Source organism: Umezawaea endophytica (assembly GCF_025061645.1).
Classification (GTDB): domain Bacteria; phylum Actinomycetota; class Actinomycetes; order Mycobacteriales; family Pseudonocardiaceae; genus Umezawaea; species Umezawaea endophytica.
This window is the reverse complement of the sequence record NZ_JANYMP010000032.1, coordinates 1-107,293: the sequence shown is the minus strand read 5'-3', so window position 1 is coordinate 107,293 and position 107,293 is coordinate 1. Positions and strand designations below refer to the sequence as shown.

Sequence of the window (107,293 nt, the reverse complement as noted above, 5' to 3'; positions counted from 1 at the left end):
CTCGGGCGACTCCGGCAACACGGGTGCGACCGGCGACACGGGTGACGCGACCAACCACAGCAGCGCGGTTGGCGGGAACTCCGGCCCGGCCGGTGACGGTGGCGACGCCGTGGCCGCGGGCAACGAGGGCCACGGCAAGAAGTGGAACCACGACGACTCCGACGTGACCGCTGTCGCGGGCAACGGTGGGGACTCGGGTAACGGTGGCGACGCCACCAGCTCGAACTCCGCCACGACCGGCGACTCCGGCAACTCGGGCGACTCGGGCACGACCGGTGGCAACACCGCGATCGTGAACACCCTCGGCGGTGGCGGCGAGCACTGGAGCCACGACGAGTCCACCACCACCGTGACCTCGGGTGACTCCGGCAACACCGGGGCGACCGGCGACACGGGCGACGCGATGAACCACAGCAGCACCGTCGGCGGCACCTCCGGCCCGGCCGGTGACGGCGGTAACGCCATCGCCCTCGCGCCGAAGAACGACGACAAGTGGGGCCACGGCAAGAACTGGAACCACGGCAACAAGTGGAACCACGACGAGTCCGGCTCGGCGTCCGCTGTCGCGGGCAACGGCGGCAACTCGGGCAACGGTGGCGACGCCACCAGCTCGAACACCGCCACGACCGGCAACTCGGGTGACTCCGGCAACTCCGGCGCCACCGGTGGCAACACCGCCATCACCTACACCGATGGCCAGAACTGGAACAACGGCCACGGCTGGAAGCACGACAGCGACTGGAAGCACTCCGGCTGGAGCAAGCACGACGGCTGGAAGCACTCCGGTTGGACCAAGCACAACGGCTGGAAGCACCACGAGGGCACGAAGTCGTGGACCTCGGTGACGTCGGGCGACTCGGGTCACACCGGGCCGACCGGTGACACCGGCGACGCCTCCAACCACAGCTCCACGGTCGGTGGCCACTCCGGTCCGGCGGGCGACGGCGGCAACGCCTGGGCCGTCCGGGTCTGACTAGCCACGAGGTGATCAAAAGCGGGGCCGACTCCACGTCGGCCCCGCTTTCCCGTTCCCTAGGTCTTCAGCAGCAGCTTGCCGAACACGTCGCCGCCGCTCTCCAACGCCCGGTGCGCCGCGCCCGCCTCCCGCATCGGCACGACGTCGTGGACGATCGGCTGCACCTTCCCCGCGGCGATCAGCGGCCACAGGCCCTCGCGCACGGCCGCGACGATCTCGCCCTTGCTGCCGGGCCCGTCGACTGGCCTGCTGCGCAGCCGGGTGCCGGAGACGCTGCCGAGCTTCGCCATCAGCTTGCCGAGGTTCAGCTCGCCGGACACCCCGCCCTGGAGGCCGATCACGACGAGCCTGCCGCCGAGCGCGAGCACGTCGACGTTGCGGTCCAGGTACTTCGCGCCCATGTTGTCCAGCACGACGTCCGCGGCCCCCACCTCCGCGACGAAGTCCTGCTCGCGGTAGTTGACGGTGATGTCCGCGCCGAGTTCCGCGCACCGCGCGAGCCGCTCGTCCGACCCCGCCGTCACGGCGACCCGCGCGCCGAGCGCCTTGCCGACCTGGATGGCGTGCGTGCCGATGCCGCCCGCGCCGCCGTGCACCAGCAGCAGCTCACCCGCGCGCAGCCCGGCGTGCAGGACGACGTTCGACCACACCGTGCACGCCACCTCCGGCAGCGCCGCGGCGGTCACCAGGTCGACGCCGTCGGGCAGCGGCAGGAGTTGCGCGGCGGGCACCGCGACCTTCTCGGCGTAACCGCCGCCCGCCAGCAGCGCGCACACCTCGTCGCCGACCCGCCAGCCCGTGACGCCCTCGCCGAGCGCGGCGACCGTGCCGGAGCACTCCATGCCGAGGATCTCCGACGCGCCCGGCGGCGGCGGGTAGAAGCCCTGGCGCTGCAACAGGTCGGCGCGGTTCAGCGCGCTCGCCGCCACGTCCAGCAGCACCTCGCCCGGACCGGGGACGGGATCGGGGACCTCGGTCCACTCCAGCACGTCCGGGCCGCCTGGTTCACGAATCGTGATCGCGTACATGGCTCCGAAGGTAATCCGGTCGCGCACCCGGCGCCGCGCCCGGCAGCATCAGCGGGCATGGACCCGTGGCCCTTCCGACACCTGGTGCTCCGCACACCCCGGCTGGAGCTGCGCCCGGACGACGACGAGGGCCTCCTCGAACTCGCCGAGCAAGCCCGCCGCGGCGTGCACCCGCCCGACGAGATGCCGTTCGCCTACGAGTGGACCGACGCCGCGCCGGAGGACGTCGGGCGCAACATGCTCCAGTTCTACTGGGGGGTGCGCGCCCGGCTCGCCCCGGCGAACTGGGAGCTCAACTTCCTCGTCCGGCTCGACGGCCGGGTCGTCGGCACCCAGTCGTTGCAGGCGGTCGACTTCGGCGTCCTCCGCGAGGTGAGCAGCGGCTCGTGGATCGGCATGGAGCACCAGGGCAGGGGCATCGGCACGGAGATGCGCGCGGCGGTGCTGATGTTCGCGTTCGACCACCTCGACGCCGTCCAGGCCCGGTCGGCGGCGGCCACCGGGAACCCGAAGTCGAGGAGCGTCAGCGAGAAGCTCGGGTACGTCGAGGACGGCACGTCGCTGACCGTCCGCCGCGGCAGGTCGACCGAGGACGTGCGGTTCCTGGTCACCCGCGATCGGCTCGCGCGACCGGGCTGGAAGGTCGACGTGACGGGGCTCACAGCGTGTCTCGACCTGCTCACCGGGTGAGAACCCTCCGAGTGACGGATTGATTTCGGACAGTCGATCTATGCATGGTTCTGCATCCGAACGATTGGGGAGCTCGATCATGTCCGGAAGAACACGACGCGCTGGCTACAGCGCGGTCGCGGCCGCCGCCGCGCTGGCGCTCTTCGTCGCGCCGACCGCATCCGCGGGTCCCACCGCCGAGCCCGCCGGGCCGGCACTGGCGAAGAAGCTCGTCAAAGCCGTCTCGTCCGACGGCGTCAACCGCCACCTCATCGCGTTCCAGCGCCTGTCGGACCGCAACGGGGGGACGCGCGCGGTCGGCACGCCCGGCTACGAGGCGAGCGTGGAGTACGTCGCGGGCAAGCTGCGCGGCGCGGGCTTCGACGTCACGACGCCGGAGTTCACCTACCCGGTCCAGGTGACCGACGCGGCCACCGCCAAGGTCGGCGCGGCGACGTACGAGGCCATCCCGATGGAACTCTCGCCGCAGACGCCGGTCGGTGGCATCACCGGTCCGCTGCGGGCGGTGCCGGAGGACGCGACGCCCGGCTGTGAGGCGACCGACTTCGCGGGCCAGGACTTCACCGGCTCGATCGCCCTGATCCGCCGCGGCGCGTGCACGTTCGACATCAAGCACCGCAACGCGGCCGCCGCGGGCGCCATCGGCGTCATCGTCGCCAACAACACCGCGGGCCCGCTGTCGGGCGTGACGCTAGGCCAGCCCGGCGTCGTGCCCACCGGTGGCGTCACGCAGGCCGACGGCACGGCCCTGTTCGGCAGCGCGGGCCAGTCCGTCACGCTGGACATGCGGTACCACGAGGACCTGAAGGTGGCGCGCAACGTCATCGCGCAGACCAAGACCGGCCGCAAGGACAACGTCGTGATGGCCGGGTCGCACCTCGACAGCGTCGAGGCGGGCGCGGGCATCAACGACAACGGCTCGGGCTCCGCGTCGCTGCTGGAGACCGCCCTCCAGTTGGGCGCCAAGCCGAAGGTCTCCAACGCGGTCCGCTTCGCCTGGTGGGGCGCCGAGGAGCTGGGGCTCATCGGCTCCACGGAGTACGTGCGGGCGCTGACGTTCGAGCAGCAGCTCGACATCGCGCTGTACCTGAACTTCGACATGGTCGCCTCGCCGAACGCCGCGTACTTCGTCTACGACGGTGACGACTCCGACGCGGTCGGCGCGGGCGCGGGCCCCTACGGCTCGGCCCAGATCGAGAAGGCCTTCGTCGACTACCTGAAGGCCGGCAAGAACGTGGAGACCGAGGGCACGGACTTCTCCGGTCGTTCGGACTACGGCGAGTTCATCGCCGTCGGCATCCCCGCCGGTGGCCTGTTCACCGGAGCCGAGGGCGTCAAGACGGCCTCCCAGGCCGCCAAGTGGGGCGGCACGGCCGGTGTGGCGTACGACAAGTGCTACCACCAGGCCTGCGACAACCTGGGCAACCTCGACCGGGTGGCCCTGGACCGCAACGCCGACGCCATCGCCTGGGTGACCGCGTCGTACGGCGTCAGCACCGAGGACGTGAACGGCGTGCCGCCGCGTCCGAAGCGCGCCGAGGCCCGCGCGGCGAAGGCCCGCGTGGCCGTCGCCGCGCACCACTCGCACGCGGCCGCTTCGTAAGGGCTCAGCCAGGAAGAGGCGCCCCCGGAGAGTCTCCGGGGGCGCCTCTTCGCGTTGTGGGGCTCAGCCCAGGTTGTTCGTGCCGAACGTGTCGCAGCGGGCGGGGTCGCCGCTGTCGTAGCCCGCGCGGTACCACTTCTGCCGCTGCGCCGAGGAACCGTGGCTGAACTGGGTCGTGTCGACCTTGCCGCCGCCCAGCTCCTTCTGGATGTAGTCGTCGCCGATGCGGCCCGCGGCGTCCAGCGCGGCGTTGATGTCGTCGTCGGTCACGCCGGTGATGAGGGGCTTGCCGGAGGCCGTCGGGACGGTCGTGGCGTGGTTCGCCCACGCGCCCGCGTAGCAGTCGGCCTGGAGTTCCAGCCGGACCGAGTCCGACTGCGGGCCGGTGCCCTGCTTGACCCTGCCGGACGTGCCGAGGAGGTTCTGGATGTGGTGGCCGTACTCGTGGGCCAGCACGTACGCCTCGACGAACGGGCCGCCGGTGGCGCCGAACGTGGTCTTCAGCTCCTGGAAGAACGCCAGGTCGATGTAGACCTCGGAGTCCGCCGGGCAGTAGAAGGGCCCGGACGCGGACGTCGCGCTGCCGCAGCCGCCGGTGTTCACGCCGCCCTGGAAGAAGTTGGTCTGCGCGGGCTTGTAGGTGTTGCCGGAGCGCGCGTACTGGTCGGACCAGTACGCCTGGATGGAGTTGATGAACGCCACCGCGCGGCAGTCGTCCTCGCGGTTCGCGTCCGCGCCCGTCCGGCACTTCTCGCGGATCGCGGCCGAGTCGACCTGCTGGTTCTGGCCCACGTCGCCGAACCCGGAGCCGGACGGCAACTGGAACCCGCCCCCGCCGCCACCGGCGAACTGGGACAGCAGGAAGTAGATGACCAGGCCGACGATCCCCAGACCGCCGCCGCCGAGGGCGACCCGTCCGCCGACCCCACCGCCGCCACCGCCGCGCTGGTCGTCGACCTGGGACGTGTCGAGTTCGGCATCCTCGTTGAACTGCACCGCGTGTCCTCCCGCCAAGGCCCTTAGGCGGCACACGATAGCCCCGCGCGCGCCCGGTCGCGGATTACGCGCGCCAGGGTGCGGCACCCCGACGTCGAGGCACCGCACCCTGGCACTACTTGGTGGGAAATGACGATCGCCGTCGTCGCGAGGTTGGCGTGGAACTCGGCCAGTGCCGCTCCTGAGAGGGAACCGATGTCGAGCTCAACAGCGTCGACGTGCGCGGATGACACCGGTGGCGCCTGCGCACCCGATACCTGGCATTTCGCTGCTCGCATTCGCGACCGGATCGTGAGATCAGGTCCGATCGCGGGGATGCAGCGGACGACGAGCATCACTGCGAAGAGTTACCTGCATGGCACCACCTGACCCCTTCCGGGAGTGCCACCGCCTATAACTTTTCGGATTCTTCGGTGGTCTGTCCCTGCAACGACTATGCGCTTGATCAGCTCGAACCACAACAGTTCGCGGGTCCCGGAAGTGGTGAAGCTTTTCCACGCCACAAGGGTGAGTGGCGGGCGAACAATGATCGCGGAGAGTTGTCCGCGACGTGGAAGATCATATCCGGGCTATTGGTCGACGATCCTTTTCGGATCTTCTTCCCGCAGCCGAGAAGCGAATCGGAATTGCGTTCCGCGTCCCTGAACGTGCCCGTGGGCGGTCCGGCAGGTGGGACCCTGCTCGAACCGCCCACGGGGAACGCGGACTACGGGGTGGTGGTGATGCGGCCGAGCGCCGGGGGCGCCTGGTTCGGGTGCGAGCCGAGGTACGCCGCGAAGGCGTCCAGGTCGATCCCGCCGCCGGTGATCTCGGTGCCGACGGTGAAGCCGGGGAACCCGTCGCCGCCGCCCTGGAGGAAGCTGTTGATCGTCACGCGGTAGTTCGCCGCCGGGTCGACCGGCGTACCGCTGATCGCCAGGTTGGAGATCTTCGAGCCGATGGCCGCGCTGGTCGACCAGGAGTAGGTCAGGTTCGCCGACGGTTGCAGGACGATCTGCCGCGTCGCCGACCACTGCTGCTCCAGCACGGTCTTGAGCTGCGCGCCGGTGAGCGTGACCGTTTGCAGGATGTTGCCGAACGGCTGGACGGTGAACGCCTCGCCGTAGGTGACCACGCCGTTGCCCTCGCCCGCGGGGGAGCTGGGGAACGTCAGGTCGGCGCGCACGCCGCCGGGGTTCATCAGCGCGACGACCGCGCCGTTGCCGGTGGTGGCGGCGAGCTGGGAGTCCGCGATCAGGTTGCCGAGCGGCGACTCGCCGGTCGGGGCCTGCGCGCGGAGGATGTCGGCGGAGACGGTGCCGATCTGCCGGTTCGCGATCGGGCCCGACTTGGTCTTCGCCTTGTCGATCACGGCCTGGATGGCCGGGTCCGGCGTGACGTCCTGGGTGACGATCTTGTTCTCGGCCTTGGTCTCCGAGCGGACGACGTCGCGGGTCTTGCGGTCGATCTTCAGGTCGACGACGGACAGCTCACGGCCGAAGGCGAGGCCCTCGATGAACGGGCGGTTGTTGCCCGCCGGGTCCTTCACCGTGCAGTTGTAGTGCTGGTGGCTGTGGCCGCTGAACACGACGTCGATCTTCGGGCTGACCTTCTCCGCGATCAACTGGCCGGGGCCGGGCGTGTTCGTGCAGCCGTTGGGGCCGCCGTTCGCCGCGGTCTGGTCGCCCTGGTGCACGAGCAGCACGATCGACTTGATGCCGATCAGGTTCAGCAGGTCCGCGTACTTGTTCGCGGCCTTGACCTCGTCGCCGAACGCCAGCTCCTTGATCCCGTTCGGGTCGACCAGGATCGGCACGTCCTTCAGCGGCATGCCGATGAAGCCGATCGGCACGCCGTCGCGGATCTCCACCCAGAACGGCGGCAGCGCGGGCAGGCCGCTGTTCACCTTGGTCACGTTCGCGCCCAGGATCGGGAACTTCGCGCCGGTGTACCGGTCGTTGAACTGGCAGCCGTCGACGGGGTGGCAGCCGCCGTGCTGGATGCGCAGCAGCTCCCGGTAGCCCTCGTCGAACTCGTGGTTGCCCGCCGCGGTCGTGTTCATCCCGACCTTGTTCAGGATGTCGATCGTCGGCTCGTCGTGGAACAGCGCCGACACGATCGGCGAAGCGCCGATCAGGTCGCCCTGCCCGACGACCACCGAGTTCTTCACCTGCGCCCGCAGGTTCTTGATGTGCGTCGAGTTGTACGCGGCGCCACCGGCGTTCACCTGCGTGCCGTCGGCCAGCGTCACACGGCCCGACGAGCCGGTCGGCGGCTCGATGTTCCCGTGCAGGTCGTTGATGCCGATCAGGCGGACGTCCACGGTGCGCTGGGCGCGCTGCGCGTCGACATCGGCCTGGGCGGGGCTGCCGGCGAACGTGATCGCCAGTCCGACCCCGGCGGTCGCCGCGAGCGCGACGGTCCGTCTGAACGAGCTCATGTTTCCTCCTGCTTGGCGCCTGAGTAGGCAGGCGCGCTACGGCGGAGGAGTTTGCCCCGCCTGGCAGCCGGAAACCAGATGCGGAAGGTGGTTGTCGGCGAATGGAGATGTGGTGGCCTCGCGGGATTAACCTGGCGGGTGTGACGGATGCCGGGCAGGAGCCGCGTTGGCTCGATCAGGACGAGATGCGCGCGTGGCGCAACTACGTGACCGCGGCCGCGATGCTGGAGGACCGCCTGCACCGCGAGTTGCAGACCGGCCACGGACTGTCGCTGGCCGACTACGAGCTGATGGTTCGGCTTTCCGAACAGCCCGGCTGCTCCATGCGGATGTCCCAACTCGCCGACGACGTCGCCTCCTCCAAGAGCCGCGTCTCCCACCAGGTCGCCCGCATGGAACGCGAAGGCCTCCTCCACCGCCGCGAATGCGACCAGGACGGCCGCGGCGTACTGGCCGAACTCACCGACCGCGGCCTGCAAGCCCTGAAAACCGCCGCGCCCACCCACGTCAACGGCGTGCGCGACCACATGATCGACCTGCTGACAGCCGAGGAGCAGGAGGTGCTGGCCAAGGTGTTCGACCGGGTCAAGGCACACCTGCGGTCACTCGACGGGTAACCTCACCCGCGTAGGGAAGCGTGGCAGAGCGGCCGAATGCATCCGCCTTGAAAGCGGAAGATGGGAAACCATCCGGGGGTTCAAATCCCTCCGCTTCCGCAAAGTGACGAAGACGGCTCACCGGTGGGTGGGTCGTCTTTTTCCGTTGTGGGTACCGGTCAGGTCAGTGGCCAGTTCCGCAGGGACGCGGCGGCGACTCGTTGGAGGTCGTCGCGGCTCGAGCCGCCCGCGGCTTGGACGGCGATGCCGTTGGCGACGGTCATGACGTACCGGGCGAGCAGGTCCGGGTCGGCGTCGGGGGGTAGGTCGCCGTCGTCCACGGCTTGGCGGAAGCGGTCGTGGAGGTGGGTGCGGCCCTCGTCGCGCCAGACGGCCAGGGTGTCGCGGATGGCCAGCCCGTTCTCGCCCGCGGCCAGTGCGCCCTGGACGCCGAGGCAGCCGATGGGGAAGCCGGGTTGGGTGCTCGCGCAGACGGAGCCGTCGAGGAACGCCGTGGCGACCTCCAGCGCGGTCGGCAGGGCGATGGCCTTGGCGACGTACGCGGCAGGCCCGTCGGCGTAGCGCGCGAGGGCCTTGCGGAACAGCTCCTCCTTGTTGCCGAAGGCCGCGTACATGCTGGTCTTCGTGATGCCCATGGCACTGGTCAGGTCGGCCAGGCTGGCGCCCTCGTAGCCCTGCCGCCAGAAGACGACCATCGCCCGCCCGAGCGCCTCGTCGGCGTCGAAGCCGCGCGGCCTGCCGATCGGCGATCTCCTGGCTACGTCCATGAACCCGATCCTACCTCTTCGGTACCAGGCGGTCTGGAAGTGCTACGGTCACCTTCAGTACCGATCGGTGCTGAACTATGTGGAGGTAGGAATGGGCAAGCTCGAAGGCAAGACCGCCGTCGTCACCGGTGGCGGCACGCGGGGCATCGGTCGGGCCACCGCCGCGCGGCTGGTCGCCGAGGGGGCGCACGTGTTCATCACCGGCAGGCGCAAGACCGAGTTGGACGAGGCCGTCGAGTTCATCGGCGCGGGGGTCACCGCCGTGCCGGGCGACATCACCGACCCGGCCGACCTGGACCGGCTGTACGACGCGGTCCGCGCCCGCGGTCGAGGTCTCGACGTGCTGTTCGCGAACGCGGCCACCGCGGCGTTCGCGACGCTGGAGCAGATCACCGCCGACCACTTCGACCAGACCTTCGACGTCAACGTCCGCGGCACCCTGTTCACCGTGCAGAAGGCGTTGCCACTGCTCAACGACGGCGCCTCGGTGATCCTCAACGCCTCCACCGCCGCCGACCACGGCGCGGAGGCGTTCGGCGTGTACGCCGCGTCCAAGGCGGCCGTCCGGTCGTTCGCGCGCACCTGGGCCAACGAGCTGAAGGGCCGCGGCATCCGGGTCAACGCGATCTCGCCGGGCCCGATCGACACCTCCGGCATCACCGAACTCGTCGGCGAGGAGAACTCGGCGGCCTTCAAGGAGAACCTGGGCGCAAACGTTGCCATGGGCCGGACGGGACGTCCGGAGGAGGTCGCCGCCGCCGTGGCCTTCCTCGCCTCCTCGGACAGCAGCTTCGTGATGGGCGCCAACCTGTACGTCGACGGCGGCGAGAACCAGATCTGACACCGCGGCGGGCAGGCGTCCGGGAGACTGCGGCGATGTCCGAGAGGCTCGCCGTGATCGACGTCCACCTGCTCCTGGTCCGCGGTGACGAGGTGCTGCTGTCCAAGCGGCGCGGCAGTTACGGGGACGGGATGTGGCACCTGCCCGCCGGGAAGCTGGAGGCGGGGGAGTCGGTGGTGGCCGCGGCGGTGCGGGAGGCCGACGAGGAGGTCGGGGTGCGGATCGCCGAGGCGGACCTGCGGCTCGTGCACGTGGTGCACGCGCGGGGCGCGGGGGTGGAGCCGCGGCTGGGGTTGTTCTTCGAGGCGCGGCGGTGGGCGGGTGAGCCGGTCAACCGGGAGCCGGACAAGTGCTACGAGGTGGCGTGGTTCCGGCGGGACCGGTTGCCGGACAACGTGATCCCGTACGCGCTGGCGGGCGTCCGCGGTTACCTGGACGGGACGACGTCCGGTGTTTTCGGCTGGTAGCCCGAAAAACCCGTCCTGAGCGGTACCGTGGTCGTCCACCGCGTCGTGCTCACCGCCGACTGGTCCGAACGCACCAACGCGCACCGCTCGCGCGTCATTCCCGTGGGGGGAAGCAATCGTGTCCGCTAGATCGATGGCGTCGGCGGCCTTGGCGCTGCTGCTGGCCGGAACGTTCGCAGGCGCCGCGTCGGCCGAACCCGCCAAGGGCCAGGCCGACCTGAGGCTGACGATCTCCTACGGCCAGGGCGAGTACCCGCCCGGCGCGGACCTCGCGGCGACGGTGACGGTCGAGAACGTCGGCACCGCCGCCGCCGAGGGGCTCAAGTTCGACCTCAGGGCGAACTACGAGGTGTCGCCCGAGGAGTACGAGAAGGCCAAGGACGTCAAGCGGCTAGAACCCGGTCAGCGGCACACCGCCGTCGTGGTCGGCAGGCAGCGCAACACCAACGAGGTCACCGCCACGTTCTTCGGCAGGGTCGACGTCGACGGTGCCGTCGACCCGACCCCGGCGGACAACGAGTTCACCGCGAAGGCCGCCATCGGGAACTCGCTGGGCGCGGTCAACGGGACCGTCTACGTCGACGCCGACCGTGACGGCAAGGTCGACGCGGGCGAGGGCAAGGCCGGGATCGAGTTCACCAGCACCGGCGGTTCACCCGTCGTGTCGTTGAAGGCCGTGACGGACGGGGACGGCCGGTTCTCGTTCCGCAACGTGCCCGCGGGCACGCACCGGCTGCGCTTCGGCGGCGCGGGCGGTTTCGTGGTGAAGCCCGGCAGCAGCGTGTTCACCGTCGAGTCCGGCAAGGAGACGCTGCTCGAACTCGGCGCCGTCCGCCCGGTCTCCGAGGCGCTGACCGCGAAGCTCGACTTCGAGAAGGACGGCTACGGCAAGTCCGACCAGGTCGGGCTCGCCGTCACGCTCACCAACAGGGGCACCGAGGCGTTGACCGGCGTCGTCGCCGTCTGCCGGTCCGAGGCTGACCACCTGCTCCCCGGCACCGGCCCCGGCTGGGCCCCGCTCGCCCCCGGCGGGCCGGGCGTCCGGGTCGGCGCGGGCGAGACCGAGGTCGTCCGGGTCACCGACGTCGTGCCGGACGGCGCGTACGACTCCGGCGCGGTGGCCGCGCGGTGCGCGTTCGGCGACAACGGCGAGTTCACCGACGGCTACGCCGAAGCGTCCGACCGGGCCGACGTCGTCGGCGCGACCGGTGACGTCAAGGGCGACATCCGGCACGGCGACCAGCCGCTGGTGGGCGTGGGGCTCGTCGCGCTGCACCCGAGGACCCGCGCCCTGCTCGGCCGCACGACCAGCGGCGCCGACGGCGCCTGGTCCATCAAGGGCCTGCCCGCGGGCGACGTCAACGTGGTCGCGCTCGGCCCGTGGAAGGACGCCGGGTCGGGCGGCATCGACCACGTCGTCCCGATCCGGCGCGGCGCCGACAACGTCCTGGCCCTGTCCGTCGTCCCCGGCCCCGTCGTCGCCGACCCGGAAGCCGACCCCGAGCTGGGCGCGACGATCGCGTTCACCGCGGACACCTTCGCGCCGGACGCCGACGCGACCCTCAAGATCACCCTGACCAACAGGTCGGACGCCCCGATGACCGTCGTCGCCCGCTGCGTCGACGGCGGCGACCTGCGCAACGACACCGACGCGTGGGGCGCGCTGAAGCTCGACGGCCCCGGCGTCGACCTCGCGGCCGACGGGACGAAGACCGTCGACGTCACCACGGCCATCCCGCAGGCCGCGCGCGACCGCGGTGAAGTCGTGGTCCGCTGCTCCTTCGGCGCGAAGGTCGGCACGGCGTTCGTCACCGCCGAGGCCACGGCGAAGGTCGCCGTCGCACCGACCACGACCACCACGACCCCGCCGACCACGACCACCACCTCCACCCAGAACGACGGCGACGAGAACGAGAACCTCGCCTACACGGGCGCCAGCGTCATCGGCATCTCGCTGCTCGGCGTCCTCGTGCTGGCCCTGGGCCTCGGCGCGGTGCTCCTCGGCCGCCGCCGGAGGAAGTCCGACTAGTTCTCCGGCTTCGTCCTCGGGGTGGTGTCGCACGGCGGCACCACCCCGAGGTCCGTTCTGCCCCCTCGGCGGCCACCTGGTGGACTGTCGCACGTGCCACACAGAGGACGTCTCGAAGACCGGGCGGTGCATAGTGCTGGTTTGACCGGACGACCTGGGGAGACGGCGTGACGTCGCTGGAACCGCTCGAAATGCTCGCCCTGGTGATCGCGGGCGTGTTCGCGGGCGGGATCAACACCGTGGTCGGTTCCGGCACGCTCATCACGTTCCCGGTGCTCCTCGCGGTCGGCTACCCGCCGGTGGTGGCGAACGTGTCCAACAGCCTCGGCCTGGTGCCGGGGTCGCTGAGCGGCGCGTTCGGCTACCGCGAGGAGCTGAAGGGCCAGGGCGCGCGGATCAAGCGGCTGCTGCCCGCGTCGGTGCTGGGGGCGGTCGTCGGCGCGATCCTGCTCGTCACGCTCCCGGAGAAGGCCTTCTCGGCGATCGTGCCGGTGCTGATCGTCATCGCGCTGGTGCTGGTCGTCGCGCAGCCGTGGCTGAACCGGAAACTGGCCGAGCGCACGGCGCAGCGACCCGCGGACGGCGGGCTGCTGCTGTGGTTCGGGGTGTTCGCCGGTGGCGTCTACGGCGGCTACTTCGGCGCGGCGCAGGGGGTGCTGGTGATGGGCATGATGGGTGTCCTGATCACCGAGCACCTCCAGCGGTTGAACGCGCTGAAGAACGTGCTGACCGCGTTCGTGAACCTGGTCGCGGGCATCCTGTTCATCTTCATCGCCGACGTCGCCTGGACGGCCGTGCTGCTGCTCGCGCTCGGCTCGGTCGTCGGCGGCCAGATCGGCGCGAAGGTCGGCCGCAAACTGCCGCCGACCGCCCTCCGCGCCATCATCGTGGTCGTGGGCCTCGTCGCGATCGGGAAGCTCCTACTGGGCTGACCAGGCCTCCGCGGCGGCGAGGAACGCGTCGTTCTCGTCCGGCTCGCCGATCGTGACCCGCGCGCCGTCACCGGCGAACGCGCGCACGACGACCTTGTGCGCCAGGCAGTGGTCGTTGAACTCCAGCGTCCGCTCGCCCAGCGGCAGCCAGACGAAGTTCGCCTGCGACTCCGGCACGTCGAACCCGAGGCCGAGGAGCGCGCCGCGCACCCGGCCCCGCTCGGCGACGATCGCGCGGCACCGCTCCATCAGCTCGTCCTCGGCGTCGAGCGACGCGATGGCGGCGACCTGGGCGAGCGAGTTCACCGCGAACGGCACGTACACCTTGCGCAGCGTCTCCACGACCGGCTCGGACGCCACGGCGTAGCCGACCCGCAGCCCGGCGAGGCCGTACGCCTTGGAGAACGTCCGCAGCACGGCCACGTTCTCGCGGCCCCGCGCCCACTGGGTCTTGGCGAACTCGACGCCGTCCGGCACGTGCGGGTCGTCGACGAACTCCTTGTAGGCCTCGTCGACCACGACCAGCACGTCGTCCGGGACCTTCGCGACGAACTCCTCCAGCTCACCGGAGCGCACGGCGGTGCCGGTCGGGTTGTTCGGGTTGCACACGAACACCAGCCGGGTCCTGGGCGTGATCGCCGCGGCCATCGCGTCCAGGTCCAGCGCGTGCCCGGCGGTCACCGGGACGCGCACCTGCGCGGCGCCGACGACGTGTGTGAGCAGCGGGTACGCCTCGAACGAGCGCCACGGGAACAGCACCTCGTCGCCGTCGGCGCAGGTGGCCTGGATGAGCTGCTGGCACAGGGTCACGGAGCCGCTGCCGGTCGCGACCTGGCCCGCGGGCACACCCAACCGGTCGGCGAGCCGGTCGACCAGCTCGGCGCACCCGGTGTCCGGGTAGCGGTTCATCGCGGTCGCCGCCTCCGCGACGGCCCGCACGACGCTGGGCAGCGGACCGGCCGACACCTCGTTGCTGGCCAGCTTGATCGCACCCGGCACGGTCTTGCCGGGCACGTAGGACGGCAACGCGTCCAGATCGGCGCGGGTTCGCACGGTCATGGGGGAGAACTCCTTCCGGCCAGCACCGGAGCGGGCCTGAGCTGGACGTTATCCCCTCAAACCGGTGGTCGGGGACAGTGGTCCGTCTGGTTGGTCACGTTGACGGCTGTTCACCTCGGCGTGGAAGGGTAGACCGATGACTCAGACCCGGACCGAGACGATTCCGCTCACCGACGGCCGAGAGCTCCGGTTGACCGTCGCCGAGCCGGAGAACGCCGTTCGCGGCGGCTTGGTCGTCCTGCACGAAGCCCGCGGCGTCACGGACACCGTGCGCGGCCTCGTCGGCACGCTCGCCGACGAGGGCTGGCTGGTGGTCGCGCCCCACCTCTACCACGACGCGGACGAGGTGTCCGACGGCGACGTGCCGGACCAGGTCCGCAGGCTGTCCGGGGAAGCCGTGCTGGCGGACACCGACGTCGCCTTCGTGTGGCTCGGCGACCAGGGCGTCCCCGCGGACCGGATGGGCGTGCTGGGCTTCGACCTCGGCGGCTCGGTCGCGATGGTCGTCGCGGGGAGCCGGACCATCGGCGCGGCCGTCACGATCGGCGGCGGCGGGATCCTCACCCCGCTGGCGGAGGGCCTGCCGTCACTGGTGGAGGTCGCGGCGGAACTGACCTGCCCGTGGCTCGGGCTCTACGGCGACGAGGACGGGGCGATCGGGCTCGTCGAGGTGGAGAAGCTGCGCGACGCGGCGGCCTCGGCGGAGGTCGCGACGGACGTCGTGCGGTTCGCGGATTCCAGCCACCGCTTCGACACCTCGCCCGCGGCGAGCGCGGAGGCGTGGCACCGCGTGCTGAACTGGTTCGACTCGCACCTGCGGTAAACCTCTTTCCGGCGGATTGGAACCGAACGACGTCACGGGTACATCTAAGAAGAGGTATCCGCGGTAGAGGTGCGGGCACTTCGCCTGCAAGGGGGTTAGCAGATGGCTGAGGACAACGCCGTGCCGCCGGGGCAACCCGTCCCGGTGGCGGAAACGGTCGCGCTGCGGCCGAACTTCACCACCATCGCGCAGGCGGACCTCGACTCGGCGCACAGCGCCGTCGCCGCCGTCGACCGGGCGGTGGATACCGGCAAGATCGCACTGGACAAGGGTTCCGCCGACGAGCTGATCAAGGCCATCGCCGACGCGCGCGACCGCGTCCAGGACCTGTACGACGCCGTCCGCGACCAGCTCGACATCCCGCTCCAGTTCGGCGACAACTGGGTCGGCCGCTCGATCAGCCGACGGCTGCGCGAAGTCGCCGTGGGGGACCAGGAATCCGCCGTGTTCGTGATCCGCGAGTTCATGGACGTGCTGGAGGACGTGGAGGCGACCGTCCGGCAGGCGGCGAAGAACACCGAGGACCACGACGAGGACCTCGCACACACGATGGGTGGTAAGGGCTGATGCCGGGCGACCGCAGGGAAAACCCGCCGAACCCGTACCCGCAGCCGCCGCAGAAGGAGCCGTCGGAGCTGGGGGAGAAGGTCGACTGGATGACCTACTCGCACCAGGAGCTCTACGACATGGTGCACACGGGCGTCGACCTCACCAGCGCCGCGACGGTCAAGGACAACTGGACCACGCTCGGCACCACGCTGGCCGAGGTGAAGGACCAGTTGATCAGCGCGATCTTCGCCTCGTCGAGCGGGTGGGAGGGCGTGTCCGCGGAGAAGGCGCGCGACGGCCTGCTCACCGTGGTGAAGTGGGCGGAGAACACCAGCGACCACGCCACCAACGTCGCCGAGTGCATCAGCCTGGAGATCGAGCACGTGGTGACGGCGCGCGAGCAGATGCCGAAGCCCGCCCCGGTCCCCACGCCCGTGCCGCCGGTCGACCAGGTGGTCGCGCCGACGCCGACCGCCACGCCGGTGTCCGCGATCGACCGGCTCCGCACCGACGGGCTGACCCCCGTCGACACGTCGCTGCTCGGGCAGCCGACCACGAGGTCGCCGTTCACCGGCATCGACCTGGTGGGGGCGCCGGTCGTGAACGAGATCGCCGCCGCCGACGCGGGTCACCGCGCGGCCGCCGACGTGATGGCCGCGTTCCAGCAGGGCTCGTTCGCGGTCGACCAGACCGTGCCCGCGTTCAGCCCGCCGGTGAACCCGGTCGCCCCGACCCCGGTCCCCCCGGTCACCACCCTCGACCCCGGCGGCACCCCGGTGGCCCGCACCGACGGCACGCCGGTCGTGGTTGGCTCCGGCCAGCCCGCGGGCGCACCCGTGGCGGGTCGCACGTCGACCTCCGGCGGTGGCGGCCACGCGGGTGGCGGCGGGTTCGCCCCCGCGGCCCGCGGTGGCGGCTTCTCGACGGGCGGCTACTCCGGCACCGGGTCGTCGTCCGGCGGTGGCGCGGGTGGTGCGGGCGCCCCGCCCTCCCCGTTCGGCCACGGCGGCTCCAGCGGCGTCATCGGCGGCGCGGACTCCCGTGCCGCGGCGGCGCCGTCCTCGAACCCCCAGGCCCCCAAGGTCTCCGGCGGTGCGGGCGTCCCCGGCGGCGGCATGATGGGCGCGCCGATGGCCGGAGCGCCCATGGCGGGCCGCGACGAGGAGTCCGGCCACCACCGGGCCCGGTACCTCGAAGAGGACGACAACCTGTTCGGGATCGACAAGAAGGCCGCGCCGCCGGTGATCGGCACGTGACCGAGGAACCCAGGGTCTTCCGGCTGGCGCCGCAGGAGTTCTTCACCCTGTGGAGATCGGTGCACGGCGACCGCCACCCCGCCCCGGTCGGCGCCAGGCACTACGGCCGCACCGAGGCCGACCGCGCCGAACTGGTGGAGACGTGCTCGCGCACGCTGTCCGCCCGCGGCCTCGGCACGGTCGCGAGGCCCGACGGCGAGCTGCACGCGCTGCTGCGCGGGCTGGTCGAGTTCGACGTCGGCTTGGACCTGGTGTTCTCCCGTCGCGGCGAGACGGCGCGCGGCCTGGCCACGGCGGGCTGGCACGGCGCGTTCGTCGCGCGCGTCGGCGAGCAGATCCAGCTCGCCGCGTTCCGGCCGACCGCGCTGGCGTCGATCACCGCGTCCACCCTCCCGGCCGTCCCAGCGGGCTCGGGCCGGTCGGTGAACCTCCGGTGGGACGACTACCTGGCCGCGGGCCAGGCGGGCGAACGCGACGGCGTGGAGGGCTTCCTGGAGTCACTCCGGTACGCCGGGGTGCGCGAACCCGAGGCGAACACGCTGGTGCGCGCCGTGACGACCCGCAGCGGCGGCGGCCAGGTCGGCCTGGTCGCCCGCGGCCGCTCCGGGCAGGCCCAGCCCACCGGCCGGACCCTCTCGTGGATGGACAGCCGCGAAGGCCGCTACCTCGTGCGCCAGGACGGCGGCTGGTTCATCCTCGCCCCCGCCGACCACGGCAGGCTGACGTCCGAGCTGGAGGACCTGGTGGCGGACGCCGGCCGCGGCTGACGAGTTGTGTGGGCTCCACCTGTGGTTCTCGGCCGCCGGATCGGCTAGGAACGGGGTATGAGCGACACGAACGCCGAGGCCGAACTCCTGTGGCAGCCCGACCCGGACCGGGTCGCGGACACCCGCGTGGCCGCGTTCCGCGACTGGCTGCGGGCCGAACGCGGACTCGACTTCGCGGACTACGCCGAGCTGTGGACGTGGTCGACGACCGACCTCGAAGCGTTCTGGACCGCGATAGCCGACTTCTTCGACGTCGCCTTCCACACCCCGCCCACCCGCGCGCTGGCGTCCGAGTCGATGCCCGGCGCGGAGTGGTTCCCCGGCGCGACCCTGAACTACGCCGAGCACGCCCTCCGCCCCGGCCCCGGTCGGGCCGACGACGACCTCGCGGTGATCTTCCACCGCGAGGACGGCCACGCCTCCCAACTCGACTTCGCCACGCTCCGCCGCCGCGTCGCCGCCGCTCGCGCGGGCCTGCTGGCACTGGGTGTGACCAGGGGCGACCGCGTGGTGGCGCTCGTGCCGAACTCGCCGGAGGCGCTGATCGCGTTCCTCGCCACCGCGAGCATCGGCGCCACCTGGTCGTCGTGCTCCCCGGACTTCGGCGCGCGCGCCATCTCGGACCGCTTCACCCAGATCGAGCCGACGGTGCTGATCGCCGTCGACGGCTACCACTACAACGGCCGCACCTTCGACGTCCGGCCCACCGTGGAGAAGCTCCGCGCGGAGATCGGCTCGCTGAAGGCCACCGTGCTCGTCGACTACGTCGGCGGCACCCTGCCGGACGCGGTCGACTGGACCGCGCTGCTCGCCAAGCACGACGGAGCGCCCCTGGAGCACGAGCCGGTCCCGTTCGACCACCCGCTGTGGGTCCTGTACTCCTCGGGCACCACAGGGCTCCCCAAGGGCATCGTGCAGGGCCACGGCGGCATCGTCGTCGAGCACCTCAAGATGCTCGGCCTGCACGGCGACCTCGGCCCCGGCGACCGCTTCTTCTGGTTCACCACCACCGGCTGGATGATGTGGAACTACGTCATCGCAGGCCTCCTCGTCGGCTCCACCGTCGTCCTCTACGACGGCAGCCCGGCGCACCCCGACCTGAACGTCCTGTGGCACCTCGCGGAACAGCACCGCGTCACCTACTTCGGCACCTCGGCCCCGTACATCCAGTCGTGCCTCAAGGAGGACCTGCGGCCCGCCGACCGCTACGACCTCACCGCGCTGCGCGTCGTCGGCTCCACCGGCGCCCCGCTCACCCCGGAGGGCTTCCGCTGGATCGCCTCGGCGCTGGGCGACCACGTCCAGATCGCCAGCGTGTCCGGCGGGACGGACCTCTGCACCGCGTTCGTCTGCGCCTCCCCCGACCTGCCCGTCTGGTTGGGCGAACTGTCCTGCCGCGCGCTGGGCGCCGCCGTCACCGCCTACGACGACCAGGGCCGCGAGGTCGTCGACGAGGTGGGCGAACTCGTCGTCACCAGGCCCATGCCGTCCATGCCCGTGCACTTCTGGAACGACCCCGACGGCACCCGCCTGCGCGAGGCCTACTTCGACGACTACCCCGGCGTCTGGCGGCACGGGGACTGGATCCGCGTCACGCCCAGGGGCTCGGCCGTCATCTACGGCCGCAGCGACTCCACGTTGAACCGCGGCGGCGTCCGCATGGGCACCAGCGAGTTCTACCGCGTCGTCGAAGCCCTGCCCGGCGTGGCCGACTCGCTGGTCATCGACACCTCCGGCGCGGCCCAACCGGACGGCGAACTCCTGTGCTTCCTCGTCCTGGACGACGGCACCCTGTCGGAAGACCTGGAGAAGGCCCTCCGCACCGGCCTCCGCACCAACCTGTCCCCGCGGCACGTGCCGGACAGGTTCATTGTCGTGAACGAGATCCCCCGCACCCTGAACGGCAAGAAGTGCGAGGTCCCGGTCAAGAAGATCCTGGCCGGAACCCCACCGGACCGAGCCGTCAGCCGCGACGCCCTGCGCAATCCGGACTCCCTCCAGCCATTCCTCGACCTCGTCCGGAAGTAGTCGGGGAGACGAAGATCACCAATGCGCCCGTCACGTGCCGTTCACCTAGGGCGGCACGTGTTCAGGCAGTGCTCTGACCAGGCGTTACGTCTCCGGCGAGCGCTTCGGAGGGGGCGTTTTGCTACCCAGGCCGGGGTGTGTGTAATCTATGCGTCGTAGCCGAGGGCTCCGGGAGGCTTCGCCTAGTCTGGTCTATGGCGCCGCACTGCTAATGCGGTTTGGGTTTATCGCCCATCCCGGGTTCAAATCCCGGAGCCTCCGCAACACCCGGTTTCGGCCAGGTGACAACTGAATATACGCGCCCGTAGCTCAACGGATAGAGCATCTGACTACGGATCAGAAGGTTAGGGGTTCGAATCCCTTCGGGCGCATACCGGTCAGGGCCCCTGTGGAGAATTTTCCACAGGGGCCCTGACCGTTTTCACCCACCTCGGACGCACGTGTCGGTCGTCACGTCGAAGGTGGGCAAGTGCCCTGGTCAGGGCCGGGTGGGGAATTTTCCGCAATGGTCGGAATCATTGTTTCTGACTCACCGGGATTAGTGCGTTCGAGTGGCTTGGCGAAATTGTCCTCAACAGTGTTGTCGAACCGCGTCACGCGTACGGCCCGGCCGCGTCCCTCGATCACGCCGGGGTGGCGGTGTGGAGGAGGCCGGGTGATGGGGACGGACGTCGACCAGGGTGGCGGTGACTGTGCGGGGCAGTCGGTGGTGGCTGGGCGGGGTGTGGATGTCGAGGCGCTCTGGCCGTTCGTGGTCCGGTACTGCCGGGCTCGGATCGGGCGGCGAGGGGGTTCGTTCGCGGTGGCGGACGGGGTGGCGCGGGACGTGTGTTCCGCTGTGCTGGCCGGGCGGGGGCGGCGGGGGTCGTTGTTGGCGTTCGTCTACGGCGTCGCGCTGAAGAAGGTCGGCGAGGTGCGCGGTGGTGGGGTTCCGGCCGTGCGGATGGCCGAACTGGTCCAGGTGCTCCCCGAGGCGCAGCGGGAGATCCTGCTGCTGCGGGTCGTCGTCGGGCTGTCCGCCGAGGACACGGCCGAAGCGGTGGGGATGACGGCCGGTGCGGTTCGGGTGGTTCAGCACCGGGCGCTGAACGAGCTCCGGCAGCAGGTGAAAACCGGGACGGGCAAGGAGAAGGTGTAGGACACCCGACACCGTCGAGCACCGCGGCGCGGACGTGAGAACGTTGTGCTGTTCGGTGACCATGGCGGGGGTGTGCAGTGGCTCGGTCCGTGACGATCACCGGGGCTCGGGCTGTGGAGCACCTGTCGACCGAGGACCTGGTCGAGGTGTTCGTGGACTACGTGCTGCCGTTCGCGGTGGCCGAAGCGCGGTTCTTCGTGGGCGGAGCCGTGGGGGTCGACACGGCGGCGCTGGAGTGGCTGGCCGAGGAGACCAAGGCGGAGGTGACGGTGGTGGTCCCGCGGACCGTGCGGGACCAGCCCGACCAGGCCTCGGCGGCGATCCTGAAGTGGCACGGGGCCGGGCGGCTGGCCGAACTGGTCGAGCTGGACATCGACGAGGTCGGGATCGACGCCTACCTGGCGCGCAACAGGTGGATGGTCGACAAGAGCGACCTGGTGATCGGCTTCCCGCGGTCCGGCGACCAGGGGAGCGGGACCGGCTACACGCTCGGGTACGCGGCCTCGCAGGGCAAGGCGCTGCTCGTCGTCCCCATCTAGGGCGGCACGGGGCTGAGCGGGTGTTATTCCACCGCGTTCGGGCAGGCTGGTGGGATCGTTGGTCATGCGCAACGAGGAGATCATGCAGCGGGCCATCGGTGTGCTCACGCTGATGCACGGCGGGGACGGCGAGGCGGACGACCTGCGCCTCGCGCTGAAGCTGCTCCAGGAGGACGTGTTCAGCTACTCCGTGGCCGTCCCCGACGCCGCGACGGAGGACGTGGCGGAGTTCGTCCGGCTGGCGCTGGAACAGGTCATGGCACGGGTGGCGGCGTTCACCGCCGGGCTGACGCTGGGGTTCCAGGCGGTCGCGCACGCCTACGAGGAGCAGTGCGAGGACGCGGACGTGGCGGCGGTGCTCCAGCAACTGGCGCTGCGGCTGGAGTCGCAGCGGGATGACGAGCGGCCCGCCTGAGCGCGGGCCGCCCGTCCCGAACGGCTAGATCTCGCACGCCACCAGGGTCGCGAAGGCGGCTTGGCCCGCCTTGCTCGGGTGGAGGACGGCGACGGAGCCCTCCTGGCCGGGGGCCAGCGCGTCGAAGCCACGGTAGTACGGGGTGCCGCCCTGGCAGGCCGAGTGGCCCTCGAACTCGGCGCGCAGGGTGCCGTTCCCGTGGTAGGCGCTGGCGTAGGCCGCGTTCACACCGCGCTGGCGGGCCGCTCGCACGCCGTCGCGGATGGCCTGGTCGACGCCCTGGGAGACGGTGGCGCCCTCGGCGCGCTCCGGGAGCGTGAGGATGCCGTCGCCGCAGATCGGGTCCAGCGGCACGTCGGGCGCGTTGGCGCCGGGCGTGAAGGCGCGGCCGTACCCGCCGAGGACGACGCGGGCGCGGGGGCTGCGCTGCTTGATGTCACCCAGCAGCGCGGTGAGCTTGGTGGTCATGGCGGGCAACTGGCCGAGGACGAGCTGGGCGCCCGCGCCGGTGCAGTCGGACAGGATGCACATCCCGGCGTAGTCGGCGAAGCCGACGTCGTTGCCGCCGATCGTGAGCAGCACTAGATCAGTGGACTTCGAAAGCGAGTCCAACTGGGGCGGCTGCTCCTTGAAAGTGGTGCTCAGATCGGGAATGGCGGCACCGCTGCACATCACGTTGGTGAAGTCCACCTGCTTTCCCCGTGAGCGAAGGTCGGCCACCACGACGGCCGCCGCCGAATTGGCGCTGCGGTAGCAGACGCCTTCCGTTCCCGGTTCGTAGTCGCCCGCGCCGGTACCTGCGGCGTAGGAATCCCCCAGTGCCACGACCTGCAACGACTTCGCTGTTCCCGCGTTGGCCGCAGGCGCGACCGCGAACGCGAGAGCGCAGGCGAACAGCGCTGTGCCGAGCTTTTTCATCGATCTCCCCATTCACATCGAGCGGAACGGGGCGGACATTAGCACCGGGCCTATTCATTCCCGGTCAGGAAATGCCATTCAAGACAGTTCCGCCAACACCGAGTCGGTGAACGCGGGCCACGTCTCGATCGCCCATTTACCGAAGGCGCGATCGGCCAGCGCGACGCACGCCGCGCCCGCCACCGGGTCCACCCACAGGAACGTGCCGCTCTGGCCGAAGTGGCCGAACGTGGCGGGTGAGCTGGCCGAACCCGTCCAGTGCGGTGACTTGCCGTCGCGGATCTCGAACCCGAGGCCCCAGTCGTTCTGGCGCTGGTTGCCGTAGCCCGGCAGGACGCCCGCCAGTCCGGGGAACACGACCGCGGTCGCCTCCTCTACGAGCGCGGCCGACACGAGCTTCGGCGCCTGCACCTCGGAGGCGAACAGGGACAGGTCGGCCACCGTCGACACGGCGCCCGCGGCGGGGCTGCCGTCCAGCGAGGTCGACCCCATGCCGAGCGGCTGGAACACGGCTTCGGCCAGGTAGTCGCGGAACGCGAACCCGGTCGCCTCCTCCACGGTCTCCGCCAGCACCTCGAACCCGGTATTGGAGTAGATCCGCCTGCTGCCGGGGGACGCCTGGGCCGTGCGGCTGTCGAACGCGAGCCCGGACGCGTGCGCGACGAGGTGCCGCAGCGTCGAACCCTCGGGGCCCGCGGGCTGGTCCCACTCGACCGCGCCCTCCTCCACGGCGACCAGCACGGCGTACGCCACGAGCGGCTTCGTCACGGACGCGAGCGGGAACGGCCGGTGGACCTCGCCGTGGCTGCCCGCGACGCGGCCGTCGGAGGTGACGACCGCGGTCGCCGCGTTGTCGACCGGCCACTCGGACACCGCGCGCAGGCTCTCCATGGTCCCAACGTTAACGTCGTGCCGTGTCGATCCGTGAGTTGATCGTGCTGGGCACCGCCAGCCAGGTCCCGACCCGTGCGCGCAACCACAACGGCTACCTGCTGCGGTGGGACGCCGAGGGCCTGCTGTTCGACCCCGGTGACGGCGCCCAGCGGCAGATGCTGATGGCGGGCGCGGCGGCGAGCGACATCACCCGGATCTGCGTCACGCACTTCCACGGCGACCACTGCCTCGGCCTGCCCGGCATCGTGCAGCGGCTGTCGCTGGACAAGGTGACCCGGCCGGTGTTCGCGCACTACCCGGCGTCGGGGCAGCAGTTCTTCGACCGGCTGCGGCACGCCAGCTCGTTCTACGACGTCACCGACATCCGCCAGGAGCCCGTGGTGGCGGAGGGCGTCATCGCGACGGGCCCGTTCGGCACGGTCGAGGCGCGCAGGCTCGACCACTCGCTGGACACCTTCGGCTACCGCCTGGTCGAGCCGGACGGGCGGCGGATCCTGCCGGACAGGCTGAAGGAGCACGGGATCTCCGGACCAATGGTCCGCGAACTCCAGGAGAAGGGCGTGCTCGGCAGCGTCACCCTGGAGCAGGTGAGCGAGCCCCGGCCCGGCCAGCGGTTCGCGTTCGTCATGGACACCCGGCTGTGCGACGGCGTGTACGCGCTGGCGGAGGGGGCCGACATGCTGGTGATCGAGTCGACCTACCTGCACGAGGACGAGCGGCACGCCGTCGACCACGGCCACCTCACCGCGCGCCAGGCCGCGACGGTCGCCGCGGAGTCCGGGGTGCGCAAGCTCGTGCTCACGCACTTCTCCCAGCGCTACCCGGACTCGTCGCGGTTCCACGCCGAGGCCGCCGAGGTGTTCGACGGCGAGGTCGTGGTCGCGAGGGACCTGGAGCGGATCCCGGTGCCCAAGCGCGCTTAGGCACTGGAGCTCAGCCGCGGCTGAGCCACTGGTCGCGGACCAGGTCGTCGAGGGCGGAGCGCTTCGGCTCCCAGCCCAGCACCCTGCGCAGCCTGCGCGTGTCCGCCCGGAGTTCGGCGACCTCACCCTCGTGCGCGGGCGCGCGCACGAGCGGCACCGGACGTCCGGTGACCCGCTCGACGGAGTCGACCACGTCCCGCACGCTCGCCGCGGTCGCGCCGACGTTGAAGACGTCGTGGCTCCCGACCGCGGTGTTCTCCAGCGCCAGCACGGCGGCGGTCGCGATGTCCTCCACGTGCACGAAGTCCCGCACCGCCGAGCCGTCGCCGAACATCGTCAGCGGCGTCCCGCCCAGCGCCGCGTCGACCGCGCGGGTGATCACGCGCGTGCCGTCGCGGTCGACGCCGCCCGCCGCGTTGAACAGCCGCAGGGTCGCCGCGCCGATCCGGCCGGACCGGGCGGTCCACGCCACGGCGTCCTCCGCGGCGGCCTTGGAGGCGGCGTACGGGTTCGCCGGGGCGCGCGGGCAGTCCTCGGTGATCGGCTGCGAGAGGGGGGCGCCGTAGACCCCGGCGGTGGAGACGAACACCACACGGGACCCCTCCGGCAGCGCGGCCAGGAGGTTCACCGTGCCGCTCGCGTTGACCTCGTAGTAGTGCAGCGGCCGTTCGAACGACTCCCGCACGCGGGCCACCGCCGCGAGGTGCACGACGGCGTCGACGCCGACCGCCGCGAGGGCCAGCGCGGCGGGATCCCGCAGGTCAGCGCGGGCGGACTCGACCCCGTCGCGGTCGTCCGTCGAGTGCGCCAGCACCCGGACGGCGTGGCCCGCGGCGACCAACCGGTCGACGACCGCGCCGCCGATGAACCCGGACGCGCCGGTGACCAGGACTCGCATGGGGCACATCTCAGCAGCCTCTCCGGAAGAAAAACGGACACGTGGCCAAAATTGGGTCTCAAGGTCTCGATCGGGTGGACCGATGTAACTCAAGTGAGTTACCCGCATCCAGCCGTGCACATGAGCATCGATGGTGCCTTGGCCGAGCACGCCGGCCTGATGGCCAAGCGCCAGCGGTTCCTGGAGGACGCCGCGGCGATCGTCGCCGCCGCGCCCGCTTCGGAGGACGAGCTGTCCTCGATCCACATCGCGTTCCCCAAACCCAAGGGTGCCCGCGCCTTCCTCAACCGGGTTGACCAGGTACTTCGGGACGCCGCTCGCTGATCTTCGCCGCACGACCCGTCGTCGTCGGGGGACCATCCCACGACTTTCACCGGGTTGTTGCCGGACCGTGCTTCGCCGATCCAACCGGGTGCCTCTACAGTGCGGATCACCCGGCGCTCGCCGGTGCTCTCCACCGCTGCTCATCTAAGCGAGATCTCGGCGATGACTCCTGTCTTCTTCGCGCTCCACGAGCGCCTTCGCACGTTGTTCGGCGACCGCAAGGTCGTGCTCGCCGGGGGTACGCGGCTCAGTAGTCGCGTCTCCGAGCTGAACCAGCTCGGAGCTCGCCACACGCTCGTCCTCTCGACGGACGACCACGCGCCGCTGCACGACTCCGAGGTCTCCCGCTGGGTGCCCCTCGGCATAGCGGGCGGGTTCGTCGCGGTGGAGCAGCGCAGGCTGACCCAGCTCCTCGAACGCCCGAACGCCGAGGTGCGCGCGATCCTCGACGACTTCGACCCGGAGGGCGAGGCGCTGGTCATCAGCACCCCGTACATCTCCACGGCCGAGTTCGCCGGGCGTCCCGTCCTCAACGCCCGCCGACCCGAGTGGGTCGAGCTGGAGAACAAGACCACGATCGACGCGCTGTGGGACGAGCTGTCCGCGCCGCGCGCCCCGGCCGTGGTGCTGGACCTGGACTTCGAGGCCCTGTGGGTCGCGACCGAGAAGCTGGACCGCGGCGCGGGCGTCGTGTGGTCCGGTGACGGTCCCGCGATCAACGGCGGCGCGAACTTCGTCCGCCGGGTGCGGTCCCGCGAGGAGGCGGCCGACGCGTTCGCCGTGCTCGCGCCCAAGTGCGACTTCGTCCGCGTGATGCCGTTCCTGGAAGGGATCCCGGTCAGCGTGCACGGGATCGTGTTCCCGGACGGCACGGCGGTGCTGCGGCCGATCGAGATGGTCGTGCCCCGCCGCGCGGGCTCGGCGAGGTTCCTCTACGCGGGCTGCGCGTCGTACTACGACCCGCCCGCGTGGATCCGCGACGAGATGCGCAACCTGGCCCGCCGCGTCGGCGAGCGGCTGCGCGAGACGGTCGACTACCGCGGCACGTTCACGCTCGACGGCATCGCGACCGAGGACGGCTTCCTGCCGACGGAGATCAACACCCGCTACGGCGGCGCGATGGTCTGCTTCGAGGACGCCCTGCCGCAGCTCCCGGTGTCGCTGGTCCAGGTCGCCCTGGTGGCGGGCCACGACCTCGGGATCTCCTCCATGGAGTTCGAGGAGCTGCTCCTCGACGCCGCGGACGGCTTCCGCGCGGGCTCGGTCGGCGCGAACGTCCGCGCGGTCAACCCGACCGAGGTCGTGGAACGGCCGATCGTCTTCACCGAGTGGACGTGCCGGTTCGCGTACCCGGAGGAGGCCCCGCAGGCCACGCTCCGACTGCGCCCGTCACCGCTGGGAGCCCGGCTGGAACTGGACTTCCACGCCGAGCAGCTCCAGCCCGGTCGTGCCGTCGCCGCGCTCACGGTCGCCGCGTTCGCGCTGGCCGACCACGAGTGGGGCACGTGCCTCGGCCCGCTGGAGCCCGCGATCCCGATCGCGGACGAGGTGCTGGCGTCGGTCGAACTCGGCGAAGCCGTCACGGCCTAGTCCTCCGGTTGGCCTTTCCCGCCGTACGCGGCGAGGAAGGCCAACCGGTAGCCCATCAGCGCCATCGTGACGGCGCCGGGCTGGTGCGGCGGGTACTCGTCGTCCTCGTAGGCGCGCACCAGGTCCGGGTATCCCCGCGCCGTCGCCGCCAGCGCCCAGTGGTCGGACTCCTCGCCCTGCACGAGGTGGTGGGCGACCGCCGCCGCGTCGACGAGCACGGCGGACGAGTGGTGGCCGTCGCCCTGCGCGATGCCCCACACCACGCGCGCCGTCTGCTTCGGCACGACCTCCGGCACGGCGGTCGCCAGCGCGACCACGCACGCCACCTCGGCGGTGGCGAGCGACTCGAACACCTTCGGCGCCGCTTTCGCGACGGCGTAACGGGTTTGGGTGATCCAGTCGGGGGACAGCCGGGGGAGTTCGCGGCCCACCGCGTTCCACCGTCGCCAGGTGCGCTTGCCGTCCTCGGTGAACCCGCACCCCGCCAGGCCCAGCGCGGCCAGCAGGAAGATCAGCCGGTCGCGGACGTCCGGCGCGACCTTGTAGTTCGCGCCCAGCTCGGCCAGGAACGGCACGGCGAAGGCGCTCGCCTCGGACACGGTGTCCTCGGGCAGCAGCCGCTCGACGAGGGTGGCCAGCGAGGCAGCCCGGAGGGCCAGGTCCTCGTCGACCACTCCCCGCAGCAGCTCGCCGATCCCGCGCGCCGACCCGCGCCCGTCCGACAAGTCGTTCCAGGGCACGGCTTCCAGACCACGCAACGGATCCGGCCGTTGCCAGGCGGGCGGCAGCTCCATAGCCGGGAACCTACGGGATGCCGTGTGGACAGCGGTGTCGCCGGGCGGACGGGTCGTCTGCGACAACGGGTGACACCCAGCCGTACGATCACGCTCGTGCCGTCGCCCGTAGCCCTCCGCGGCGCCACCTACCGGGTGGCGGACCTGTTCTCCGGAGCCGGTGGGATGAGCCTCGGCTTCCACGCCCACCCCGACTTCGCGGTCGTCGGCGCGGCCGACGCCCAGATCGGCAAGCCGTCGTCGAAGCTGGGGTCGTTGCGCTGCAACGGCACCTACCGCGCGAACATCGGCGTCGACCCGCTGGAGCTGGACCTGGCGGCGGTCGACCCGGCCGTGGTGCGCGAGGCGTGGGGGCTCGCGCGCGGCGAGCTGGACGTGCTGGTGGCGTGCCCGCCCTGCTCGGGGTTCAGCCGCACCACGGCCGCGAACCACCTGCGCGACGACCCGCGCAACTCCCTCGTCGGCCGGGTCGCGGCGTACGCGGCCGAGCTGCGGCCGCGCGTGGTGCTGATGGAGAACGCCCGCGAACTGGTCAAGGGCAGGCAGAGGCACCACCTCGAAGGGCTCGCCGACGAGCTGGACAAGCTCGGTTACCGCGTCGCCGCCGGGTCGCACCTGCTGTCCCGGTTCGGCCTGCCGCAGCTCCGCGAGCGCGCGCTGGTCGTGGCCGTGGACGCCGGGCTCCCGCTGCGGACGCTGGAGGACGTGTGGGAAGGCCGGGAGGTGCGGCCGTCGGCGATCACCGTCCGCCGGGCCATCTCGCGGCTGCCCGCCGTGCCCGCCGGGTTCGCGCACCCGAAGGACCCGACGCACGTGTCGCCGTCGTTCCGCCAGGACCGGACGCTGCACCGGATGCGGGCGATCCCGGTGGACGGTGGCTCGTGGGCGGACCTCGTGGGGTCCGACGCGACCGCGGCGCTGCTCAACCCGGCCCAGTTGAAGATCATCGAAACGGGCCGCTGGGGGTCCCACCCGGACGTCTACGGTCGGATGTGGTGGGACGAGCCCGCCCGCACGATCAAGCGCGAGTGCGCCCACGTCGGCAACGGCCGGTACGCGCACCCGCAGCAGCACCGGCTGTGCACCGTGCGCGAGATGGCGCTGCTCCAGGGTTTCCCGCGCCGGTTCCGGTTCGACGTGTCCATCCTGGGCAACGCCTACCGGCACATCGGGGACGCGGTGCCGCCGATGATCGCCTACCAGCTCGCCGGGCTGGTGCGGTGGATCCTCGGCGGTCAGGTGCCCGACGTCGGAGCGCTGTGCCTGCCGGGGACGTCGTTGCGCGCGGGCGACATCCGGGAGACCGCGCAGGCGGAGCTGGTGGCGTAGATCACCAGGTCAGTGGCCTTGTGGTGCTGATGGTCCAATCGCGACACCCAAGTGGCAGAGCTACCGGCCGGGGTCACCACATCGATCACCGATGGATTGATCACCTTATTGTAACGGTGTGACCACGGAACGGTCAGTCCTTCACTGTTGAACCTTCATTAACAATGGTCCACCTGCGGAAACGCCATTGTGGACCGGGTGGTCTGCCCGCTCCGGCGGTGTGCTTCAGAACCGTGAACGTGATCATGTGGTGACATTTGATCGTCCACAGTGGATGTCCGATGTGCGTTCCCGCTGGTCGCGGTCATTGCGGGACGTCCGGTTACCCTAAGCTGATCGTGTGTCACCCGATCGGATAGTGTTCCGCTGATTCCTGTCGAATCCGCGTGAAGTAAGGGGCCCCTGAGCCCCCGGCTGGACGACAGGATCCCACTTCTTTGTCACCCGATTCGGGCTAGTCAGAGAGCTTGAAGGAGATCCATGACATCCCGGTTGAGCGCGTCGCGCATTGGTGCGGCAGTCCTAGGCGCCTCCCTCGCACTGCTGGTTTCAGCCCTCCCCGCCATCGCCGAGGTCCACGTCAAGCCGAAGCCCGAGTGGGACCAGCGCGGCGCCGACGTCTTCCTCGAAGGCAAGGACAAGAAGCTCGACACCAGCCTCATCGGTCTGGAGATCGACGGCACGAACACCAAGGTCCAAGCGTACTGCGTCGAGCTGCCGACCCCGCTCGAGCACGGCCGCGGCCTGAAGGAGGTGCCGTGGGACAAGCACCCCAACCCGAACACGAAGTTCAAGGAGAACGCCGACAAGATCGCGTGGATCCTCCAGTACACCTTCCCGCTGGTGAAGGCGAAGGAACTGGGCGCGGTCATCGGCAAGGACCTCGACGAGAACGAGGCCATCGGCGGGACCCAGGCCGCGATCTGGCACTTCAGCGATGGCGCGAAGCTCGACAAGGGCCGGGTCAAGAACGGCGACGTCGTCGCCCTCTACGACTACCTGACCGGTGAGAAGAACACCGGCATCAAGGAGCAGCCGACCCCGACGCTGACGGTCGAGCCCAAGGAGAAGTCGGGCAACGCGGGCGACCTGATCGGCCCGTTCACCGTCACGACGACGGCCGGTGAGGTCGTCCTCAAGGCCGACCTGCCCGAGGGCGTCGTCCTCGCGGACAAGAACGGCAACCCCTTGGCGGACCCGAAGGCCGGCACGCTCGCCGTGCAGGACGCGGGCACCAAGACCGAGGAGTTCTACGTCAAGGTCCCGGTGGGCACGCCGGACGGCAAGGCGTCGTTCTCCGTCGAGGCGAACGCCGAACTCGCCCAGGGCCGCCTGTTCGTCAGCAGCAACGACCAGCTCCAGACGCAGTCCCTGGTCGTGGCCTTCCCGGCCAAGGCCAGCCTGAAGGCAGAGGGTTCCGTGTCCTGGGCCACCGCCCCGGCCAGCAGCACCCCGCCGCCGTCCAGCTCGGTGACGACCCCGCCGACCTCCACCACGGAGTCGACGCCCGCCTCCACGCCGCCGGCCCCCACCACGACGACCACCCCCGTCCCCGCGGGTGGCAGCAGCGGTGACCTGGCCAGCACCGGCGCGTCGATCTTCGTGCCGCTGATCATCGGCATCGTGCTCGTCGGCGGTGGCGCCGGCGCGCTGCTGGTGATGCGCCGCCGGAAGTCCGCTCCCTAGTCCCACCAGCACGTGAGAACGCCCCCGCGAGCACCGCTCGCGGGGGCGTTCTCGTGCGTCAGCGGCGCTTGATCCCCGCCACGGAGATGTCACCGTCGGCGACGGCGACGTCCCGCGCGGACGAGGCGCCGGACAGCAGCACCCGCACCGGGTCCCGGAAGTCCTTGATCAGCTCGATCCGCTGCACCGGCTTGGCGGTCGGGATGACCGTCTCGGCCTCCCAGGTGCGGCCCAGCACCACCCGGTAGGTGTTCACGTTCGGCTTGCCGTCCTCGGTCGCGTACACCCGCCAGGCCAGCGGGTTCAGCGGCTCCATCTCCCGCACCCGCAGCCCGCGCGCGACCTCCTCGGTCTGCCACCGGGAACCGTTCCACCAGGACAGGTTGTTGCGCAGCGGCCCCTTCGCCTCGTCACCGCTGAACCACAGGAGGAACGGCTGCCCGAGCGTCGTGCCGACCAGTTGGATGTAGTCCGGCGACTTGACCCCGTTCGGCACCGTCAGCGGCGTCTCGACGACCTTGAGGTACCGCTCCTGGTCCGCGTCGTCGACCTGCGTGCCGAGGTCCCGGCCGCTCGCCGAGTAGAAGCGCAGGTTCTTCGGGTTGAACCAGGTGTAGTAGACGTTGCGGTGGTACCGGTCGTGCAGGTGGCCCTCCGGACCGCCGCCCGCCAGCGTGTAGACGATCCTCACGCGACCGTCGGGTTCCTGCCGCAACTGGCCGAAGTAGGTCTCGTTCATGTTGTCCGCCCGGTCGGTCGACCCGAGCGCGAACGGGTTCCCGGTCAGCTCCTGAGAGGTCTGCCAGGTCCGACCGTCGTCCTTGGACACGACGTACTGCATGGGTCGCGTGTCGGTCGGGACGGACGGGTCGAGGTCGTGCGACGTCTCGCGGAAGAACACGAAGATCGTGCCGTCGGCCGTGACGAACGGCATCGGGTACGTCGCCGCGTCCTTCGAGATCACCCGCTCGGTCCACACGCCCTCCGACGAGTGCGGTTCGGGAGCGCGGTTCAGGACCAGTTCGACGTTGTGCCTGCCCCGGAAGGACAGCAGGTGGCCGTCCCTGGCCTGCACGAGCGTCGGGTAGTTGTGCGAGTCCGAGTCGCCGTCCGCGTACTTCACGGGCGTCGACCACGTGCTGGTGCGGTGGTCGAACGACTGGGCGTAGTTGTCCTCGTACCGACCCGCCCAGGAGACGAACGTCTTCTTCGCGACGGCGTCGTACAGGCCGCCCGCTACGGGACGTCGATCACTGCGTGCCGCGACCGAGGTGGCCGTGGTCGTCGTCGTGAACTCGGCGGTCCGTTCCGGGGTGGCGTGCGCCGGAACGGTCAGGACCGCGAGCAACAACAGCGGCGGCGCCGTGAGGCGCGTGAGCCGAAACATGTGGCGTTCCTCCTGGTGATGGCCGTGTGGACGGCCGACCAGGCGGCGGCGCGCACATCTTCGCACGGGGTACCGGGTGTTGGTCCAGAGTTGGCCGGGCCGAAGTTCGGCATCGGGCGTAGCGTCACCGCCGTCCGTTTGGCAGTGGGGTCCGAGGGCGTGCTCCGGTACCCTTCCCTGGAGTGCGAAGGAGCACCTGTGAACTTCGATGAGATCAAGAACAAGGCCGCCGAACTGCTCGAGCAGAACCACGAGAAGGTGGACGACGGCATCGACAAGGCCGCCGAGTTCGCCGCGGGCAAGTTCGGGCACGAGGACCAGATCAAGTCGGTCGCCGAAAAGGCCAAGGACTTCCTCCCGGGTGGCCAGTGAACTCGTTCAACACGGATGAGCGGGTAGCCCCGGCCGGGGAGACCCGCTCTCCTTCTGCGTCCGCACGCCGTCCCGAGATGGTGACCTGGCAGGGCTACCGCGAGCCGCGGCTGGAACAGGTGCGCCTGCTCCTGTCCGACCAGCGGCGCCTGCGCGCGTCCGGTCGCCTCGTCACGGCCGGTCCGAACGAGCAGTTCAGCGCCTCCTTCGAACTCGGGGTCGGCGAGGAGGGCACGGTGAAGCGCCTGCTCCTGCGCAGCGCCACGGTGGAGGAGGAGAAGCAGATCTCGCTGAGCCGGGGCGCAGACGGCGCCTGGCTCGTCGACACCGGCAAGGGCTCCGAGCGGGCCGAGTTCGACGGGGCGATGGACGTGGACGTCCAGTTCGTCGTCCTGTTCAACTCGATCCCGATCCGGCGGCTCGGGCTGCACCGCGAAGCGGGCGAGGCCGTGCTGCCGGTCGTGCGGGTGTCCCTGCCGGACCTGTCCGTGCAGGTCGTCCAGCAGACGTACCGGACGGTCTCGGTCGGCGAGGAGACCTCGGTGGTCAACTTCAGCTCCGGCGACTTCTCGTCCGACCTGGTCGTGGACGCGCAGGGCGTGGTCGTCGACTACCCGCAGGTGTCGCGGCGCATCTAGGTCACACGCGGACGGCGACGGCCAACCCCTGGCCGACGCCGACGCAGGCGGCGGCGATGCCCAGGCCGCCGCCGCGGGCCCGCAGGTGGCGGCAGAGGTCGAACAAGACCCTCGGCATCGACGCCCCGAGCGGGTGGCCGTAGGCGATGGCGCCGCCGTGCACGTTCACCTTCTCCCGGTCGATCTCGGGCAGGTGGTGCAGCACGGACAGCGCCATCGCGGCGAACGCCTCGTTGATCTCCCACAGCGCCACGTCGGCCGCGTCGATCCGGCGCCGGGCGAGCAGCTTCCTGATCGCGCTGATCGGCGCGAGCGTGAACCGCTGCGGCTCGACCGCGGTGACCGCGCTGCCGACGATCTCGCCCAGCGGCTCCAGGCCCAGTTCGGCCGCCACCTCGTCGGTGCCCATCAGCGCCGCGGCGGCCCCGTCGTTGATCGGCGAGGAGTTGCCCGCGGTCACCGGGCCCTTCTCCGAGAACGCCGACCGCAGCTTCCGCAGCTTCTCCAGGCTGGTCTCCGGCCGCACGGACTCGTCGCGGCGGATCACCGTCCCGTCCGGGAGTTGCACGGGGAACACGAAGCCGTCGTGCACGCCCGCGTCCCACGCGGCCGCCGCCCGGCGGTGCGAGCGCAGCGCGAACGCGTCCATCTGCCCCCGGTTGACGCCGACCTCCCCGGCCACCTCCTCGGCGGCGCGGCCGAGCGGCACGGTCCACTGCGCGGGCATCCTCGGGTTGACCAGCCGCCAGCCCAGCGCCGTGGACGCGGTCTCCAAGCGGTCCGCGAACGGCTTCTCCGGCCGCGGCACCACGAACGGCGCTCGGGTCATGCCCTCCACGCCACCCGCGATCAGCACGTCCGCGTCGCCGAGCGACAGCGCCCGCGCGGCCTGGACGACGGCTTCCCCACCGGAGGCGCACAGCCGGTTGACGGTCACGCCCGGCACGCTCGTCGGCAGCCCCGCGAGCAGCGCGGCCATCCGCGCCACGTCCCGGTTCTCCTCACCGGCCCCGTTCGTGTTGCCGTACAGGACGTCGTCGATCCGGGCCGGGTCCAGCTCGCCGCCGTGCCTGCGCATCAGCTCGCTGATCGGCAGCGACGCCAGGTCGTCCACCCGGATACCGGCCAACCCTCCCCGGTAGCGGCCGAACGGGGTGCGGGCGACGTCGAGGACCAGGGCACGCGACATGCCCTCATCTTGCCCCCGGAAACGGACATCGGCAGGTCGTTCGCGAACCGGGCGTCCTACGCGGCGATGAAGAACGACACGAACGCCGAAGCGGGCCGGATCCCGCTCTCGGTGCTGAACGCCTTGATCTCGATCATGTGCGGACCCGGCGACAGTCCGCTGGTGTTGAGCGCGAGCCGCCATCGACCCGCCACCGCCGGGCCGTCCTCGGCCGTCGGGACGCTCGCCACCTGGTCCCCGTCCAGCCGGATCGTGAACCCGGCCAGCCCCGGCAGCCGCGCGGTCGTGCGCCTGCCCTCCAGGCCGTCCAGCACGACGTCGAGGACGAGCCTGCCCGCCTGGAGCGGTTCACCGTCGGGCACCGGCCTGCCGCTCGCGTCGAGCACCGTCCCGGTCGCCCTGGCCAGGTCCAGCTCCACGCCGTTCAGCGCGCGGGTCTCCGTGCTCGGCGGAGGGGCCGTCGGCGCGCCGGGCCGCGCGACCAGCTCCAGGTCGGCGTGGGTCACCTGGATCCGCATGGGTCGCGGCGTCACCACGCCGACCAGCACGTGCTCGTCCTGGCCGAACAGCCGCAGCGACTCCGGCGGCAGGTCGCCGATCACCGGGTAGCCGCTCTCCGGCCGCCACCCCGTGCCCGGCACGGCGGGCCGCAGCGGCACCGTGACGGTCCCGCCGACCAGCGCGGTGAACTCGGGCGCGACCCCGGAGCCGTCGGTGTGCACGATGCTCATCCGCAGTTGGCCGCCGAGCACGTCGGGCACCGGACCCGTGCCGGGGTCCGACGTGGTCGTGGCGCCCACCTCGACCCGGACACCCGGCGACGGCACCAGCGGCGGGGTCGGGGCGGACCGGCCGCCGAACGCGACGAGGTCCACGTGCACGCGTTCACCGGACGGGCCGACGACGCCGATCAGCGCGGTCGCCTCCGTCCACTGCGGCGCCACCTCGCCCTTCGCGACCAGCGCGCCGTCCCGCAGCACCCGCACGCCGTCGCGGCGCAGCACCACCTCCCACCGCTGGCTCACGCCGAGGCGCGCGGCGGGCACGGGGTGCGGCTGCTCGTCGGTCGGCGCGATCCTCGGCGTCCCCGGTGCCACGACGACCTGCGCGGTCGTCGTGCCCGCGCTCGACGCGATCCGGGCCCGCACCGTGCCGGGCGGCAGCCCGACGGCGTCCACCGCCCGGTCCGCCGCCTGCTCGGCGGGCGCGCCGGAGACCACGCTGACCGGGCCGGGCACCAGGTCGAGGAACAGCTCGCCGTCCACGCCGGGCGCGTCCGTCTCCACGGCGAACCGGCCCAGCTCGTCCGCGTCCGCCAGCGCGAACGGCGTCCGCGAGCGCAGCGTCACCGGTGCCGCGGCGCAGTTGCTGCTGATCACCAGCCTGTGCGCGTCGTCGCCCTCGCCTGGGGTGGCGCGGGCGCAGTTCTCCCGCGTCGCCAGCCGCCACCGGGTCGGGTCGGGGGCGTTCGGCTGGTCGAACCGGTCCACCAGCACGTACCGGCTGTCCGTCGACGTGTCGGTGCGCGGCGTTCCTGACCCGGTCACGGGCGCCGACCGCTTGCCGAACGAGTCGACCGCGCGCACCTCGACCCGGTACTCCCGCCCGTCCTCCAGGCCATCGAGCTGGGCGACGGGCTGCGCGACCAGCAGCGAGTGGTCGAGCGCCTCCACACCCCAGCGCACCTCGAAACCGGGGGAGTCGCCGGACCACCGCAACTGGAGCCGCTGCGGGCCCGACAGCACCGAGAGGCCCTGGGGCGACTGGGGTTTGTCCGGCGTGGGCGGCAGGACGACCCCCTGGCCCGCGAACTTCGTCAACGACGTCGGCGGCGGAGGGGCGGTCGACGTCGGGGGCGGAGAGCCGGTCAGCCCCGTGCCGCGCAGGACCACGACGGCCCCGCCGAACAGCACGAGACCGGCGGCCACCACGGCGATCCGACGTCGGTCCATGGCGTCAAGCTAGGCGGACCACCGACCGGGGTCACTAGTCGTTGTCGACCCGAGATCAACCGGCCCGGATCTCGAACGACTGCTGGGTGTCCCTCGGGGGCGTCGACGGGTCCTTCGGCTGCACGCGGGCGGTGATCCGGTGCGCCCCGGACGTCAACCCCCCGGCCTCCAACCAGAACTCGTACCGCCCGCCCGCCGACGGCCCGTCAGCGGTGGTCGGCAGCGTGACGATCCGGTCGCCGTCCAGCTCGACCTCGATGCCGGACGTCTCCGCGACGACGTGGTCGTGACCCGCGTCCAGCTCCACGACCAGCCGAACCTTGCCGCCGCGCGGGAACTGCGTCGGCGGCGACACGTTGCTCTCGTGCCCCACGCTCAGCCTCGGCTGGGCGACCCGCCGCACCAGCGCGCCGAGGTCGCTCACCCTCGGCAGCTTCCTGGCGGGCGCGTCGACGCCGTCGCGCACCACCACGTTCGCGCTGACCGAGTCGATGTCGGTGGTCGACGTGAGCCGCAGCTTCGACGAGTCGCCGATCGCCGGATCGGGCAACGGGAAGTCCGCGTAGAGCGTGGTCGACACCGTCGGACCGACCGCGCCCCACGGGAACATCGGTTTCGCCAGCACCTCCCGGTCGCCGAAGCGGACGGTGACCGGCGCGTCGTTGTTGCCGTACACGCCCGCCACGACCCGCAGCGACTCCGCGCCCGCGAACTGCGCCGACGACACCGTCCCCAACGTCGTCGCGGACGGTTCGCGCTCCGACGGGCCCAGAGGGATGACCGACGTCGACCTCGGGTTCTCCGCACCGCCCCCGACGCCGAACGAGTCGATCGTCGTGCCCCTGGCGTCGCGGAACGCGAGCCTCGCGCGCGCCGTCGTCCACGGCACGGCGGCGGGCATCGCGGCCAGCACCTCGCCGTCGCGCACCGCCACCACGGCGTCCTGGAGGACCCGCAGCTCCCACCGGTGCCGCACACCGGTCGACGCCACGACCGACCGGCCGCTCACCGGCACGACCCGCGACGTCGTCGGGACGTCGACGCCCTTGTCGAAGCTCGCGCCGAACGGGGTGATGTGCATGACGATCGCGCTCGGCGGGATCCGCGTCGGCGCGGACATGTTGTCGTACATGCCCAGCCACGGCAGGTCGTCGTACGGCTCCGGCAGGAGCGTGATCGACGCCTCCTGGTTGAGGCCGTTGGCGTTCATGCCGGGGCCGTCCATCGTCAGCATCACCCGGCCGCGCTCGCCGTCGTACGCCGCCTGCGGTTCGGTCAGCACGAGCGTCATGTTCGACTGGAGTTCGGTGTTGTCGCAGGTGATCTCCACCCGCTTCACGCCGGGCAGCGACCGCAGCCCCAGGCAGTCGTCGTCGCCGAGCACCCGCCAGCGGTGCGACGACAGGGCGGCCTGGCCGTCGAAGTGGTCGACCGGCGCCACCAGGTGGTCCGCCCACGCCTCGTTGTAGAGCAGTCGCGGCACGGCCTTCATGCTCGACGGCGCCGACCGGTGGCCCTCGGCGTCGACCGCCCGGACCTCCACGGTGACCTCGTCGTTGGCGGGCAGGCCGGTCAGCTCCGTCTCCGGCACCACCACCAGCCGCACCTGGTCGGCCCAGCGCACCTCGTACCCGTAGCCCGCGGTGGGCGTCCACATGGCGCGGAGGCTGGTGATGTCCAGCGCCGTCAGCTTCAGGTCGGACGGCGCGACGAGCCCCTGCTTCTCCGCCCGGTAGTCGACCCGCTCGTCGAGGAACCGGGTCAGGGTGACCGGGTCGTTCGACTTCACCAGCGGCGGCGGGGATTCCGTGCGCAGCACGACGACGGCCCCCACGAGCAGGGCCAGCCCTCCGAGTACGGCGATCAGGCTGCGACGCTCCACACCGCCGACCCTACGAGGTCTTCGCCCTCGCGGTCTTGCCCCGCAACGAAACGATACGGCCACCGCGCGCCCCGAGAGCCCGGAGCGCGGCAGGCGCGCCGGCGGAACCGAGGTCGATCGTCACGTCGGTCCGCTCCGCGGTCTTCTGCGCGTCGAACGCCTTCCTGGCCTGGTGGCCCGCGTCGATCGTCTTGGCCAGACCGCCCGTCGACGCCAGGGAACCCCGTGCCGCGCCGAGCCTGCCGAGCGCGTCGTCCACCGCGTCCAGCAGAGCCGACCGGTTGCCCTCGCACATCGCCCGCACCAGTTCCGGCCGCGTCCCGGCGACCCGCGTGCCGTCGGTGAACGACCCCGCCGCCAACGAGAGCGCCAGCGGACCGCCGTCGGCGCCCACCGCGGCCAGCACGGTGGCGAGGATGTGCGGCAGGTGCGAGATCCGCCCGACCGCCGAGTCGTGCTCGGCGGCGCTCGTCGGGACCACGTGCGCCCCCGTGGCGAGCGCGAACTCGACGACGTCGCGCAGCACGGCCTGGTCCGAATCGTCGTCCACCGCGACCACCCAGGCCGCGCCGTCGAACAGGGAACCGGAACCGGCGGCCCACCCGGAGGTGGAGGCGCCCGCCATCGGGTGCCCGCCCACGTACCGGGTGGTCGGGGCGAGCCTGCGGACGGCGTCGTCGACGGGCTCCTTGACGCTCACCACGTCGGTCAGCCTCGCCTTCGGGGCGAGGGCGGTGACGCGCCGCAGTACGTCGTCGACGGCGGGCAGCGGGACGGCCAGCACCACCAGCGCGTCGACCTCCGCGGCCCGCCGCAACGCCTCGTCGAGGTCCGCGGTCACGTCGAAGCCGTCGGCTCTCGCCGCTTCCACGTCGACCGCGGACTTCGTGGCACCCCACGCGGTCCACCCAGCGGCGGAGGCGGCGCGCAGCACCGAACCACCGATCAACCCCAGTCCGAGCACGCACACGTCAGGCACGCGCCCCATCCTGCCGGCGTCGGGCGATCACCGGGTGCGGGTTCTCAGCTCAGCGCGTCCAGCGCGAACGCGGTGTAGAGGACCACGCCGTGCTCCATGGCCGCGTCGTCGAACAGCACCCGGTTGGAGTGGTTGGCCTCGGCGACGGCGAGGTCCACGTCCGGCGGGCACGCGCCGAGGAACGCCATGGCGCCGGGCACCTGCTCCAGCACGTACGAGAAGTCCTCCGCGCCCATCAGCGGGTCCAGCATGGGTTCGGACCAGGACGCCCCGATGGCCTCGGCCGCGAGGTCCAGGACGTGCGCGCCGACGGTGTCGTCGTTCACCGTGACCGGGTAGCCGGGGACGACCTCGACCGCAGCGGTGCAGCCGTGCGCGGCGGCGACGTGCTCGCACACCTGGCGGACTTCCTTGTGCACCAGCGTTCGCGTGGCTTCGGAGAGCGTGCGGATGGTGCCCTCCAGCAGCGCGGTCTCGGGGATGATGTTGGTGGTGGTGCCCGCGACGAGGTGGGCGATCGTGACGACCGCGGGCTCGTGCACGCTGACCCGCCTGGCCACCATCGTTTGCAGCGCGCCGACCATCGCGGCGGTCGGCGGGACCGGGTCGATCGCGTCGTGCGGCATGCCGCCGTGCCCGCCGCGACCCGTGACGGTCACGTGGAAGGTGTCGGCGGAAGCCATGATCGGGCCGGGGCGGCAGGTGATGACGCCGGACCGCAGCGTCGACGTGATGTGGATGGCCAACGCCTTCTCCACGCGGGGACCGGCCGCGTCCAGCAGCCCCTCCTCCAGCATGTAGCGGGCGCCGTGCTGGCCCTCCTCGCCCGGCTGGAACATGAACACGACCTGGCCCGCCAGCTCCGCCCGCCGCTCGCACAGCAGCCGCGCCGCCGACGCGAGCATGGCGACGTGCGTGTCGTGGCCGCACGCGTGCATCGTCCCGTCCACTTCGGACGCGTAGTCGAGCCCGGTGTCCTCCTGGAGCGGCAGGGCGTCCATGTCGCCGCGCAGCAGCACCGTGGGACCGGGTTTCCCGCCCTCCAGCACGGCCACGACCGCGCTGGACCGCTCGCCCCTGGTGATCTTGAGGGGCAGGTCCGCCAGCGCGGCCAGGACGGCCGCCTGGGTCGCGGGCAGGTCGAGACCCTGCTCGGGGTGGCGGTGCACCTGCCTGCGCAGCGCGACGGTCCGCGGCTGCACGGCCCGTGCCGCGTCGAGGAGTCCGGCGAAGCGGGGAACCAGAGTTGTGCTCATGGGTCGATACTGACATCGGACGGGCCCTCGGCGCTGCTCCCGGAGGCCCCGTGCTACCGGGCGGGTCGGCTGCCCCCTACGGTGTGCTCATGGCAGAGCAGGAGCCGGTCAACGGCTTCGCCGTCGCGGTCGTCCGGGAGGACGGCCGTTGGCGGTGCAGCACGATGGACAGCTCAGCGCTGTCCGAACTGGACGCGGCTATCACCGAGCTGCGCCAACTCCGATCGACCGGTGCGGCCTTCGGTCTGCTGGCCGTCGACGACGAGTTCTTCATCATCCTCCGACCGGTGCCGGGCGGGGTGTCCCTGCTGCTGTCCGACGCGGCGGCGGCGCTCGACTACGACATCGCCGCGGACGTCCTGGACCTCCTGCGGGTCGATCCGCCGGACGAGGAGGACGAGGAGCTGTGGCCGGAGGGCGACCTCGGCGTCCTCGCCGACCTCGGGATGCCGAAGCACGAGATGCAGATCGTCGTGGACGAGGTGGACCTCTACCCCGACGAGCAGTTGCAGATGATCGCGCAGCGGTGCGGCTTCGCCGACGAGTTCACGAAGCTGCTCGACAAGATCCAGGCGTGACCCCGACGCCCGAGGCCATGGTGCGCGCGGCGCTGGCCGCCGCCCGCCGCGCCACCGCGACCGGGGACGTCCCCATCGGCGCGGCCGTGTTCGGCCCTGACGGCACCGAGCTGGCCGCGGCGTGCAACGCCCGCGAAGCGACCGGCGACCCGACCGCGCACGCCGAGGTGCTCGCCCTCCGCGCCGCCGCGGCCGTCCACGGCGACGGCTGGCGGCTGACCGGCTGCACCCTCGCGGTCACCGTGGAACCGTGCACGATGTGCGCGGGCGCCCTCGTCCTCGCACGGGTCGACCGGGTCGTGTTCGGCGCCTGGGAGCCCCGCACCGGCGCCGTGGGTTCCCTGTGGGACGTCGTCCGCGACCGCAGGCTCAACCACCGCCCGGAGGTCCAGGGCGGCGTCCTGGAAGCCGACTGCGCCGCCCTGCTGGCGGGTTTCTTCACCGACCAGCGCCCCGTGTGACCCTCCGCACGGTTCGCGCGCGTCCGTTCGGGGCAACCCAGTGCCATGAGCATCGTGGACAAGGCCAAGGACAAGGCGCAGCAGTTGATCGGCGAGGTCAAGGAGAAGGTCGGCGAGAAGACCGGCAACCAGACCCTGCGCGTCGAGGGCCAGGCCGACCAGGTCGAGGGCCACGCCAAGGAAACCGGCCACGACCTGCGCGACAAGACCGCCGACGGCGTCGCGGGCCTCAAGGACAAGTTCAACAGGTAACCCGCTCGACGGGCCCGGACAGCCGTCTTGTATTGTTCTTAGCGGTGGCGTGTCCGAGCGGCCGAAGGAGCACGCCTCGAAAGCGTGTGAGGTGAAAGCCTCCGTGGGTTCAAATCCCACCGCCACCGCCAGTCGAAGAGCCCCGCACCTCACGAGGTGCGGGGCTCTTCGCGTTGACGGGCTCAGGTCCAGGCGTCCCAGCGCTCCCACCGCTGGGAGGGGCCTCCTGTGCAGGGCGCGGTCGTGACGACGCGTCGCCGCTAGTGGAACACCCGTCCTGCGGGTGGTGGGGTGGAATCGACCTGGTCGCACCGGACGTGTGGACGCCCGGCGGTCGCCGTCGAGGCCTTGGCCGCTCCGCTGGCGGCCTTGTCGGTCGGGGCCTTGGTCCGCAGCTCCCCCTGGGGCAACCTGTCCGTCGGGGCGTACGCCTTCGCGGTGACCTTCTCCGCCAAGGCGTCAACCCTGCGGCTCTCTTGAGTGGCGATCTCTCGGTCGAGGTCTCGACCTCACGGCTCCCCTGAGCGGTGACCTTCTCCACCGGGCCTTGGTCCACGCCCGGATTGGGTGCGGGGTGGCGTAGTTCTCGTCGCCCCCGAACACCGCCTCGTCCAACGCTCCCCACCACCGGCACTGCGCACGCTGGCGGCTCTCCCTCGCCGTGTGACGCTCCGCCGGAGTGGTTTACGCGGGCGGACACAGCACGAGGCGCTCGCCACCTCGTCAGGTCGCGAGCGCCTCGTCCTCGATCCGCTGTGTGGTGCCGGCGCTGGGAGGGCCACCGGCTCGCACCCTCGTGATCAGCCTAGCGCATCTTCGAACACACGTTCGAGTGATCCTGTCACCTTTTGGTTGCAGAGAGGACCGCGAAGCGTGAGCCGACCCTACCTATCCACGCCTGCGGGTCGTTCGTTACGGCAGATGTCAACCTCGCGATGGGCAGGTTAACCGTTAGTAACTAAGCCTTCCTTCGTTCACTCGATGCGGGGAAGATTCGCGGACCCGCCAACATCCGGAGGAAGTCTTGAGACCATCACTGCCCCGCGTCGGACTGGCGGTCACCGCCGCCACCGCCGTGACGCTGGCCGTGGCGCTGCCGGTCACCGCGAACGCCGCGCCGAGCCCGGACGCGCTCATCGCCGAGGTGTACGGCGGTGGGGGCAACTCCGGCGCGACCCTCACGCAGGACTTCGTGGAGCTGGCCAACAAGGGCGCGGCAGCGGTCGCGGTCGACGGCTGGAGCGTGCAGTACCTGCCCGCGAGCGCCAGCGCGGCCAGCACGTGGCAGACCACCCCGCTGGCGGGCTCGATCGCCGCGGGCGGGCGCTTCCTGGTCGGTGAGGCGAAGGGCACGGGCGGCACGGTCGAGCTGCCGACGACCGACGCCACCGGCACGATCGCCATGTCCGGCACCGGCGGCACGATCGCCCTCGTCTCCGGCACCACCGCGCTGACCTGCAAGACCGCCGCGGCCTGCGCGGCCGACCCGAGCGTGAAGGACCTGGTCGGCTACGGCACCGCGACCGTCGTCCGCGAGGGGACGGCCACCGGCAACCTCGCCAACACGACCTCCGCCGCCCGTGGCTCGGCACTGCCCGACACCGACGACAACGCGGCCGACTTCACCGTCGGCGCGCCCACGCCGGTCAACAGCAAGGGCCAGACGCCCGGCGGCGGCGACCCCGACCCGGACCCCGATCCCGACCCCGTGCCCGGTGACAAGCGGATCCACGACATCCAGGGCTCCGGCCGGGTGTCGCCGCTGGTCGGCCAGCAGGTCGCGAGCGTGCCCGGCGTCGTGACCGGCACCCGCGCGTCCGGCGACCGCGGGTTCTGGATCCAGGACGCGCAGGTCGACGGCGACGCGCGCACCAGCGAGGGCATCTTCGTCTACACCAACGCCGTCCCGTTCACCGTCGTGCCCGGCGACTCCGTGCTGGTCAGCGGCACCGTGGCCGAGTACCGGCCGGGCGGCGACACCGGCACCAACCAGACGCTGACCGAGATCGCCACGCCCACGCGGATCACCGTCGTGTCGCAGGGCAACCCGGTCCCGGCGCCCGAGGTGATCACCCCGACGTCCATCCCCGAGGCCTACGCCCCGGACGCGGGCGGCGCGACCATCGAGACCGTCCCGCTCGACCCGGCGAAGTACGCGCTCGACTTCCTGGAGTCCCGCGAGGGCCAGCTCCTCCAGGTGGACGACGCCCGCTTCACCGGCCCGGTCAACGAGTTCGGCGAGGGCTTCATCACCACCAAGCCCCGGCAGAACCCGGCGGCCCGCGGCGGCACCGTCTACCTCGGCTACGACAAGCCGAACAGCGGCAGGCTGAAGGTCAAGGCGGGCAGCGCGGCGCTGCCCAAGGCGAACGTCGGCGACGTGCTCAAGGGCGCGACCGTCGGCGCGCTGGAGTACACCAACTTCGGCGGCTACACGCTGGCCACGAACTCGCTCGGCACCTACACCTCCGGCGGCATCACCCCCGAGGTCGTCGCGGGCCAGAGGCAGAGCGAGCTGTCCGTCGCCACGTACAACGTGGAGAACCTGGCGCCGGGCAACCCGCAGGCCAAGTTCGACCGGCTCGCGGGCGCGGTCGTGAGCAACCTGAAGAGCCCGGACGTGCTGGTGCTGGAGGAGATCCAGGACAACAACGGCGCCACCGACGACGGCACGGTCGCGGCCGACGTGACGCTGGCGAAGTTCGTCGACGCCATCGCCACGGCGGGCGGCCCGCGCTACCAGTGGCGGCAGATCGACCCCGGCAACAAGACCGACGGCGGTGAGCCCGGCGGCAACATCCGGGTCGCGTTCCTGTTCAACCCGGCGCGGGTCTCGTTCGTGGACAAGCCCGGCGGCGACGCGACCACCCCGGTCGCCGTCGTGAAGGACCGGGGCCGCGCGGCGCTGTCCGTCTCGCCCGGTCGCGTCGACCCGGCGAACCCGGCGTGGAACAGCAGCCGCAAGCCGCTCGCGGGCCAGTTCACCTTCCGCGGTCGCACCGTGTTCGTCGTCGCCAACCACTTCAACTCCAAGGGTGGCGACCAGGCGATGCACGGCCGCTTCCAGCCGCCCGCCCGCAGCTCCGAGGTGCAGCGCCTGGCGCAGGCCACGTCGCTGCGCGCGTTCGTCGACCAGGTGCAGGCGATCGACAAGGGCGCGAACGTCGTGCTCGCCGGTGACATCAACGACTACCAGTTCTCGCCCGCGCTCCAGAAGCTGACCGCGGGTGGGGCCGTCGTGGACCTCATCGAGACGCTGCCGCCCCTGGAGCGCTACAGCTACGTGTTCGAGGGCAACGCGCAGGTGCTGGACCACCTGCTGATCAGCAAGAACATCAAGCGCTACAACTACGACGTGGTGCACATCAACGCCGAGTTCGCCGACCAGGCGAGCGACCACGACCCGCAGGTCGTGAAGGTGCGGCCCAGCACGGGGCACGCCGTGGTCGACGAGGTGCTGTTCCTCGTCGAGGACCTGCTGGAGCGCCTCCACCAGGTCTGACGCGCGGAGGACGGGGCCCGCTCAGGCGGGCCCCGTTCGCGTTTCAGGAACTCGTGGTCCCGGCGGTGCTCGCCACGACGATGGCGGCCGTGACGGCGGCCTGGACCGCCTGCACGGCCTTCTTCACCGCGACACCCGCCCAGTCGCCGTCGCTGATCTCCGCGGCCCGCGCCTTGAGGGCCTTCTTGTCGCCCTCCACCACCTTCGGCACCCCGCCGATGGCGTGCAGCAGCGAGATCAGCGCACCCGCCCGCTCGCCCGGCCGTTCACCTCCGACCAGCGCCGCCGTCAGCTCGGCCCGCACGGAGTCCTCGTGCGCCGAGTCGACCGCGGGCCACGTCTTGCGCGGGAACAGCCCGAGCACCTTGTCCTTGTCCTGCCGGATCAGGCCACGCCCGGCGAGCGCCTCCAGCACGGTCTCGCGCACGTGCTTCGCCAGCACCTCGACGGCCCGCTGCGGTTTGGCGGGCGCCTTCTCCACCAGCCGCGCCAGCCCGGCCTCCAGGACCGGCTCGTCCAGCGCGGCGGTGTCCATCACGTGCAGCTTCCCGTTCTCCTCCGCGACCCGTCCGGCGTTGACCAGGTCCACCAGCACGGCTCCCGCGAGCACGCGGTCGGTGGAGGTGCCGTCGGTGATCAGGCGCCCGGAATCGTCGTCCAGGAGGAGGAGCAGCAGGTCCTCGGCAAGGGTCGGCATGGGTTCGACGCTAGCGCAGACGACGGCCGCCCGAAGGGCGAACCACTGCCCCGTTCAGCAGGACTTCCAGTCGAACTCGTAAGTCGCGCTGACCCGTCCCGCCGCGGAATCCATCGCCAGGAAGTTCGTCTCCCGTGCGTCCGAAGTCCCGCGGTTGACACGCAGTTCCGAATTGATGTTCAGGTTTCGATTCTCACCGCAAGGCGAGTAGGTGATGTCACCGTTCGCGGAACTGTCGGACGTTTCCCAGTCATCGCTGAACGGCCCGGAGAACGAGTGGCTCCGCATTGTGGTCGACGACTGCCCGGCGAAGTAGTAGGTCGCCCGCTGCAAGCCCTGCGCGCCCGCCGCGAGGTGCCCGAAACCGCGGTAGGTGATCCGGGAAATCCCGTACGACATGCCGTCCGCGTTGTCGATCCGCAAGCTGAGCTGGCAGTTCTTCCGGAAGTCCGTCGGCTTCGCCGCGGGCCCGCTCTGCGCGAGGAACTCGCTGAAGCTCACCCGGAACGACCTGCCGTCGGAGGACGGCGCCACCGACGCGGTGCCCGCCGGGCAACCGGAGCCGTTGACCGTGACCACGTCCACGGTGACGCCCGAGGGGGGAGAAGCGAATTCCGCGGTGCCGGTGGGGATGATCGCCGAAAGGAGCAGCGCCGCAACCGTCGTCGTAACCAGCATGGTGGACCTTTCTTGTCCCTGCTGTGCGAATGGCGGCGGGGGCGAATATATCGCCGAGCCCAACACCGATCTGCCGCCGGACGGGTGACCACTGGCCGGAGAACGACCGAGGCCCGGACACCGTGCGGTGTCCGGGCCTCGGTTCCCAGCGCGGAGGATACGGGATTTGAACCCGTGAGGGGGTTAACCCAACACGATTTCCAGTCGTGCGCACTAGGCCACTATGCGAATCCTCCGTGGTCCAGCCTAGCCGACCCACTCGGCTCCGACCAAAACGGGGTGGTGGTCGAAGCCGATCACCATCCCTGAGGGCCCGCCCGCGAGCGGTCGCCGTCCGGCCCGCTACACTTGCGACGGACCTCGTGCGGTACTCATCTCGCGAATCTCCCCAGGGCCGGAAGGCAGCAAGGATAAGCGGGCTCTGGTAGGTGCACGGGGTCCCCTTTTTTTGCCTGGTCGCAGCGGCTGCGCTCCCAGGCCGTCGGAGACCGTCGGACCTCACCGGTAGGGTCAGCAACCGTGGCGCTCGCCCTATACCGCAAGTACCGACCGGCCACCTTCGCCGAGGTGGTCGGGCAGGAGCACGTCACCGATCCGCTGCGCATCGCGCTCGGTGCGGGCCGCATCAACCACGCCTACCTGTTCTCCGGGCCCCGTGGCTGCGGCAAGACGTCCAGTGCCCGGATCCTCGCGCGCTCGTTGAACTGCGCGCAGGGCCCGACGCCCGACCCGTGCGGCGAGTGCAACTCGTGCGTCGGGCTGGCGCCGAACGGGTCCGGCACGGTCGACGTGGTGGAGCTCGACGCGGCCAGCCACGGTGGTGTGGACGACGCCCGCGAACTGCGGGACAAGGCGTTCTACGCCCCGGCCGAGGCCAAGTACCGGGTGTTCATCGTCGACGAGGCGCACATGGTCACGACGCAGGGCTTCAACGCCCTGCTGAAGATCGTGGAGGAGCCGCCGGAGCACCTGATCTTCATCTTCGCGACCACGGAACCGGAGAAGGTGCTGCCGACCATCCGGTCGCGGACGCACCACTACCCGTTCCGGCTGATCCCGCCCGGCGCGATGCGGGCCCTGCTGGAGCGCAACTGCGCCGCCGAGGGCGTGACGGTCGCTCCGGCGGTGTTCCCGCTGGTCATCCGCGCGGGCGGCGGTTCGGCCCGTGACACGCAGTCGGTGCTCGACCAGTTGCTGTCGGGCGCGGGCCCGGAGGGCGTGACGTACGAGCGCGCCATCGCGCTGCTCGGCGTGACGGACGTGGCGCTGATCGACGACATGGTCGACGGGCTCGGCGCGGGCGACGGCGCGGCGGTGTACGGCACCGTCGACAAGCTCGTGGAAGCCGGGCACGACCCGCGCCGGTTCGCGTCGGACCTGCTGGAGCGGCTGCGCGACCTGGTGCTGCTGTGCGCGGTGCCGGACGCGGCCGACCGGGGCCTGGTGTCGGCTCCGGAGGACGAGCTGGCCCGGATGGTGGCGCAGGCCAAGAAGGTCGGCCCGGCGACGCTGACCAGGTTCGCCGAGATCGTGCACACCGGTCTGGTCGACATGCGCGGCGCGACCGCGGCCCGGATGGTGCTGGAGCTGGTGTGCGCGCGGATGCTGCTGCCGTCCGCCAGCGACACCGAGTCCGCTCTGCTGCAACGCGTCGAGCAGTTGGAGAGGCGGCCCGCGGGCGTCGCGCCCGCCCAGGTCGCCGGTCCGGCCGCGCCCGCTCCCGCGGCGGCCCAGGCACAGGCCCAAGCCCCGGCTCCGGCCCCGCAGGCCCCCGCCGCGGCGGCTCCCGCGGCAGCCCCCGGCAAGCCCGCCTTCCAGCGCCCGTCCCAGCGCTCCGCCCAGCCCGAACCCGTGGCCGCCCCTCCCACCCGCCCCGAACCCGCCGCCCCGCCGCCCGCGCCGGAACCGGTGGCCGAACCCGAGGGCGCGGACGTCGCCTCGGTGCGCCGCCGGTGGGCGGAACTGGTCGCCGCGGTCCGAGCGGTCAACCCCGTCGCCGGGGCGATGCTCGGGCCCGCGACGGTGGCCGAGGTCGACGGCACCTCGATCGTCCTGACGCACCCGTCCGCGCCCATCGCGGGCAGGCTCACGTCCGAGCCGCGCAACGCCGGGGCCATCACCCAGGCGTTCGGCAAGGTCCTCGGCGGCGCCTGGCAGGTCAGCGTCGTGCACGGCGAGGCGGGCTCCGGCCCGGTGCGCCCGGCCCAGGTGAAGGCCAGCAGGCCCGCGCCGACCAGGCCGAGCCAGCAGGGCAAGGCCGCGGTGGAGCCGCCGCAGCGGCAGGCGCCGTCCGGGCGCCCGCCCGTCGACGACGTGCCCCCGCCGCCGGAGCCGCCGGACCTCGACGAACCCCCTCTGCCGCCGGAGCCGGTGGACGAGGAGGAGATGCTCGCCGAGGCGAGCCTGCCGAGGGACCCGACCGCCGTGGCGTCGACGGTCGACCCCGAGGCTGCTGTCCTGCAACTCCTGACCGACCAGCTCGGGGCTCGTCCACTGAAGGCTGAGCGGGCCAAGCGCTGAGTACGACCACGGGTGGAGCGGCGTACCGCGAACGCGGTACGCCGAGGTGTCTGCGGCAGTAGGACGATCTTCGCGTCCGATCGGACGACTCTTGAGGGACCACAACGGATCCCCACAGGAGCAGCGATGATCGAGGTAGCGAACCTCACCAAGCGGTACGGGGCCAAGACCGCGGTCGACGGGCTCACCTTCTCCATCAAGCCCGGCACCGTGACCGGTTTCCTCGGTCCGAACGGCGCGGGCAAGTCGACGACCATGCGGATGCTGGTCGGCCTGGACGCGCCGACGTCCGGCACGGCGAAGGTCAACGGCAAGCCGTACGCCCAGCACAAGGCGCCCCTGCGGGAGATCGGCGTCCTGCTGGAGGCCCGCGCGGTGCACCCCGGCCGCTCGGCCCGCGACCACCTGATCGCCATCGGCGCCACGCACGGCATCACCACCAGGCGGGTGGACCAGGTGCTGGACATGGTCGGCCTGACCGACGTCGCCAAGCGCCGGGTCGGCAACTTCTCGCTCGGCATGGGCCAGCGGCTGGGCATCGCCGTCGCGCTGCTGGGCGACCCGCGCACCGTCATGCTGGACGAGCCGGTCAACGGCCTCGACCCGGACGGCATCAAGTGGATCCGCCAGCTCCTCAAGGGCCTGGCGGCCGAGGGCCGGACGGTCTTCATCTCCTCGCACCTCATGAGCGAGATGGCGCTGACCGCCGAGCACCTCATCGTGGTCGGCCGCGGCAGGCTGATCGCCGACGTGTCCGTCGCGGACCTGATCGAGTCCGCCGCTCGCGGCGTGCACGTCCGGACGTCCCAGGTGAGCGCTCTCGTCCGCGTCCTCAACGGCGACGGCGTGAAGATCACCTCGGTCGGCGGCGGCGTCCTCGACGTGGTCGGCCGCTCCACCGAGGACATCGCGACCCGCGCCCTGGCGGCCGGGATCCCGCTGTACGAGCTCACCCCCCAGCGCGCGTCGCTGGAAGAGGCCTACATGGAGTTGACCCAGGAGTCCGTCGAGTACCACGGCGGCACCACCAGCGCGTTCGGAGAGGCAGCCTGATGAGCACCATGACCCTTGAAGCGCCCGCGGTCGTGCCGCCGTTGGCCAAGCCCGACATCCGCCTCTCCTTCAGAGGCGTGCTGCGCAGCGAGTGGGTGAAGCTCCGCAGCGTCCGGTCCAGCGCGTTCACCCTGCTCGGAGCCGCGTTCGCGATGCTCGCGGCGGGACTGATCTTCGCGTCGACGATCGGCAGCGGAGGCGACGGCCCCGGCCCCGGCGGCGGCGGGGTGGCCGACCCCACCAGCATCGCGCTGAGCGGCGTCATGATCACCCAGCTCATCATCGGCGTGCTGGGCGTGATGGCCGTGTCCAGCGAGTACTCGACCGGCATGATCAGGTCGACGCTGACCGGCGTCCCCTCCCGGCTGCCGGTGCTCGCGGCGAAGGTGGCCGTGGTCGTCGGCGCGGTGTTCACCACGATGCTGGCCGTCTCGGTCGTCGTCTTCCTCGGCGCCCAGGCGATCATGTCCGGCGCCGACCTGCCGACCGCCGCGCTCGGCGACCCCGGTGTGCTCCGCGCGATCGTCGGGTCCGCCGCCGCGCTGACCGGCGTCGCCGTCATGGGTGTCGCGTTCGGCTCGATCCTGCGCGGCACGGCGGGCGCGATCTCCACGCTGTTCGCCCTCGTGTTCCTCGCACCCGGCCTCGGCCAGTTGCTGCTGCCGACCTCGTGGCGCGACGACGTGCTGAAGTACCTGCCCTCCAACGCGAGCGGCTCGTTCACCAGCGTCGTCCCCGACCCCTCCGCGCTCGGCACCACCGCGGGTGCCCTCGTGTTCGCGGCCTGGGTCGCCGTCCCGCTGGTCGTCGCGGCGGTGCTGCTGCGCCGCCGCGACGCGTAACCACCCCTAGGCTCCGGAGGGTGTCCACGATGCAGAGGTTCCGCGCCGTCACCCGGCGGCACCCGACCGTCGTGGACACCCTCTTCGCGGTTGTCCTGTACCTGCTGACCGCCCCCTTCCACGGCCCGCCGTGGGAGCAGCACGTCCCCAGGTCGCCCGCGCTGCTCCTGCTGCTGGCGCTGTCGTTCGCGGTGCTGGCGGTGCGCCGCCGGTGGCCGCTGTGGACGCTGGTCCTGACCTCGCTCGGCGTGGTGCCCGCGGTGGCGTTCGGCTTCGACGTCGAGCCGTTCCTGGTGCCGGTGGTGATCGCGACGTACACGGTCGCGGTCCGCACCGACCGGTGGACGGCGCTGCGGACGGCGGTCCCCACGGCGGTGTTCGTGGTCGTCGTGGTGGTGCTGCTGACCCCGGCGCCGGGCTTCAACTGGGAGAGCATCGGCCGGTTCGCCTGGATCGGCATGGCGGCGGCGATCGGCGACGCGGTCCGCAGCCGCCGGGCGACCATCGCGGCCATCGAGGAACGGGCGGTGCGCGCCGAGCAGACCCGCGAGGAGGAGGCCCGCCGCCGGGTCGCCGAGGAGCGCCTGCACATCGCCCGCGAGCTGCACGACGTGGTCGCGCACCACATCGCCGTGATCAACGTGCAGGCCGGGGTCGCGGGCCACCTGATCACCGCCCAGCCCGAGGCCGCCGCCGAGGCGCTCGGCCACGTCCGCCGCTCCAGCCGGGCCGTGCTGGACGAGCTGTCCGGCCTGCTCGGCGTGCTGCGCAGGCCGGAGGAGTCGGACACGCCCACCGAGCCCGCGCCCGGCCTGGCCCAGCTCGACGAGCTGGTGGACGCGTTCCGCGCGTCCGGGCTGGACCTGGAGACGACGTTGACCGGCGAGGTCCACGACCTGCCCGCGACCGTCGACCTGGTCGCGTACCGGGTGGTGCAGGAAGCGCTGACGAACGCCCACCGGCACGGCACCGACACGGCCCGCCTCTCCGTGGTCCACACGCCGTCCGAGATCATCCTGGAGGTCACCAACGCGCTGGCCGCCCGGCCGCACACCGGGGGCTCCGGCCTCGGGCTCGTCGGCATGCGGGAACGGGCGGGCGCGGTCGGCGGCACCATCGAGGCCGGGATCGGGGCGGACGGGCGGTTCCACGTCCGCGCGACCCTGCCGCTGAAACTCGGGAAGAAGCCATGACGATCCGCGTCCTGCTCGCCGACGACCAGGCGCTCATCCGCGCCGGGTTCCGCGTCCTCATCGACTCCGCGCCCGACCTGGAGGTGGTGGGGGAGGCGACGAACGGCCTGGAGGCCGTGGAACTGGTCCGCACGACCCGCGCCGACGTGGTGCTGATGGACATCCGGATGCCCGAGCTGGACGGCCTGGAGGCGACCCGCCGGATCATCGCCGACGAGGACCTCGCGGGGGTGAAGGTGCTGGTCCTGACGACGTTCGAGATCGACGACTACGTCGCCAAGGCCATTCGCGCGGGCGCCAGCGGGTTCCTCGGCAAGGGCGTCGAACCGGCCGAGCTGCTGACCGCGATCCGCACCGTCGCCGAGGGCGACGCCCTGCTGTCCCCGAAGGCGACCCAGTCGCTGATCAGCCAGTTCCTCTCGCAGCCCACCACGAACGCCGCCACCCCGGAACGCCTGACCGTGCTGACCCAGCGCGAACGCGAGGTGGTCGTCCTGGTCGCGGGCGGCCTGTCGAACGACGACATCGCGGCCAAGCTCTTCGTCTCACCGCTCACCGCGAAGACCCACGTCAACCGCGCGATGATGAAGCTCCAGGCCCGCGACCGCGCCCAGCTCGTGGTGATCGCCTACCAGACGGGCCTCGTCCGCCCCTAACGTCCGACGTACGTCAGCAGCGCCGTGGCGATGGCCGCGGCGTAGCGCTGCTTGCCGTCGTCGCTGGAGAGCACGGCGGCCTCGGTGGCGTCGCGCATGTTGCCGCACTCCACGAACACCGCGGGCCGCTCGGACAGGTTCAGGCCCGCCAGGTCGTCGCGCCCGTCGAGCCCGTTCTGGCCGATGTAGTTGGCGGGCGCGAACCCGGCCTTGGCCAGGCCGTCGCGCAGCACCTCCGCGAGCCGGGCGGACGGCTCGCCCTGGGCGTCGTTGCGGGCGGGCACGGGGTAGGCGACGTGGAAGCCGTTGGCGCTCGCGACGTCCGAGCCGTCGGCGTGGATGGACACGACGGCCGCCGCGCCCGCCTCGTTGCCGATGGCCGCGCGCTCGTCGACGCACGGCCCGACGCCCGCGTCGTCCTCGCGGGTCAGCACCACGGTGACGCCCTTGGCCGTGAGCGCGGCGCGGACCCGCAGCGTCACGTCCCAGTTGAACGCGTGCTCCGGGTAGCCGTCGTTGGTCTCGGTGCCGGTGGTGTCGCAGGCCTTCACCTGGCCGCCGCCCGCCGCGACCCGGCGGTTGATCTCGGCCGGGTGGCTCGCGTTGCCGCCGTTGTGGCCGGGGTTCAGCACGATCGTGACCGGTGGGGGCGTCGACGTCGTCGGGGCGCTGACCGCGGGGGCCGTGGACGGGTCGCCCGCGGGGATGTCGGCCGTCACGACCGGGTCCAGCAGCGGGGTGCGCTCGGCCGCGGGCTCGCTGCCGCACCCGGCCACCACGAGTCCGACCACCACCACGGTGAGCCACCTGCGCACGCCGCCCACGGTGCCAGACGGGACGCGACTACGCTCGTGGGCGGTGGCAAATCCGACGAGAGGAACCGCGGTGCAACCCGGTCAGCCCAACATGCAGCAGATCCTCCAGCAGGCGCAGCAGATGCAGCAGCAGCTCGTCACCGCGCAGGAGGAGCTCGCCGAAGCCGAGGTCACCGGCACGGCAGGCGGCGGCCTCGTGACCGCCGTCGTGTCCGGCGCGGGCGAGCTGAAGAGCCTCGACATCGACCCGAAGGTGGTCGACCCCGAGGACGTCGAGACCCTGGCCGACCTCGTGGTCGCCGCGGTCCGCGACGCCAACCGCGCCGCGCAGGAACTCGCCGCCCAGAAGATGGGCCCACTCGCCGGTGGCATGGGCGGCATGGGTGACCTCGGCGGTCTGGGCGGGTTGCTCGGCTGATGTACGAAGGTCCCGTTCAGGACTTGATCGACGAACTCGGCCGGTTGCCGGGCGTCGGGCCCAAGAGCGCGCAGCGCATCGCCTTCCACCTGCTGGCGGCCGAACCCGCCGACATCGGCCGTCTCCAGGACGCGTTGCAGAAGGTCAAGGAGGGCGTCGTGTTCTGCGACGTCTGCGGCAACGTCTCGGCCGAGACGACCTGCCGGATCTGCCGCGACGCCAAGCGCGACGTGACGCTGATCTGCGTGGTCGAGGAACCGAAGGACGTGCTCGCGGTCGAGCGGACCCGCGAGTTCAAGGGCCGCTACCACGTGCTGGGCGGGGCGCTGGACCCGTTGTCCGGTGTCGGGCCGGACCAGTTGCGGATCCGCCAGCTCCTGCAGCGGATCGGCAACCAGGTCGACGGCAAGGACGTCGCGGAGATCATCATCGCGACCGACCCGAACACCGAGGGCGAGGCGACCGCGACCTACCTGGTCCGGATGCTCCGCGACTTCCCCGGCCTGACCGTCACGCGCCTCGCGTCCGGTCTGCCGATGGGCGGCGACCTGGAGTTCGCCGACGAGCTGACGCTGGGCAGGGCAATGTCAGGCCGTAGGGTCGTTTAACAACAGGATCTCGAATCGGCCCACCACGCGAGGCCGCGTCGGTAGGTCGGGTCACCATTTTTTCGAGCCGGGCGGGGACGAAGTCTCTGTCCGGGTCGAAAAAATCGGGGCACGAACTGCCGACTTATGGCGGCCGAGCCGCCGTCTCCGGAGGAGCGGCCATGAAACTAGTCGCGGTCGACGGGCCTTCCGGTGCGGGGAAGTCGACGGTGGCTCGTGCGTTGGCGATGGAGATGGACGCGACCGTCGTGCCGACCGACCACTTCGCCACCTGGGACGACCCGGTGGCGTGGTGGCCGCGTCTGCTCGACGGCGTGATCGATCCGCTGTCCCGCGGCGAGTCGGGCCGCTACCAGCGGATGGACTGGTCGGAGGGGTGGCCGAGGCTCGGCGGGTGGGTCGTCGTCGAGCCCGCCGCCGTGCTGATCGTCGAAGGCGTGTCGGCAGCTCGTCGGTCGATCGCACCGCGCCTGGACCTCGCGCTCTGGGTCGACGGCCCGGACGAGGCCGAACGGTTGGAGCGCGCGGTGGCGCGGGACGGCGAGAAGAGCCGGGCCCGCCTGCGCCGCTGGCAGGAGTTCGAACGCGGCTGGTTCGCGGTCGACGACACCCGCGCCCGCGCCGACCAGGTGCTCTAGCCGAGCATGCTCCGCAGCGGCAGGGCCTCGGGGGCGCCGATCTCCGTGTACAGCTCCAGCGCCTGCCGCCGCTGGTCGTCGGTATCGCTCGCGTCGCCCGCGAGCTGGAGCGCCCGCGCGTGCACCAGCCGCTGGCCGGTGGCGGCGCTCAGGTCCACGGCTCGCCGCGCGCACTCCAGCGCCCGCTCCTGGTCGCCCGTGTCCAGGTGCAGCCTGCCGAGCAGCACGAGCACGTCGACCTCGGCGATCCGCAGCCGGTAGGAGACGGCGCTGTCGAACGCGAGCGACGCGGACCGCATCGCCTCGTCGAGCCGGTGGGCAGCGCGGTGCGCCCGTGCGATGCCCTTGCGGGCCGCGCAGATGCCCCACGGGTAGCTGGTCTCCTCGGCGATGCGCAGCGCCTCGACGTGCTGCCGCAGCGACTCCTCGTGCCCGCCGAGCCCGTCGAGGGCTTCGCCGAGCACGTTGCGGGCGTCGCAGACGCTCTTGAGGTTCCCGGACTCCTCCGCCAGCGCCAGCGCCTTCTCGGCCTCCTCGACGGCTTCCGCGCCCCACCCGCGCATCGTGTGAGCCTGTGCCAGTCCCTCGTGCGGGAGGTTCGCGAAGCTGCGGGCGGCGGCCTGGCTGTAGAGGACGCCCGCCCGTTCGAACAGCGCGGCGGCCCGGTCGGGGTGGCCCTGGAGGAGGTGGACCTCGCCGAGCGCGCGGTGGCTGTTCGCCTGCGTCATCCACGCGTCGAGCCGGTTGCCGACCTCCAGCGAGCCCTCGAACGAGCTGGTCGCGCGGTCGAGCTGGCCGAGCAGCAGGTAGACGCCGCCGAGGTTGAGCAGCGCGATGCCCTCCTGCTGCGACGCGCCGATCTCGCGGGTGATCGCGAGCGCGCTCTCCAGGTGGTGCGCGGCCTGCTCCAGTTCGCCGAGGTCGATGTAGACGGTGCCGACGTTCGACAGGACGGCGGCGTTCGCGGCGGGGGCGGTGGCGCCGCGCTCCTGGATGGGGAACGTCCGCTGGTAGTAGTCGACGGCGACCCGGTGCTGGCCGATGGCCCAGTAGAGGGTGCCGAGCGAGGACAGCATCGCGACCTCGCCGACCTCGTCGCCGATCCGCTGCGCCACGAGGAGGCCCGACTTCGCGGTCGCCAGCCACTCCACGGGCAGGCCCTGCACGTAGAAGTAGCGGCGCAGGGCGTCGGCGAGCTGCCAGCAGTCGGCGCTGGGTTCGCGGCCCCCGGCGTGCACGACGAGCGCCACGAGGTTGGCGCGTTCGGCGTCGAGCCACGCCAGCGCGTCGTCCGGGGCGCAGAACGTCTGCGGCACCACGTCGGACTCCGCGGCCTCCCTCGGCAGGCGCATGAGGGTGTTCTTCAGGGCGTCGGTCGCGTTGTCGACCGACCGGATCGCCCAGTCCAGGAGCCTGCGGAACGCCTGCTCGCACTCGGCGGGGTCGTCCTCGAACGCGAGCCGCTCGGCGGCGTAGTCGCGCAGCAGGTCGTGGAACTGGTAGCGGCCGGGCGCGTGGTTGTCGACCAGGTTCGCCGTCGCCAGCCGGTCCAGCCGCCTCCGGGCGTCCTGCGTGGTGAGCCCGCCGAGCGCCGCGGCCACGTCCGGCGTGATGTCGGTGCCCGGTGTGATGCTGAGCAGCCGGAAGAGCTGCGCCAGCTCGGGTTTCAGCGCCGCGTAGGAGAGGTCGAACGCCGCGTGCACGGCCGCCCGCTCATCGCCCTCGACGGTCAGCGCGGCCAGTCGGTTGCCCGCCCGCAGCTCGTCGACGTAGGAGTCGATGGTGACCTCCGGGCGGCTCAGCAGGTTCGCCGCGGCGATCCGCAGCGCGAGCGGCAGGTGCGCGCACAGCGCGGTCAGCTCGTCCGCGGCGGCGCTCTGCTCGCGGACGACGTCCTCGCCGAGCATGCCGGAGAGCAGCGCCTTGGCCTCCTCGTCGTCGAGGACGTCGAGGCGCACGTTGCTCGCCGCGTGGCTCACGGCCAGGCCGCGCAGCGTGTCGCGGCTGGTCACGAGCACCGCGCAGCCGGGGGAGCCGGGCAGCAGCGGGCGGATCTGCTCCGCGTTGGCCGCGTTGTCCAGCAGCAGCAACACCTGCTGGTCGGTGATGCGCGACCGGAACATCGCCTCCTGCTCGTCCTGGTCCAGCGGCACGGACTCGGGCGCCACGCCCAGCGCCCGCAGGAACCGGGGGAGCACGTCGATCGCGCTCAGCGGCGCGCCCCGCGCGTACCCGCGCAGGTTCACGTAGAGCTGCCCGTCCGGGAAGTTCGCCCTCATCTTGTGCGCGGCGTGCACGGCCAGCGCGGTCTTGCCGACCCCCGGCGGGCCCGCGAGCGTCACGACCGGGACCCCCTGCGCCGTCCTGAGCAGGGCTTCTATCAGCACGACGGCCTGCCCGCGGCCGACGAAGTCGCCGATGTCGGCGGGGAGCTGGGCGGGCACCACCCGGTCGCGCTTCGCCTGCGGCGCCGTCTTCGCCAGGTCCAGTTCGGGCGCGCCGACCAGCACCTGCTGGTGCACGCGCCGCAGCTCGTCACCGGGGTCGATGCCCAGCTCGTCGGCGAGCTGGTCGCGCACCCGCTGGTAGGCGCCCAGCGCGTCGCCCTGCCTGCCGGAGCGGTACTGGGCGAGCATCAACTGCGCCCACAGCCGTTCCCGCAGCGAGTGCTCGGCGGTGAGCCTGAGCAGTTCGGGGACCAGTTCGGCGTGCCTGCCCAGCTCCAGGTCCACGTCGACGCGCCGCTCGACGGCGTGCAGCCGCTGCTCGACCAGCCTCGGCACCTCGTCGCGGTGCAGGATCTCCGACGGCACGTCGATCATCGCCGGACCGCGCCACAGCGCCAGCGCCGTGGTGAACAGGCCGGACGCGGCGTGCAGGTTGCCCAGCGAGCGCTCCTGCTCGCCCTGGTCGACGAGACCGCCGAACCGGACGACGTCGATGGTCTTCTCGTCGACGTCGATCAGGTAGCCGTCCGGGACGGTGCGGATCGGCACGGCCCGGCCGAGGACCTGGCGGAGGCGCATCACGTACGTCTGGAGCGTGCCGCGGGCCCGTGCGGGAGGTTCGGCACCCCACACGTGCTCGGCCAGTTCGTCGACCGAGACGCCCGTCCCGGCGCGCAGCAGCAGCGACACCAGCAGTGAGCGCTGGCGGCCCGCGCGCACCGGCACCGGTTCGCCGTCGACCAGCACCTGGAGCGGTCCGAGGAAGCGGAACTCGACCTGCGAGCCCATCCGCGACCTCCTCCGCCCGTGTCCGAAGTCTCCCGGTCGGACCGCGCCGCCGCGCACCGACCCGACCTCTCCGTTGTACAGCCTAGGAGAGCGCTCACCGGATCGACGGTGGTCACGTTGGGTCAGCGCGTGTGCGCCGGACGTACCACAATGGCACTTCGCGTGGCCGTATCGTGACCTGTGCGGTTCCGGAAGGGCAACTTGCAACGGTTAGGGTCGGCGACCACACAGTGAGATCGTCGGATTCACCAAGGGGTGTTTGATGCTTCAATCCCGAACGGCTCGGAGCCGTTGGCTGGCCGCGATCGGCCTGGTCGGCGTCTCCGCGCTCGCCTTGTCCGCCTGCGCTCAATCAGAGCGCGGGACCGACAGCGCCGGATCCGGCAAAGTAGGTGGCACGTTCACCTTCGGCGCCGCCGGCGCGCCGAAGCTGTTCGACCCGTTCTACGCGACGGACGGCGAGACGTTCCGCGTCGCCCGCCAGATGTTCGAGGGGCTGACCACCTTCAAGCCCGGCACCGCCGAGCCCGCTCCCGAGCTCGCGGAGAGCTGGTCCCCCAGCTCCGACGGTCTCACCTGGACCTTCAAGCTCAAGCAGAACGTCAAGTTCCACGACGGCTCGGCGTTCGACGCCGCGGCCGTCTGCGCGAACTTCGACCGCTGGTACAACCAGAAGGGCGCAGGCACGTCCGACGCCGTGTCCCAGTACTACGTGGACAACTTCGGCGGCTTCGCCGACGGCGCCAAGCCCTCCCTGTACAAGTCGTGCAGCGCGAAGGACGCGGGCACCGCCGAGGTCGTGCTGACCGCGGTGACGTCCAAGTTCCCGGACATCCTGGGCCTGCCCTCGTTCTCCATGCAGAGCCCGACGGCGCTCAAGCAGTACGACGCCGACAACGTGCAGGCGCAGGGCGACAGCTTCGTGTTCCCGGCGTACGCGACCGAGCACCCGACCGGTACCGGTCCGTTCAAGTTCGGCGCGTACGACAAGGCCAACAACACGGTCGAACTCGTCCGCAACGACGACTACCACGGCACCAAGGCGAAGCTGGACAAGGTCGTCTTCCGGATCATCCCGGACGAGACCGCCCGCAAGCAGGCGCTCCAGTCCGGTGACATCGACGGCTACGACTTCCCGGCCGCCGCCGACTGGGACGGCCTGAAGAAGGACGGCTTCAACGTCGCCATCCGGCCCGCGTTCAACGTCATGTACTTCGGCATCAACCAGTCCGGCAACCCGGCGCTGAAGGACCTGAAGGTGCGCCAGGCGCTGGCCTACGCGATCAACCGCGAGCAGCTCGTCAAGTCCCAGCTCCCCGAGGGCGCGAAGGTCGCGGACGAGTTCATCCCGGAGACCGTCGGCGGTTACACCAAGGACGTCACCAAGTACCCGTACGACGTGGAGAAGGCCAAGGCCCTCCTCACCGAGGCGGGCGCGACCGGTCTGACGCTGAAGTTCTACTGGCCCAGCGAGGTCACCCGCCCGTACATGCCCAGCCCGAAGGACATCTACGGCGCCATCGCCGCGGACCTGGAGAAGGCCGGCATCAAGGTCGAGGCCGTCACCAAGCCGTGGAACGGCGGTTACCTCACCGACGTCGACCAGAAGGTGCCGGACGTGTTCCTGCTCGGCTGGACCGGTGACACCGGTTCCGCCGACAACTGGATCGGCACGTTCTTCGGCAACCCGGAGAACCGGTTCAGCACCGGCACCTCCCCGTGGGGCGCCACCCTCGCGGCCGACCTGAAGAAGGCCGACTCGACCCCGGACCGCGACGCGCGGCTCAAGGCGTACGAGGCCCTCAACAAGCAGATCATGGCCGAGTACCTGCCCGCCGTCCCGATCTCGCACTCGCCGCCCGCGCTGGTGCTCAAGTCGGACATCAAGGGCATCACGCCCAGCCCTCTCACCGACGAGAAGTTCGGCCCCGCCAGCAAGGGCTGAACCGGGACCGACCGTCGTCAGAGAGAACAACTAGAGAGAACAACGGGGTAGGTACGTGCTCCGCTACACCGTAAGGCGGCTCATCCAGCTGCTCGGCGTGGTGCTGGTGCTCTCGTTGCTCGTCTTCGCGTGGTTGCGCGCACTCCCAGGAGGGCCGGCTTCGGCCCTCCTGGGGGACCGCGGGACCGACGAATCACGAGCGGCGTTGGAGAAGCAACTCGGTCTCGACCAGCCGATTTTCATCCAGTACTTCAAATTCCTCGGTCGAGCCCTGACCGGGGACTTCGGCAACTCGACCGGGGTCCAGCCGGGTGACTCGGTGGTCGACATCTTCGTCCAGCGGTTCCCGGCGACCCTGGAACTCAGCATCTTCGCGATCATCCTCGCGGTGGTCGTCGGCATCCCGCTCGGTTACGTCGCGGCCAAGCGCCGCGGCACCTGGTTCGACAACCTGAGCGTCGGCGGGTCCCTGATCGGTGTCGCCGTCCCGGTCTTCTTCCTCGCCTTCGTGCTCAAGGAAGTCCTCGCGTCCAAGCTCGGCCTCCCCTCGGTGGGCAGGCAGGACGCCATCGGCGCGACCAGGGTCACCGGCTTCTTCGTCCTCGACGGCCTGATCACGCAGGAGTGGGACGCGGCGTGGAACGCGCTCAAGCACCTGTTCCTGCCCGCCGCCGCGCTCGCCACGATCCCGTTCGCGGTCATCTTCCGCATCACCAGGGCCGCCGTGCTCGACGTGATGGACGAGGACTACGTGCGGACGGCCGAGGCGAAGGGCCTCACCGCACCGCTGGTGCGCCGCCGCCACGTGCTGCGCAACGCGATGCTCCCGGTGGTCACCACCATCGGCCTGCAGATCGGCGCGCTGCTCGCGGGCGCCGTGCTGACCGAGAAGGTCTTCGCCTTCCCAGGGGTCGGCGAGGCGCTCGCCCTCGGCTTCGAACGGCGTGACTACCCGGTCCTGCAAATGCTCATCATGGTCGCCGCGATCGTGTACGTGGTCGTCAACCTGCTGGTCGACCTGTCCTACGCGCTGATCGACCCGCGGATCAGGACGAGGTAGCGCCATGGCCATCGGTACCAAGAAGGAGCGCATCGACTCGCTCGCCGAGTCGACCGCCGACGACTCCGGGGTCAGCCTCGCGGCCAGCGCGTGGAAGCGCCTGCGCCGCAGCCCGGTGTTCCTGTTCGGCTCGTTCATCATCATCGCGTTCATCATCATCGCGATCATCGCGCCGTGGATCGCGCCGCACGACCCGTCCGCCAGGGACCTGGCGGACCAGGTCATCAAGGCGCGCAACCAGATCCCCGAGCCGCAGCCGGGCCACCCGCTCGGCGGTGACCTCCAGGGCCGCGACTTCCTGTCGCGCCTGCTCGTCGGCGCCCAGCAGACCCTGCTCGTGGGTGTGTTCGCCACGCTGATCGGCCTGGTGGGCGGTCTCGCGCTCGGCACGCTCGCGGGCGCGTTCGGCGGCTGGGTCGACTCGCTGGTCATGCGGATCGTCGACGTCATGCTGTCGATCCCGCAGCTCCTGCTGGCGTTCGGCATCGGCGCGCTGTTCGCGAAGCCGAACCTGTTCACCGTCATCCTCGCGGTGTCGATCGTGCAGATCCCGGTGTTCGCCCGGCTGCTGCGCGGGTCGATGCTGGCGCAGAGGGGCAGCGACCACGTGCTCGCGGCGACGTCGCTCGGCGTGAAGCCGGGGGCGATCGTGTTCCGGCACATGCTGCCCAACTCGCTCGGCCCGGTGATCGTGCAGTCCACGCTGGTGCTGGCGACGTCGATCATCGACGCCGCCGCGCTGTCGTTCCTCGGGCTCGGCAACCCGGACGACCGGATCCCCGAGTGGGGCCAGATGCTCGGCGGCGCCCAGACCGTGATCGACACGCACCCGCAGCTCGCGTTCTGGCCCGCGGGCTGCATCATCGCCATCGCGCTGGGCTTCACGCTCGTCGGTGAGTCCCTGCGCGACGCGCTCGACCCGAAGAACAGGCGGTGAGTTCGGTGGCACTACTGGAAGTTCGTGACCTCACCGTGGAGTTCCACCGCAAGGGCGAGGAGCCCTTCACCGCGGTGGACCGCGTCAGCTTCGACGTCGAACCCGGCCAGACCGTCGGCCTGGTCGGCGAGTCGGGCTGCGGCAAGTCCGTCACCTCGCTCGCGATCATGGGCCTGCTGCCCAAGCGCGGCGCGAAGGTCAGCGGCACGGTGAACTTCGAGGGGACGGACCTGCTCACGTTGTCGGACAAGCAGTTGCGCGACAAGCGCGGCCGCGACCTCGGCATGGTGTTCCAGGACCCGTTGTCGTCGTTGAACCCCGTCATCCCGATCGGCCTCCAGGTGACCGAGGTGCTGGAACGGCACCAGGGCCTGTCCCGCAAGAAGGCCATGGTCGAGGCGGCCGACCTGCTCGACAAGGTCGGCATCCCCGACCCGACGCGCAGGCTGTCGGAGTACCCGCACCAGTTGTCCGGCGGCATGCGGCAGCGCGCGCTCATCGCCATCGCGCTGGCGTGCAAGCCGAGGCTGCTGATCGCGGACGAGCCGACGACCGCGCTGGACGTCACCATCCAGGCCCAGATCCTGGCCCTGCTCAAGGGGCTGGTCCAGGACCTCGGCACGGCGCTGGTGATGATCACGCACGACCTGGGCGTCGTGGCCGGGCTGTGCGACGAGGTGAACGTCCTCTACGGCGGTCGGGTCGTGGAGAAGGCGCAGCGGCACGAGCTGTTCGCGGAGCCGCGCCACCCGTACACGCACGGCCTGCTCGCCTCGATCCCCCGGTTGGACGCCCCCAGGGGCGAGCGGCTGAACCCGATCCGGGGTTCGGTCGCGGACAACATCCCGTGGGACCACGCGTGCGCGTTCGCCCCGCGCTGCCCCAACGCGCTCGACCTCTGCCGCGAGCAGACGCCGGTCCAGGAGGACCTGGGCGGCGGCAGGCTGTTGCGCTGCCACAACCCCGTGCAGCCCGAGGTGCCGCAGGAGGTGTCGGCATGACCGCTCCGCTGGTGTCCATCGAGGGCATCAAGGTGCACTTCCCGATCAAGCGGGGTGTCATCCTCGACCGCACAGTCGGCCACGTCTACGCCGTGGACGGCGTCGACCTGGAGATCCACCGCGGCGAGACCTACGGCCTCGTCGGCGAGTCGGGGTGCGGCAAGTCGACGCTGGGTCGCGGCGTCCTCCGGCTCACCGAGCCGACGGCGGGCAGGGTCGTCTTCGACGGCACCGACCTGACGTCGCTCAAGGGCGAGGGCCTCCGGACGATGCGCCGTCGCATGCAGATGGTGTTCCAGGACCCCATGTCCTCGTTGGACCCGAGGCAGTCGGTCGAGTCCATCCTGGTCGAGGGCCTGCACGCCCACGGCCTGGACAAGGACAAGGCGGCGACGAGCAAGCGGCTGCGGTCGCTGCTGTCCTCGGTGGGCCTGCCGTCGACGTCGCTGCGCAAGTACCCGCACGAGTTCTCGGGCGGCCAGCGCCAGCGCATCGGCATCGCGCGGGCACTGGCGGTGGAACCGGACCTGATCATCGCCGACGAGCCGGTCTCCGCGCTGGACGTCTCGGTGCAGGCCCAGGTCGTGAACCTGCTGGAGGACCTGCAGGAGGAGTTCGGCCTCACGTACCTGGTCATCGCCCACGACCTCGCGGTGGTCCGGCACATCTCGGACCGCGTCGGCGTCATGTACCTGGGCGGTCTGGTCGAGGAAGCCACGTCGGACGACCTCTACGCCGAACCGCTCCACCCGTACACCAGGGCCCTGCTCTCCGCGATCCCCGTTCCGGACCCGGAGGTCGAGGACCGGCGGGAGCGCATCCTGCTGCAAGGCGACCTGCCCTCACCGGCGAACCCGCCGACGGGCTGCCGCTTCCACACCAGGTGCCCGTGGCGGCAGAACACCAGGTGCGACACCGAGAGGCCGGTGCTCCGCGAGATCGAGCCGGGCCACAAGGTGGCGTGCCACTGGGCGGAGGACATCCGCGGCGGGCAGATCAAACCGCACGCCGTGGAGGCCGTGCTGGTCGAGGAGGACGGCATCTCGCCGGACATCCCCCTCGTGGGCCCGGTTTCGGTGACCGAGGCGCTCAACCCGTAGGCGCAGAACGAAGAGGAACGGCCCGCAGACCCCCCGCTGCGGGCCGTTCCCGTTCCAGGGGGCCGCTCAGGCGGGCCAGCGGGGCGAGCGGCCCAGCCGTCCCACCAACCGGTCCGTCGTGGAGGCGGTGTCCGGCACGTCCACGGGAGGGGCGAACGACGCGATGCCCGGCGGGTAGCGCCGGGTGATCCGCAGCGCGGCGTCGGCCAAGTCCTCCTCGAACTCGTACTCCTGCCCCAGCGCCCGCGCGAGGTCCCAGGCGTGGATCAGGTTGTCCACGAAGTGCGCGGCCACCAGCGTCCGCCCGCTCTGCCTGCCGAAACCGGGGAACTCCCACTCGCCCTCGAGCATCCCGGCACGGTCGAACGTGGCCCAGGCCTCCGACACCGCGGCCTGGTAGACCCCCAGCGGGTCGGCCCCCAGTGGCACGCGCGCCACGTCCCAGGACGCCCCGCCGGTGCCTGCCGTGAACGCCGTCGTCGACTCGACCTGGTGCTGGATCAGCTCCCGCACGGTCCACTCGACGCACGGCGTGGCCAGGTCCAGTTCCGCCTCGCCCAACCCGTCGATGAGCGAGAAGTTCAGCTCGCAGGCACGGCGGTCCAACTCCACGAGATCCAGCACGACAACCCCCATCAGGTAACTGTACGAACGGTCGTACTATTACTTGACGGCGAGACCCTGTCAACCGAGGGAGCTACCGTGACCACCGTGGTGAACCCGGACGGCAGGCTGGAACGCGGCGAGCAGACCCGACGACTCATCCTCAGGCGAGCCGCGGACATCGCCTCGGTGGAAGGGCTGGAAGGCCTGTCCATCGGCCGCCTGTCCACCGAGCTGGAGATCAGCAAGAGCGGCGTCTTCGCCCACTTCGGCTCGAAGGAGGAACTCCAGCTCGCCACCGTCAGGGCCGCCAAGAAGATCTTCATCGACGAGGTCATCACCCCGGCGCTCCAGCGGGAGGCGGGACTGCCGCGCCTCCGAGCGCTGTGCGAGGGCTGGCTCGGCTACTCCGAGCACCGCACCTTCCCCGGCGGCTGCTTCTTCGCCGCCGTGCAGCCGGAGTTCAGCTCACGGCCGGGGCGGGTCAGGGACGCCGTCGCCGAAGCGGGCACCGGGTGGTCCGACCTCATCCGCGACCAGGCCGGGAAGTCGGACCTCGACGCCGACCCGGCCCAGGTGGCCTTCGAGGTCATCGCCTTCATGGAGGCGGCCAACGTCCAGGCCATCCTGCACAGCGACCCGGACGCCTACGACCGGGCCCGCGCGGCCATCCGCGCCAGGCTCACACCGCGACGGTCGTAGCCGCCTCGGCGGGCACGACCCGCCGCTGAGCGGCCCGGATCACCATCCCGGCGGGCACGCTGATCACCAGCGCCACGCCGAGCGAGATCAGCAGCGCCAACGCGGGCTCGGACACGACCTGCCCGCCGACGTACCCGAGCAGCGCCGCGTAGGCGCTCCACAGCGTCGCCCCGATGACCGCCACCGGCGCGAACCTGCGCCGCGGCCACCGCAGCGACCCGGCCAGCACCGCCCCGACGATCCCGCCGCCCGGCACGAACCGGATCGCCACCAGGATCGACTCGCCCCGGTCGGCGAGCTGCCCGGTGGTCCAGGACACCAGTGCCCGCGACCCCGCGCTCCGGTTGAGCCGCTTCAACGCCCGGACCCCCAGGCCCCGGCCCAGCCGGAAGTTCACGAAGTCGGCGATCGTGCAGCCCACCGCCGCCACGACGATCACCCAGACCAGCGGCAGGTCACCCGCCGCGGCGAGCACCCCGTACCCGATCAGCACCGCCTCGGTGGGCGCGAGCGGCACCACCGCGACCAGGAACAGCACGAGCAGGCTCGCCACGGCAGTGTTCACATCCCGTGCAACGCGCGGCGGGCGGAATCGGCGTCGCCCGCGCGACAACTTCAGCATTCCCACAGCTAGTGCCGTGCGCCACTGGCCGAACAGGACCGGGTAGACCGGCCGGGAACTTCAGCAATCCCGCCCGTACTGGCAGGATCCGCCCGTGCACATCAACGAGTGGCTCCAGACGATCCCGCCGATGGCGATCATCCTCCTGGTCGGCTTCGTGATCGGCTTCGAGAGCCTCGGCATCCCGCTGCCCGGTGAGATCGTGCTGGTCAGCGCCGCGCTCCTGTCCGCGCAGCACGTCGTGAGCCCGGTGGCCGTGGCGTTGGCGGCCATCACCGGCGCCATCGTGGGCGACTCGATCGGCTACACGATCGGGCGTCGGGGCGGCAAACCGCTGTTCGTCTGGGCGGGCAACAAGTTCCCGAAGCACTTCGGACCCGCGCACCTGGCGACGGCGGAACGGGCGTTCGAGCGCTGGGGCATGTGGGCCGTCTTCTTCGGACGGTTCATCGCGCTGCTGCGCATCTTCGCCGGGCCGCTCGCGGGCGCGCTCCACATGCGCTACTGGAAGTTCCTCACGGCGAACGCGCTCGGCGGCATCGTGTGGGCGGGCGGCACCACCGCCGTCATTTACTACGTCGGCATCGTCGCGGAGACGTGGCTCAAGCGCTTCTCGTGGGTCGGCCTGCTCGCGGCCGTCCTCTTCGGCATCGGCACCGCGCTGTTCATGAAGCGTCGCGCCGCGAAGATGGCCGAGAAGATGGAGGCGGAGTCCACCGAAGTGGACCCCGCCGCCAAGCTCGCCTAGCGGTTCGCCCGGTTCACGGCCGACACGATGCCCGTGAGGGCGGCGGCGGTCGTCGAGTGGTCGATGCCGACGCCCCACAGGACGCGGTCGCCGACGGCGCACTCCAGGTACGCGGCGGCGCGGGCGTCGTCACCCGCGGTGAGGGCGTGCTCCACGTAGTCCAGCACCCGCACGTCGTAGCCGACGGACGCCAGCGCGTCCACGAACGCGGCGATCGGGCCGTTGCCGTTGCCGGTGATCTCGACCTTCTCGCCGTCCGCCCAGAGGGTCACGGCGATCTCCGCGTGACCGCTGTCGTCGCTGGAGATCCGGTGCCCGACCAGCTTCAGCGGGACGGCCGGGTTCAGGTACTCCTCGGAGAACGCGTCCCACATGTCCTTGGGCCCGATCTCGCCGCCGTGGGTGTCCGTGACCTCCTGGATCACCCGCGAGAACTCGACCTGGAGCCTGCGCGGCAGGTCCAGGTGGTGCTCGGTCTTCATCAGGTACGCGACGCCGCCCTTGCCGGACTGCGAGTTGACCCGGATGACGGCCTCGTAGTTGCGGCCGACGTCCTTCGGGTCGATCGGCAGGTACGGGACCTCCCACGGGTAGGAGTCCACGTGCTGGTCCGCGGCCTTGGCCTCGTCCTCCAGCGCCTCCAGGCCCTTCTTGATCGCGTCCTGGTGGCTGCCGGAGAAGGCGGTGAACACCAGGTCACCGCCGTACGGGTGGCGCTCGGGCACGGGGAGCTGGTTGCAGTACTCGACCGTGCGGCGGATCTCGTCGATGTCGGAGAAGTCGATCTGCGGGTCGACGCCCTGGCTGAAGATGTTCATGCCCAGCGTCACCAGGCACACGTTGCCGGTGCGCTCGCCGTTGCCGAACAGGCAGCCCTCGATGCGGTCGGCGCCCGCCAGGTAGCCCAGCTCGGCGGCGGCGACACCCGTGCCGCGGTCGTTGTGCGGGTGCAGCGACAGGACGATCGAGTCGCGGCGGGCCAGGTTGCGCGACATCCACTCGATGGAGTCGGCGTAGACGTTCGGGGTCGCCATCTCGACGGTGGCGGGCAGGTTGATGATCATCGGCAGCTCGGGCGTCGGCTGGATGACCTCGCTGACCGCGTCGCACACCTCCAGGGCGTACGACAGCTCGGTGCCGGTGTAGGACTCGGGCGAGTACTCGTAGCGGAACTCGGTCTCCGGGTAGCCCTTCGCGACCTCCAGCGCGTAGACGGCGGCGTCCACGGCGATCTTCTTGATGCCCTCGCGGTCGGACTTGAACACGACGCGGCGCTGGAGGATCGAGGTCGAGTTGTAGAAGTGCACGATCGCGCGGGGCGCGTCCTTCAGCGACTCGAACGTCCGCTTGATCAGCTCGGGGCGGCACTGGGTCAGCACCTGGATGCTCACGTCGTCCGGGATCGCGCCGTCCTCGATGATCTCGCGGACGAAGTCGAAGTCGGTCTGGGACGCGGCCGGGAAGCCGACCTCGATCTCCTTGAAGCCCATCCGGACCAGCAGGTCGAACATCTTGCGCTTGCGGGCCGGTGACATCGGGTCGATCAGCGCCTGGTTGCCGTCGCGCAGGTCGACGGCGCACCACTGCGGGGCCCTGGTGATGGTCTTGCCCGGCCAGGTCCGGTCGGGTACCGACACGGGTTCCACGGCCTCGGCGAACGAGCGGTAGCGGTGGAACGGCATCGAGCTGCCGCGCTGGGTGTTCCACCCCGGCTGGTCGGCGGGCGCGGGCCGGGACGGCGGGCGCAGTCGGCTGGTGCCGGAGGTGTACGCGTCAGGGCTGGTGGTCATGATCGTGGGTCTCCTGCTGGTCGCTGGAAAGGCAGACGACCGGCGGCACTGCTCGACTCCGCGACGGGGGGCCGGTCTGGTCAGACCCCGTCACGGCAGCGAAGCAGGAGGGCACGCGCCACGGTCGACACCCTACCCAGAATTCCGCCCGAGACCGAACCGTTGGACCACATGGTGGAATTTCGCCCGTTCGTGTTTCGCCGCACGCGTGTACGGGAACTTCTTTCACATGTCCAGATGGCGTACAGGAACTCGTAGCGGCAGCTACACGGCTGCCAGGGTGATCAGCGGTGTTGGCGCGCTGTTCGCGATCATCGAGATCATCTACATCTTGATGATCGTGCTCGGCGCTAACCAGGCCAACGCGTTCTTCTCGTTCGTGCAGTCGCTCGCCGGTCCTCTGGCGCTCTTCTTCCCGGGCCTGTTCCAGTTCGACAACTACAACCTGGCCGTCATCGTGAACTACGGCCTCGCCGCCGTCTTCTGGCTCGTGGTCACGGGCCTCATCGCCCGCCTCATCGCTCGCTAGCTACTGGTGGGTAAGCCTGTGCCACACTGGGTGGCATGGCCGAGAACCAGACAAGTGCCGGTCACGGCGTCCGCGCGAAGGTCGTGGGCGCCGTGACCGTCGCCGTCGGTTGGGCAGGACTCGCCATCGCGCTGGTCCTCGTCGCCCACGTGGTGCTGACCGTCGGCAAGGCGAACCCGGACAACGGGATCACGTCCACGATCCGCGTGCTCGCGGAGCCGCTCTCGCTCGGGTTCCACGACCTGTTCGCCCCGCAGGACCCGACGCTGGGCGTGATCGTGAACTTCGGCATCGCGGCGCTGTTCTGGCTGTTCGCCAGATCACTCGTGCTCAGGCTCGTCCGCAGGCTCGACTGAGAACGCGGGCTCGCCCCACGTCCCGCTGAACACCAGCTCGGTCAGCGGCCTGCGCCTGCGCGGCCGCGTTTCCCTGACCTGGAGCTCCTCCGGCAGGTCCGCCACGTCACCGAGGTGCCCGACGGCGATGGCCACGACCGGCAGCGCGTCGTCCGGCAGCGCGAACGCCACCCGCACGGCGTCCTTGTCGAACCCCCCGATCTGGTGCGCGACCAGCCCGAGGTCCACGGCCTGGAGCACCAGGTTCTGCACCGCCAGCCCCAGCCCGTAGACGGTGTTCGGCAGCTCGCCGCGCTCGTCCGCGGTGACCACGGCACCGATCATCAGCACCGACGCGCGCTGCGCCCAGGTCCGGTTGCGGGGCCGCAGCGCCCCGAGGATCCGCGCGTGGGTGTCGTCGCCCCGGTAGCCCAGCAGGAACCGGGCTGGCTGGGTGTTGCCGTGCGACGCGGCCCACCGGGCGGCCTCCAGCAGCACCCCCATCTGCTCGCGCGACACCTCCGCCACCGGGTCGAACGCCCGAGGACTCCACCGCTGCTCGATCGCCGGGATCATCAGATCGCGTACTGCCAGGCCGTGATGGCGTACGCGCCGAACCAGGCGCTGAACACCGCGAGCCCGGTCAGCAGGGCCACGGCCGTCGACGTCCGCCGCTTCGCGATGGCCAGCGCGGCCGGGATCAGCAGCGTGAACGCGGGCAGCAGCAGCCGCGCCTTCGAGTTCATCAGCCCGTTCGAGCCCAGGTCCATCACCAGCACCCCGATCCCGTAGACCAGCAGCGGCCACTCCAGGCCCCGCCGGATGCCCAGCACCACCAGCGCCACCGCGATCCCGAGGATCCACACGGTCGTCAGCTCCAGCACCGACCGCGGCTCCCCGAGGTTGGCCAGCGCGAACTTCCACGTCGCCGCCCCGCCGTCGAACCGCGAGTCCCAGCCGCGCTGCTGGAGGGCGAACCAGCCGTCGATCCGCCCGGTGCGCGCGGCCACGTAACCGAGGTAGCCCAGCAGGCCGAGCGGCGCGATCAGACCACCCACCCACGGCTTCCAGCCGTCCCTGCGGGTGATCACGGCGACCAGCGCCGCCACGCCGACGGCCAGCAGCAGCGCCGCGGCCGTCGGCCGCACCAGGCCCGCCCCCGCCGTGCACAGGCCCGCGAGCACCCACTTCCGCTCCACCACGCCGACCAGCGCCCACGCCGCCAGCGCGCAGAACGTGGCCTCGGAGTACGTCATCGACAGCACGACCGCCATCGGCGACGCGGCGAACAGCGCCACCAGCACCAGCCCGGCGCGCGGCGAGCCGCCGCGGATGGCCTTCCCCAGCCGGAACAGGCCGTACGCGCAGAACACGCCGCTCACCAGGCTCACGGTGAACGCGGCCCCGCGCGTCTCCACGCCGGGCAGCCCGTCGAGCCAGCGCACCAGCGCGGGGTAGCCGGGGAAGAACGCGAGCGGCGTCTCCGGGGTGCGCTTGCCGAACGCGTCGACCAGGGAGCCCGGCACCCCGCCGTAACCGCCCTCGGCGATGCCCAGGAACCACTGCCCGTCCCACGACGTCAGCGCCGTGGTCGTGCTCTTGTTCCACCGGTCGGCCATCAGCCCGAGCACGAACAGCCCCAGCTCGCGGATCGCGACGAACACCACCGCGGGAGCCAGCAGCACCGCGTAGCGGTGTCTCAGCAGCTTCGCCAGCCGCTCGCGCGACGAGGGTTCCCCGTCGTGCTCCGCCGGGGGATCGGCCACCACCTGGACTGTCGACACGGGCACGAGAGTAGTGCCCGTCACGGCCCCCGTAGTCCACTCCTTGACACAGGTAGGCTGCCTGCGACGTGGGAATTTGATCCACAAGGAGGTCAGTCGGTGGCGCTCGTCGTCCAGAAGTACGGCGGTTCCTCGGTCGGAAGCGCCGAGCGGATCAAACGGGTGGCCGAGCGGATCGTCGCGACCCGAAAAGCCGGCAACGACGTGGTCGTCGCGGTCTCCGCGATGGGCGACTCGACCGATGAGCTGCTCGACCTGGCCCGCCAGGTGTCCCCGGTGCCGCCCGCCCGCGAGCTCGACATGCTGCTCACCTCCGGTGAACGCATCTCGATGTCGCTGCTGGCGATGGCGATCGACGCGCTGGGGGCCGAGGCCAGGTCGTACACCGGCTCGCAGGCGGGTGTGATCACGACGTCCGTGCACGGCAAGGCGCGCATCATCGACGTGACGCCGAGCCGCATCTCCGACGCGCTGGCCGACGGGGCGATCGCGATCGTCGCCGGGTTCCAGGGCGTCAGCCAGGACAGCAAGGAGATCACCACGCTCGGGCGTGGCGGCACGGACACGACCGCGGTGGCGCTGGCCGCCGCGCTCAAGGCCGACGTCTGCGAGATCTACACCGATGTGGACGGCGTGTTCACCGCCGACCCCCGCATCGTGCCCAACGCCAAGCGGCTGGAGACCATCACCTACGAGGAGATGCTCGAGATGGCCGCGTGCGGCGCGAAGGTGCTGATGCTGCGCTGCGTCGAGTACGCGCGCCGCTACAGCGTCCCCGTGCACGTCCGCTCTTCGTTCAGCAACAAGCCAGGGACCATCGTGTCCGGGTCAGTGGAGGACCATCCCGTGGAACAGGCGATGATCACCGGCGTCGCGCACGACCGGTCGGAGGCCAAGGTCACCGTGACCGCCGTGCCGGACCACCCCGGCGTCGCGGCCAAGATCTTCCGCGTCGTGGCGCAGGCCGAGATCGACATCGACATGGTCGTGCAGAACATCTCGCGCGCCGCCGACGGTCGCACGGACATCACGTTCACGCTGCCGAAGGACGACGGCCCGCGCGCCGTCGAGGCGCTGAACAAGTCGCGCGACGAGATCGGCTTCGAGCAGGTCCTCTACGACGACCACGTCGGCAAGGTGTCGCTGATCGGCGCCGGGATGCGGTCGCACCCCGGTGTGACGGCGACGTTCTGCGAGGCGCTCGCCACGGCGGGCGTCAACATCGAGATCATTTCCACGTCGGAGATCCGGATCTCGGTGATCTGCCGGGACACGCAGCTCGACGACGCCGTCCGCGCGCTGCACGACGCGTTCGAGCTCGGTGGGGACGAAGAGGCCGTGGTGTACGCGGGGAGTGGACGATGAGCGGGCCCGTGCTGGCACTGGTCGGCGCGACGGGCGCCGTCGGCACCGTCATGATCGACATCATGGACGGCCGCGCGAGCGTGCCGTGGAGCGAGATCCGGCTGATCGCCTCGGCGCGGTCGGCGGGCAAGAAGCTCACCGTCCGCGGTGAGGAGCTGACGGTCGTCGCGCTCTCCCCGGAGGCGTTCGACGGGGTCGACATCGCGATGTTCGACGTGCCGGACGAGGTGTCCGCGGAGTGGGCGCCGATCGCCGCTTCCCGCGGAGCCGTCGCGGTGGACAACTCCGGGGCGTTCCGGATGGACCCCGAGGTGCCGCTGGTGGTGCCCGAGGTCAACGCGGACCAGATCTCCAACCGGCCAAAGGGGATCATCGCCAACCCGAACTGCACGACGCTGTCGATGATGGCGGCGTTGGGGGCGCTGCACCGGGAGTTCGAGCTGAAGGAACTCGTGGTGTCGTCCTACCAGGCCGCCTCCGGTGGCGGGCAGGCCGCGATCGACCGCCTGTACGCCGAGCTGGAAGCGTTGGCGGGCAAGGAGGTCGGGGTTCGGGTCGGCGACGTGCGCGAGGTGCTCGACGCGGCCGGGCTGCCGGTGTCGGACTCGCCGTTCCCGGCACCGCTGGTGCAGAACGTGATCCCGTGGGCCGGGTCCCTGAAGGACGACGGGTGGACGAGCGAGGAGCTCAAGGTCCGCAACGAGTCCCGCAAGATCCTCGGCATCCCGGACCTGAAGGTGTCCGCCACCTGCGTGCGGGTGCCGGTCGTGACCACGCACTCGTTGGCGGTGCACGCGGTGTTCGCGCGCGAGGTCACCGTGGAGGCGGCGCACAAGATCCTGGCCGCGCAGCCGACGATCGTGCTGGTCGACGACCCGGCGGAGCTGAAGTTCCCGACGCCGGTCGACACGGTCGGGGAGGACCCGACGTTCGTCGGGCGCGTCCGGCAGGCGCTGGACTTCCCGAACACGCTGGACTTCTTCGTGTGCGGGGACAACCTGCGCAAGGGCGCGGCGCTGAACACGTACGAGATCGCGGAAGGCCTGGCCGAGCGGCTCTAGGCGTTCGGTGGTCGAAGGGGCGTGGTCGACGGGAGCGTCGGCCGCGCCCCTTTCGCCGTTCGTTGAGTAGCGTCTGCGGGTATGGCTGAGGCAGTGCTCGGTGTGGACCTGGGAACCACCGCGACGAAGGTGATCGCGGTCGATCGGAGTGCTCGGGTGCTGTTCAGCGCCGAGCACGGGTATCCGTTGCACACCACCCCGTCGGGGGAGGCGACGCACGACCCGCTCCAGGTCGTGGAGGCGGCTTTCCTGGCGTTGCGGGAGGTCGCCGCCTGGTGCGTGTCGTCGGACGTCGACGTGGTGGCGTTGTCGTTGACCGGGGCGATGCACACGCTGCTCGCCGTCGGGGCCGACGGCGAGCCGTTGACCGGGTCGTTGAGCTGGGCCGACAACAGGGCGGTCGAGGAGACGGCGCTGCTGCGGGGGACCGAGGCGGGTGCGGCCCTGCACCAGGTGACGGGGACGCCGATCCACCCGTTCGCGCCGCTGTCGAAGCTGGCGTGGTTCAGCAGGCACTCGCCCGAACTGGCCCGCTCGGCGCGGTGGTGCGGGTTGAAGGACTTCGTCGGGTTCCGGTTGACGGGGCGGTTGGCGACCGAGCACTCGTCCGGGTCCGGGACCGGGTTGATGGACATCCACCGGTTGGCGTGGCACCCGGAGTCGTTGGCGTTCGCGGGGATCGAGGCCGCGCAGTTGCCGGAGTTGTTGGCGCCCACGGATTCTTTCCCGTTGACCGCTGATGTGCTGGGGATTCGGCCTGGGACGCCGGTGGTCATGGGGGGTGGGGACGGGCCGTTGGCGAACCTCGGTGTGGGGGCGGTGGTTCCAGGGGTCGCGGCGTTGTCGTTGGGGACGAGCGGGGCTTTGCGGGTGGTGCGGGATCAGCCAGGGGTGGATGAGCGGGGGCGGGTCTTCTGCTACGGGATCGCGGATGGGTTGTGGGTGCTCGGGGGAGCGGTCAGCAACGGTGGGGTGGTGGCCCAGTGGGCCGCCGATACGTTTTCCGTTGAGGTGTCTGTGCTTTTGGAGGAGGCCGCGGGTGTGCCGGTGGGGGCCAACGGGGTGTTGGCGCTGCCGTACCTGTTGGCGGAGCGGGCGCCGTGGTGGGATCCGGATCCTCGGGCGACGTTGATCGGGCTTCGGAAGGAGCACACGAGGGCGGAGATCACTCGGGCGTTGGTGGAGGGGGTGGGGCAGCAGTTGGCCCTGGTTTTGGAGGCTGTGCGGTCCACCGGGGCTGCTGTGGACACCGTTCGGGTTACGGGTGGGGCATTTCGGAGTGAGTTGTGGGCTGTGGTGCTGGCTTCCGCTTTGGGGATGGAGTTGGAGTTGGCGGATGACAGTGAGGGGTCTGGGGTGGGGGCGGCCTTGGTGGGGTGGAGGGCTTTGGGGGTGTTGTCGTCGTTGACGGAGGCGGCGGAGTTGGTTGTGCCCGGGAGGAGGATTTTGCCGGATGCGGAGGCGGTGGAGTATTACGCTCGGGTGCTTCCGGTTGTGGAGAGGGTTTATGGGGCGTTGAGGGATTTGAAGGTGGAGTTGGGTGGGTGAGGGGTTGGGTCCGGTGGGTCCGGTGGGGGGTCGGGTTGGGTGCCGGGGTTTGGTGGTGGGGTGGCCGATTTGACTTGGGGCCCCTAGATTTGCCCCTTCGTCGGACAATAAAGGGCAGAGGTGAAGCTGCCGTCCGACGCAAGTTTAAGGGGCAAATCCCCCAAGTAAAATCGGCCACGGTTGGGTGGGCGGCGTTGCGTTTTGTGGGTGGTTGGCGGTTGGTGGCGGTCGGTTGGTTGGTGGCTGGGTTTGTTAGGCGTTGACTGGGGTTTTTGCTGCTCTGCGGTCTAGGAGTTTGCCTATGGCTGCGATGGTGGCTCCTGTTGCTCCTGTTATTGCGAAGCCCCAGCCTGCTGAGGTGTGGTCGATCATGAAGCCTGCCAGTGGGGCGCCTGCTGCTGCTCCTAGGGTGAATGCTGATCCTTGCAAGCCCATTGCTTCGCCGCGTGCTGATGGTGGGGTTAGTTTGGTGATTACTTCTCCGGTGCTGGCGATTACGGGGGCTGCTAGGAAGTTGGCGGGGATTAGTAGTAGTGCGAGCATCCACAGGTTTCCTGTTGCCAGGCCCACCGGGATGGAGAGTAGGCCCAGTGCTGCCATCAGGGTTCTTGGTGTGGGGGCGTGGGTTAGGCCTCCGTAGATGAAGCCGCCTACTAGTGAGGCTACGCACATGACGATTACCAGTGGGCCGGTCCACTGGATTTGTCCTTGTTCTTGTAGTGCCGCTACCAGTGAGACTTCCATGCCTGCCAGGACGAAGATTGCGCCGCTTGAGGTGATCAGTACGCCGATCAGTGGGGCGGTCAACCATTCTCTTCTGGGTGGGCGTTCGGTTGTGGTTGATTCTTCCTGGTTCTTGACCGGTGGGTTGGCTGCGTAGAGCGCTAGGCCTGCGGCGACCATGGCGGCGCCCACTGTCCACAGTGCTGTTCTGCTGTTGGCGCTGGTGGTGAGCAGTACTGCTAGTGCTGGGCCTGCCATGTAGGAGACCTCTACTGCCATGGAGTCCATTGCCAGGGCGGTTCTGCGTTGGTCGACCGGTACCAGGGCGGTCAGTACTTGGCGGCCGATGGACATGACGGGGAGGATCGTGAGGCCGGTGAGGAAGGACGTGACCAGCAGTACCGAGTAGGGGAGTGCTGGTGCGGTGAACCAGAACAGGCCCTCGGTGACGGTGCTGAGTAGTACGACCGTGCGTAGTCCTTTGTGGTCGGTCAGTCTGCCCATGAGTGGTGCGCCCATGGCGATGCCGATGGTGCTGGCCGTGCCCACCAGGCCTGCCGCGCCGTAGCCCTTGTCCAGTGCCAGGACCACGTGGAGCGTCAAGGTCATGCCTGACGCGGTGGTGGGGATTCTGGCGAGGAGCATCAGGAGCATCGCCTGGCGGATGCCTGGTAGGCGTAGCACGCTCAGGTAGTTAGCGGGGTTCACGAATCAATGGTGCACTGGGTGCCAAATCTTTAACGGGTCGCTTTCTTGACTGGTTCCAGTAAACGTGGTCACATGGACTGGCCATGACACCTGACCCCCGTGAGCTCCTCAAGGGAGCCGGGTTGCGGCTCACCGCTCCCCGGCTCGCCGTGCTGGAGTGGCTTGCCAGCCATCCGCACTCGACGGCCGAGCACGTGGCCGAAGGGGTGCGGGAGCGGTTGGGGGCGGTGTCCACGCAAGCCGTGTACGACGTGTTGAACACGTGTTCCCGAGTCGCTCTCGTGCGGCGGATCGAGCCTGCCGGGCATCCGGCCCGCTACGAGACGCGCACGGGGGACGACCACCACCACCTGGTGTGCCGCCGCTGCGGCCGTGCCGAGGACGTCGACCACGTCCACGGGGCGGCGCCCTGCCTCGAACCGTCGAACTCGGCGGGCTTCGCCGTCGACGCGGCCGAGGTGATCTTCTGGGGTCTGTGCGGCGACTGCCGGCTTCCACCACGGAACGAGGAGTCATCAGCGTGACCGAACCGCTCCGCACCACGAACAACGTCGGCATCCCCGTCGCGAGCGACGACCACTCGCTGACACTGGGCGCCAACGGGCCGATCCTGCTCCAGGACCACTACCTGATCGAGAAGAACGCCCAGTTCAACCGGGAGCGGGTGCCCGAGCGCGTGGTGCACGCGAAGGGTGGTGGCGCGTTCGGGCACCTCGAGGTCACCGAGGACGTCAGCCGGTTCACGAAGGCCGCGCTGTTCCAGCCGGGGGTGAGGACCGAGGCGTTGGCGCGGTTCTCGACCGTCGCCGGTGAGCTGGGGTCGCCGGACACGTGGCGCGACCCGCGCGGGTTCTCGTTGAAGTTCTACACGTCCGAGGGCAACTACGACCTGGTCGGGAACAACACCCCGGTGTTCTTCCTGCGGGACCCGATCAAGTTCCCGGACTTCATCCGCTCGCAGAAGCGCCGGGCCGACACCGGTCGGCGCGACCACGACATGCAGTGGGACTTCTGGACGCTCCAGCCGCAGACCGCGCACCAGGTGACGTGGCTGATGGGCGACCGGGGCATCCCGAAGACGTGGCGGCACCAGAACGGGTACGGGTCGCACACGTTCCTCTGGGAGAACGCGGCGGGCGAGAAGTCCTGGGTGAAGTACCACTTCAAGACGGACCAGGGCATCGAGACGCTGACGTCGGAGGAAGCCGCGCGGATCGCCGGTGAGGACGCGGACGCGCACCGGGCCGACCTGTGGCACTCGATCGAGCGCGGCGAGCACCCGTCGTGGACGCTGCACGTCCAGGTGATGCCGTACGCGGAGGCGGAGAACTACCGGTTCAACCCGTTCGACCTGACGAAGGTGTGGCCGCACGCGGACTACCCGTTGATCAAGGTCGGCAAGCTGGTGCTGGACCGGAACCCGGCGGACTACTTCGCCGAGATCGAGCAGGCCGCGTTCGAGCCGACGAACCTGGTGCCGGGCATCGGGCCGTCGCCGGACAAGATGCTGATCGGCCGGATGTTCTCCTACCCGGACGCGCACCGCTACCGGATCGGCGCGAACTACGCGCAGCTCCCGGTGAACCGGCCCAAGTCGCCGGTGAACTCGTACTCGAAGGACGGCGCGATGCGGTACGCCAACGCGTCCGACCCGGTGTACGCGCCGAACTCCTACGGAGGCCCGCACGCCGACGCGGTCGCGGCGGGTGAGGTGACGACGAACTACGGCGTCGAGGACGCCCCGGTGCGCGCGGCGTACAAGCTGCACGTCGAGGACGACGACTTCGGCCAGGCGGGCACGATGGTCCGCGAGGTGTTCACCCAGGAGCAGCGCGACCGCCTCGTGGAGACGGTGATCAGCCACGCGGGCAACGGCGTGTCCGAGAAGGTGCTGGAGCGGGTGTTCGAGTACTGGCGCAACATCGACAAGGAGACCGGCGACCGCATCGCCGCGGGCTTCGGCAAGTGAGCTAGACCCGCACTCCCACCACGGCGAACGGCCCCGGTAGGCACCTACCGGGGCCGTTCCGCGCGGTCAGGCCGTCTTCGGCACGTCCTGGCGGGCGTTGGCCAGCGCCAGGCCGGTGCGCAGGGAGCCGACGGCCTCGGACACGGCCTCGCGGTAGATGCCGCCCAGGCCGAGGACGTTGGCGAAGCCGTGGAACAGGCCCTCGTGGCGGCGGAGCACGACCGGCACGCCCGCCTGCGCGAGCTTCTCCGCGAACGCCTCGCCCTCGTCGCGCAGCGGGTCGAAGCCCGCGGTCGCGAGGTAGGTGGGCGGGAGCGTGCTGAGGTCGTCGGCGAGCAGCACCGAGAGCCTGGGGTCTACCCAGGACTCCTCCTCGGGGGCGTAGTGGCCGCGGAACCAGTCCATGGCGGCGTCGGTGAGGAAGAAGCCGTTGCCGAACAGGTCGCGGGAGCGGCGGCGGGTCGAGGCGTCGACGGCCGGGTAGAGCAGCAGCAGGAACACGGGGGTCGGACCGCCCGCCTGAGCCGCGCGCAGGGCGGTCACGGCGGCCAGGTTGCCGCCGGCGCTGTCACCGCCGAGCGCGATGCGCTCGGGGTCGACGCGCAGGTCGGAGGCGTGGGCGACGGCCCACTCAAAGGCGACCATCACGTCGTCCACGGCGGCCGGGAACGGGTGTTCGGGGGCGAGCCGGTAGTCGACGGCCAGCACGCGGACACCCGCTTCGAGCGCGAGGAAGCGGCACAGGTTGTCGTGGCTGTCGAGGTCTCCGCTGACCCAGCCACCACCGTGGTAGAAGATCAGAAGCGCCGAGTCCGGTGCCAGGCCGACGGGCTCGTAGACGCGGCCGGGGATCACGCCGCCGTCTCGGGGGATGCGCACCGGGCGCGTGGCGACGCCCCGCACGACCGGCCCGCAGACCAGCGCGTTGCTCTGCGTCAGCGCGGCCCGGTTCTCCGCGGGTGTGGTCGTCTCCCAGGTCTGGCCGCTGAGCTGCTGGAGCCTGAGCAGCAACTGGGCGTCCGGGTGCAGCCGCTGGCCGTCGACGACGATCGGCTTTCCGGTGATCAGCCGCCGCACGGGAGCGGGGAGGCCGAACGCGAACCGCACGGCACCCGCGAGGACACCGACGGGCAGGGAATCGGCGAGCTTCGACATGCACTGGATGTTACTTGCGGGTAGTCGATGTGACGAGCGTCCCGACCGGGTGGACCTCCAGCGCGCTGGAGGTCGTACGGTCGGGCTGTTCGGTTCACGCGGGTGGAAGGATCTCGACGCATGACGGTCACCGTGGTGGGCATCGGGGGTTCCATCCGCCCCAATTCGCAGTCCGAGCGCGCGATGCGCATCGCGCTGTCGGGCGCGCGCCTGGCCGGTGCGCACACCGTCGAGGTCACCGGCCCCGACCTCGTGCTGCCGTTCTACGACCCGCACGTCCCCGACCGGCCCGAGGCGGCGTCCAGGCTCGTCAAGGCGCTGCGCGAGGCCGACGGCGTGGTGCTGGTGTCGCCCGGCTACCACGGCACGGTGTCCGGCCTGGTCAAGAACGCGCTCGACTACGTCGAGGACCTCCGCACCGACGAACGCCCGTACCTCACGGGCCGCGCGGTCGGCTGCGTCGCCGCCGCCCAGGGCTGGCAGGCGTCCGTCACGACGCTGACCGCGCTGCGCTCGATCGTGCACGCGCTGCGCGGCTGGCCCACCCCGCTGGGCGCGGCCGTGCACTCCGGCGACGTCACGTTCGACGACGACGGCGGCTGCTCCGACCCGGCCGTCGCCGAAACCCTGCGGATCATCGGCCGCCAGGTGGCGGAGTTCGCCCTGTCACAGTCGTGATTGGCCGTCGCACCTTCGGGTACGCCTTCACCGGGTGAGTTGCCACACCACCGGGAGTCGAACAGTGTCGTGGAGTGGTTACCAAGGAGTACAAAGCTCCGGAAACCACTGTCCCAGCTCGAAGGAGAGCGTCACATGAACGTGCTCTACACGGCCGAAGCGGTCGCCGTCGGTGAAGGTCGCAACGGCGAGATCCGTTCCTCGGACGGCGTGCTCGACGAGCTCGTCGCGATCCCCAAGGAGATGGGGGGTCCTGGTGGGGGCACGAACCCGGAGCAGTTGTTCGCAGCGGGCTACGCCGCGTGCTTCAACAGCGCGCTGCGCGCGTCCGCCCGCATCGCCAAGATCGAGATCGGCGTCACCGAGGTGACCGCGAAGGTCGGCATCGGCCGCGTCGACGACGTTCCCGGCATGCACCTGACCGTCGACCTGGTCGCCCGCGTCGAGGGCGTCGAGCAGGCCGTGGCGGACAAGCTCGTCCACGAGGCGCACCAGTTGTGCCCGTACTCCAACGCGACTCGCGGCAACATCGAGGTGGCCGTTACCGCCACCGTCTGAAGGAGGCGCTGAAGTCATGCCCGTCAAGTCCCCGATCAGTTCCCCGCTCGGCCAGGCCGAGAAGGACGCCGTCGGCGAGGTGCTCCAGAGCACCCTGGTCGACCTGATCGACCTGTCCCTGATCGCCAAGCAGGCGCACTGGAACATCGTCGGCAAGAACTTCCGCAGCGTGCACCTCCAGCTCGACGAGCTGGTCACGCTCGCGCGGACCTACACCGACGAGGTCGCCGAGCGCGCCAGCGCACTGGGCGTCTCGCCGAACGGCAAGGCGCGCACCGTCGCCGACAACTCCGTGCTCGACTTCCCGGAGGGCTGGCAGGACGAGGACACCGTGATCAGCACGGTCGTGTCCACCCTCGCCAAGCTCATCGAGCGGCTCCGCACGCGGATCGAGGCGACCGACAAGCCGGACCTGGTCACCCAGGACCTGCTCATCGAGATCACCAAGCAGGTCGAACAGGCGCACTGGATGTGGCAGGCCCAGCAGGCATGAGAACCCGGCCGCCGCGGACATTTCCGCGGCGGCCGTTCTCTACCGGCCACAGCGGCCACCTGCGGGAACCCGAGCGCCGAAAATTGTCAGACCCCTGTCGTACCGTGTGTATCGGGGGGTCCTCCGAACCGGGCGACGCCTGATTCGCGCTGGTCAGCGGCCTGCCAGCAGCTCGACGGCCCGCTCCTCAAGAACCCTGGCCGAGTCCACGTCGTCGGCGAGCCGGTCGAACAGCTCCCGCACGGCCTCCGCCCGCGGCGGGTCGGCGATCATCCGGGCCTCCAGCGCGTCCACCCGGCCGGTCAACGCCCGGATCGCGTCCGCGCCCGCCGCGCCCTCGTGCAGCAGCAGTCGCAGCCGTTCGGTCACCAGGTCGTCGTACTCGGCCAGCGCGGGCGTCGCCGACACGGCCCGAGCCGCCACCTCCGACCAGAGCGCGCCGGACGCGTCGAACAGCTCCGCCGCCCCCGGCCTCCCCACCTCGCGCAGGAAGTCCGCGTACAGGGGACGGGTGGCGGACGGGCCGCCGTGCTCGACCTCCAGGCAGTCGTGCAGCCGCCGCAGCGCGAAGAACAGCGCGCCGGGGTCCGCGTACCGCCGGGCCCAGCCCTGCTTGCCCTTCGGGTCCCGGAGCTGCGCCGCGAGCTTCCGCATCCCGGAGAAGCCGAAGTTCACGTCGAAGTTGTTGCCCAGCACCGGCCCGGTGAGGTGCGCGCACGTCGTGCCGATCGCGTCCTCGACGTCCGGCCGCCACCCCGCGCCGACGGTGGTCATCTCGTGCTTCGACGACCACGCGGCCAGGAAGTCGGCGAGCGGCAGCGGGTTCGGGCGCACGCACTCGTCGTCGAGCAGGACGGTGCCGCCGTCGATGCCCAGCACGCCGACCGAGTGCGGTTCCGGACCCCACTGCCCGGTCAGCCCGTGCCACGGCAGCTTCGCCCGGTCGACCACGCAGATCACCGGACCGCCCGCCAACGCCTCCCGCAACCCGGCCTCCGCCTTGCGGGCCGACGTCGTGCGGGTGGTGGTGTGCTCGATCCCGGCCCGCCGCAGCGCCGCCGGGATGTACGGGTCCGGGTGGTGCCGGGACACGATCGTCATCGTCGGGTGGTGGCCCGCGTACTCGAAGACGAAGTACATGAACCCGATCCCACCGGCCAGGCCCGCGAGCATCGGCTCGCTCGCCCGACCGCCGAGGACGTTGCGCAGCAACGCCGACTCGTGCTGCGTGCCACCACCGGTCCGGACCGCTTGCTCGCCGAGCAGCCTGCGGCGGGCGGTGGAGTAGGACTCCCCGGTGCGGGCCATCCGGCTCCGCACCAGGTGCTTGAACGACTTGCGCTCGGTCATCGCGTGCCTCCGTGGCGGACCGGAGCGGGACCCCACGCGCCCACCCGACCCGCCGGGCGCACGACACCGTCACGACAGCACCCCGAGGACAGGAATCCCCTTCGCCTCCGCGTCAGCCGGCCCGCGTGGGGGGTCGGTCAGGAGGTAGGGCGCTGGGACGGCGCCGTGCGACCAGGCTAGCTCGGGAGGTGTCGGAGCGCGAAGGAAACCTCGGCCGCCGTCTGCTTGAGCGACTCCTCGATCACCAGCGACCCGTGGCCCGCGTTCCAGCGGTACACCTCGTACTCCGCGCCGCGCTCGGCCAGCCGGTCCAGGTAGTTGTCGATCTGCCGGATCGGGCACCGCGGGTCGTTCTCACCCGCCAGCACCAGCACGGGCGCGCGCACCGCGTCCACGTACGTCAGCGGCGAGCACTCGCGGTACAGCTCCGGCAGCTCCTCCGGCGACCCGCCGAACAGCGCCCGGTCGAACGCCCGCAGCGGCTCCATCTCGTCCTCGTACGCGGCCAGGTAGTCGGCCACCGGGATCATCGACGTGCCGACGGCCCAGCGCTCCGGCTGCGTGCCGAGCGCCAGCAGGCTCAGGTAACCGCCCCACGACGCGCCGTTGACCACGCACTTCGCCGGGTCGGCGAACCCCGTCTCGACCGCCCAGTCGTGCACCGCGGCGACGTCCGCCAGCTCGGTCAGACCCGGCCTGCCCTCGATCGCGTCCCGCCACGTCGACCCGTACCCGGTCGAGCCCCGGTAGTTGACGTGCACGACCGCGAAGCCCGCGTCCAGCCACACCGCGCGGTACCCGGAGAACCGGTCCTCGTCCGCCGACTGCGGGCCGCCGTGCAGGCTGAACACCGTCGGCAGCGGCCCGTCCGGCGCACCGGCGGGCCGGGCGACGAGCGCGTGCACCCGGCCGCCGGGACCGTCCACGAACACGTCAGCCACGTCCTGCGAGCCGGGTGCCTTCGCCCCCTCGGCCTCCAGCAGCACCCGCTCCGAGCCGTCCGCCGACAGCGCGCGGATCACCGACGGGTGCGCCGCAGACGACCACGAGTACTCGACGGTCCCGTCCGGACGGACGGCCGCCGCCCCGACCGTCCCGTGTGGAGTGTCCAACCTGGACAGCTCCCCGGTCATCAGGTGGTAGCGGTACAGCGTGTTGCGCGCCTCGAACGTGTGCACGACGAGCAGCGCCGTCGCGTCCGGGTACCAGTCCGCGACGATCTCGCCCGGCAGGTCGATCACGATCTCGGACTCGGTGTCCGCCTCCACGTCCCAGAGCAGCAGCTCCTCGCGGCTCCGGCGCTCGTGCAGCACCAGCACCCGGTTGTCGCCCAGGACAGGGCTGAACGCGATCGTGCCGAGGCCCTTGCCCTCGCCGTCCCACTTCTCCGCGACGGCGGCACCGGTCTCCACCGACAGGACCCGCAGCGCGGGGTGCCTGCTGTCGCCGTGCTCGGAGTGCGAGAGCACCAGCAGCGTCTCGTCCTTCGACAGCGCGTCCAGCCCGCCGTCGTTCTCGTGCGAGTACACGACCTCCGCCGCGCCGCCCTTGCGCGACAGCCACACCGACGTGCCGTCGTCGGTGGACACGCCGACGGCGGTCACGTCCTCACCGATCTCCAGGCCCGCCGAGTACCCCGCGGGCACGCCCTCGACGGCCGTCCACGCGTCCCGGCCGTCCGCGGTGAACGGCTCGCTCACCCACAACCCGAACTCGTCGCCGTCCTCGTCGGCGAACCACCAGATCGACTCGCCGTCCGGGCTGATCCGGTAGTGCGACGTGCCGTTCGGCCGGTCCGTCACCTTCCGGTGGAAGTCGTCCGACCGGTCCCAGGCGTAGACCTCCCACACCCCGCCCGCGTTCGACAGGTACAGGTTCCGTTCGGGCGCGTTCTCCGCCCAGGAGGGGGCCGACATGCGCGGCGCGGAGAAGCGGGCGCGCCACCTCGACTCGGCCTCGGGGTCGGTGAACAGCGGATTCGGAACCACGGCAGCGGGATGAGTCGTCACGACCCCGATCCTGCCTCAAGGGTCCGACATCCGGGCACTAGCCTGCCGCCTCGGGAGGCCCACATGACGATCACCGCCACCGACGGCACCGACGTCCGCGTGCTCGACGAGGGCTCGGGCCCGGTGGTCGTGCTGCTGCACCCCGGCCTGGACGACGGCACCCGCGACCGCGAGCTGGCCGCGCTCCTCGCCCGCCGGTTCCGGGTGGTCCGGCTCCACCGCAGGCAGTACCGCCACGACCTGGACACGCTGCCGTGCACGGTCGCCGACGAGGTCGACGACGTCCTGGCCGTCGTCCGCTCGGTCGGCGGCCCCGTCGTCCTCTACGGCCACTCCGACGGCGGCGTGGTCGCGCTGGAGGCACTGGCCGCCTCGCCCGGCTCGTTCCTCGGCGCGGTCGTCTTCGAGGCCCCGGTGCTCCTCGGCCCGCCCCTGGGCGGCGAGGTGCTGGCACGGGCCCAGGCCGCGTTGGCCGCGGGCAGGCCCGGCCGGGCCATGGCCCTCTTCTTCCGCCACACCGTCGGCCTCAAGCCGTGGCAGGCCACCCTCGCGGGCGCGGCCGTCGCGGCGGTCCCGAAGTACCGCCGCCTGGTGCCCGGCCAGCTCAACTCGCTGGCCGCGCTGGACGCACTGGGCGTGCGCCTCGACACCTACGCCCGCATCACCGTGCCGACCGTCCTGCTCGGCGGCGACCGCAGCCCCGCCCACCTGGCCGAACGGCTCGACGCCCTGGCCGCCGTCGTGCCGGGCGCCGAGCGCGTGGTCATGGCAGGCCGCGACCACGGCGCCGACCTCAAGCACCCCGCGGACGTCGCCGCCGTCGTCGAAGCCCTCGCCGATCGCGTGCTCGGTTAGCGGCGGGCCCTGGTCGACACCGACACGTGGTCGACGACCATGGGCCGGTCCGGTGTGGTGGCGGCGGTCGGGGTGTCGCGGCGCGCGACGCCGTTCGGGAAACCGCCGCCGATGGAGACGTTGAGCAGGACGAAGTAGCCCGCGTGCGAGGTCATCGCCGCCCACGGGCCCGCGCCGACCCGCGCCTCGTCGACCGAGTGGTACCGCTGCCCGTCGACGTACCAGCGCAGCTCGTTCGGGGTGGTGCCGCGGTCCCACTCGAACGCGTAGGTGTGGAACTCGCCCAGGCACGGCGAGCCGGGGCACGGGGCGCTGCCGCCGAGGCCGTCCGGCTCGTCGCACGGCCCGCCGACCTCGACGCCGCAGTGCAGGGCGCCCCACACCTGGTCGACGCCGTTGACGTTCTCCATGACGTCGACCTCGCCGACCTCGGGCCAGTTCCAGTAGTCGCCGCGGTGGGGCGCGCCGAGCGCCCAGAACGCGGACCAGTAGCCCAGGGCGGCGTCACCCGTGCCTTCGGGCATCCGCACGCGGCCCTCGATGCGCAGCGCGCCACCCTCGGGGGCCTTGAAGTCGGAGCGCTTCGTCTCGACCCGACCGGACGTCCAGGCTCCCGCGGCGTCCCGGCGGGGCGTGATCACCAGGTTGCCCCGACCGTCCAGCGCGACGTTCGACGGGTCGGCCGTGTGCGTCTGGATCTCACCCGTGCCCCAGTGGGGTGCACCGCCGGGGTAGGCGGTGCCGGTGTCGACGATCCAGTCACCGGAGGGTGGTGAGCCCTCGGCGCCGGTGAAGTCCTCCCGCCAGACGACCTGCCAGTCGTCGGCAGGCGCTGGGCCTGAGCACGCGGTCGTGGCCACCAAGACCGCCACGAGGGCGGCCGCCGTGCGCGTCATCCGAGTAGAGCCTCTCGTCGCGGAGCTTCACCGGTTACGCAGAGAAGCGCTCCGACGCCTCCGTGTCAACGGCGACCGCGACCCGACCAGGTGCTCCGCGGCGAAGATCGGCTACTTGGCCCTCTTCAACCGCGTCGGCTGCCGCTGCCGCGGGTCGTCCAGCTCTTCGGTGAAGATCGTGTCCATCGTCCGCGCGGCCCGCCTCAGCGCGACCCCGGCGGCGGCGACCAACGTGCAGGCCGCGGCCGTGAGGAACGCGAACAGCGGCGTGGTCAGCACTCCGACGATGCTGGAGAGGGTGACGATCATCACGGTCGTCGTAGCAGTGGCCAACCACGTTTTTCGGGCATGGCTGACCGAGGAGATGATGCTCATGGGTTTCTCCCGACGTGAACGGCGTCTGGTGTGGACGCTACGTCTCGTAGTCGGAACAGCCACGAATGTTGTTACGCTAAGTCAGGTCTAAACGGCTTATTCACCCGATTGTGCGAACGGTGATGAGTTTCGGCCTAGGGCGTGGTCGTACCCCTTATGAGCGAACACCAAACCTGAATCGCACTCCGCGCCGAACAGTCCTGCGCGGTCATCGGAGGGGGTCCGGTGCGTACCGCTCGGGGGAGGTCTTCGGCCTGGTCAGAGCCTGGAACGGGAGGTGGGGAGTCCTCTGAGGACGACCCGCGGGCTTGTGGGCCGGAGGTCCACCCGATCGGTGGGACCGAGGGGCCGAACGTGAGAAACGGGACTCGTGTTTCGCGTGACCGACTGGTCCGCGCCGCGTTAACAGTGATAGGCGACCTGTGTCACAGCGACGGTGTATTGCCTTATCGCGTGGAATCTTCGCATTCGAATCCCGATAAACATCATCGCGTTTCGGCGCTTATCGATCATCGGCCGACGCGGGCAACGTGATCGAGTCCCACCCACGCCCACCGGCCCGCGAAGGCCCACACGAGAACAGGCCAGGAACCCGTGAAAGGTTCCTGGCCTGTGTGTTCAACCGTCGGGGTGACAGGATTTGAACCTGCGACCTCTTCGTCCCGAACGTTGCCGCCCCTGGTCATCCTAGACCGAGCAGTACCTCTGACATCGCGTTTTATGCTGGCGAGTGCAGGGCAATCGGGCCTGGTGTCGGCGTGTTCGCTGACTTCCCGCTGACTCTGGCGGAGCTAGACGGCCCGTTCGATGATGTTGTTGCAAAGTGCCTTGAACTGCTCTTCACTTGCTCGCGCTCGCGTGACCTGTCCACCTCGCACGACCTCGTCCGCCACCAGTTCGAAGATCGCCTTCCTCATCGTCTGGGCGTAGGGCACCAGGCTGTGGAAGTTCTTCAGGTCACCTACCTTCGGCCCGTCCGACTGTGCGGGATCGGCGAGAGTCGCGCCTGCTCCATCGGAGTGCTCCGCCAACGGGTCCAGCAGCCCTACCTTCATCTGCTCAGGCATCATGTCGATCCACTGAGAGAAGGCCATCGTTGCTTCGCCTCGGTACACGTTGAACTGCTGCGAGACGTAGCCCAAGACCTTGGGCAAGCCGCGGGGAAGTTCAAAGGTCAGCTTGGGCGCAAGGGACTGAGCAGTTTTCCACTGCCTGACCCAGGTCGTGAGGCTGCCACCCACGCTCGGGAGCGCGCGCAGGGAGAAGAGGTCGGAGGCCATGGGCACGATCAGGTAGTCGCTACCCAAGAGCACTGCTCGGTTGAGCGCTCCGACGTTGGGCCCCAAGTCCACAAAAGCGAAGTCGGCTTCCAGGATTTTGCCTAGATCGTGGATCATCCGGAAGGGGGCGCTGGTCACACGGAAACCACGCTCCTGACCAGCGAGGGCCTCCGTCCAGGCGTTGGGCATGATGCCTTCGAAGTCCGACAGCTTGATGTCACCAGCAGTTAGCCAGACGCTGCCCGGACGGACCTCGATGGCCTCAGGGGCTTCGACATCGCCAGAGCCGCTCACTAGGGGAGCGAAGGCGTGGGCCACAGTGAGGGCATCGGCCTCGGGCGCGTACAGCTCGGTCAGCTTCTCGTCAGGCAGGGAGATGGCACTGAGGTTGGCCTGGGCATCAAGGTCGACCATCAGGACGCGCTTCCCGAGACGTCCCATCTCAATCGCGGCGTTGAACAGCATCGTGGTCTTGCCCACGCCGCCCTTATGGTTAAAGAACGAGATCGTCTTCATGACGTGAGATGTTTGCAGAGGTCGGCACAGAACAATAGTTCTGGTGAGCTGCGTGTCTAGGCGACCCCGCGCATCTGCCTCGAACTGAGGGGCCTCGCGCCATCTCGTCGACCTGGCCCCGCCCCAACCGCGCGGGTCAAGGGGGCTACCCGGTCGTCGCGTTCAGGACACGGACGAGGTCGTGATCTCACGGGACGTGCTCCGGTCTCGGCTGCTCCCGTCCGTGCCGGACCGCTACCGCGGCGTGGTCGCGATGGCTGCCGGTACTGGGTAGCGGTGGGGCGAGACGGTGGGGAACTGCACGGACGCCGTCGACCTGGACAAGCGCGTCGTGCGGGTGGTGCGGACGATCATCGAGGTGTCCGGCCGGACCTCGTTCAAGCCGTTTCCCAAGAGCCGGGCCGGTCGGCAGGAGATTCCGTTGCCCTCGTGGCTGGTGCCGATCCTGCGGGAGCACATCGAGAAGTACCCGCCGAACTCCGATGGGCTGATCTTCACCAACGAGGCGGGGACACCGCTGCGGCGAACCTCGTTCCGCGGGCGGATCTGGAAGCCGTCCCTCGTCCGCGCGGAACTGCTCGGGGAGATCGTCTTTGACGACGACTGGTTTGAGGGGCGGTGGGTCGACAACGACGGCAGGAAGCACGTCCAGCGCTTCGACACCTACCGCCAAGTGGTCAGCCACGTCGCCCGGTTCGGTGCCGAGGGCATCACGTTCCACGACCTCCGGCACTCGTACGCGACGTGGCTCGTGGATGACGGCGTGCCGATCAACATGGCTCAGCGGGTCCTCGGGCACGAGAACGCCTCGACCACGTTGCAGCTCTACACGCGCCGCACGGTCGATCACGAGCGCATCCTGAAGGCGCTCGATGGGGACGATGGCGATCCGGCCTGACAGCTCGTGTCAGCGCGTTTGCTGACTTTCCGCTGACTGCGGGCCAAAAGTAGTCGACACGAGAACAGGCCAGGAACCCGTGAAAGGTTCCTGGCCTGTGTGTTCAACCGTCGGGGTGACAGGATTTGAACCTGCGACCTCTTCGTCCCGAACGAAGCACGCTACCAAACTGCGCCACACCCCGGTTCGAACGAGGTGAACTCTACCGGACGTTCCCGCCTACTCCGAATCGGGTGCCACTAAGTGATCCAGATGCCCCTTGACCTGCGTCGACGGTGCGGGGGACGAGGGTGAGGAGGCTGGCCTCCGGTGGGCAGGCGAAGCGCACCGGGGCGTACGGGGAGGTGCCCAGGCCGGCGGAGACGTTGAGCCACATGTGGGCGCCCCAGCGGGAGACGCCGCGGGCGCGGGCGCGGTCCAGGTCGCAGTTCGTGACGAGCGCGCCGTAACCGGGGACGCGGAGCTGGCCGCCGTGGGTGTGGCCCGCCATGACGAAGTCGTAGCCGTCGGCCGCGAACGGGTCCAGGACGCGGGGTTCCGGGGAGTGCGTGACGCCCAGGCGGAGCGCCGCGTTCTCGTCGGCGGGGCCCGCGATGTCCTCGTAGCGGTCGCGCTTGAGGTGCGGGTCGTCCAGACCGGCCGCGAACACGGTCTGACCGGCCACCTGGAACGTGCGGCGCACGTGGGTGAGGTCCAACCACCCGCGCTCCACCATGGCGGCCCTGAGGTCGCGCCAGGGCAGGTTGATGCCGTGCACGCGCTTCGTCTTCGCCGACGGCAGCAGGTAGCGGACGGGGTTCTTCGGGCGGGGCGCGAAGTAGTCGTTGCTGCCGAACACGAACACGCCCGGACGGGCCAGCAGCGGGCCGAGCGCGCGCACGACGGCGGGCACGGCCTGCATGTGCGCGAGGTTGTCGCCGGTGTTCACCACGAGGTCGGGTTCCAGCTCGTCCAGCGCGGCCACCCAGCGCTGCTTGGACTTCTGGCCGGGCAGCATGTGCAGGTCCGAGATGTGCAGCACCCGCAGTGGCGACGAGCCGGGGGCGAGCACCGGCACGGTGGCCTGGCGGAGTGTCCAGTGACGTCTCTCGATCCCCGCCGCGTAGGCGAGGGTGGCGGTGCCAACGGCGGTCGTGGCGAGCAGTGCGCGGCCGAACGTGTTCACGCGAACGAGCCTACGGGCGTTGACCGATGAGGAGTAATCGGCTGTTCCCGGTACCGTTCGACCTCATGGCGGAGCTGAAGACACGGTTGCAGAACGACCTCACCGCGGCGATCAAGGGCCGGGAGACGGTCAGGGTCGGGGCCCTGCGCATGACGTTGAGCGCGATCACCAATGAAGAGGTGTCGGGCAAGAGCGCGCGCGAGCTCACTGACGACGAGGTGCTGAAGGTCATCACCCGCGAGGTGAAGAAGCGCAAGGAGGCCGCCGAGGCCTTCGCGGGCGCGGGCCGCGCCGAGCAGGCGGAGCTGGAGAAGTCCGAGGGCGTCGTCCTGGAGGGCTACCTGCCCGCGCAGCTCGACGACACCGAGCTGGTGGCGCTGGTCGACGCGGCGGTCGCCGAGGTCGCCGCGCAGCTCGGCGAGCAGCCCGGCCAGCGCCAGATGGGCCAGGTCATGAAGGCCGTCAACGCCAAGGTCGCGGGCCGCGCCGACGGTGGTCGCGTCGCGGGCGCCGTGAAGGCGAAGCTCGCGGGCTGACGTGCGCGCGAACGCCCCCGGTCGCCACGGCGGTCGGGGGCGTTCGTCGTCGTGGCTCGCTCAGCCGCCCGGTTCGACCGGGGGTGTGACCCCGCCCGGCGGGGGCGTGACCCCTCCCGGAGCGGGCTCGCCCTGGCCCGGCGCCGGTGACTCGCTGGTCTGCGGCGGCGGCACGTAGCCGGAGCTGATGAACAGGACGATCGTGGCGCCCTTCAGCGCGTTGCCGCGAGGGGTCTGGCTCACCACGGTGCCCTTGGACTGCTCGGAGTTCCGGTCCTGCGTGCTGACCTTGTACCCGGCCTGCTCCAGCGTCCTGGTGGCGTCGTTGACGTTGCGGCCGACGACGTCCGGGATGCGGATCTCGCTGCCGCCCTTGAGGTACCGCTCGTCCGTCGGCGGCAGCGGCAGCGCCGGGGAGTCGCCGAGGACGCGGGTCATGGTGTCGAACCAGGTGCGCGCGGGGAGGGAACCGCCGAAGATGTCGCCGCCCCCGCACAGCCGGGGCCTGGCGCCCAGGCAGATGCCGCGCGGCTCGATGCCGTCGTTGAACGTCTGCACGGACGCGGCGTAGTCGGGCGTCGCGCCGATGAACGCCGCCGACTTGTAGTCCTCGGTCGTCCCGGTCTTGCCCATCATCGGGCGCTTCCACTTGAACCGGTTCGCCGCGTCCGCCGCCGTGCCGATGCCCTGGTCGTCCTTGCTCATGCCCGTCGCGAGCGTGTTCGCCAGCGGTTCCGCGACGACCTGCTCGCACGGCTGCTCGTTGACCGGGACGGGCTTCCCGTTGCGGTCCAGCACCTCCATCAGCGGCGTCGGCGGGCACCACTTGCCGCCGCTGATGATCGTGGCCGCGACGTTCGCCAGTTCCAGCGTGCTCACCGGCGCAGGCCCGAGCGTGAAGGAGGCGTTGCCGCCGTTGCCCTTGTAGAACTCGGCCTGCGAGACGCGCAGCTCCTGCTGCTTGGCCTTGGAGTCCGGCCGGACGCCCGCGATGTTCGTCGCCATCGTCTCGCGCATCCCCAGCCGCGACGCCATGTCGACCACGGAGTCCATGCCGAGCTGCTCCTCCAGGATGACGAACCCGGTGTTCGGGGACGTCTGGAGCGCGGTCTGCAACGACATCTGCGCCGGGTACGACGCGGACGCGTTCTTCAAGCAGTACCAGCGGGTGTCCGGCTCGCCGGTGGACGGGCACTTGTCGCCGCCGCCCTTGAAGACCCTCGACGTGTGCGATCCGGGGGTGGCGATCGTGTTCTCGATCCCCATGCCCTTCTCCAGCGCCGCCGCGGCGGTGAACGTCTTGTAGATCGACCCGGCGCCGAACTTGTTCTCCACGCCGCTCGGCAGGTCGAACTGGGTCTGGTTCGCCTCGGCCTTCAGGCCGTAGTCGCGGTTCGCGACGAGCGCGACCACCTGGTGCTTCTCGGCGCCCGGCCGCACGATCGCCATCGCGTTGGCGATGCCGTCGGTGTCCTTCGGCACCTGCGCCTCGGCGGCCTGCTTCGCCTGCTCGGTGATGGCGCGGTCCAGGGTGGTCCTGATGGTGTAGCCGCCGGACTTGAGCTGCTCCTCGCTGAACCCGTTCTTCTGGAGGTAGTTGATCACGTACGAGCAGAAGAAGCCGTTCTCCGGGCCCGCGCCGACGCACCCGTTCGGCGGGGTGCGGACCGGCACCGCCAGACCGAGCGGTTCCTTCTTCGACGCCTCGCCCGCGTCGCGGGTCAGCTTGTCGTTCTCGACCATCTTGTCGATGACCTTGTTGCGGCGTTCCAGCGCCTTGTCCGGGAACACCTCGGGGTCGAGGGCCGACGGGCTGTTCACCATGCCCGCGAGCACGGCGGCCTGCGGCACGGTCAGCTTGTCCGGCGTCGTGTTGAAGTACGCCTGGGACGCGGCGGCGATGCCGTAGATGGTCGAGCCGAACGGCACCACGTTCAGGTAGCGGGCCAGGATCTCGTCCTTGCCGAGCTTGCGCTCCAACTGGATGGAGATCCGCGCCTCACGCGCCTTCCGCGCGATCGTCTGCTCCTGGGCCTTCTGCTGCTCGACCTTGTTGTTCCGCGCGACGACGTGCACGAGGTAGTTCTTCACGTACTGCTGGGTCAGCGTGGAGGCGCCCTGCGAGACGCTGCCGCCGACCTGGTTCGTCACGGCCGCGCGCAGCGTGCCCTTCCAGTCGACGCCCTGGTGCTCGTAGAAGCGGCGGTCCTCGACCGAGATCAGCGCGGCCTTCATGGTCGGCGAGATCTTGTCCGGTGGTGTCAGCACCCGGTACTGGTCGTACAGGTACGCGATCGGCGCCCCGTCCTTGTCCGTCACCGTGGTGATCAACGGTGGATCGGTGGTGACCAGGTCCGCGGAAATGCTGTCGACCGTATCGCTGGCTCGGTTGGACACGACACCGAGTGCGCCCACGGCTGGGAACAGCGTGCCGGCGAGGAGGACACCGGCAAGCAGACACAGGCCGAGCAGCTTCAGCAGGCCGTTCCTGACTCGCACGGCGGCCAGCGTACGCGGCACCTGAACGGGTGAGAGTGACCCGCAACACTGATTACACAGGATGAGTAGACGTACTCAAGACAGATAACAGGTGCGTTACCCAGGGTTGGAGGTGGAACCGGAAGCACCTAGAGTTCGTCAACGTCCAAGTAAGGCGCCGACGGTCCACCGCTCACGTGGTGACCCTACGGCATCCGCGGCAGGGGTGTGGCGGATTTCGGAGTTTGGACAGCTCAAACGAGGTGGGGGTTATGGACCAGGGGGATTGGCGAATCAATGCGTCGTGCCGAGAGGAAGAGCCGGACCAGCTCTTCGTCCGAGGCGCGGAGCAGCGCAAGGCGAAATTGGTGTGCCTCGGCTGCCCGGTCAGGACCGAATGTCTGGCCGAAGCCCTCGACAACCGGATCGAGTTCGGTGTCTGGGGTGGCATGACGGAGCGTGAGCGGCGGGCGTTGTTGCGGCGGAGGCCGGACGTCACGTCCTGGCACGAACTGCTGGACACGGCGCGTCAGGAGCACTTCGTCGACGTCGACGTGGACGTCAGGGTGGGCTGAGCGCCCACCGGGGGAACGCCGGCGGGCAAGGGGTCACTCGCCGGCGAGCCTGCGCCCGATCTCGTGCAGACCGTCCAGGTCGTGCACGTCGGTCGGCAGCGCGGGCACACCGACCAGGGCCACACCGGGGTGCGCCTTCGTGAAGCGCGCGATCAGGCGCTTCTCCCGGTCGGCCACGGCCACGCGGTCCGCGTGCAGCCGGAGCACGGCAGCGGCCAAGGGCGCGTCACCAGCGCGTTCCAGGCCGTCCGCCGCCGCGTCCGCGCTGGTGGCGGACAGCGTCGCCAGCACGGGGTGCGTGCGGTTGGCGACGAGGCCGATCAGCGGCATCCTCTCCTCGCTGAGCCGCTCCACGAAGTAGCTGGCCTCCCGCAGCGCGTCCGGTTCGGCCGCCGCGATGACGAGGAAACCGGTGCCGGGCGAGCGCAGCAGCTCGTAGGTCTTCTGCGCGCGCTGGCGGAAACCGCCGAACATGCTGTCGAACGCCTGCACGAACGTCGACGCGTCCTGGAGGAGCTGCCCGCCGACGATGGTGGACACGGCCTTGGTGAACAGGCCGAACCCGGCCCCGACGATCTTCCGGATGCCCCGCCCACCCGCACGGGCCGGAGCGGACAGCATCCGGATCAGCCTGCCGTCCAGCACGGTCGACAGCCGCTGCGGCGCGTCCAGGAAGTCCAGCGCGGACCGGCTCGGCGGCGTGTCCACGACGATCAGGTCCCACTCGTCGTCCGCCACGAGCTGGCCCAGCTTCTCCATCGCCATGTACTCCTGCGTGCCGGAGAACGACGTGGAGATGGTCTGGTAGAAGGGGTTCGCCAGGATCGCCTCGGCCCGGTCGCGGCCCGCGTGCGCCAGCACCATGTCGTCGAACGTGCGGCGCATGTCCAGCATCATCGCGTGCAGCTCGCCCTTGGGCTCGAAGCCCTCGGTCCGCACCTCGCGCGGGCTGTTGTCCAGTTCCCGCAGGCCCAGCGACTGCGCGAGCCGTCGCGCGGGGTCGATGGTCAGCACGACCGTGCGCCGCCCGCGTTCAGCGGCCCGGACCGCGATGGCGGCGGCCGTCGTCGTCTTGCCCACCCCGCCCGAGCCGCAGCACACCAGCACGCGCGTCTCCGGGTCGTCGATCAGCGCGTCGACGTCCAGCAGCGGTGGCCTCACCGCACACCCCGCTCCACCATCAGCTCGGCCAACTCGTACAGCGCGGCCAGGTCGACACCGTCCGTGAGGTCGGGCAGTTCGAGCGACGGCAGGTCCGACTCCGCCAGCTTCTCCTTCGCGCCCAGCTCCATCGTGACCCTGATGGCGTGCTCCACCGTCTCCTCGACCAGCCCGTCGATCGTCTCGGCGTCCAGGTCCAGCCCGGCCGCCTCCAGCCCCGCGCGGACGCGGCTCGCGTCCACCCGGCCCCCCGCCGCCGCGACCACGGACCGGGCGGGCAGCCGGGGCTCGCGCACCCGGTTGACCAGCACGACCCCCGGCCGCAGGTCGGCGCCGTCCAGCTCCGCCACGGCGTCCAGCGTCTCCCGGACGGGCATCTCCTCCAGCAGCGTGACCAGGTGCACGGCGGTGTCACCGGAGTGCAGCAGCTTCACCACCCCGTCGCTCTGCCCCTTGATCGGACCGACCTTCGCCAGGTCCGCCATCGCCTTCGTGACGTCGAGGAACTGCACCACCCGACCCGTCGGCGGGGCGTCCAGCACCACGGCGTCGTACTCGTGCCGCCCGGACGGGCCGGTGCGCCGCACGCACTCCTTGACCTTGCCCGTCAGCAGCACGTCCCGCAGGCCGGGGGCCAGCGTCGTGGCGAACTCGATCGCACCCATCTTGCGCAGCGTCCGACCGGCGAAGCCCAGGTTGTAGAACATGTCCAGGTACTCCAGCAGCGCCGCCTCCGGGTCGACCGCGAGCGCCCGCACCTCGCCACCGCCGGGAGCCGACGCGATGCGCTCCTCCGAGTACGGCAGCGGCGCCCGGTCGAAGAGCTGGGCGATGCCCTGCCGCCCCTCGACCTCCACCAGCAGCACCCGGCGACCACCGGTCGCGAGCGCCAGCGCCAGCGCCGCGGCCGCCGTCGTCTTCCCGGTACCGCCCTTGCCGGTGACGACGTGCAGCCGTGCTCGGGTCAGTTCCTGGGTCCAACCAGTCGCGGAGGATGCCACCTGGTCAGCCTAAACGCGCGTGCTCCACCGCGTCGGTCAGTCCATCATCGTGATGAAGAACACCGCCATCGCCGTGGCCGCGACCACGGCCCACGCGACGACCGACGGCACCCAGAACGCGATGGCGGTCGCGACCACGGCCACCACCGCCAAGCCGATCACCCCGGCCCGCACCACCTCGGCGTGGCTCGTGCGCTTCCGGTCGCGGACCTGAGCCATGGCCACGAGCACCATCACCAGCCCACCGAGCACGAACAGCCCGGTGGCTACCGCGCGCCACGTTTCCATGTGATCAAGGTAGCTGCGCGTAGCCGTTCCGGGCAGGGTCTTCACCCGCCCGCCGGACGGCTAGGCTCCCGGCCATGACTAAGTGGGAGTACGCCACGGTCCCGCTGCTGATCCACGCCACCAAGGCGATCCTGGACCAGTGGGGTGCCGACGGCTGGGAACTGGTCACCGTGATCCCGAACCCGACCGGTGAGCAGCACGTCGCCTACCTGAAGAGGCCGAAGGCATGACGACCTGGTCGAAGAAGCTCGCCGACCTGGGCATCGAGCTGCCCGCCGTCGCCGCGCCGCTCGCGGCGTACGTGCCAGCGGTGCGCACCGGCTCGTACGTCTACACGTCCGGCCAGTTGCCGTTCGTCGACGGCGTCCTCGCGGCGACCGGCAAGGTCGGCGCCGACGTCAGCCCCGAAGAGGCCAAGCGGCACGCCAGGACGAGCGGCCTCAACGCCCTCGCCGCCGTGCACGCCCTCGTCGGCATCGACAACGTCGTGCGGATCGTCAAGGTCGTCGGTTTCGTGGCGTCCGCCGAAGGCTTCACCGGCCAGCCCGCGGTGGTCAACGGCACGTCCGAGCTGCTGGGCGAGGTCTTCGGCGACGCGGGCGTCCACGCCCGGTCCGCCGTGGGCGTGGCCGAGCTGCCGCTCGGCGCGCCCGTCGAGGTAGAGCTGGTCGTCGAAGTCCGCTGAGTCGTGAAGGGCGTGATGTGAGATGTCGGACACCGAGTGGGCGTGCCACGAACTGCTGCTCCGGTTGGCCGGACGGCTGCCGGACGACATCCTCTGGCGCTTCCGCGATTGGGCCGCGACGGACGCCGTGGTGGTCCTCGCACGCGCTCTACCGCGTGCTTTGCTGCACGACAGGATCGGCCTGACCGACCTCGAGATGAACCTCCTCGCTGACGCTGTGCTGTCGAACGGCGCCGACCGGGCGATGCTGAGTTCAGTCGAAGGGGTGGACGAACTCTCCGAATCCGGCTACACCTTCACAGCAGAATCACCCGATCGTGTTTCGATGGGGGATTCAGCGACCGCGGTGCTCGGTGCCACGCTGCGCGGTCGCCAGGGGGTCGGAGAAGTCCGGACCGCCTGGCGGCAGGGCGGTGCGGACCAGGTGACCAGGCGAATCGTCCTGATCGCCGCCACCACCGGCCACGCCCGGCTCACGGGTGAGGTGCAGCGAGTGCTCCGCGCACTGGGTGAACACGACCCGTGCGTCGAGGTCGTGCCGCTCGGAATGGAACTGCCGCCCTACCACCAGGCGGCGTTGGCGGCATCGGAGCCGATCTGCACCGGCGCCGAGGTCGATGGGCACCTGGTGCCCGTGTAGCGCTCGTCGATCGGCGGGCCGGAAGGAGAACAGGCGTGGCGAACGACGTGGAACTGCCCGTCCGTCTACACGATCTCCTGTTGGCACTGGCCGGTCGCGTCGATGACGACGCGCTGTCCCAGGCTCGGGAGCTCTTGGCGGTCGCGGAACCGGATCGAGCCGTGGAACTGGTCGTGGGCTGCCTGCTCGCGGGCCGGATCGCGGTCACCGACGCCGAACGCGGCCAGATCAGCACCCTGCTCGACGAGCTCAACTCGACGCGCACCCTCGCCGATCTGCTCAACGCGGTCGACACCCTCCCCGTGCCGAGGCACCGCTTCTCGGCCGAGTCCGACCCGGCCGACGGCATCGCGGACGCGCTGGCCAAGGTCGTCACCAGCCTCCCCGACATCCGCTCGGTCATGTGCGTCTGGCGCTCCACACCCGCGGGCGCCTCACCGGGCCCGCTGCCGCAACGGCTCGTGCTCGTCGACATCGGCCAGCAGGGCCACGCCCCCGCGACCGCCTACCGGATCGACCGGGCGCTCCGCAGGGCGGGCCTCAGCGCCGCCGTCGAGGTCCTGCGGCCCGCGACCCAGCTCAGCGACTACCACGCGGCGGCCGTCACCACGGCCCGCGAGGTGAAGTTCAGCTCCTCGTCCTCGGGCGGCGGCCACCGCGACGAGTCCGGCGCCTGGTTCGACGGGCCCGAAGACGTACGGGACCAGGCACCGGTGGTTGAGCCGACACCGGTGCCGGAGATCCCCGAGACCGGCTCAGAGACCCCTTCCCCGAGACGCAACCGCGCCGAGTCCTACGAGGGCGCCCAGCCGTTCCCGCCCAAGCCGGTGAAGCGGGTCGTCCGCGAAGCCGTCGAAGCGGACGAGGAACCACCGCTGCCGCCCGCGCTGAGCCCACCCACCCCGCCCCCGGTGTTCCACAACGCCGAGGTGACGATGGAACTGGGCCCGGAGGACCTGAAGGCGCTCCAGGCCGCCCTGGCCGACCCGAACGGCCTCCCGCCGGGCGCGACGGTCTCCGTGGAGGCCACCCCGGCGGCCGACGCGAAGCTGAGCGAACGCGAACGGGCGCTGCTGCAACAGCTCCACGAGGAACTCGCCCAACGCGAGGACCCGCCCGCGCAGGGCGGCGCCGACTCGGGCCAGTGGCAGATCGACCGCTCCGGCACCCAGGGCTCGTTCAACCCGCCCGCGTGGATGGCCTCGCAGACCAACGGCGACCTGGTCAACGGCGCCCAGCAGAACAACGGCCACCCGCCCTACCAGTCCTGAGCACCACCCCCGGAACGCCCGGCTCCTCCCCAGGAGCCGGGCGTTCCGCTGTTCCACCCCCGCTGCCCCCGGCCGCCTCTGGACCACGCGGGCCCTCACGCGACACCTCGGCACCTCGCGCCGAACCGGCCCCCGACCGTTCTCCACCGGCCGATCGATCACTCTCCGTGGCCGCTCGCGCTCGATCCCGCTGTCGAACTCGTGCCTCGCAGACCCACCACTCGATCACTCACCGTAGTCATCGACTCGCGTATCGAACCGCCCTTACTAATGTGAGCAACATTCGATTCGCCGGGCTGCGAATGATCCGAAGTGTTCCCCAACTTCACTGAAGATCACTTCATCCACCGTGCGACCGAAATTGTCGGACCTTCCAGCTAGCGTGGAATTCGGGGGCCCATCCCTCGCGCGCGCGTCGGGGGTCCCCCCAATTCCAGCGTAGCGGTGGGGTACGACAAGATCGTTTTCCTGGATTTTGGCACGTTCGTTCCAGGTAATGGGGTCGGGAATGTGCCTGCTCAGCCTGAAGTTTCCGGCAGCGCGCGCAGGGAGTCGATCAAGTTCGCGCGTGTTTCGGTGTTGATCTCGCGGTACGGCCTGGAGGCGATCCGGTCCGTTGTCGCCTCGATGCGGACGCGCAGCGGTGTGTCGGCGGGCAGTGCCCTCACCTCGGCCGCGGTGAGGCCTTCGGCCTGCCAGGCGGTGGCGTGGGCGTCCGCGCGGTGGTGGCGGAGGGCGCGGAGGCGGTCGAACAGGCGGGCCGCCGGGGTGGTGCCGGTGACGGCGGCGGTCATCGGGTGGTCCGGGCGGGCCACGACGGTGGTCGGAGCAGACCACAGGGCGGACGCGGTGGACGCGTGGACCTCGTTGACCAGGTGGAGGACCGGGAGGCAGCGGGCGGTGGCCGTGACGGTGCCGTCCGCGATGACCAGCCAGCCCGCTTCGACCAGGTCCGCGTGGTGGACTTCGACGTCAGGTGTGTAGCGGTGCAGGTCGCGGACGACCTGGAGCGGCGCGGGGCCGTGAGCCAGCAGACTGGCCAGGTCGGCGAGGAGGCCCAGGTGGGGTGGGCGGTCGGTGACGCGGGCGGACACCACGGGGCCCGCCGCGCGGTGCACGGCGGGGACCAGGCAGTGGAGTTCCACCGCGACCTCGGCCGCGGTGAGGCAGGCGTCGGCCGCGTCCACGGCTAGGCCCGCGTCCGCGCCCAGGCGCAGCGACTCCCGGAAGTGCGCCAGCGCCAAGTCCCAGCGACCCTCGTCGTAGCGGCACGCGCCCGCGTGCTGGTGGACGAGGTGCCGGAGGTCGCCCGGCTCGCGCAGGCAGCGGTCGAACTCGGCGTTCGCCTCGCCGAACCTGCCCTGCCACTGGAGCACCTGCGCGTGGCGGAGGCGGGCGGCGGTGGAGGGCTCGAGCGCCAGCGCCCGGCCCGCGGCCTCCTCCGCCCGGTCCAAGCGCCGGAGGAGACGGGCGGCTCGGCCGACCGCGGTCCACGACCGGTGGTCGTCCGGGGCCTGCCGGTCGAGCCACGCCGCCAGCTCGGCGGGGTGGTCGGGAACCTCGTGCAGGGTTTCCGGGTCGACGTGGCAGGCGTGGACGTTCACCTGCCCGCCTTCTCACCCGCCAACGCGATGACCTTCTGGAGGTGCAGGCCACGCCGGACGTCCAGCGGGTGTTCACGGGTGCCGCTGCGGACCATGGCGACGAAGTCGTCGAGCAGCAGCGTGTAGCAGTCCTGCGCGGACGTGCCACCGGTGGACAGCCTGCGGTGGCCGTGCTCGCCGTAGACGGTCAGCTCGGCGACCGACGGGGTCAGCGGGGTGCTCATGGACATCGTGACCGAGCTGGTCGCGCCGCCCTCGTGGGCGAAGATCAGCCGCCACACGCCCGCCGCGGAGACGGTCGCGGCGATCACGTCGGTGATGCGGCCCAGCGTGACGTCGAGCAGGTCGAACACGTGCGGGCCGAGGTCGTGCAGGGCGCCGCGCTCGTGCCGCCACGGCGAGCGGGAGTACGGGCCCTCCACCAGCGCGCCGGACAGCCACTGCGCGTCCGCGCCGGTCCACCCGCCGGTGCGGTGGAGCTGCGCCAGCAACTCCTTGGTCTCCGGGGCGTAGCGGCGGGTCAGCAGCACCAGCGACGCGACCCCCGCCTGCTCGACAGCGGCGACCAGGCGTTCCGCGTCGTCGACGGTCGCCGCGATCGGCTTCTCCAGGATGACGTGCTTGCCCGCCCCGGCGGCCCTGGTGGCGATCTCGGACTGCACCTCCGGCGGCACGGCGAACGCCACCGCGTCCACGGTGGACAGCAGCTCGTCCGGAGTGGACGCCACGTCCGCGCCGTGGACGGCCGCCAGCTTCGCCGCGGCCTCCGGTTTGCGCGCCCACACCGACACGAGCCGGGTGCCGGGGTGGTCGGCGATGCCGGGCGCGTGCACGTTCGTCGCCCACGGGCCCGCACCGATGAGTCCTACGCGCAGTTGTTCGTCCACGCGCCCATCCTGCCCCTCAGCGCCCGCCCGCGGTCGACGGCACGAAGATCTCGGCGCCGTTGTCGAAGCGCAGCCGCGTCCCGCCGCTCTCGAAGACGGCGTCCGGATCGCCGCCCCAGCCGCGGGGGATCGGCACGACGGTGCCGCGCGACTCGTCGGGACCGATCCACACCTCGAAGCTGGTGGAGCCGACGATGCTGCCGACCTCCTTGACGAACACCCCCGGCCCCTGCGGCGACTGGGGCGTCGAGCGCACGGTCGTGCGGTCGGGGATGAACAGCACCACCCCGGCGACGACGGTCAGCACCGTGCCGAGGATCGCGCCGAGCATCATCACCAGGATCTTGACGAGGCAACCGGTGACCAGTGGGCGGGAGTCGGAGACCATCGGCCCATCCTGCCCGGTGCCCGGAAGTAGGCTCGGCGGCATGCGCGAACTCCCCGCGGACATGGTGCTGCCCGAAGGAATGGTGCCCGACGAGCCACCGGCGACCCCGGCCGTGCCGAGGGACGCCGCGACCGTGGTCCTGATCCGCGACACCACGACCGGACCCGAGGTGTTCCTCCAGCGCCGCGTGGCAGGCATGGCGTTCGCGGGCGGCATGACCGTGTTCCCCGGCGGTGGTGTCGACCGCCGTGACGCCGACGCGTCGATCGCCTGGACCGGCCCCGAACCGGCCTGGTGGGGGCGGTGCTTCGACTGCGACCCGGCGCTCGCCACCGCGCTGGTCTGCGCGGCCGTCCGCGAGACGTTCGAGGAGTCCGGCGTGCTGCTGGCCGGACCGGACGCCACCAGCGTCGTCGCCGACACCCGCCCGTACGCCGACGCCCGCAAGGCGCTGGAGAACCGCGACGTGTCGCTGGCCCAGTTCCTCGCCGATGCCGGTCTGGTGCTGCGCGCCGACCTGCTGCGGCCGTGGGCGCACTGGGTGACGCCGATCGAGGAGCCGAGGCGTTACGACACCCGGTTCTTCGTCGCCGTCCTGCCCGACGGCCAGCGCGCGGACGACGTGACCAGCGAGGCGTCCGACGCGCTGTGGCAGGCGCCCGCCTCCGCCATCGCCGACTGGCGCGAAGGCAGGCGCGGTCTGATGCCCCCCACGTGGGCGGCCCTGGCCGATCTCGACGAGTTCGACAGCACCGCCGCCGTCATGGCCGCGGACCGCACGGTGGAGAAGATCGTCCCCAGGGTCGTGCGCCGAGGCGGCACACTGCACGTGGTGCTCCCCGGCGACCCGGAGTACCCGACCGGAACCGACAACGAGGTGGGACGACGATGAGCCGGTTTCCCGCGATCGGTGAGCACGCGCAGCACCCGGCGTACGGCGTCCTGCGCAAGGTCACGCCCGTCGCCTCGGTGATGCTCGCCGACAACCCGTCGATCATGACGCTCGACGGCACCAACACCTGGCTCCTGCGCGCCCCCGACTCGGTGTCCTGCGTCGTCGTCGACCCCGGCCCGCTGGACGAGGCCCACCTGGCCAGGATCGCCGCGTGCGGCCCGGTCGCCACCGTCGTGATCACCCACGGCCACCCGGACCACGCGGAAGGCGCCCGCCGCTTCGCCGAACTGGTGGGCGCCCCCACGAGAGCCGTGAACCCGGCCCTCTGCCACAACGCCGACCCCCTGCACGACGACGACGTCATCGCCGCCGCAGGCCTCCGTCTCCGCGTACTGGCCACCCCCGGCCACACCGCCGACTCCCTGTGCCTCCTGCTGGACCACGAGACCGGCAAAGCGGTCCTCACCGGCGACTCGGTGCTGGGCAGGGGCACCACCGTCGTGGCCCACCCGGACGGCAAACTCGCGGACTACCTGAACTCCCTCCACCGCCTGGCAGACCTCCCCCCTGGCACCCTCGCCCTCCCCGGCCACGGCCCGGAACTCCCCGACGCGGCAGAAGCCGCCCGCCGCTACCTGACCCACCGCGAACAACGCTTGGCCCAGGTCAGGACAGCGGTCGACGAACTGGGCGGATCACCAACGGCGAGACAGGTGGTCGAGGTCGTCTACGCGGACGTGGACCACTCCCTGTGGGCAGCGGCCGAGTGGTCCGTGGAAGCCCAACTCGAATACCTGCGCACGGAGAACTAGCCACCGGCGACACGTCGAGCGGTGCGGGCCGGGCACGCCCACAGCGAGATCGGGCAGACAACGGCAAGGCAACAGCCCTCGCCCTCCCGGACCCACCACCTTCCGCAACGGGGCCAACAAACCTGGCCGACGCCCAGACCCCCCCGGCCACCCCGATCCGAAGCGCCTTCATGCTTCACCCTGTTTTGTCAAGGCATCTTTCCCGCCTTGACAAAACAGGGTGAAGCATCGAAACACTTGCGCGACCGGGGTGACGGCACCCCCACCGAACGCCCCCACCGAACGCCCCCACCGAACGCCCCCACCGAACGCCCCCACCGAACGCCCCCACCGAACGCCCCCACCGAACGCCCCCACCGAACGCCCCCACCGAACGCCCCCACCGAACGCCCCCACCCAAACCCCCCTCACACCACCGTCCTCAACGGCACCACCAGGTACGTCAACTCCACCCCGTCCTCCCCAGCAGGCGACGTCAACACCGTCGACCGCAACCCGTCCTGGATCCGCAACGAGATCCTCTTCCCGGTAAAAGCCTTCAACGCATCCGTCAGGTACCGAGCCTGGAACGTCTTCGTCAGCCGGTTCCCGTCCACGGTCGCCTTGACGGACTCCTCGGACTCCCCGTTCTGCGGATCGCTCCCCTTGACCCGCAGTTCGCTGTCGTCGACCTGGATGGTCACCGACCCGTGCGGACCCGAGTACGGGGTGGCTCTGCGGACCGCTCCGGCCAACGCGTCCGCGTCCACCAGGACCGTGCTGTCGATGACCGCCTCCAGGAGTTTCCGTGCTCGATCGTCGGGGAAGGGAGCGGCCAGCAGCGCCGTGCTGACCGACCCGCCGGGCCAGGACAGGCCGAGCCGGTCGAGATCCGCCTGGAGCGACACCTGGTCGCCGGGCGCGGGCTGCCGGACCACGTCGGCCAACAGCGACGCGGGCGCCAGCACGTCCAGCGGGCCGCGCGACTCCCAGGGCAGCGTCGCGAACGCCATCCGGTACCGGTCGGTCGCCAGCAGTTCCAACCGGTCGCCAACGGCGTGCACCCGGATCCCGGTGAACACCGGCAGCGCGTCGTCGCGGGACGCCGCCCCGGCGACCGGCAGGACGGCGGCGGCCAGGGAGGCCGCGGACACCAAGCCCGCCAGGGGCGGCAGTGCCGGGACGCCGGGGTGGCGGCCGACGTCCAGCAGGGGCAGCGCGAACCGCGCGTTCGACGTGCGAACGGCCAGCCGCGACCCCTCGACCACGAGCCGGACCTGCGGCGAGTCGAGTGTGCGGAGGGTGTCCGCCAACGGTCTGGCGGGCACCAGCACGGTGCCCTCGGTGTGCACGGTCGCGGACCGCGCCAGGCGGACCGCGCGTTCACGGTCGCTGCCCGCCAGCTCGACCTCTCCCGCCCCGGTGGTGCGCAGCGCCAACCCCGCGAGCACGGGGTCGTGCACCCTCGTCGGGAGGAGCCGGGCCACCTCGGCGGCGGCTCCGGCGAGGTCTGCTGTCGTGGCGGTGAGGTCCATGGGGGTGAAGCTAGCGACGGGGTCCGACAATTCTTTGTCGTGCGAGGTCAGGGGCCGTCCGACTAGCGTGTGGCTGGTGAAGAGCGAACCGGTGCCGATGCCGACCCTGCGAGGCCGCGTCCTGGGGGGCAAGCTCCGCGACCTGCGGGAGGCGACCGGCTTCAGCGTCGAGGCCGTGGCGAAGCGGCTGGACATCGTGGAAGCGCGCGTCCAACGCCTGGAGGACGGCGTCACGCCGGTCTGGATGCCGGACCTGCACGCGTACTTCCACGCCCTGCGCATCGAGCGCAGGCTGCGGGACGTGCTGATCGGCGAGGCCGTGCGGGCCCGCGACCTGTACACGGAGTGCGAGTGGGGGCCGGAGGCCGAGTCCGTGCTGACGCTGCTCGGCCAGACCGCGGAGCGGGTGGACGTGCTCAGCCCGCACGCGGTGCCGACGGTGCACGTGAAGGACCCGAGCAGGTGCACGGTCTTCACCAGCGAGGGCGCGATGCCGAGCGACCAGCCGGGCATCACGGTCCGCCGGATCCCGTTCGCGAAGGGCGCCTATCCGGGGATCGGCCACCCGTGCACGCTGTTCCACATGGCCAAGGGGCCGTCCGTGGTGTACCTCGAACACGTGCACGCGGCCACGTTCATCGAGGAACCCGATGAGGTGCGGGCTGCGCGCAGCGTGTTCGAGCGTTTGGACGTGTTCCTGGCC

Annotated in this window: 103 protein-coding genes, 6 tRNA genes, 1 other RNA gene and 1 pseudogene; 68 read left to right on the top strand and 43 right to left on the bottom strand. The window is 70.9% G+C overall.

The annotated features are described in order from the left end of the window. Positions 1–973: pseudogene (locus NZH93_RS42140) on the top strand (hypothetical protein); the annotation flags it as partial. 59 nt (positions 974–1,032) lie between these two features. On the opposite strand, the gene NZH93_RS42135 reads toward NZH93_RS42140, so the two are convergent. Then, positions 1,033–2,004, bottom strand: coding sequence for an NAD(P)H-quinone oxidoreductase (locus tag NZH93_RS42135; RefSeq protein WP_259628936.1), 972 nt, complete (start codon positions 2,002–2,004; stop codon positions 1,033–1,035). Positions 2,005–2,061: 57 nt separating this feature from the next. Between NZH93_RS42135 and NZH93_RS42130 the strand changes: the two genes are divergently transcribed. Continuing rightward, positions 2,062–2,694 (top strand): GNAT family N-acetyltransferase, encoded by a 633-nt coding sequence (locus NZH93_RS42130; protein ID WP_259628935.1) that lies wholly within the window; start codon positions 2,062–2,064, stop codon positions 2,692–2,694. A 79-nt stretch (positions 2,695–2,773) separates the two neighbouring features. Next, on the top strand, positions 2,774–4,297 hold the full coding sequence (locus NZH93_RS42125) for a M28 family metallopeptidase (protein ID WP_259628934.1): 1,524 nt from the start codon (positions 2,774–2,776) through the stop codon (positions 4,295–4,297). A 63-nt stretch (positions 4,298–4,360) separates the two neighbouring features. Here NZH93_RS42125 and ypfJ read toward each other — a convergent pair whose 3' ends face one another. Both ypfJ and NZH93_RS42115 read right to left on the bottom strand, forming a co-directional pair. Further along, a complete protein-coding gene (ypfJ, locus tag NZH93_RS42120; RefSeq protein ID WP_259628933.1) occupies positions 4,361–5,293 on the bottom strand; it encodes a KPN_02809 family neutral zinc metallopeptidase in 933 nt (310 codons plus the stop codon). 706 nt (positions 5,294–5,999) lie between these two features. Then, a complete protein-coding gene (locus NZH93_RS42115; protein ID WP_259628932.1) occupies positions 6,000–7,712 on the bottom strand; it encodes a bifunctional metallophosphatase/5'-nucleotidase in 1,713 nt (570 codons plus the stop codon). A gap of 140 nt (positions 7,713–7,852) precedes the next feature. Between NZH93_RS42115 and NZH93_RS42110 the strand changes: the two genes are divergently transcribed. Both NZH93_RS42110 and NZH93_RS42105 read left to right on the top strand, forming a co-directional pair. After that, complete coding sequence (locus NZH93_RS42110; protein WP_259628931.1) at positions 7,853–8,329, top strand: MarR family winged helix-turn-helix transcriptional regulator; 477 nt, start codon at positions 7,853–7,855, stop codon at positions 8,327–8,329. 14 nt (positions 8,330–8,343) lie between these two features. Next, positions 8,344–8,428 (top strand) — tRNA-Ser (locus tag NZH93_RS42105). A gap of 59 nt (positions 8,429–8,487) precedes the next feature. Here the strand turns inward: NZH93_RS42105 and NZH93_RS42100 are convergent. Further along, positions 8,488–9,096, bottom strand: a complete 609-nt coding sequence (locus tag NZH93_RS42100) for a TetR/AcrR family transcriptional regulator (RefSeq protein WP_259628930.1) — start codon at positions 9,094–9,096, stop codon at positions 8,488–8,490. A 91-nt stretch (positions 9,097–9,187) separates the two neighbouring features. Between NZH93_RS42100 and NZH93_RS42095 the strand changes: the two genes are divergently transcribed. From NZH93_RS42095 to NZH93_RS42080, 4 genes are all read left to right on the top strand, one after another. Then, complete coding sequence (locus tag NZH93_RS42095) at positions 9,188–9,937, top strand: SDR family NAD(P)-dependent oxidoreductase (RefSeq protein WP_259628929.1); 750 nt, start codon at positions 9,188–9,190, stop codon at positions 9,935–9,937. A gap of 35 nt (positions 9,938–9,972) precedes the next feature. Continuing rightward, complete coding sequence (locus tag NZH93_RS42090; protein WP_259628928.1) at positions 9,973–10,404, top strand: NUDIX hydrolase; 432 nt, start codon at positions 9,973–9,975, stop codon at positions 10,402–10,404. Positions 10,405–10,522: 118 nt separating this feature from the next. Beyond that, entirely contained in the window at positions 10,523–12,433 is a 1,911-nt protein-coding gene (locus NZH93_RS42085; protein ID WP_259628927.1) for a CARDB domain-containing protein, read from the top strand. A gap of 191 nt (positions 12,434–12,624) precedes the next feature. Continuing rightward, a complete protein-coding gene (locus NZH93_RS42080) occupies positions 12,625–13,365 on the top strand; it encodes a sulfite exporter TauE/SafE family protein (protein ID WP_372506988.1) in 741 nt (246 codons plus the stop codon). On the opposite strand, the gene hisC is transcribed toward NZH93_RS42080, so the two are convergent. Next, on the bottom strand, positions 13,354–14,424 hold the full coding sequence (gene hisC / locus NZH93_RS42075; protein WP_259628926.1) for a histidinol-phosphate transaminase: 1,071 nt from the start codon (positions 14,422–14,424) through the stop codon (positions 13,354–13,356). The two genes, NZH93_RS42080 and hisC, sit on opposite strands and share 12 nt — an antisense overlap. A gap of 136 nt (positions 14,425–14,560) precedes the next feature. Here hisC and NZH93_RS42070 point away from each other — a divergent pair, with 136 nt between their 5' ends. From NZH93_RS42070 to NZH93_RS42025, 10 genes are all read left to right on the top strand, one after another. Then, positions 14,561–15,247 carry a dienelactone hydrolase family protein gene (locus NZH93_RS42070; RefSeq protein WP_259628925.1) on the top strand — a complete coding sequence of 229 codons (687 nt, stop codon included), beginning with the start codon at positions 14,561–14,563 and terminating at the stop codon, positions 15,245–15,247. A 102-nt stretch (positions 15,248–15,349) separates the two neighbouring features. Then, positions 15,350–15,814, top strand: a complete 465-nt coding sequence (locus NZH93_RS42065; RefSeq protein WP_259628924.1) for a WXG100 family type VII secretion target — start codon at positions 15,350–15,352, stop codon at positions 15,812–15,814. Then, positions 15,814–17,052, top strand: coding sequence for a PPE domain-containing protein (locus NZH93_RS42060; protein ID WP_259628923.1), 1,239 nt, complete (start codon positions 15,814–15,816; stop codon positions 17,050–17,052). The genes NZH93_RS42065 and NZH93_RS42060 overlap by 1 nt, the downstream gene beginning before the upstream one ends. Then, positions 17,049–17,819, top strand: coding sequence for an ESX secretion-associated protein EspG (locus tag NZH93_RS42055; RefSeq protein WP_259628922.1), 771 nt, complete (start codon positions 17,049–17,051; stop codon positions 17,817–17,819). The genes NZH93_RS42060 and NZH93_RS42055 overlap by 4 nt, the downstream gene beginning before the upstream one ends. 57 nt (positions 17,820–17,876) lie before the next feature. Next, complete coding sequence (locus NZH93_RS42050) at positions 17,877–19,847, top strand: acetoacetate--CoA ligase (RefSeq protein WP_259628921.1); 1,971 nt, start codon at positions 17,877–17,879, stop codon at positions 19,845–19,847. 171 nt (positions 19,848–20,018) lie between these two features. After that, positions 20,019–20,108 (top strand) — tRNA-Ser (locus NZH93_RS42045). 37 nt (positions 20,109–20,145) lie between these two features. Then, positions 20,146–20,218 (top strand) — tRNA-Arg (locus NZH93_RS42040). 287 nt (positions 20,219–20,505) lie between these two features. Beyond that, a complete protein-coding gene (locus NZH93_RS42035) occupies positions 20,506–20,985 on the top strand; it encodes a sigma factor-like helix-turn-helix DNA-binding protein (RefSeq protein ID WP_259628920.1) in 480 nt (159 codons plus the stop codon). A 77-nt stretch (positions 20,986–21,062) separates the two neighbouring features. Then, on the top strand, positions 21,063–21,524 hold the full coding sequence (locus NZH93_RS42030) for a hypothetical protein (RefSeq protein WP_259628919.1): 462 nt from the start codon (positions 21,063–21,065) through the stop codon (positions 21,522–21,524). Positions 21,525–21,588: 64 nt separating this feature from the next. Continuing rightward, positions 21,589–21,939: a hypothetical protein gene (locus NZH93_RS42025; protein WP_259628918.1), complete on the top strand. Its 351-nt coding sequence runs from the start codon at positions 21,589–21,591 to the stop codon at positions 21,937–21,939. A 24-nt stretch (positions 21,940–21,963) separates the two neighbouring features. Here the strand turns inward: NZH93_RS42025 and NZH93_RS42020 are convergent, their stop codons facing one another. Both NZH93_RS42020 and NZH93_RS42015 read right to left on the bottom strand, forming a co-directional pair. Further along, positions 21,964–22,857, bottom strand: coding sequence for an SGNH/GDSL hydrolase family protein (locus NZH93_RS42020; RefSeq protein ID WP_259628917.1), 894 nt, complete (start codon positions 22,855–22,857; stop codon positions 21,964–21,966). 78 nt (positions 22,858–22,935) lie between these two features. After that, entirely contained in the window at positions 22,936–23,748 is an 813-nt protein-coding gene (locus NZH93_RS42015; protein WP_259628916.1) for a serine hydrolase domain-containing protein, read from the bottom strand. Between the two features lie 23 nt (positions 23,749–23,771). Here NZH93_RS42015 and NZH93_RS42010 point away from each other — a divergent pair, with 23 nt between their 5' ends. Continuing rightward, positions 23,772–24,674: a ribonuclease Z gene (locus tag NZH93_RS42010; protein ID WP_259628915.1), complete on the top strand. Its 903-nt coding sequence runs from the start codon at positions 23,772–23,774 to the stop codon at positions 24,672–24,674. A 10-nt stretch (positions 24,675–24,684) separates the two neighbouring features. Here the strand turns inward: NZH93_RS42010 and NZH93_RS42005 are convergent, their stop codons facing one another. Further along, positions 24,685–25,572: an NAD-dependent epimerase/dehydratase family protein gene (locus tag NZH93_RS42005; protein ID WP_259628914.1), complete on the bottom strand. Its 888-nt coding sequence runs from the start codon at positions 25,570–25,572 to the stop codon at positions 24,685–24,687. Positions 25,573–25,692: 120 nt separating this feature from the next. Between NZH93_RS42005 and NZH93_RS42000 the strand changes: the two genes are divergently transcribed. Both NZH93_RS42000 and NZH93_RS41995 read left to right on the top strand, forming a co-directional pair. Next, positions 25,693–25,896, top strand: coding sequence for a hypothetical protein (locus NZH93_RS42000; RefSeq protein WP_259628913.1), 204 nt, complete (start codon positions 25,693–25,695; stop codon positions 25,894–25,896). Positions 25,897–26,058: 162 nt separating this feature from the next. Beyond that, positions 26,059–27,486: an ATP-grasp domain-containing protein gene (locus NZH93_RS41995; protein WP_259628912.1), complete on the top strand. Its 1,428-nt coding sequence runs from the start codon at positions 26,059–26,061 to the stop codon at positions 27,484–27,486. Here the strand turns inward: NZH93_RS41995 and NZH93_RS41990 are convergent. Then, a complete protein-coding gene (locus tag NZH93_RS41990) occupies positions 27,483–28,280 on the bottom strand; it encodes a hypothetical protein (protein ID WP_259628911.1) in 798 nt (265 codons plus the stop codon). The genes NZH93_RS41995 and NZH93_RS41990 overlap by 4 nt on opposite strands. 96 nt (positions 28,281–28,376) lie before the next feature. On the opposite strand from NZH93_RS41990, the gene NZH93_RS41985 reads away from it, so the two are divergent. Beyond that, positions 28,377–29,609 (top strand): DNA cytosine methyltransferase, encoded by a 1,233-nt coding sequence (locus NZH93_RS41985; RefSeq protein ID WP_259628910.1) that lies wholly within the window; start codon positions 28,377–28,379, stop codon positions 29,607–29,609. A 480-nt stretch (positions 29,610–30,089) separates the two neighbouring features. Continuing rightward, a complete protein-coding gene (locus NZH93_RS41980; RefSeq protein WP_259628909.1) occupies positions 30,090–31,295 on the top strand; it encodes a thioester domain-containing protein in 1,206 nt (401 codons plus the stop codon). A 58-nt stretch (positions 31,296–31,353) separates the two neighbouring features. Here the strand turns inward: NZH93_RS41980 and NZH93_RS41975 are convergent, their stop codons facing one another. Then, positions 31,354–32,682 (bottom strand): BNR-4 repeat-containing protein, encoded by a 1,329-nt coding sequence (locus NZH93_RS41975; protein ID WP_259628908.1) that lies wholly within the window; start codon positions 32,680–32,682, stop codon positions 31,354–31,356. 198 nt (positions 32,683–32,880) lie between these two features. Between NZH93_RS41975 and NZH93_RS51060 the strand changes: the two genes are divergently transcribed. Further along, entirely contained in the window at positions 32,881–33,054 is a 174-nt protein-coding gene (locus tag NZH93_RS51060; RefSeq protein WP_259628907.1) for an antitoxin, read from the top strand. Between the two features lie 77 nt (positions 33,055–33,131). Beyond that, complete coding sequence (locus tag NZH93_RS41965; protein WP_259628906.1) at positions 33,132–33,692, top strand: putative glycolipid-binding domain-containing protein; 561 nt, start codon at positions 33,132–33,134, stop codon at positions 33,690–33,692. 1 nt (position 33,693) lies between these two features. On the opposite strand, the gene NZH93_RS41960 is transcribed toward NZH93_RS41965, so the two are convergent. From NZH93_RS41960 to NZH93_RS41940, 5 genes are read right to left on the bottom strand one after another with little or no spacing between them, the layout of a single operon-like run. Then, positions 33,694–34,881, bottom strand: a complete 1,188-nt coding sequence (locus NZH93_RS41960) for a thiolase family protein (RefSeq protein ID WP_259628905.1) — start codon at positions 34,879–34,881, stop codon at positions 33,694–33,696. Between the two features lie 56 nt (positions 34,882–34,937). Next, positions 34,938–36,833 carry a hypothetical protein gene (locus NZH93_RS41955; protein WP_259628904.1) on the bottom strand — a complete coding sequence of 632 codons (1,896 nt, stop codon included), beginning with the start codon at positions 36,831–36,833 and terminating at the stop codon, positions 34,938–34,940. Positions 36,834–36,888: 55 nt separating this feature from the next. Beyond that, positions 36,889–38,715 carry a fibronectin type III domain-containing protein gene (locus NZH93_RS41950; protein ID WP_259628903.1) on the bottom strand — a complete coding sequence of 609 codons (1,827 nt, stop codon included), beginning with the start codon at positions 38,713–38,715 and terminating at the stop codon, positions 36,889–36,891. 10 nt (positions 38,716–38,725) lie between these two features. After that, on the bottom strand, positions 38,726–39,703 hold the full coding sequence (locus NZH93_RS41945; protein ID WP_276025050.1) for a prephenate dehydrogenase: 978 nt from the start codon (positions 39,701–39,703) through the stop codon (positions 38,726–38,728). Positions 39,704–39,738: 35 nt separating this feature from the next. Continuing rightward, positions 39,739–40,950, bottom strand: coding sequence for a M20 metallopeptidase family protein (locus NZH93_RS41940; protein WP_259628901.1), 1,212 nt, complete (start codon positions 40,948–40,950; stop codon positions 39,739–39,741). Between the two features lie 89 nt (positions 40,951–41,039). On the opposite strand from NZH93_RS41940, the gene NZH93_RS41935 reads away from it, so the two are divergent. From NZH93_RS41935 to NZH93_RS41920, 4 genes are all read left to right on the top strand, one after another. Then, positions 41,040–41,528 (top strand): tRNA adenosine deaminase-associated protein, encoded by a 489-nt coding sequence (locus NZH93_RS41935; RefSeq protein WP_259628900.1) that lies wholly within the window; start codon positions 41,040–41,042, stop codon positions 41,526–41,528. Between the two features lie 17 nt (positions 41,529–41,545). Continuing rightward, positions 41,546–41,989: a nucleoside deaminase gene (locus tag NZH93_RS41930; protein ID WP_259628939.1), complete on the top strand. Its 444-nt coding sequence runs from the start codon at positions 41,546–41,548 to the stop codon at positions 41,987–41,989. 45 nt (positions 41,990–42,034) lie between these two features. After that, positions 42,035–42,241 carry a CsbD family protein gene (locus NZH93_RS41925; RefSeq protein ID WP_259628899.1) on the top strand — a complete coding sequence of 69 codons (207 nt, stop codon included), beginning with the start codon at positions 42,035–42,037 and terminating at the stop codon, positions 42,239–42,241. Between the two features lie 43 nt (positions 42,242–42,284). Beyond that, positions 42,285–42,372 (top strand) — tRNA-Ser (locus NZH93_RS41920). A 129-nt stretch (positions 42,373–42,501) separates the two neighbouring features. Here NZH93_RS41920 and NZH93_RS41915 read toward each other — a convergent pair. After that, entirely contained in the window at positions 42,502–42,696 is a 195-nt protein-coding gene (locus tag NZH93_RS41915; RefSeq protein WP_259628898.1) for a hypothetical protein, read from the bottom strand. 569 nt (positions 42,697–43,265) lie between these two features. Here NZH93_RS41915 and NZH93_RS41910 point away from each other — a divergent pair. Then, positions 43,266–45,743, top strand: coding sequence for a DUF8508 domain-containing protein (locus NZH93_RS41910; protein WP_372506987.1), 2,478 nt, complete (start codon positions 43,266–43,268; stop codon positions 45,741–45,743). Positions 45,744–45,786: 43 nt separating this feature from the next. Here the strand turns inward: NZH93_RS41910 and NZH93_RS41905 are convergent, their stop codons facing one another. The 3 genes from NZH93_RS41905 to NZH93_RS41895 form a co-directional block, all read right to left on the bottom strand. Beyond that, complete coding sequence (locus NZH93_RS41905; protein ID WP_259628897.1) at positions 45,787–46,440, bottom strand: GOLPH3/VPS74 family protein; 654 nt, start codon at positions 46,438–46,440, stop codon at positions 45,787–45,789. A gap of 54 nt (positions 46,441–46,494) precedes the next feature. Beyond that, the gene (locus tag NZH93_RS41900) at positions 46,495–47,118 is read right to left on the bottom strand and encodes a DUF4360 domain-containing protein (protein WP_259628896.1); all 624 of its coding nucleotides are present in this window, start codon (positions 47,116–47,118) and stop codon (positions 46,495–46,497) included. 151 nt (positions 47,119–47,269) lie between these two features. Beyond that, positions 47,270–47,354, bottom strand: a tRNA-Ser gene (locus NZH93_RS41895). 116 nt (positions 47,355–47,470) lie between these two features. On the opposite strand from NZH93_RS41895, the gene ffs reads away from it, so the two are divergent. From ffs to NZH93_RS41865, 6 genes are all read left to right on the top strand, one after another. Next, positions 47,471–47,565: signal recognition particle sRNA small type (ffs, locus tag NZH93_RS41890), an RNA gene on the top strand. A gap of 72 nt (positions 47,566–47,637) precedes the next feature. After that, on the top strand, positions 47,638–49,638 hold the full coding sequence (locus tag NZH93_RS41885) for a DNA polymerase III subunit gamma and tau (protein WP_259628895.1): 2,001 nt from the start codon (positions 47,638–47,640) through the stop codon (positions 49,636–49,638). Positions 49,639–49,764: 126 nt separating this feature from the next. Continuing rightward, positions 49,765–50,691 (top strand): ABC transporter ATP-binding protein, encoded by a 927-nt coding sequence (locus NZH93_RS41880; protein WP_259628894.1) that lies wholly within the window; start codon positions 49,765–49,767, stop codon positions 50,689–50,691. Next, complete coding sequence (locus NZH93_RS41875; protein WP_259628893.1) at positions 50,691–51,533, top strand: ABC transporter permease; 843 nt, start codon at positions 50,691–50,693, stop codon at positions 51,531–51,533. Before NZH93_RS41880 ends, NZH93_RS41875 begins: the two co-directional genes overlap by 1 nt. 29 nt (positions 51,534–51,562) lie before the next feature. Further along, positions 51,563–52,726 (top strand): sensor histidine kinase, encoded by a 1,164-nt coding sequence (locus NZH93_RS41870; protein WP_259628937.1) that lies wholly within the window; start codon positions 51,563–51,565, stop codon positions 52,724–52,726. Next, complete coding sequence (locus tag NZH93_RS41865; protein WP_259628892.1) at positions 52,723–53,382, top strand: response regulator transcription factor; 660 nt, start codon at positions 52,723–52,725, stop codon at positions 53,380–53,382. The genes NZH93_RS41870 and NZH93_RS41865 overlap by 4 nt, the downstream gene beginning before the upstream one ends. Here NZH93_RS41865 and NZH93_RS41860 read toward each other — a convergent pair. Continuing rightward, positions 53,379–54,206: an N-acetylmuramoyl-L-alanine amidase gene (locus NZH93_RS41860; RefSeq protein WP_259628891.1), complete on the bottom strand. Its 828-nt coding sequence runs from the start codon at positions 54,204–54,206 to the stop codon at positions 53,379–53,381. The two genes, NZH93_RS41865 and NZH93_RS41860, sit on opposite strands and share 4 nt — an antisense overlap. A 61-nt stretch (positions 54,207–54,267) precedes the next feature. Between NZH93_RS41860 and NZH93_RS41855 the strand changes: the two genes are divergently transcribed. From NZH93_RS41855 to NZH93_RS41845, 3 genes are all read left to right on the top strand, one after another. Further along, a complete protein-coding gene (locus NZH93_RS41855; protein ID WP_259628890.1) occupies positions 54,268–54,615 on the top strand; it encodes a YbaB/EbfC family nucleoid-associated protein in 348 nt (115 codons plus the stop codon). Next, entirely contained in the window at positions 54,615–55,223 is a 609-nt protein-coding gene (recR, locus tag NZH93_RS41850; protein ID WP_259628889.1) for a recombination mediator RecR, read from the top strand. The genes NZH93_RS41855 and recR overlap by 1 nt, the downstream gene beginning before the upstream one ends. A gap of 161 nt (positions 55,224–55,384) precedes the next feature. After that, on the top strand, positions 55,385–55,861 hold the full coding sequence (locus tag NZH93_RS41845; RefSeq protein ID WP_259628888.1) for a uridine kinase family protein: 477 nt from the start codon (positions 55,385–55,387) through the stop codon (positions 55,859–55,861). Here NZH93_RS41845 and NZH93_RS41840 read toward each other — a convergent pair. After that, positions 55,858–59,097, bottom strand: a complete 3,240-nt coding sequence (locus tag NZH93_RS41840; protein ID WP_259628887.1) for an AfsR/SARP family transcriptional regulator — start codon at positions 59,095–59,097, stop codon at positions 55,858–55,860. The genes NZH93_RS41845 and NZH93_RS41840 overlap by 4 nt on opposite strands. Before the next feature lie 262 nt (positions 59,098–59,359). Here NZH93_RS41840 and NZH93_RS41835 point away from each other — a divergent pair, with 262 nt between their 5' ends. From NZH93_RS41835 to NZH93_RS41815, 5 genes are read left to right on the top strand one after another with little or no spacing between them, the layout of a single operon-like run. Beyond that, the gene (locus NZH93_RS41835) at positions 59,360–61,042 is read left to right on the top strand and encodes an ABC transporter substrate-binding protein (RefSeq protein ID WP_259628886.1); all 1,683 of its coding nucleotides are present in this window, start codon (positions 59,360–59,362) and stop codon (positions 61,040–61,042) included. A 55-nt stretch (positions 61,043–61,097) separates the two neighbouring features. Continuing rightward, positions 61,098–62,102 carry an ABC transporter permease gene (locus tag NZH93_RS41830; protein WP_259628885.1) on the top strand — a complete coding sequence of 335 codons (1,005 nt, stop codon included), beginning with the start codon at positions 61,098–61,100 and terminating at the stop codon, positions 62,100–62,102. 4 nt (positions 62,103–62,106) lie between these two features. Beyond that, positions 62,107–63,039 carry an ABC transporter permease gene (locus NZH93_RS41825; protein ID WP_259628884.1) on the top strand — a complete coding sequence of 311 codons (933 nt, stop codon included), beginning with the start codon at positions 62,107–62,109 and terminating at the stop codon, positions 63,037–63,039. A 5-nt stretch (positions 63,040–63,044) separates the two neighbouring features. Beyond that, on the top strand, positions 63,045–64,040 hold the full coding sequence (locus NZH93_RS41820; RefSeq protein WP_259628883.1) for an ABC transporter ATP-binding protein: 996 nt from the start codon (positions 63,045–63,047) through the stop codon (positions 64,038–64,040). Further along, positions 64,037–65,140, top strand: coding sequence for an ABC transporter ATP-binding protein (locus NZH93_RS41815; protein ID WP_259628882.1), 1,104 nt, complete (start codon positions 64,037–64,039; stop codon positions 65,138–65,140). Before NZH93_RS41820 ends, NZH93_RS41815 begins: the two co-directional genes overlap by 4 nt. Positions 65,141–65,206: 66 nt before the next feature. Here NZH93_RS41815 and NZH93_RS41810 read toward each other — a convergent pair whose 3' ends face one another. Beyond that, positions 65,207–65,776 (bottom strand): TIGR03086 family metal-binding protein, encoded by a 570-nt coding sequence (locus NZH93_RS41810; RefSeq protein ID WP_259628881.1) that lies wholly within the window; start codon positions 65,774–65,776, stop codon positions 65,207–65,209. Between the two features lie 66 nt (positions 65,777–65,842). On the opposite strand from NZH93_RS41810, the gene NZH93_RS41805 reads away from it, so the two are divergent. Continuing rightward, positions 65,843–66,445, top strand: a complete 603-nt coding sequence (locus tag NZH93_RS41805; RefSeq protein ID WP_259628880.1) for a TetR/AcrR family transcriptional regulator — start codon at positions 65,843–65,845, stop codon at positions 66,443–66,445. On the opposite strand, the gene NZH93_RS41800 is transcribed toward NZH93_RS41805, so the two are convergent. Beyond that, the gene (locus NZH93_RS41800; protein ID WP_259628879.1) at positions 66,426–67,010 is read right to left on the bottom strand and encodes a DedA family protein; all 585 of its coding nucleotides are present in this window, start codon (positions 67,008–67,010) and stop codon (positions 66,426–66,428) included. The genes NZH93_RS41805 and NZH93_RS41800 overlap by 20 nt on opposite strands. A 151-nt stretch (positions 67,011–67,161) precedes the next feature. Here NZH93_RS41800 and NZH93_RS41795 point away from each other — a divergent pair, with 151 nt between their 5' ends. Next, entirely contained in the window at positions 67,162–67,815 is a 654-nt protein-coding gene (locus NZH93_RS41795) for a DedA family protein (protein ID WP_259628878.1), read from the top strand. On the opposite strand, the gene leuA is transcribed toward NZH93_RS41795, so the two are convergent. Then, positions 67,812–69,605, bottom strand: coding sequence for a 2-isopropylmalate synthase (gene leuA / locus NZH93_RS41790; RefSeq protein WP_259628877.1), 1,794 nt, complete (start codon positions 69,603–69,605; stop codon positions 67,812–67,814). The genes NZH93_RS41795 and leuA overlap by 4 nt on opposite strands. 229 nt (positions 69,606–69,834) lie before the next feature. Here leuA and NZH93_RS41785 point away from each other — a divergent pair, with 229 nt between their 5' ends. Continuing rightward, a complete protein-coding gene (locus NZH93_RS41785) occupies positions 69,835–70,134 on the top strand; it encodes a hypothetical protein (RefSeq protein ID WP_259628876.1) in 300 nt (99 codons plus the stop codon). A gap of 35 nt (positions 70,135–70,169) precedes the next feature. Continuing rightward, positions 70,170–70,490, top strand: a complete 321-nt coding sequence (locus tag NZH93_RS41780) for a hypothetical protein (protein ID WP_259628875.1) — start codon at positions 70,170–70,172, stop codon at positions 70,488–70,490. On the opposite strand, the gene NZH93_RS41775 is transcribed toward NZH93_RS41780, so the two are convergent. Then, entirely contained in the window at positions 70,455–71,045 is a 591-nt protein-coding gene (locus tag NZH93_RS41775) for a nitroreductase family protein (protein WP_259628874.1), read from the bottom strand. The two genes, NZH93_RS41780 and NZH93_RS41775, sit on opposite strands and share 36 nt — an antisense overlap. Beyond that, positions 71,045–72,253: a glycosyltransferase family protein gene (locus tag NZH93_RS41770; protein WP_259628873.1), complete on the bottom strand. Its 1,209-nt coding sequence runs from the start codon at positions 72,251–72,253 to the stop codon at positions 71,045–71,047. The genes NZH93_RS41775 and NZH93_RS41770 overlap by 1 nt, the downstream gene beginning before the upstream one ends. Positions 72,254–72,352: 99 nt before the next feature. Here NZH93_RS41770 and NZH93_RS41765 point away from each other — a divergent pair, with 99 nt between their 5' ends. From NZH93_RS41765 to NZH93_RS41755, 3 genes are all read left to right on the top strand, one after another. Beyond that, positions 72,353–73,618, top strand: a complete 1,266-nt coding sequence (locus tag NZH93_RS41765; protein WP_259628872.1) for an aspartate kinase — start codon at positions 72,353–72,355, stop codon at positions 73,616–73,618. Then, complete coding sequence (locus NZH93_RS41760; protein WP_259628871.1) at positions 73,615–74,679, top strand: aspartate-semialdehyde dehydrogenase; 1,065 nt, start codon at positions 73,615–73,617, stop codon at positions 74,677–74,679. Before NZH93_RS41765 ends, NZH93_RS41760 begins: the two co-directional genes overlap by 4 nt. A gap of 81 nt (positions 74,680–74,760) precedes the next feature. Next, positions 74,761–76,227: a gluconokinase gene (locus NZH93_RS41755; RefSeq protein WP_259628870.1), complete on the top strand. Its 1,467-nt coding sequence runs from the start codon at positions 74,761–74,763 to the stop codon at positions 76,225–76,227. A gap of 252 nt (positions 76,228–76,479) precedes the next feature. Here the strand turns inward: NZH93_RS41755 and NZH93_RS41750 are convergent, their stop codons facing one another. Further along, positions 76,480–77,658 carry an MFS transporter gene (locus tag NZH93_RS41750; RefSeq protein WP_259628869.1) on the bottom strand — a complete coding sequence of 393 codons (1,179 nt, stop codon included), beginning with the start codon at positions 77,656–77,658 and terminating at the stop codon, positions 76,480–76,482. 83 nt (positions 77,659–77,741) lie between these two features. Between NZH93_RS41750 and NZH93_RS41745 the strand changes: the two genes are divergently transcribed. Together NZH93_RS41745 and NZH93_RS41740 are read left to right on the top strand one after the other, a co-directional pair. Beyond that, the gene (locus NZH93_RS41745) at positions 77,742–78,182 is read left to right on the top strand and encodes a Fur family transcriptional regulator (protein WP_259628868.1); all 441 of its coding nucleotides are present in this window, start codon (positions 77,742–77,744) and stop codon (positions 78,180–78,182) included. Further along, positions 78,179–79,627 (top strand): catalase, encoded by a 1,449-nt coding sequence (locus NZH93_RS41740; protein ID WP_259628867.1) that lies wholly within the window; start codon positions 78,179–78,181, stop codon positions 79,625–79,627. The genes NZH93_RS41745 and NZH93_RS41740 overlap by 4 nt, the downstream gene beginning before the upstream one ends. A gap of 66 nt (positions 79,628–79,693) precedes the next feature. Here the strand turns inward: NZH93_RS41740 and NZH93_RS41735 are convergent, their stop codons facing one another. Continuing rightward, positions 79,694–80,782, bottom strand: a complete 1,089-nt coding sequence (locus NZH93_RS41735) for an alpha/beta hydrolase (protein ID WP_259628866.1) — start codon at positions 80,780–80,782, stop codon at positions 79,694–79,696. Positions 80,783–80,902: 120 nt separating this feature from the next. Between NZH93_RS41735 and NZH93_RS41730 the strand changes: the two genes are divergently transcribed. The 3 genes from NZH93_RS41730 to NZH93_RS41720 all read left to right on the top strand — a co-directional run bounded on the left by NZH93_RS41730 (position 80,903) and on the right by NZH93_RS41720 (position 82,511). Then, positions 80,903–81,460 carry an NADPH-dependent FMN reductase gene (locus tag NZH93_RS41730; protein ID WP_259628865.1) on the top strand — a complete coding sequence of 186 codons (558 nt, stop codon included), beginning with the start codon at positions 80,903–80,905 and terminating at the stop codon, positions 81,458–81,460. Between the two features lie 135 nt (positions 81,461–81,595). Beyond that, on the top strand, positions 81,596–82,018 hold the full coding sequence (locus tag NZH93_RS41725; RefSeq protein WP_106185224.1) for an organic hydroperoxide resistance protein: 423 nt from the start codon (positions 81,596–81,598) through the stop codon (positions 82,016–82,018). 16 nt (positions 82,019–82,034) lie between these two features. Then, positions 82,035–82,511, top strand: a complete 477-nt coding sequence (locus NZH93_RS41720) for a Dps family protein (protein ID WP_259628864.1) — start codon at positions 82,035–82,037, stop codon at positions 82,509–82,511. Between the two features lie 153 nt (positions 82,512–82,664). On the opposite strand, the gene NZH93_RS41715 is transcribed toward NZH93_RS41720, so the two are convergent. Both NZH93_RS41715 and NZH93_RS41710 read right to left on the bottom strand, forming a co-directional pair. After that, positions 82,665–83,861, bottom strand: a complete 1,197-nt coding sequence (locus NZH93_RS41715; RefSeq protein ID WP_259628863.1) for a BtrH N-terminal domain-containing protein — start codon at positions 83,859–83,861, stop codon at positions 82,665–82,667. A 176-nt stretch (positions 83,862–84,037) separates the two neighbouring features. Next, entirely contained in the window at positions 84,038–85,870 is a 1,833-nt protein-coding gene (locus tag NZH93_RS41710; RefSeq protein ID WP_259628862.1) for a S9 family peptidase, read from the bottom strand. Positions 85,871–85,933: 63 nt separating this feature from the next. Between NZH93_RS41710 and NZH93_RS41705 the strand changes: the two genes are divergently transcribed. Then, the gene (locus NZH93_RS41705; RefSeq protein ID WP_259628861.1) at positions 85,934–86,725 is read left to right on the top strand and encodes an alpha/beta fold hydrolase; all 792 of its coding nucleotides are present in this window, start codon (positions 85,934–85,936) and stop codon (positions 86,723–86,725) included. Here the strand turns inward: NZH93_RS41705 and NZH93_RS41700 are convergent. The 3 genes from NZH93_RS41700 to NZH93_RS41690 form a co-directional block, all read right to left on the bottom strand. Further along, a complete protein-coding gene (locus NZH93_RS41700; RefSeq protein ID WP_259628860.1) occupies positions 86,722–87,621 on the bottom strand; it encodes a glycoside hydrolase family 16 protein in 900 nt (299 codons plus the stop codon). The two genes, NZH93_RS41705 and NZH93_RS41700, sit on opposite strands and share 4 nt — an antisense overlap. A gap of 111 nt (positions 87,622–87,732) precedes the next feature. Beyond that, positions 87,733–87,996 (bottom strand): hypothetical protein, encoded by a 264-nt coding sequence (locus tag NZH93_RS41695; RefSeq protein WP_259628859.1) that lies wholly within the window; start codon positions 87,994–87,996, stop codon positions 87,733–87,735. 791 nt (positions 87,997–88,787) lie between these two features. Further along, positions 88,788–89,792: a ParA family protein gene (locus NZH93_RS41690; RefSeq protein ID WP_259628858.1), complete on the bottom strand. Its 1,005-nt coding sequence runs from the start codon at positions 89,790–89,792 to the stop codon at positions 88,788–88,790. A 289-nt stretch (positions 89,793–90,081) separates the two neighbouring features. Here NZH93_RS41690 and NZH93_RS41685 point away from each other — a divergent pair, with 289 nt between their 5' ends. Next, positions 90,082–90,690, top strand: a complete 609-nt coding sequence (locus NZH93_RS41685; RefSeq protein WP_259628857.1) for a tyrosine-type recombinase/integrase — start codon at positions 90,082–90,084, stop codon at positions 90,688–90,690. 110 nt (positions 90,691–90,800) lie between these two features. Here the strand turns inward: NZH93_RS41685 and NZH93_RS41680 are convergent. Both NZH93_RS41680 and NZH93_RS41675 read right to left on the bottom strand, forming a co-directional pair. Next, positions 90,801–90,874 (bottom strand) — tRNA-Pro (locus NZH93_RS41680). An 18-nt stretch (positions 90,875–90,892) separates the two neighbouring features. Beyond that, entirely contained in the window at positions 90,893–91,855 is a 963-nt protein-coding gene (locus NZH93_RS41675; RefSeq protein ID WP_259628856.1) for a metallophosphoesterase, read from the bottom strand. Between the two features lie 65 nt (positions 91,856–91,920). Here NZH93_RS41675 and NZH93_RS41670 point away from each other — a divergent pair, with 65 nt between their 5' ends. After that, positions 91,921–92,391 (top strand): GatB/YqeY domain-containing protein, encoded by a 471-nt coding sequence (locus tag NZH93_RS41670; RefSeq protein WP_259628855.1) that lies wholly within the window; start codon positions 91,921–91,923, stop codon positions 92,389–92,391. A 60-nt stretch (positions 92,392–92,451) separates the two neighbouring features. On the opposite strand, the gene NZH93_RS41665 is transcribed toward NZH93_RS41670, so the two are convergent. Continuing rightward, entirely contained in the window at positions 92,452–94,890 is a 2,439-nt protein-coding gene (locus NZH93_RS41665) for a transglycosylase domain-containing protein (RefSeq protein ID WP_259628854.1), read from the bottom strand. Positions 94,891–95,141: 251 nt separating this feature from the next. Here NZH93_RS41665 and NZH93_RS41660 point away from each other — a divergent pair, with 251 nt between their 5' ends. Beyond that, positions 95,142–95,444 (top strand): WhiB family transcriptional regulator, encoded by a 303-nt coding sequence (locus NZH93_RS41660; protein WP_259628853.1) that lies wholly within the window; start codon positions 95,142–95,144, stop codon positions 95,442–95,444. Positions 95,445–95,477: 33 nt separating this feature from the next. Here NZH93_RS41660 and bagB read toward each other — a convergent pair whose 3' ends face one another. From bagB to NZH93_RS41645, 3 genes are read right to left on the bottom strand one after another with little or no spacing between them, the layout of a single operon-like run. Beyond that, a complete protein-coding gene (gene bagB / locus NZH93_RS41655; RefSeq protein ID WP_259628852.1) occupies positions 95,478–96,605 on the bottom strand; it encodes an ATPase BagB in 1,128 nt (375 codons plus the stop codon). After that, positions 96,602–97,606 (bottom strand): ATPase BagA, encoded by a 1,005-nt coding sequence (gene bagA, locus NZH93_RS41650; protein WP_259628851.1) that lies wholly within the window; start codon positions 97,604–97,606, stop codon positions 96,602–96,604. Before bagA ends, bagB begins: the two co-directional genes overlap by 4 nt. Before the next feature lie 36 nt (positions 97,607–97,642). Beyond that, positions 97,643–97,894: a hypothetical protein gene (locus tag NZH93_RS41645; RefSeq protein WP_259628850.1), complete on the bottom strand. Its 252-nt coding sequence runs from the start codon at positions 97,892–97,894 to the stop codon at positions 97,643–97,645. 74 nt (positions 97,895–97,968) lie between these two features. On the opposite strand from NZH93_RS41645, the gene sp36 reads away from it, so the two are divergent. Genes sp36 through NZH93_RS41625 form a run of 4 tightly spaced genes read left to right on the top strand, consistent with a single transcriptional unit; the run spans position 97,969 to position 100,490 of the window. After that, positions 97,969–98,124 (top strand): Sp36 family protein, encoded by a 156-nt coding sequence (sp36, locus tag NZH93_RS41640; RefSeq protein ID WP_259628849.1) that lies wholly within the window; start codon positions 97,969–97,971, stop codon positions 98,122–98,124. Continuing rightward, a complete protein-coding gene (locus NZH93_RS41635) occupies positions 98,121–98,579 on the top strand; it encodes a RidA family protein (protein WP_259628848.1) in 459 nt (152 codons plus the stop codon). The genes sp36 and NZH93_RS41635 overlap by 4 nt, the downstream gene beginning before the upstream one ends. 22 nt (positions 98,580–98,601) lie before the next feature. Beyond that, the gene (locus NZH93_RS41630) at positions 98,602–99,219 is read left to right on the top strand and encodes a hypothetical protein (RefSeq protein WP_259628847.1); all 618 of its coding nucleotides are present in this window, start codon (positions 98,602–98,604) and stop codon (positions 99,217–99,219) included. Positions 99,220–99,254: 35 nt separating this feature from the next. Next, positions 99,255–100,490 carry a hypothetical protein gene (locus NZH93_RS41625; RefSeq protein ID WP_259628846.1) on the top strand — a complete coding sequence of 412 codons (1,236 nt, stop codon included), beginning with the start codon at positions 99,255–99,257 and terminating at the stop codon, positions 100,488–100,490. 518 nt (positions 100,491–101,008) lie between these two features. On the opposite strand, the gene NZH93_RS41620 is transcribed toward NZH93_RS41625, so the two are convergent. The 3 genes from NZH93_RS41620 to NZH93_RS41610 are packed head-to-tail and all read right to left on the bottom strand — an operon-like array spanning position 101,009 to position 103,369. Beyond that, complete coding sequence (locus NZH93_RS41620) at positions 101,009–102,094, bottom strand: tetratricopeptide repeat protein (protein ID WP_259628845.1); 1,086 nt, start codon at positions 102,092–102,094, stop codon at positions 101,009–101,011. After that, positions 102,091–102,981 (bottom strand): Gfo/Idh/MocA family protein, encoded by an 891-nt coding sequence (locus tag NZH93_RS41615; protein ID WP_259628844.1) that lies wholly within the window; start codon positions 102,979–102,981, stop codon positions 102,091–102,093. Before NZH93_RS41615 ends, NZH93_RS41620 begins: the two co-directional genes overlap by 4 nt. Before the next feature lie 16 nt (positions 102,982–102,997). Then, positions 102,998–103,369: a hypothetical protein gene (locus NZH93_RS41610; protein WP_259628843.1), complete on the bottom strand. Its 372-nt coding sequence runs from the start codon at positions 103,367–103,369 to the stop codon at positions 102,998–103,000. A gap of 40 nt (positions 103,370–103,409) precedes the next feature. Between NZH93_RS41610 and NZH93_RS41605 the strand changes: the two genes are divergently transcribed. Together NZH93_RS41605 and NZH93_RS41600 are read left to right on the top strand one after the other, a co-directional pair. Beyond that, positions 103,410–104,261 carry an NUDIX hydrolase gene (locus NZH93_RS41605; RefSeq protein ID WP_259628842.1) on the top strand — a complete coding sequence of 284 codons (852 nt, stop codon included), beginning with the start codon at positions 103,410–103,412 and terminating at the stop codon, positions 104,259–104,261. Next, positions 104,258–105,076 carry an MBL fold metallo-hydrolase gene (locus NZH93_RS41600; protein ID WP_259628841.1) on the top strand — a complete coding sequence of 273 codons (819 nt, stop codon included), beginning with the start codon at positions 104,258–104,260 and terminating at the stop codon, positions 105,074–105,076. Before NZH93_RS41605 ends, NZH93_RS41600 begins: the two co-directional genes overlap by 4 nt. Before the next feature lie 407 nt (positions 105,077–105,483). Here the strand turns inward: NZH93_RS41600 and dnaN are convergent, their stop codons facing one another. Beyond that, on the bottom strand, positions 105,484–106,590 hold the full coding sequence (gene dnaN, locus NZH93_RS41595; protein ID WP_259628840.1) for a DNA polymerase III subunit beta: 1,107 nt from the start codon (positions 106,588–106,590) through the stop codon (positions 105,484–105,486). 76 nt (positions 106,591–106,666) lie between these two features. Between dnaN and NZH93_RS41590 the strand changes: the two genes are divergently transcribed. Continuing rightward, a partial coding sequence (locus NZH93_RS41590; protein ID WP_259628839.1) for a Scr1 family TA system antitoxin-like transcriptional regulator occupies positions 106,667–107,293 on the top strand: 627 nt, incomplete at its 3' end.

Excerpts from the sequence above, each read along its gene's own strand:
- NZH93_RS42135 (WP_259628936.1), bottom strand. The coding sequence starts at position 2,004 with ATGTACGCGATCACGATTCGTGAACCAGGCGGCCCGGACGTGCTGGAG.
- NZH93_RS42130 (WP_259628935.1), top strand. The coding sequence starts at position 2,062 with ATGGACCCGTGGCCCTTCCGACACCTGGTGCTCCGCACACCCCGGCTG.
- NZH93_RS42125 (WP_259628934.1), top strand. The coding sequence starts at position 2,774 with ATGTCCGGAAGAACACGACGCGCTGGCTACAGCGCGGTCGCGGCCGCC.
- NZH93_RS42115 (WP_259628932.1), bottom strand. The coding sequence starts at position 7,712 with ATGAGCTCGTTCAGACGGACCGTCGCGCTCGCGGCGACCGCCGGGGTC.
- NZH93_RS42100 (WP_259628930.1), bottom strand. The coding sequence starts at position 9,096 with ATGGACGTAGCCAGGAGATCGCCGATCGGCAGGCCGCGCGGCTTCGAC.
- NZH93_RS42095 (WP_259628929.1), top strand. The coding sequence starts at position 9,188 with ATGGGCAAGCTCGAAGGCAAGACCGCCGTCGTCACCGGTGGCGGCACG.
- NZH93_RS42090 (WP_259628928.1), top strand. The coding sequence starts at position 9,973 with ATGTCCGAGAGGCTCGCCGTGATCGACGTCCACCTGCTCCTGGTCCGC.
- NZH93_RS42080 (WP_372506988.1), top strand. The coding sequence starts at position 12,625 with ATGCTCGCCCTGGTGATCGCGGGCGTGTTCGCGGGCGGGATCAACACC.
- hisC (WP_259628926.1), bottom strand. The coding sequence starts at position 14,424 with ATGACCGTGCGAACCCGCGCCGATCTGGACGCGTTGCCGTCCTACGTG.
- NZH93_RS42070 (WP_259628925.1), top strand. The coding sequence starts at position 14,561 with ATGACTCAGACCCGGACCGAGACGATTCCGCTCACCGACGGCCGAGAG.
- NZH93_RS42065 (WP_259628924.1), top strand. The coding sequence starts at position 15,350 with ATGGCTGAGGACAACGCCGTGCCGCCGGGGCAACCCGTCCCGGTGGCG.
- NZH93_RS42060 (WP_259628923.1), top strand. The coding sequence starts at position 15,814 with ATGCCGGGCGACCGCAGGGAAAACCCGCCGAACCCGTACCCGCAGCCG.
- NZH93_RS42050 (WP_259628921.1), top strand. The coding sequence starts at position 17,877 with ATGAGCGACACGAACGCCGAGGCCGAACTCCTGTGGCAGCCCGACCCG.
- NZH93_RS42035 (WP_259628920.1), top strand. The coding sequence starts at position 20,506 with ATGGGGACGGACGTCGACCAGGGTGGCGGTGACTGTGCGGGGCAGTCG.
- NZH93_RS42025 (WP_259628918.1), top strand. The coding sequence starts at position 21,589 with ATGCGCAACGAGGAGATCATGCAGCGGGCCATCGGTGTGCTCACGCTG.
- NZH93_RS42020 (WP_259628917.1), bottom strand. The coding sequence starts at position 22,857 with ATGAAAAAGCTCGGCACAGCGCTGTTCGCCTGCGCTCTCGCGTTCGCG.
- NZH93_RS42015 (WP_259628916.1), bottom strand. The coding sequence starts at position 23,748 with ATGGAGAGCCTGCGCGCGGTGTCCGAGTGGCCGGTCGACAACGCGGCG.
- NZH93_RS42005 (WP_259628914.1), bottom strand. The coding sequence starts at position 25,572 with ATGCGAGTCCTGGTCACCGGCGCGTCCGGGTTCATCGGCGGCGCGGTC.
- NZH93_RS42000 (WP_259628913.1), top strand. The coding sequence starts at position 25,693 with ATGAGCATCGATGGTGCCTTGGCCGAGCACGCCGGCCTGATGGCCAAG.
- NZH93_RS41995 (WP_259628912.1), top strand. The coding sequence starts at position 26,059 with ATGACTCCTGTCTTCTTCGCGCTCCACGAGCGCCTTCGCACGTTGTTC.
- NZH93_RS41990 (WP_259628911.1), bottom strand. The coding sequence starts at position 28,280 with ATGGAGCTGCCGCCCGCCTGGCAACGGCCGGATCCGTTGCGTGGTCTG.
- NZH93_RS41980 (WP_259628909.1), top strand. The coding sequence starts at position 30,090 with ATGACATCCCGGTTGAGCGCGTCGCGCATTGGTGCGGCAGTCCTAGGC.
- NZH93_RS41975 (WP_259628908.1), bottom strand. The coding sequence starts at position 32,682 with ATGTTTCGGCTCACGCGCCTCACGGCGCCGCCGCTGTTGTTGCTCGCG.
- NZH93_RS41965 (WP_259628906.1), top strand. The coding sequence starts at position 33,132 with ATGGTGACCTGGCAGGGCTACCGCGAGCCGCGGCTGGAACAGGTGCGC.
- NZH93_RS41960 (WP_259628905.1), bottom strand. The coding sequence starts at position 34,881 with ATGTCGCGTGCCCTGGTCCTCGACGTCGCCCGCACCCCGTTCGGCCGC.
- NZH93_RS41955 (WP_259628904.1), bottom strand. The coding sequence starts at position 36,833 with ATGGACCGACGTCGGATCGCCGTGGTGGCCGCCGGTCTCGTGCTGTTC.
- NZH93_RS41945 (WP_276025050.1), bottom strand. The coding sequence starts at position 39,703 with ATGGGGCGCGTGCCTGACGTGTGCGTGCTCGGACTGGGGTTGATCGGT.
- NZH93_RS41940 (WP_259628901.1), bottom strand. The coding sequence starts at position 40,950 with ATGAGCACAACTCTGGTTCCCCGCTTCGCCGGACTCCTCGACGCGGCA.
- NZH93_RS41935 (WP_259628900.1), top strand. The coding sequence starts at position 41,040 with ATGGCAGAGCAGGAGCCGGTCAACGGCTTCGCCGTCGCGGTCGTCCGG.
- NZH93_RS41930 (WP_259628939.1), top strand. The coding sequence starts at position 41,546 with ATGGTGCGCGCGGCGCTGGCCGCCGCCCGCCGCGCCACCGCGACCGGG.
- NZH93_RS41925 (WP_259628899.1), top strand. The coding sequence starts at position 42,035 with ATGAGCATCGTGGACAAGGCCAAGGACAAGGCGCAGCAGTTGATCGGC.
- NZH93_RS41905 (WP_259628897.1), bottom strand. The coding sequence starts at position 46,440 with ATGCCGACCCTTGCCGAGGACCTGCTGCTCCTCCTCCTGGACGACGAT.
- NZH93_RS41900 (WP_259628896.1), bottom strand. The coding sequence starts at position 47,118 with ATGCTGGTTACGACGACGGTTGCGGCGCTGCTCCTTTCGGCGATCATC.
- NZH93_RS41880 (WP_259628894.1), top strand. The coding sequence starts at position 49,765 with ATGATCGAGGTAGCGAACCTCACCAAGCGGTACGGGGCCAAGACCGCG.
- NZH93_RS41875 (WP_259628893.1), top strand. The coding sequence starts at position 50,691 with ATGAGCACCATGACCCTTGAAGCGCCCGCGGTCGTGCCGCCGTTGGCC.
- NZH93_RS41870 (WP_259628937.1), top strand. The coding sequence starts at position 51,563 with ATGCAGAGGTTCCGCGCCGTCACCCGGCGGCACCCGACCGTCGTGGAC.
- NZH93_RS41865 (WP_259628892.1), top strand. The coding sequence starts at position 52,723 with ATGACGATCCGCGTCCTGCTCGCCGACGACCAGGCGCTCATCCGCGCC.
- recR (WP_259628889.1), top strand. The coding sequence starts at position 54,615 with ATGTACGAAGGTCCCGTTCAGGACTTGATCGACGAACTCGGCCGGTTG.
- NZH93_RS41845 (WP_259628888.1), top strand. The coding sequence starts at position 55,385 with ATGAAACTAGTCGCGGTCGACGGGCCTTCCGGTGCGGGGAAGTCGACG.
- NZH93_RS41840 (WP_259628887.1), bottom strand. The coding sequence starts at position 59,097 with ATGGGCTCGCAGGTCGAGTTCCGCTTCCTCGGACCGCTCCAGGTGCTG.
- NZH93_RS41835 (WP_259628886.1), top strand. The coding sequence starts at position 59,360 with ATGCTTCAATCCCGAACGGCTCGGAGCCGTTGGCTGGCCGCGATCGGC.
- NZH93_RS41825 (WP_259628884.1), top strand. The coding sequence starts at position 62,107 with ATGGCCATCGGTACCAAGAAGGAGCGCATCGACTCGCTCGCCGAGTCG.
- NZH93_RS41815 (WP_259628882.1), top strand. The coding sequence starts at position 64,037 with ATGACCGCTCCGCTGGTGTCCATCGAGGGCATCAAGGTGCACTTCCCG.
- NZH93_RS41810 (WP_259628881.1), bottom strand. The coding sequence starts at position 65,776 with ATGGGGGTTGTCGTGCTGGATCTCGTGGAGTTGGACCGCCGTGCCTGC.
- leuA (WP_259628877.1), bottom strand. The coding sequence starts at position 69,605 with ATGACCACCAGCCCTGACGCGTACACCTCCGGCACCAGCCGACTGCGC.
- NZH93_RS41785 (WP_259628876.1), top strand. The coding sequence starts at position 69,835 with ATGTCCAGATGGCGTACAGGAACTCGTAGCGGCAGCTACACGGCTGCC.
- NZH93_RS41780 (WP_259628875.1), top strand. The coding sequence starts at position 70,170 with ATGGCCGAGAACCAGACAAGTGCCGGTCACGGCGTCCGCGCGAAGGTC.
- NZH93_RS41775 (WP_259628874.1), bottom strand. The coding sequence starts at position 71,045 with ATGATCCCGGCGATCGAGCAGCGGTGGAGTCCTCGGGCGTTCGACCCG.
- NZH93_RS41760 (WP_259628871.1), top strand. The coding sequence starts at position 73,615 with ATGAGCGGGCCCGTGCTGGCACTGGTCGGCGCGACGGGCGCCGTCGGC.
- NZH93_RS41755 (WP_259628870.1), top strand. The coding sequence starts at position 74,761 with ATGGCTGAGGCAGTGCTCGGTGTGGACCTGGGAACCACCGCGACGAAG.
- NZH93_RS41745 (WP_259628868.1), top strand. The coding sequence starts at position 77,742 with ATGACACCTGACCCCCGTGAGCTCCTCAAGGGAGCCGGGTTGCGGCTC.
- NZH93_RS41735 (WP_259628866.1), bottom strand. The coding sequence starts at position 80,782 with ATGTCGAAGCTCGCCGATTCCCTGCCCGTCGGTGTCCTCGCGGGTGCC.
- NZH93_RS41730 (WP_259628865.1), top strand. The coding sequence starts at position 80,903 with ATGACGGTCACCGTGGTGGGCATCGGGGGTTCCATCCGCCCCAATTCG.
- NZH93_RS41725 (WP_106185224.1), top strand. The coding sequence starts at position 81,596 with ATGAACGTGCTCTACACGGCCGAAGCGGTCGCCGTCGGTGAAGGTCGC.
- NZH93_RS41720 (WP_259628864.1), top strand. The coding sequence starts at position 82,035 with ATGCCCGTCAAGTCCCCGATCAGTTCCCCGCTCGGCCAGGCCGAGAAG.
- NZH93_RS41715 (WP_259628863.1), bottom strand. The coding sequence starts at position 83,861 with ATGACCGAGCGCAAGTCGTTCAAGCACCTGGTGCGGAGCCGGATGGCC.
- NZH93_RS41705 (WP_259628861.1), top strand. The coding sequence starts at position 85,934 with ATGACGATCACCGCCACCGACGGCACCGACGTCCGCGTGCTCGACGAG.
- NZH93_RS41700 (WP_259628860.1), bottom strand. The coding sequence starts at position 87,621 with ATGACGCGCACGGCGGCCGCCCTCGTGGCGGTCTTGGTGGCCACGACC.
- NZH93_RS41695 (WP_259628859.1), bottom strand. The coding sequence starts at position 87,996 with ATGAGCATCATCTCCTCGGTCAGCCATGCCCGAAAAACGTGGTTGGCC.
- NZH93_RS41690 (WP_259628858.1), bottom strand. The coding sequence starts at position 89,792 with ATGAAGACGATCTCGTTCTTTAACCATAAGGGCGGCGTGGGCAAGACC.
- NZH93_RS41670 (WP_259628855.1), top strand. The coding sequence starts at position 91,921 with ATGGCGGAGCTGAAGACACGGTTGCAGAACGACCTCACCGCGGCGATC.
- NZH93_RS41660 (WP_259628853.1), top strand. The coding sequence starts at position 95,142 with ATGGACCAGGGGGATTGGCGAATCAATGCGTCGTGCCGAGAGGAAGAG.
- NZH93_RS41645 (WP_259628850.1), bottom strand. The coding sequence starts at position 97,894 with ATGGAAACGTGGCGCGCGGTAGCCACCGGGCTGTTCGTGCTCGGTGGG.
- sp36 (WP_259628849.1), top strand. The coding sequence starts at position 97,969 with ATGACTAAGTGGGAGTACGCCACGGTCCCGCTGCTGATCCACGCCACC.
- NZH93_RS41635 (WP_259628848.1), top strand. The coding sequence starts at position 98,121 with ATGACGACCTGGTCGAAGAAGCTCGCCGACCTGGGCATCGAGCTGCCC.
- NZH93_RS41630 (WP_259628847.1), top strand. The coding sequence starts at position 98,602 with ATGTCGGACACCGAGTGGGCGTGCCACGAACTGCTGCTCCGGTTGGCC.
- NZH93_RS41610 (WP_259628843.1), bottom strand. The coding sequence starts at position 103,369 with ATGGTCTCCGACTCCCGCCCACTGGTCACCGGTTGCCTCGTCAAGATC.
- NZH93_RS41605 (WP_259628842.1), top strand. The coding sequence starts at position 103,410 with ATGCGCGAACTCCCCGCGGACATGGTGCTGCCCGAAGGAATGGTGCCC.
- NZH93_RS41600 (WP_259628841.1), top strand. The coding sequence starts at position 104,258 with ATGAGCCGGTTTCCCGCGATCGGTGAGCACGCGCAGCACCCGGCGTAC.
- dnaN (WP_259628840.1), bottom strand. The coding sequence starts at position 106,590 with ATGGACCTCACCGCCACGACAGCAGACCTCGCCGGAGCCGCCGCCGAG.